Raw genomic sequence first — 102,572 nt, 5'->3', positions numbered from 1 at the left:
TGCAAAAACTCCCGGGCATACGCAGTCCCTGTGGGAGCGGGTTCACCCGCGAACACCGGCATAGCCGGTCCATCCACCACGTCGCCCGCTTCGCGGCTAAAGCCGCTCCCACAGGGACGGCGCAAGGCCGCTAACAGGGTTCCACCGATGCCTTGTCAATCGGCTAATGGCACTGCGCCATACTCTCCGTATCGTACCTACGTGATATCGTTTCCTCTCAGCCCCCAGCGCCAGCCAGAGACCTCCCGATGCCCAATACCACTCACCTCCACCCTGGCTTCATGATCGTCCACGGCAACCGCCTCGACGACCTGCGCAGCTTGGTGGTGAGCTGGATGCGTCGCTATCCCTTGGCACCTCTGGAAAACGAAATCGCCCTGGTGCAAAGCAATGGCATCGCCCAATGGCTCAAACTGGCGCTTGCCGAAGACCCTCAGGACGATGACCAGGGCGGCTGTGGCATCGCCGCCGCCATCGACGTGCAACTACCAGGCAGCTTCATGTGGCAGCTGTACCGCAGCGTGCTGGGCCGTGACGAAATTCCCGAAGTCTCCCTGCTCGACAAGGCACCGCTGACCTGGCGTCTGATGCGTCTGCTCCCGGCTTTGATCGAACGTCCTCACTTCGAACCGCTGCGACGCTTCCTCACCGACGACAGCGACCTGCGCAAGCGCTATCAGCTCGCCGAGCGCCTGGCCGACCTGTTCGACCAGTATCAGGTCTACCGCGCCGACTGGCTCAAGGACTGGGCCGCTGGCGAGCACATCCTCAACACCGCCCGCGGTGAACGCAAGACGCTGCCCCCGGGCAACCGCTGGCAGGCCGAGTTGTGGCGTGCATTGCTGGAGGATGTTGGTGAGCAGGGCATGGCGCAGAGCCGTGCCGGCGTACATCAACGCTTCATCGAACGGATCAACAGCCTGGAGCAGGCACCTGCCGGTCTGCCGGCTCGGGTGATCGTATTCGGTATCTCATCGCTGCCAGCCCAGGCCCTTGAGGCACTGGCCGGCCTGGCACGCTTCAGCCAGGTGCTACTGTGCGTGCACAACCCCTGCCGCCACCACTGGGCCGATATCGTTGCCGACAAGGACCTGCTGCGCCACCAGTACAAGCGCCAGCAACGCAAGCAGGGCATGCCCTTGCAACTGGACGACCAGTCGCTGCACCAGCATGCCCACCCTTTGCTGGCCGCCTGGGGCAAACAAGGCCGCGATTACATCAACCTGCTCGACAGCTACGATGACCCCAGCAGTTACCAGGGCGTGTTCAGCGACGGTCGCATCGACCTATTCAGTGAGGGCTCGCCCACCACGCTGCTCAACCAGTTGCAGGACGACATCCTTGAACTGCGTCCGCTCGCCGAAACTCGTGAGCAGTGGCATCCAGTCGACCCAGCGAAGGACCGCTCGATCCGCTTCCACATCGCCCATAGCCCGCAACGCGAAGTGGAGATCCTTCACGATCAGCTACTGGCCCGGTTCAGCGCCGACCCAACCCTGCGCCCACGTGACGTGATCGTCATGCTGCCGGCCATCGATACCTACGCGCCGCATATTCGCGCCGTATTCGGCCAGTTGCAGCGCAACGATCCGCGCTACATCCCGTTCACCCTGACCGACCAGGGCCAACGTGGCCGCGAACCCTTGCTGATTGCCCTCGAACACCTGCTCAAGCTGCCGGACAGCCGCTTCGCTGTCAGCGAAGTGCTCGACCTGCTGGATGTGCCGGCAGTCCGCGCCCGTTTCGGCATACGCGAAAACGACCTGCCCACGCTGCACCGCTGGATCGAGGGGGCCGGCATCCGCTGGGGCCTCAATGCCGAGCAGCGGGCCAGCCTGGGCTTGCCCGCTGGGCTGGAACAGAACAGCTGGCGGTTCGGCCTGCGCCGCATGCTGCTGGGTTATGCCGTCGGCGTGGGTGAGGCCTGTGACGGCATCGAACCCTACGATGAAATCGGTGGCTTGGATGCGGCGCTGATCGGCCCGCTGGTCGCCTTGCTCGACGCCCTCGAAGTGGCCAGCCAGGCCTTGTCCGAGCCTGCCACTGTCAGCCAGTGGGGGGAACGCCTGCATGCCTTGCTGCAAGTGTTTTTCCTGGCCGAGGGCGAGCGCGACGAGTTCCTGCTGATGCAGTTGCAGGATCTGCGTGATAGCTGGCTTGAGGTGTGCGAGGCCGTCGGCCTGCAAGACCCATTGCCGCTGACCGTGGTGCGCGAAGCCTGGCTGTCGGGCCTCGACCAGGGCAAGTTGTCCCAGCGCTTCCTCGCCGGCTCGGTGAACTTCTGTACCCTCATGCCGATGCGCGCCATCCCGTTCCGGGTGGTCTGCCTGCTGGGCATGAACGATGGCGATTACCCCCGCGCTCAGCAGCCGCTGGACTTTGACCTGATGGCCAGCGACTACCGCCCCGGTGACCGCTCGCGCCGTGAGGATGACCGCTATCTGCTGCTCGAAGCGCTGTTGTCGGCCCGCGACCAGCTGTATGTCAGCTGGGTCGGGCGCAGTATCCGCGACAACAGCGAACGCCCGGCCTCGGTGCTCATCGGCCAGTTGCGCGATCACCTTGCAGCCGGCTGGCAGCTGGCAGGCGCGGAGCAGGGGCAGCCGGCAGAACCTGGCGAGCAACTGCTGCACGCACTGACCCAGGAGCACCCGCTGCAACCGTTCAGTTCACGCTACTTCCAGAAGGGCAGCCCGCTGTTCAGCTTTGCCCACGAATGGCAGGTGTTGCACCAGCAGGGCCAGGAGGACCAGCAGGCTGACCACGTCCTGCCGCCATACCATGACGAGGAGGCCTTGAGCCTGACCCAGCTGAATGACTTCCTGCGCCACCCGGTGCGGCATTTCTTCAGCCAGCGTCTGAAGGTGTACTTCGAAGCGCTGGAAGCACCGACCCCGGACGAGGAACCCTTCGTCCTCGATACCCTGCAACGATACGGCGCCAGTGAAAGCCTGTTGGGTGCAGCGCTGGCCGAGCCGGACAATGCCGAACAGGCCCTGCAGGCACAAGCCCGGCGCTTGCAGGCCTGTGGCGTGCTGCCACTGGCCGGCTTCGGCGAACTGCTGCAGCGCGAGCTGATCGAGCCCCTGCCAGACTTGCTGCAACGCCACCGCCAGCTATTGCAACGCTGGCCGCAGCTGGTCGAGGGGGCATTGCCCGTGCATTTCGAGCACGGCCCGCACCGCCTCGAAGGGTGGCTTGGGCGGGTATTCCAGGCAGATGACCAGAGCCTGCTCAGCATCACCACCGTACCCAACACTATCAGTGCCGGGCGTAACGCCCTCAAGTGGCACCGCCTGATCGCGCCCTGGGTCACGCACCTGGCGGCCTGCGCGGCGGGCTACCCCTATAACAGCGCGCTGGTGGCCAGCGACTTGACCCTGCTGCTTGAGCCACTGCCGCAAGCGCAGGCGGCGCAATTGCTGGGCGACCTGCTGGTAGCCCGTCAGGCGGCGATGAATGCGCCGTTGCCGGTCGCGGCCAAGACCGCGTTCGCCTGGCTGGCCCAGGACGATAGCGACAAAGCCCTGGCTGCTGCTGCCCGCGCCTACGAAGGCGACGAGCGCACCAGCTTCGGCGAGCGCAGTGAAAGCATCGCCCTGGCCCGGCAGTTCCGCGACTTTGCCGCACTCACCGCTGATGAAACCTTCGAAGGCTGGTGCGAAGCCTTGTACCGCCCATTGTTCAACGCCCCGTGGCAGACCCTGGGCAACCCGGAGAAAGGCGCATGACCCAGGACCGTCCCCTGGCACTGAGTTTCCCCCTGCATGGCAGCCAGCTGATCGAGGCCAGCGCCGGCACGGGCAAGACCTTCACCATTTCGGCGCTGTACCTGCGTCTGATCCTCGGTCACGGTGGCGAGCAGGGCTTCAACCGCGAGCTGCTACCACCGCAGATCCTCGTGGTGACCTTCACCGACGCCGCCACCAAAGAGCTGCGCGAACGTATTCGCGCCCGCCTGGCCGAAGCTGCGCGGTTCTTCCGTGGCGAGCTGGAGGCGGCCGACCCGCTATTGCACCAACTGCGTGACGACTATCCGGAAGAAGCCTGGCCAAGCTGTGCCGGGCGCCTGGAAATCGCCGTGCAGTGGATGGACGAGGCAGCGGTATCGACCATCCACGGCTGGTGCCAGCGCATGCTGCGCGAACATGCCTTCGACAGCGGCAGCCTGTTCACCCAGACCCTGGAAACAGACCACAGCGAACTGCTGGGTCAGGTCATGCGCGACTACTGGCGGCGCTTCTGCTACGGCATGCAAGGCGACGCGCTGGCCTGGGTGCGTGGCCACTGGGGCAGCCCCGACGCCTTGCTGCCGCGGATCCGCCCGCTGTTCGGTCGCGTGCGCGTCCAGCACGATGGGCCCGAGCCGGCGGCACTGATCCAGGCATCGCTGCAGCAGCGTGGCGAGCAGTTGGCCCGGCTCAAGGCGCCTTGGGTGCAATGGGCCGAGGAGTTGCGCCAGATCTGCCGTGATGCACTGGCCGCCAAACAGGTCGATGGCCGCAAGATGCAGGCCCGTTACTTCGAGCCCTGGTTCGACAAACTCTGCGCCTGGGCCGCAGACGAACAACTGGTGGAACTTGACCTGGGCACCGGCTTTACCCGCCTGACCCCAGCGGGCATGGCCGAAGCCTGGAAGGGCGAGCCCCCCGAGCACCCCGCCCTCAATGCCATGCAGAGCTTGCAGCAACAGTTGCAGGCCCTGGACAGCCCGGATGCCCCATTGCTCGAGCATGCCGCCAACTGGGTAGCGGCACGCTTCGAAGTGGAGAAGCGTCGGCGTGCGGAAATGGGCTTCGACGACATGCTCCTGCGCCTGCAGCACGCCCTGGCCAGCGAGGCTGGCGAGCGCTTGGCCAGCCTGATCCGCGAACAGTTCCCGGTGGCGTTGATCGACGAGTTCCAGGACACCGACCCGGTGCAGTACGGCATCTTCGAGCGCATCTACCAGATCAGCGAAAACCGCGCCGAGACCGGCCTGTTCATGATCGGCGACCCCAAGCAGGCGATCTATGCCTTCCGTGGCGCCGACATCTACACCTACCTTGCTGCCCGCCGTGCCACCAGTGGTCGCCTGCACAGCCTGGACACCAACTACCGCTCCAGCAAGGCCATGGTCGCGGCGGTCAACCAGGTGTTCCTGCAGGCCGAGGCGCGTGAGGCAGGGCGTGGCGCATTCCTGTTCCGCGAGGCTGATGACAACCCGCTGCCGTTCATCGAGGTCCGCGCCAAAGGCCGTGGCGAACAGCTGTTGATCGACGGTGAAGCCTGCGCAGCCCTGCAATGCTGGCATCTGGAAAGCGAAGAGCCGGTCTCCGGCAGCGTTTACCGGCAGCAGCTGGCAGCCAGTTGCGCCAGCCATATCGTCGCCTTGCTCAATGGCGGCCAGCAAGGCACGGCTGGCTTCCAGAATGCCGAGGGCGAACTACGCCCGTGCCTGCCATCGGACATCGCCATCCTGGTGCGCGATGGCCATGAAGCGCAGATGGTCCGCGCCGAGCTTGCCGCGCGCGAGGTGCGTAGTGTGTACCTGTCCGACAAGGACTCGGTATTCGCCGCCCAGGAAGCCCACGACCTGTTGGCCTGGCTAAAGGCCTGTGCCGAACCCGACTCTGAGCGCCTGCTCAAGGCCGCCCTGGCCAGCCTTACCCTCGACCTGTCGCTGGCTGCGCTGGACCGCCTGAACCAGGACGAGCGGGTCTGGGAAGACTGGGTCATGCGTTTTCGTCGTTACCGCGACACCTGGCAGCGTCAGGGCGTGTTGCCGATGCTGCGGCACCTGCTGCATGACTTCCAGCTGCCGCGCACGCTGATCCGCCGCAGCGATGGCGAGCGGGTGCTGACCAACCTGCTGCACCTGGCCGAGCTGCTGCAACAGGCCGCCGGCGAATTGGACGGCGAACAGGCGCTGATCCGCCACCTGGCCGAGCACTTGGCCAGTTCCGGCCAGGCTGGTGAAGAGCAGATCCTGCGCCTGGAGAGTGACGAGCAGTTGGTGAAAGTGGTGACCATCCACAAATCCAAGGGCCTGGAATACCCCTTGGTCTACCTGCCGTTCATCTGCACCAGCAAACCAGTGGACGGCAGCCGCCTGCCGCTGGCCTGGCATGATAGCCAGGGCAACGCCCATCTCACCCTCACACCAGACCAGGAACAGATCGACCGCGCCGACGACGAGCGCCTGGCCGAAGACCTGCGCCTGCTCTATGTGGCCCTGACCCGTGCCCAGCATGCCTGCTGGCTGGGTGTCGCCGACCTCAAGCGGGGCAACCAGAAGAGCTCGCAACTGCACCGCTCGGCGTTCGGCTATCTGCTGGGAGGCGGCCTCGCCCTGCCGGGCTCGCAACAACTGACAGACTGGTTGCAGGCCTTGGCTGCAACTTGCCCGCACATCAGCTGCCCGGGCCTACCGCCGGCAGATGAGCAGGTATATCGCATGCCGCACACCGAGCATGAGCTGCTGCCTGCCCGCAAGCCGCGTCGCGCTGCGGGCGCCGAGCATTGGTGGATTGCCTCGTACAGTGCCCTGCGCGTCGGCGACCAGACCCTCGGTGCCGACAGCTCCCAGGCCCAGCAGTTACTGGATGATGAAGTGGTCGATACCCAGGTGCTGCGCGAGGTCCCGGCCGACAGTGGCGATATTCACCGCTTCCCGCGCGGGCCCAACCCCGGCACCTTCCTGCATGGCTTGTTGGAGTGGGTTGGCCGCGAGGGCTTCAGCCAGGTCAGCGGCAATGCACGGCTGATCGAGCGAACCGTTGGCCAGCGCTGCAACCGTCGCGACTGGACCGGCTGGATCCCCACCCTGACGCATTGGCTGCAGCGCCTGCTGGGCGAAGCGCTGCCGTTGCCGGGCAACGACCTCGGTGTGACGCTTGGGCAGCTGCGCCACTACCAGATCGAAATGGAGTTCTGGTTCGCCAGCCACCAGGTCGATGCCGAACAGCTCGACCGCCTGGTGGCACGCCACACCCACCCCGGCCTGGCACGCCCGGCGGCGCAGCCGACCGTGCTCAATGGCATGTTCAAAGGTTTCATCGACCTGGCTTTCGAGCTGGACGGGCGTTACTACGTGACTGACTACAAGTCCAACTGGCTGGGCCCGGACATTCAGGCCTACGATGCCCCGGCCATGGAAAAGGCCATCCTCGAACATCGCTACGACCTGCAGTACGTGCTGTACCTTCTGGCCCTGCATCGGCAGTTGCGCGCCCGCTTGCCTGACTACGACTACGACCGCCATGTCGGCGGCGCCCTGTTCATCTTCCTGCGAGGTGCCAGCAGCAGCGGCCACGGCGTTTACCACGCCAAGCCACCGCGTGAGCTGATCGAAAGCCTCGATGCGCTGTTCCGTGGTGAGCACCCGCCCGTGCAGCAGGACCTGTTTGCCGGAGCCGTGATATGAGCCGAAGCCTAGTCGACCTATTGCCCACCCCGCTGCACGCCGAGCACCTGCTTGCATTGGCGCCGCAGCATGACAGCGGTGACCTGCTGCAACTGCTCGACCGCTGGGTAGAGCGCGGCTGGCTGCGTGCCCTGGACCGAGCGTTCGTATCGTTCCTGGAGGAGCGAGCCCCCGGTAGCGACCCACTGCTGTTGCTGGCCGCTGCCCTGGCCAGCCACCAACTGGGCCACGGCCATGTCTGCCTCGACCTGCAGCAGACCCTGGCCGAGCCCGATTTCGCCCTGTCCTTGCCGCCTGAAGGCGACGCCTTGACCGGCCCCTTGCTGCTGCCTTCGCAGTTGCTCGCCAACCTCGACCTGCAGGCCTGGCGCCAGCGCATTGCCGCCAGTCCGCTAGTGGCCGCCGGCGATACTTCGGGCCAGCAAGCGCGGCCTCTGGTGCTAAGCGGCGAGCGTTTGTACTTGCGCCGTTACTGGAGTTACGAGCGGCGCATCGACCATACACTTCGCCAGCGCCTGACCCAGTCCGAGGCGCCCCCGGCCGACTTGCGTGGCCGCCTGGCGCAGCTGTTTGACGGTGGTACGCCGGCTGGCCAGGTGGACTGGCAGAAACTCGCCTGCGCCCTTGCCACCCGCGCAGGCTTCAGCATCATCACCGGAGGCCCCGGCACGGGCAAGACAACCACCGTGGTACGCCTTTTGGCCTTGCTGCAGGCGCCGGCGGTGGAGCAGGGCAGGCCATTGCGCATTCGCCTGGCCGCGCCGACCGGCAAGGCGGCCGCGCGCCTGACCGAATCCATTGGCCAGCAGGTCGAGCGCCTGCAGGTCAGCGCCGAGGTGCGCGGGCAGATCCCCACCGAGGTCAGCACCGTGCACCGCCTGCTCGGCAGCCGCCCCGGTTCGCGGCACTTCCGCCACCATGGCGGCAACCCGCTGCCGTTGGACGTGCTGGTGGTCGACGAAGCGTCGATGATCGACCTGGAAATGATGGCCAACCTGCTTGATGCCCTGCCGCCACGGGCACGCCTGGTACTGCTGGGCGACAAGGACCAGCTGGCCTCCGTCGAGGCCGGTGCGGTACTGGGTGACCTGTGCCGGGATGCCGAGGAGGGGTGTTACTCTCCAGAGACCGAGGCATGGCTGGAGCAGACCGGTGGCGAATCGCTGGCGGGCAGCGGCCTCAAGGCCGGCGATGAGCAACGTAATCCGCTTGCCCAACAAGTGGTGATGCTGCGCTTCTCGAGGCGTTTTGGCGAAGGCAGCGGCATTGGCCAACTGGCCCGGCTGGTCAACCGCCAGGACGCCCATGCGGCGCGCAACCTGCTGGCCGCGCCGCCGCCCGATGTGCATAGCCTGGCCCTGAAGCACGAACAGGACCGCGCCTTCGACCGCCTGCTGCTCGACGGCCTGAACCGCGGCAGCGACGGCCCGCAGGGTTATCGCAGCTACCTGCGTACCCTTGGCCGCTTCCGCCCGGCACTCGATACCGCCGTTGACGATCCCGCGTGGGAGCAATGGGCGGGTAAGGTGCTGCACAGCTTCGAAGACTTCCAGCTGCTGTGTGCGGTACGCCGCGGCGCCTGGGGTGTGGAAGGCCTCAACGAGCGGGTGGCACGGGTGCTGCACAATGCCGGGCTGATCGACAGCCAGCAGCCCTGGTACGAAGGGCGCCCGGTGCTGGTAACCCGCAACGATTACGGCCTGGGCCTGATGAACGGTGACATCGGCATCGCCCTGCGTCTGCCGGATGAGCGCGGCGAACCGTTGCTGCGCGTGGCCTTCCCGCGTAACGATGGCAGTGGGGGCGTGCGCTTCGTCCTGCCCAGCCGACTGAACGAAGTGGAAACGGTATTCGCCATGACCGTGCACAAGTCCCAAGGCTCGGAGTTCAGCCACACCGCGCTGGTGCTGCCGGATGCGCTCAACCCGGTGCTGACCAAGGAACTGGTATACACCGGCATCACCCGCGCCAAGCATTGCTTCAGCCTGGTCGAGCCTCGCCAGGGTATTTTCGAAGAGGCGGTGGCGCGCAAAGTACGGCGTATTTCCGGGTTGATGCTGGAACAGGTCTAACCCTGTAGTGAGCCAATAGGAGATCCCCCTGTGGGAGCGGGCGTGCCCGCGAACACGGGCGCAGCCCGTGCCAGCCACCGTGGTGCCTGCTTCGCGGGCACGCCCGCTCCCACAGGGATCGCATTAGATCCGCGCCGTTCCTACAAGCATGCGGCCATGTGCTATCGTTGCGCCGATATCGGAAAGGGTCTTAAGAGATTTCCCACATGAACGTGGCCGCAAGGCGAGTGACGAGCTGTGTGCTTTCGCTATTGCTGGCCGCCCTGTTCCTTTCCGCAGGCCCGGCCCAGGCAGACTCCGCCATGACTGCCGCCCAGGTGCAGCAACGTGCCAAGGCGGTCACCCAAGTGGTGCTGGGCATCTTCAGCTACGCCCGCTGGCCCGTCGAACCTTCGCCCTTGCGCCTGTGCCTGGTCGGCCCGACCGAATACGCCGATGACCTGATCAAAGGCCATATGCAGGAGTCTGGCCGACCGCTGCAGGTGCGGCGGCTGCTGGCAGACGATAGCCAGGTCGCCCAGGCCTGCGACGCCATCTACATTGGCAAACTCGACCAGGGCCAGCGCGACCGGCTGTTCGAGCGCGTCAGTGGCCACCCGGTGCTGAGCATCAGCGAGGCAGACGACCCGTGCACGGTCGGTAGCCTGTTCTGCTTGCGGGTCAGCGACCAGCAGGTAGCCTTTGAAGTCAACCTGGACTCGGTGGCACGCTCCGGCGTGCACATTCATCCCAGCGTGCTGCAATTGTCGCGGCGCCGGGCGGTGCAACCATGAAACCAACGCGCAAGCGCGGCGTGCGCCCGACCCTGCGCTCGGTGCTGGGCCGTGGGCACCTCAGCGTCGCCTTGCTCGCCGTGGGCCTGGCCGGCATATCCCTGACCCTGCTGGGCGTGCTCGCCCTGCGTGTCTACGCCAACGACAACCTGCACCTGATCGCCCGCTCGATCAGCTACACCGTGGAAGCTGCGGTGGTGTTTGACGACAGCGCTGCCGCCAATGAATCGCTGGCGCTGATCGCCAGTACCGAGGAAGTGGCCGAAGCCAGGGTCTTCAACAACGAAGGCGAGCAGCTGGCGCATTGGCAGCGCAGCGATACCGGCGTGCTCGCGCGGCTGGAGGCACAGGTGGCCACCGCCTTGCTGGATGAGCCGATCAACCTGCCGATCACGCACCAGCAACAGCAGGTCGGGCGCATCGAGCTGGTTGGCCAGGGGCGAAGCCTGTTGCTGTTCTTGTTCAGCGGGCTGGCCGGCATCCTGTTCTGCACGGTGCTCAGCGCCCTGGCTGCCCAGTACCTGTCGCGGCGTCTGCTAAGCGATATCGTCCGCCCGCTGCGCGGCCTGGCCAGTGTTGCCCACGCCGCCCGCCGCGAGCGCAGTTTCGACCGGCGCGTGCCGGAGGCGCCGATTGCCGAGCTCAACGAACTGGGCAATGACTTCAACGCGCTGCTGGATGAGCTGGAGGTATGGCACAGCCACCTGCAGAACGAAAACCAGACCCTGGCCCACCAGGCCAGCCACGACAGCCTGACCGGCCTGCCCAACCGCGCCTTCTTCGAGGGGCGCCTGAGCCGCAGCGTGCGCAATGCCGAACGGCAGCAGGATCACCTGGCGCTGCTGTTCCTCGACAGTGACCACTTCAAGCAGATCAACGACACCCTCGGCCATGCGGTGGGCGACGAAGTGCTGATCAGCGTGGCCGACCGCGTTCGTGCCCAACTGCGCGAGCACGACCTTGTGGCGCGCCTGGGTGGCGATGAGTTCGCCGTGCTGCTGACGCCTTTGCATTCGCGCCAGGACGCCGAGCACATTGCCGAGAAGATCGTTGCCAGCATGAAGTTGCCGGTGCAGCTGGACAGCGGTCGCAGTATCGCCACCTCGTTGAGTGTCGGTATTGCCTATTACCCGGATGACGGCGCTGACCCCGCCAGTCTTCTGAATGCCGCCGATGCGGCGATGTACCAGGCCAAGCGCAAACGCCGTGGCCATTGGCAGGTGGCGCAGACGGAACGGTCCGCCAGCGAAATCAAGAACAGGAGTTGAACCCGTGATACAGGCTTTGCGTTTCCCCCTTTGGGCCTTGTTGCTTGCCGTGCTGGCGCTGACCGGCTGCCAGAGCGCTCCGCCCAAAGGCCTGACCGCCGAGCAGATTGACGTGCTCAAGCGTGAAGGCTTTACCCCGACCGACGAAGGCTGGGCCTACGATTTGTCCGGCAAGGTGCTGTTCGGCAGCGACCTGGACAGCCTCAACAGCCAGAGCCAGGCGATTGTCGAACGCATTGGCAAGGCACTGCTCGGCGTTGGCATCCAGGGGGTGCGGGTGGATGGGCATGCCGACTCGTCCGGCAAGGCGGCGTATAACCAGCAGCTGTCCGAGCGGCGGGCGCAGAGCGTGGCCAAGGCGCTGGTCGGGGTAGGTATGCCGGCGCAGAACATCCAGTCCCGCGGGCTGGGCAGCAGCCAGCCGGTGGCGAACAACCGCACCAGCGCCGGGCGTACCGAGAACCGGCGGGTGTCCATTGTGGTGGCTTCCTACTGACCACAGCCTACGGGCTATCAGATATCCCTGTGGGAGCAGGTTCACCCGCGAACACCGGCGAAGCCGGTGCCATGCACCGAGTTGTCTGCTTCGCGGGTAAACCCGCTCCCACATTATCTGTGTTACCCCCGGGGTTTTAGCGCAGATGCACAAATTGCCGGGGCTGCTCTGCAGCCCTTTCGCGACACAAGGCCGCTCCCACAGGTACCGCGACAACCTCTAGATCAACGCTGCATCCGTGGGAGCAGGCTTGCCGGCGATGGGCTGCAACGCAGCCCCTTATTCCTGAGCAAACCGCATCTCCCGGGTCTCCCCCATCAACAACGGCGCATTCGCCTCGGTCACCCCCCGGATGTAGTCCCACAACAGTGTAATCCGCTTCAACTTGCGCAAATCCTCCCGGCAATACATCCAGAACTGCCGTGTCACTTCGATCTCTTCCGGCAACACCGTCACCAGCCGCGGGTCCTGTGCTGCCAGGAAGCACGGCAAGATCGCCAGCCCACGCCCCTGCAACGCTGCCGTGTACTGCGCAATCACGCTGGTACTGCGCAAATGCGCGCTGGCGCTGGGGATCAGGTTGGCCAGGTACAGCAGCTCCGAACTGAACGCCAGGTCGTCCACGTAGCTGATGAACGGGTGCCTGGCCAGGTCCGCGATCTGGTTGATCGGTGCATGGCGGTCCAGGTAGTCCTGGGTCGCGTACAGCCGCAAGCGGTAGTCGCACAGCTTGCAGCACACATAAGGCCCATGCTCCGGCCGCTCCAGGGCGATGACGATGTCCGCCTCGCGCTTGGACAGACTGATGAAGTGCGGCAGCGGCAGGATATCCACCGAAATCGCCGGGTAGGCATCGACGAAGTGGCTTAGCTGCGGGGTGACGAAGAAGCTGCCGAAGCCTTCGGTGCAGCCCATGCGCACATGCCCCGACAACGCCACGCCCGACCCGGATACCTGCTCGCAGGCCATGTGCAGCGTGCTCTCGATCGACTCGGCATAGCCCAGCAAGCGCTGGCCCTCGGCGGTGAGGACAAAGCCGTTGGTCCGGGATTTCTCGAACAGCAAGGTGCCCAGCGCCCCCTCCAGCGAGCTGATGCGCCGCGACACAGTGGTGTAGTCCACGCTCAGGCGCTTGGCGGCGCTGCTGGCCTTGCGCGTACGCGCCACTTCAAGGAAGAACTTCAGGTCGTCCCAGTTGAGCGCGCTCAGGGATGTAAGGTCTTTTTGCATGATGATCCGGTTTTTTTGTGCGTTCTTGTTGGATGTTTGCACATCTATACTCGAAACAAGCCTCAGGACGCCACCTCGCGTTTGCCCGGCAATGGCGATCTCGTCCCGACAATAATTCCAAGGAGAACGCAGATGAACGCACCGCAATCCCCTAACCAGACCAAAATCGAGCAGGTCAAGCTGCTGATCGACGGCCAATGGGTCGAGTCCAAGACCACCGAATGGCGCGACATCGTCAACCCGGCTACCCAAGAGGTGCTGGCGCGCGTACCGTTCGCCACCGTCGAAGAAGTCGACGCAGCCGTGGCCGCTGCCCACCGTGCCTTCCAGACCTGGCGTAACACGCCGATCGGCGCGCGCATGCGCATCATGCTCAAGCTGCAGGCGCTGATCCGCGAAAACACCAAACGTATCGCCCAGGTCCTCAGTGCCGAGCAGGGCAAGACCCTGGCCGACGCCGAAGGCGATATCTTCCGCGGCCTGGAAGTGGTCGAGCACGCCGCCTCCATCGGCACCCTGCAGATGGGCGAATTCGCCGAGAACGTTGCCGGCGGCGTCGATACCTACACCCTGCGCCAGCCGATCGGCGTATGCGCCGGCATCACCCCGTTCAACTTCCCGGCGATGATCCCGCTGTGGATGTTCCCCATGGCCATCGTCTGCGGCAACACCTTCGTGCTCAAGCCGTCCGAGCAGGACCCGCTGTCGACCATGCTGCTCGTCGAACTGGCGCTGGAAGCCGGCATACCGGCTGGTGTGCTCAACGTGGTGCACGGCGGCAAGCAAGTGGTGGATGCCATTTGCACCCACCAGGACATCAAGGCGATTTCCTTCGTCGGCTCCACCGAAGTGGGCACCCACGTGTACAACCTGGGCAGCCAGCACGGCAAGCGCGTGCAGTCGATGATGGGCGCCAAGAACCACGCGGTGGTGCTGCCTGATGCCAACCGCACGCAAACCGTCAACGCGCTGGTCGGTGCCGCCTTCGGTGCAGCAGGCCAGCGCTGCATGGCCACCTCGGTGGCTGTGTTGGTGGGCAAGGCCCGTGAATGGCTGCCGGATATCAAGGAAGCGGCCAGCAAGCTCAAGGTCAATGCCGGCTGCGAGCCAGGCACCGATGTCGGCCCTGTGGTCTCCAAACGCGCCAAGGAGCGTGTGCTGGGCCTGATCGAAAGTGGCATCAAGGAAGGCGCCAAGCTGGAACTCGACGGCCGTGACGTCACGGTACCGGGCTACGAGCAAGGCAACTTCATTGGCCCGACCCTGTTTTCGGGCGTGAAGACCGACATGCAGGTCTACACCCAGGAAATCTTCGGCCCGGTGCTGGTGACCCTGGAGGTCGATACCCTTGACGAGGCCATCGCCCTGGTCAACGCCAACCCGTTCGGTAACGGTACCGGCCTGTTCACCCAGAGTGGCGCGGCAGCGCGCAAATTCCAGAGCGAAATCGACGTCGGCCAGGTCGGCATCAACATCCCGATCCCGGTCCCGGTACCGTTCTTCAGCTTCACCGGCTCGCGTGGCTCCAAGCTCGGCGACCTCGGCCCGTACGGCAAGCAAGTGGTGCAGTTCTACACTCAGACCAAGACCGTCACCGCCCGCTGGTTCGATGATGACAGCGTCAACGACGGTGTGAACACCACCATCAGCCTGCGCTAAGGAGAGAGTCATGCGTATCGCATTCATTGGCCTGGGCAACATGGGCGCACCCATGGCCCGCAACTTGATCAAGGCCGGGCACCAACTGAACCTGTTCGACCTGAACAAGGCCGTGCTGGCCGAGCTGGCAGAACTGGGCGGGCAGATCAGCCCTTCGCCCAAGGACGCGGCGGCCAACAGCGAGCTGGTGATCACCATGCTGCCGGCTGCTGCCCATGTGCGCAGCGTGTACCTGAACGAAGACGGCGTGCTGGCCGGCATTCGCCCCGGCACGCCGACCGTGGATTGCAGCACCATCGACCCGCAGACTGCGCGTGATGTGTCCAAGGCCGCAGCGGCCAAGGGCGTGGACATGGGCGATGCGCCGGTGTCCGGTGGCACCGGCGGTGCGGCGGCAGGCACCCTGACCTTCATGGTCGGTGCCAGCGCCGAGCTGTTCGCCACCCTCAAGCCGGTACTGGAGCAGATGGGCCGCAACATCGTGCATTGCGGTGAAGTCGGCACCGGGCAGATCGCCAAGATCTGCAACAACCTGCTGCTGGGCATCTCGATGATCGGCGTGTCCGAGGCCATGGCCCTGGGCAACGCGCTGGGCATCGACACCAAGGTGCTGGCCGGCATCATCAACAGTTCGACCGGGCGTTGCTGGAGCTCGGACACCTACAACCCGTGGCCGGGCATCATCGAAACCGCGCCGGCATCGCGTGGCTATACCGGTGGCTTTGGCGCCGAGCTGATGCTCAAGGACCTGGGGCTGGCCACCGAGGCTGCACGCCAGGCGCATCAACCGGTGATCCTGGGTGCCGTGGCCCAGCAGCTGTACCAGGCCATGAGCCTGCGCGGCGAGGGTGGCAAGGACTTCTCGGCGATCGTCGAGGGTTACCGCAAGAAGGATTGACGAGCGTGTACTTCGTCGCGGGCCAGGCGGCCTTCCCTCTGTAACTGCGCACCAGAGGGAAGGGCGTCTGATCCGCGTTTTTTTTTTGCCCGAGTGCCAGGCCTGGATCAGTTTGTAGGAGCAGCCTTGTGCTGCGAAGAGGCCAGTCACGGCAACACAAGTGCTGAGCCGGGGCAGGCCTCTTCGCAGCACAAGGCTGCTCCTACGGGCTATGTGTGGTTTGTGGAATCAAGCAAAGACAAAGTACTTGCGAACGGTCTCGACCACTTCCCAGGTGCCTTTCATCCCCGGTTCGATCACGAACACATCACCCGCTTTCAGGTGCTTCGGCTCTTCGCCTTCCGGGGTGATGATGCAGTAGCCATCGAGGAAGTGGCAGAACTCCCACTTCTCGTAGTTGACCTCGAACTTGCCCGGGGTGCAGATCCAGGTGCCCATGATCTTGCTGCCGTCGGCCGACAGGTAGGCGTTGAGGTTGACGGTGTGCGGATCGCCGCCGATGCGCTTCCACTTGGTGGCGTCCACGACCGGCGTCGGGCAGGTTTCGCGCAGGACGGTGATGAAATCGGACATGGCACAACTCCTGGTGACTGGCTGAATGACTCGTCACCATAGGGCCATCGGCCAAGCCGCAGTTGCCTGGGCTCGACGTCCAGCTGTCTGGTCGCGCTATGCCAGGCGGTTGACCTCGACGGTGATGTGCGCCAGTTCTTCGTGCACGCCCAGGGCCTGGCGCACGCTGTCGGCGCTGAGTTCGGCCCAGGCGGCCAGGCCGAGAATGCAGGCGTACTGGTCTTTGCCCACGCGCCACACGTGCAGGTCGGTGATGCTGGCCGGCACCGGCAGCTGCGCGACCACCCCGCGGATTTCCTCCACTACCGGCGCGTCCATCTCCGCATCCAGCAGCACCCGCCCGGTATCGCGCAGCAGCCCGCGGGCCCACAGCGCCACCAGCAGCGCACCGACCAGGCCCATGACCGGGTCGAGCCACCCGGCGCCCCAGTACTTGCCGGCCAGCAGGGCGACGATAGCCAGCACCGAGGTGGCGGCGTCTGCCATCACGTGCAGGTAGGCCGAGCGCAGGTTCAGGTCGTGGTGATGGTGGCCAGGGTGATGGTCATGGCCATGGTGGTGATGATCGTGATCGTGATCGTGATCGTGATCGTGATCGTGATCGTGATCGTGATGGTGATGGTGATGGTCGTCACGCAGCAGCCAGGCGCAGATCAGGTTGACGGCCAGGCCCACGGCGGCGATGAAGATCGCCTCGTCATAATGGATCGGCCCCGGTGCCAGCAGGCGCTGCACCGACTGGAACGCCATCAACCCGGCCACGCCCAGCAACAGCAGGGCGCTGGAGTAGCCGCCGAGAATCTCGATCTTCCAGGTGCCGAAGGCAAAGCGCCGGTCGCCGGCATAACGCCGCGCGGCGGCATAGGCCAGCAGCGACAGGCCCAGGGCCAGGGCGTGGGAGCTCATGTGCCAGCCGTCGGCCAGCAACGCCATGGAATTGAAGAACCAGCCCCCGGTAATTTCCGCCACCATCATCACCGCGGTCAGCCACACGGCCAGGCGCGTCTTGCGCTCGGCGCTCAGGTTGCTGGTATGGAACTGGTGGCTGTGCTGCCAGCGGTCTGAGGTTTGTGTCGCCATGGTTTATCATGCTCCCGGAACGTCGAGAAATATACTATACCCCAGTATACCTAGCATGGTGTGAAACCCAATGGCACATACCCTGAAGAGCAAGAAGCAGCTGCTGACCCGGGTGCGCAAGATCAAAGGCCAGGCCGCCGCCCTGGAGACAGCGCTGGAGCAGGACAAGGACTGCCTGGCGATACTGCAGCAGATCGCCGCCGTGCGCGGTGCGGTGAACGGGCTGATGGCCGAAGTGATGGAAGGGCATATCCGCGAACACCTGGTGGCGGACGGGCTGAGTGCCGAGGAGCGGCAGGACGAGGCGGACAAGGTGGCGACGTTGCTGCGGTCGTACCTCAAGTAGCAGACCGGCGGTACCGATACCCTAGGGAGGTATTGGTACCCGATGGTACTTGCTGATTTCCTACGTGTCAGAAGGCATGTTCCTACTTTGCCATCCAATCTGTCCGCTGGTCGCGACACGTGTGCATAGTGTGTAGTGCGCTTTGTTCTGGTCAATTCGGTGTGTATGATACACATCGACTGCCGAGGAAGAATGAATGCGCAGTCGTGAAGTTATCCAGCTTATTGAAGCCGACGGCTGGTACCAGGTTGATGTGAAAGGTAGTCATTACCAGTTCAGGCATCCGACAAAAAGGGGGCGAGTCACGGTTCCTCATCCCAAGAGTGAGCTCCCCAAGGGCACAGTACGCAGCATCTTGAAGCAGGCTGGCTTGATACAAGCCAACGGCACTGCCAGCACGAGCATCAACGGAGGTAGTCAATGAAATTCCCGGTCGTATTGCACAAAGACGCCGACTCGGACTACGGCGTGACCGTACCTGATGTGCCCGGTTGCTTCAGCGCCGGTGCCACTGTTGCAAAAGCACTGGAGAATGTTCAGGAAGCGCTGGCACTACATTTTGAAGGGTTGGTCGCAGATAACGAGGCATTGCCGCAGGCACAGGAAGTCGACGTCCATGTGGCAAACCCTGACTATGAAGGCGGGGTCTGGGCCGTTGTGGATTTTGATGTCACCCCGTACCTGGGTAAGGCGGTTCGCTTCAATGCAACGCTGCCGGAAAACCTGCTTCAACGAATCGACGAAAAAGTGAAGCGTGATCATCGCTATGCGTCCCGCTCCGGTTTTCTGGCTTCGGCTGCACTGCGAGAGTTGGCCCTTTCGCACTAATCGGTAGGCTCACTTTCGCTACGCCCACCAATACCGCACAAAGTGGAAGAACACCGGCGCGGCAAAGCACACCGAATCCATGCGGTCGAGCATGCCGCCGTGGCCTTCGATCATGTGCCCCCAGTCCTTCACCCCACGGTCGCGCTTGATCGCCGACATCACCAGCCCGCCGAAGAAGCCCATGGCGTTCACCGCCAACGCCATCAGCGCGGCCTGCCAGAAGCTGAACGGGGTGATCCAGCACAGCATGGCGCCGATCAGGGTGGCCAGCGCCACGCCGCCGGCCAGGCCTTCGACGGTCTTGGATGGTGACAGGTTGGGCGCTACCTTGTGCTTGCCGAACAGCTTGCCACACACGTACTGCAGCACGTCGCTGATCTGCACCACCAGGATCAGCCAGGCAATCAGCAGGAGGTTGCGGCCCTCGTAACCCGGGATGTCCAGGGTCATCAATGCCGGCACCGACGACACGCAGTACACCGCGATCATCAGCCCCCACTGCACCTTCGAGGCGCGCTCGAGAAAGCGCGTGGTGTCGCCGCCGAAGCTGGCCAGGATCGGCAGCAACAGGAACAGGTACACCGGGATGAAGATGCTGAACAACCCGTACCAGTCCATGGCGATCAGCACGTACTGCACCGGCAGCGCCACATAGAACGCCGCCACCAGCGCCGGGTAGTCGCTGCGCCGGGTCGGGGTGAGCGTCATGAACTCGCGCAAGGCATAGAACGACACGCCGTAGAACAGCACGATCACGCCATACTTGCCGAACAGGAAGGCGATGCCGATCACCAGTACCATCACCCACCAGGCGTTGATGCGGGCGTTGAGGTTGTCGATCACCGCGTGCGGTGCCGGGCCGGCGCGCCATTTGAGCAGGCGGCCGATCACGCTGGCGAGCAGCAGCAGGGCGCCGATGCCGGCAAACAGGGAAAGGGTGTTGTCGTCCATCTCAGGCATCCTTGGGGGCCAGGTTCAGCAGGGCCTGGCTGGCCCGCTCGAGAAAGGCTTGCTTGCTTTCATCCGCCTGCAGGTGCAGCGGCTCGCCAAAGCTCAATGTGCACAACAACGGCAATGGCAAGGCACGACCCTTGGGCATCACCCGGTTGAGGTTGGCGATCCATACCGGCACCAGTTCGACTTCGGGGTTGGCTGCTGCCAGGTGGTACAGCCCGCTCCTGAACGGCATCAGCGGCTCGTCGCCGAGATTGCGAGTGCCCTCCGGAAAGAAGATCAGCGAGTCGCCCTGGGCCACTGCTTCGAGGATCGGCTGCAACGGGCTGCCCTGGCCGGCGCTGTGTTGCCGGTTGATCAGCACACCGTTGAAGACCTTGCGGATAAGAAAATCGCGAATGCCCGGCTTGGCCCAGTAATCGGCACCGGCTACCGGACGGGTACGCTTGCGCAGCGGCTGCGGCAGCGAGGCCCACAGCAGCACGAAATCACCATGGCTGCTGTGGTTGGCGAAATACAGGCGCTGCACCGGCAGCGGCGTGCAGCCCAGCCACAGGGCGCGGGCACCGGTGATCAGGCGGGCGGCGGAAGTGATGAGGTAGGCGGTCAGGTTGGCGAGCATGGATCGGTAGTCATCCCTTCAAAGGCAGTGTCAGCAGGGTAGCCAAGGCCAGCGACAGCTGCAGGCCCAGGCACACTGCCTGGCGGCGCAACAGGGCCAGCGCGGCCCGGCTACGGGCAGGCCATGCTCGGGTGTCGGCGGCCTGCGGTTTGAGTTTCAGTTCGAACAGTGCGTGGTCCAGGGCCTGGGTGTCCGCCGCCAGGTCGCGGCTGGCGGCGAGGCGGGCGAACAATTGGGCATCGATGGCCACACGGATGGCCCAGTACTTGTGCAGCACGCCTAGTACCAGCAGCGCAATGCACAGCAGGCTGGCCAGCGGTTGCAATTGGGCACCCAGCAAGGGCGCCAAACCGTAGGCCAGGGCCAGCAGGGTTAGGCCGTCCGACAGGCGTTCCAGTTGTTTGCCTCGGCCCAGCAGGCTGGCCACCACGTACAGCGTCATGGTTGTGTCCCTAGCTGTTGCAAGGCCTGGCGGTGTGCGCTGTGCAGCACCACGCCAGGGCGGGCCTTGCGGATCAGCGCTTCGGCCTGGCGAGCCTCACTGCAGCGGCCCGTGAGCACCAGCCAGGCTGCCACGGCGCTGGCGCTGCGCGAATAGCCCAGGGCGCAGCAGACCAGCACCGGGCCTTGCGAGCGCAGGCGTTCGATGGTGACGGCGGCTTGGTGCAGCAATGGGCTTTCCGGGGCGATCAGGTCCAGGGTAGGAAAACATGCGTAGCCAACGGCGGACACGGCCTGTGTAGGAGCGCTGTGCTGAACATGACACGGTAGCTCCGCGCACAAATCGACCACCGCAGCGAAGTGCGCGCCGCGCCCTGGAATTCGCCCGAGGTATACGCCATCACATACTTCATCCGCCTGCGGGTGCCGCCATGTCCACAACCGCGAGTTGACCCACGCCCCAATCAGGTACGGTGCCAGCAGCCAGCTGGCTGCATTCGACAAGCGCCCATCGGCGCCTTTCTGGAACCCGCCCGCACCGAGCACGCCATAGTTCAGCGCCACCAAAGCCAGCGACACGGCCGGCCACGTCAACCATAGCCAGGCACCGCCGAACGTAACGGCTGGCACCGCGCACAGCAGTCCACCCACGGTATAGAGCAACGCCAAGCGCCAACGCTTGGCATCCCGCGCAAGGCGCACCTGCTGCCAGGACAGTTGCCCATGATGTGGCCACAACCAGACGCAGACGAACCCCGCCAATGCCCCGGTCGGCACGTCGATGAAATGGTGCTGCCAGGTGGTCAGCACCGACACCCCGATCAGTGCCATCCAGCCGTGCATCAGCCAACGCCAGGGCTGGCGCTGCACGTGCCGGGTAAACATCGTCCAGATGATCACCAGCAGGGCAATATGCAGCGACGGTGCCTGGTTGAACGGCTTGTCGAAGCCCATGAGCACATCGAACATCCAGCCGAACACCCCGCCCAGTTCCGGCCGCTCGAAGGTGAAGCGCAGCGGCCAGAGCAGGAAGCAGCTGACGCTGATCAGCTGCGCGGTGAGCAGCGCCAGCGCGTGCCGGTCCATTTCCTGGCGCGTGCGTGGCAGCAGGAAGGACAAACCGTAGAGCAGGTCGATCGACCAGTACGGGATGATCGTCCACGGCCACAACGGCATGCCGCTTTCCCAGCCGAACACCAGGCTGCCGACATCACTGCGCCCGGCGGTATGGTTGTTCGCCAGCCCGTAACTGAGGAAAAACAGCGGCCCCAGCAACAGGAGCCAGAACACGCCTCGGCGGATCAGCCGGGGCTCGCGTGATGGGCTCATTCAGCGCACCCGTTGTGCCAGGCTGACGCTGAAAATGCCCCATTCATCGATGCGCTGGGCCAGCTTGCGGAACCCCGCCGCCTCTACCAGTTGGTCCATTTCGGCCTGGCTGCGGCGGCGCATCACCCAGGCCTCGCCGCCGCGGTGGCTGGTGAGGGCGCGGGCGATCATTTCCAGTTGCGGGTGCCACGGCTGGCCGGTGTAGACCAAATAGCCGCCATCTTCCAGCGCATCCGCCAGGCCGGCCAGCGAGTTGCCTACCAACTGGTTGCTGGCGAACAGTTCGTACAGGCCGGAGACCACGGCCAGGGTCGGTGGTTGTTCCAGGGTGGCCAGGCTCTGGCGGTCGAAGGCATCGCCCTGGACGAAGCGGGCGATGTCGGCCAGGCCCTTTTCTGCAATCAGTGCGCTGCCTTGCTGCACGTTCAGTTCGCTGTAGTCACGCAGCAGGATCGAATCCGGCAGCTGTTCGAGCTCCTGCAGGGCCTCGAGAATGTAGCGGCCATGGCCGGCGGCGATATCGACGATGTGCACCGGCCGCTGCTGGTCGCGCAGGCGGACGATGGCCAGGCGCAGCAGTTCCTCTACGTGCAGCTTGCGCTGGCGGATGCCACGCCAGCCGATGGCGTCGAGGTAGTTCTGGTCGATCAGGCGGCCGAGCCTGCCTTTGCCGGTCGGCTGGTTGCGGTACACGTAGTCCAGGGTACTGCCCGAGTCGAAACCGGTATCGAAACCCAGCTTCACACCTTCGGACAGCCCATTGCCCAGCCGCAGCCCGGCACGGGTAGCACGCCAGTAAAGGTCGCGGGGCGAGTTGCGCGGCAGCGGTGCGGCCAGGCTTTCGGCTTCGGCGCAGCTGGCGCCGGTCTTGTCGGCATCGAGCAGTGACGGCAGGGCGGCGGGGCTGGCGAAGCAATGTTCGACAAACCGCTCGATGCGCCGCAAGGCATGGGCCCTGTCACGCTCGCCAAGGGTATCGTGGAAAAAGCCTGGCAGGATGTGCATTTCCTTGCGCGCACTGCCCAGGCGTTCGAAGAAGCGTTCCTGCGGTTGGCGTTCGACCACGAAGTCGGCACCGGACACCAGCAGCTGGGTTGGCAACTGAATGGCCTGGGCATCCGCCACCACCCGGTCGGCGGCTTCGTACAGGCCCAGCAGCATGGTTACCGAAATCGGCCGGCTGATCAGCGGGTCGGCCACGTACGACATGACCCGTTCGGGGTCGTGGGTGAGCAGGCGGGGCTTGACGTAGCTGTTTACGAAGAAGTTTCCGCGCAAGGCTTTCAGCAGTTTCAGGCCGGTGCGGGCGAACGGCACATACAGTTTGACCTTGAACGCTGGCGAGGCCAGCACCAGGCAGCGCACCTTGGGCGCGTAGTCGTGGGCCCAGGTGGCCACGAGCACGGCCCCTACGCTCTGCGCCAGCACCACCAGGTCCTGTTCGGCGATGCCATGGCTGGCCTGGATGTGCTCGATGAAGGTCTGCACATCGCGCACGCTGGTGGCGAAGCCCGGGCTGTCGCCACGCGCGCCCGGCGAATGGCCGTGGCCGCGGGCATCCCAGGCGAAGAAATCGTAGCCCGGCATGTCCAGCTCGTCGGCCAGGTGTGCCATGCGCCCGCCGTGTTCGTGGCCGCGATGGAACATCACCACGGCCCGGCGTGGCTGGTGTTGGTTACGGGTGGCAGGCCAGTGACGGTAGTGCAGCTCGACGCCGTCATGGGTGGAGAAGTGCAGCGCTTGCGCTTGGCGCATGGTCGACATCCTTTTGCGACGGCAGTGGGCTCAGCGGGTTTCGGCCAGCCCCTGGCGAACCCGGTTGTAGAGGGTATAGAGCGAGAGTGCGAGGATGACCAGCAACAAGCCGTTGAGCCAGGTGCCATTCAGCAGGCCCAGGGCGACACCGGTACCCAGCACACCGAAGGCAAAGGCCCGGTCGCTCTTGCCCATTGGGCCATCGTAGCGCCGTGAAGCACCGGCCAGTGGGCCCATGACACCGGCGTATTCGCTGAAGGTGGCGCTGAGCACCACGAGCACGACCAAGGTTGGCGATACACCGGCCAGCAGGGCGAAGGGCAGGTACAGCGCGGCATCGGCGATCACGTCGCACAGTTCGTTGAGGTAGGCACCGAGGGTGGATTGCTGGCCGAACTCCCGGGCGAGCATGCCGTCGACGGCGTTCAGTGCCATGCGCAGCAGCATCCAGACTGGCACCAGGATGAACAGCCAGGTGAGATGGGGCAGGGCAGCCAGCAGCAGGCCCAGCAGGATCGACAGCAGGGCGGCGGCGACAGTGACCTGGTTGGCGGTAACACCGCGGTCGTAGAGGCGCTGGACAGCAGGGCGGAGCATGGCCTGGAAGCGCGGTTTGAGCTGGTAGATCGATGCCACTGGAAAGTCCTTTTCGGTGGGGCGTTATGGCGCCATTGTGTGTGAGCCTTCTTCGCGGGTAAACCCGCTCCCACAGGTATAGCGTTCATCCGAGAGCTACCACATATCCTGTGGGAGCGGGCCCGCCCGCGAACACGGGCGAAGCCCGTGCCATCAATCGCGGTGCCTGCTTCGCGGGCTCGCCCGCTCCCACAGGTATAGCGTCCATCCGAGAGCTACCACATACACGGGCGAGGCCCGTGCCATCCACTTCGTCAGCGGGTGAGGGTGGTTACCAACCCTGCGGCATACCCCGGCAATGCCGCAAAATCGCGTGCACACACCAGCAACCGGCGATTGGCCCATGGTTCCGTCATCGCCACCCAGTGCAACGGCAACACCCCTTGCCAGCGCTTTACCGCAGCCAGCGGCACAATCCCTACTCCGGCTCCGCCCGCAACCATGCGGATCACCCCATCGAACCCTTCGGCACGCACCCGAACCCGCATGCGCCGGCCCTCGCGCAGTGCCTGCTCTTCCAGGTACAACGCCAGTGCACTGCCGACACCCAGGCCGACATAGCCATGGGCCAGGCTATCGATGAAGCTCGGCGCTTCCTCGCTGGCCAGTGGATGGCGCTGCGGCGTTACAAGCACCAGTGGGTCTTCGCGAAACGGCCGGGTCTGCAGGTGCTCGCTGGGGGCGGCGGTTGAAACTATGCCCAGGTCCGCCATGCCCTGGGTAATCAACTGCACGATGCGCAGGCTCGGCAACTCCTGCACATCCACACTGACGCCTGGGTTTTCAGCCAGGTAGCCGGCCAGCAGCTCCGGCAGGTATTCCGTGAGTGCAGCCGTGTTGCACAGCAGGCGCACCTGGCCCTGCTGCCCTTGAACGTACTGGCCCAGGTCGAACTGCAGGCGCTCGACCTGCTGCGATATCAGCCGGGCATGCTGCAGCAGTGCCTGGCCGGCCAGAGTTGCTTGCACGCCACGGCGGTTGCGTTCCAGCAAAGGGATGCCCAGCGAAGCCTCCATGGCGCGGATCCGCGCACTGGCCGCTGCCAGCGAAAGATGGCTGCGGCTGGCACCGGCGGTGATGTTGCCGCACTCCAGGGTGTGCTGGAACAGCCTGAGGTCGATCAGGTCGAAATGCATGTGGCTCTGTCCTGGCAAGAGTCTGGCTGAGTATATGGCAGATTTTCAGCCCGGCCGAAGCACGCCATCATCGGCCCATGAATACCTTGCTCGCTTTCTACCAGAACATTGGTCCAGCGCTGTCGCTGCTGGTGGTACTGACCTTCCTGCTGGCCGGCGCGGTGAAGGGAGTGATCGGCCTCGGCCTGCCGACCATCGCCATGGGCTTGCTGGGCCTGGCTATGTCACCGGCGCAGGCTGCGGCATTGCTGATTGTGCCGTCGACCCTCACCAACCTCTGGCAGCTGGCCAGTGGGGGGCACCTGCGGAGGTTGCTGGCACGCCTGTGGCCGATGCTGGCGATGATCTTCGTCGGTACCTTGCTGGGCAGCGCCTGGCTGGGGATCAACAGCGGCCCTTGGGCCGCACATGCACTGGGCGCGGCCTTGATGGTGTATGCGCTGTACGGGCTGGTCGGTCCGGGCCTGCGCCTGGCACCGGGGCGGGAGCCTTGGATGGCGCCGCTTTGCGGGCTGGTCACGGGCGTGGTCACGGCGGCGACCGGGGTGTTCGTGATACCGGCTGTACCCTACCTGCAGAGCCTGGGTTTGAATCGGGATCAGATGGTCCAGGCCCTGGGCCTTTCGTTCACGGTTTCGACCCTGGCCCTGGCCGTTGGCCTGGCCGGGCAGCATGCCCTGGGTGGCCAGGCGCTGGGTGCTTCGCTGCTGATGCTGGCGCCGGCCTTCGTCGGCATGCTGGCCGGCCAGTGGCTGCGTCAGCGCATCAGTACGCCGCTGTTCAAACGGTGCTTTTTCATCGGCCTGGCCGCGCTCGGCGGCCATTTGCTGATCAGCGGTTAGCGCTTGATGCGCTGAGCATGTCGATCATCTGGATGTCGAAATCGCGTTCCAGGTAGTCCATGCGTTTTTCGAAGAACGCGGTCATGTGCGGCAGTGCCGAATGCACATCCAGCGCGGCCTTGTCGGCCCAGACCTCGAAGAACACGAACAGGCTCGGGTCCTGCTTGTCGCGCAGCATGTGGTACTCGATGCAGCCCGGCTCCTGGCGGCTTGGCTCGACGTAAGCGCGGAACAGGGTTTCGAACGCTTCAGCCATTTCCGGGCGGGTCTTGGCTTTGAGGATGAAGGCGTACTGCTCACTCATGGGTCGCTACTCGGTGATGGGAGGTGATGAGATTCTAAGGCAATAATGCATTATTGATTCGTGACTTCAGGTCAATTGTATTTTGCCGCTGCATTACTGTATCCCGCGCCCGCGAGCCCCTAACCTGCCGGCCTGAATTTTTTCCGCGAGGCCCGCATGAAGAAGATCCTTTTGCTCAACGGTGGTAAACAGTTCGCCCACTCCGACGGTCGTCTGAACACGACCTTGCACGAAGCGGCCATCGCTCACCTGGACCGGGCCGGTTTCGATGTGCGCCAGACCTTCATCGACGGTGGCTATGATGCCCAGGAAGAGGTGGAGAAGTTCCTCTGGGCCGATGTGGTCATCTACCAGATGCCCGGCTGGTGGATGGGCGCGCCATGGACCGTTAAAAAGTACATCGACGAGGTGTTCACCGCCGGCCATGGTAGCTTGTATGCCAACGACGGCCGTACCCGTTCGGACCACTCGCAGAAGTACGGCAGTGGTGGCCTGGTGCACGGCAAGCAGTACATGCTTTCGCTGACCTGGAATGCACCGCAGCAGGCATTCGACGACCCTAGCGATTTCTTCGAGGGCAAGGGGGTGGACGCGGTTTACTTCCCATTCCACAAGGCCAACCAGTTCCTCGGCATGACCGGGTTGCCGACTTTCCTGGCGGTGGATGTGATGAAGCGGCCTGATGTGCCGGCTGCTTTGGCGGCCTATGAGGCGCATCTGGACAAGGTATTTGGCAAGGCACAGTAAGGTTTTTCCTGTGTTGGCCTCTTCGCGGGTAAACCCGCTCCCACAGGTCCCCCACAGTCTTTGAGAACCGTGCAGCACTTGTGGGAGCGGGTTTACCCGCGAAGAGGCCAACACAGGCACCGCTGGACTTGGCCTCGACAAGCGGCTATCTATCCCGGCAGAGACCAACCACAGGCGCAGATGTGAAAACCCGATCCGAAGAACTCCAGGTATTCGTCACCGTCATCGACTGCCGCTCGATTTCCGCTGCTGCCGAGCAGATGGGCCAGACTCCGTCCGCCGTCAGCCGTACCCTGTCGCGCCTTGAGGGCAAGCTGGGTACCACGCTGGTCAACCGCACCACCCGGCGCATGGACCTGACCGAGGAGGGCCGCTTCTTTCTCGAACGCGCGCGGTTGATCCTGGAGCAGATGGACGAGATGGAAGAGCGCCTGTCGATGAACCGCCAGACCCCCACCGGGCGCCTGCGCATCAACGCCGCCGCGCCGTTCATGCTGCATGCCATCCTGCCGTGGATCGGCGAGTTCCGCCGCCAATACCCTGGCATCGAACTGGAACTCAATACCGACGACCTGATCATCGACCTGCTGGAGCAGAGCACCGATGTGGCAATCCGCATCGGTGAACTCGCCGACTCCAGCCTGCACGCGCGCAGCCTGGGATGCAGCCCGGTACAGGTGCTGGCCAGCCCGGCCTACCTCGAGCAGCACGGCACGCCGCAGCGGGTCGAGGACCTGGCCAACCACTGCCTGCTCGGCTTCAGCCAGCCCGAATCGCTCAACCATTGGCCACTGCGCCATGCCCAGGGTGACCGCTGGAGCATTCGCCCGTCGCTGATCGCCTCCAGCGGCGAGACCTTGCGCCAATTGGCGCTGGCCGGCGAGGGCATCGTCAGCCTGTCGCACTTCATGACCCACGAGGACATCCGCGCCGGGCGCCTGCAAGTGCTGCTGAGCGAAGCCAACAACGGCTATCGCCAGCCGATCCATGCGGTTTACTACCGCAACACCCAGCTGGCGCTGCGTATCCAGTGCTTCCTCGACTTCATCCAGCGCAAGTTGGCGATGTACGCCAGCTGAGTTGCCTGAACGCGACAGGTCCTGTCCATGGGCGGCGAAACTTCCTGCGATTGATTGCACAGTCGAAGCGCTTCGGCCTTACTGACTGCTCAACAAAAACAACACCAAGGAAGTGTCATGCGTATTGCTCCGTTCCAGTACCTGGCTCTCGCAGCCGCGATCCTGAGCTGTTCCTCGGTTCATGCCGCCAACCTTGAGGGCGGCGCGGTGGCCGCGCCCGATCAATATGGTGCACAGGTGGCCGCCGACATCCTCAAGAAAGGCGGCAACGCGGTGGATGCGGCAGTGGCCACGGCTTTCACCCTGGCGGTGACTTATCCCGAGGCCGGCAACATCGGTGGTGGCGGGTTCATGACCCTGTTCGTCGACGGCAAACCCTACTTCCTCGACTACCGCGAAGTCGCGCCCCAGGCCGCCACGCGCAACATGTACCTGGACGAAAAGGGTGAGGTCATCGAGAACCTGAGCCTGGTCGGGGCACGCGCTGCTGGCGTACCGGGCACGGTGATGGGGTTGTGGGAGGCGCACCAGAAGTTCGGCAAGCTGCCCTGGAGCGAACTGCTGACCCCGGCCATCGGCTATGCGAAAAACGGCTTCAAGGTTGCGGCCAAGCAGTACCAGTACCGCAACGATGCCCAGGGCATGTTCAAGACCGCGACCAATTTCAACGACTACTTCGGCAACATGAAGGTCGGCGAGCTGTTCAAGCAACCGGAAATGGCCCAGACCCTGAAGCGCATCGCCGACAAGGGCGTGAGCGAGTTCTACCAGGGCAAGACTGCAGACCTGCTGGTGGCGCAGATGCAGTCCGACAAGGGCCTGATCACCAAACAGGACCTCAAGGACTACAAGGCCGTATGGCGTGAGCCGATGGCCGTGAGCTGGCGTGGCAACGTGGTGTATACCGCGCCACCGCCTAGCTCCGGTGGTGTCGCCCTGGCCCAGCTGCTGGGTATCAAGGAAAACCGGGCGGCGGACTTCAAGGGTGTGGCGCACAACTCGGCGCAGTACATACACCTGTTAGCCGAGATCGAGAAGCGCGTGTTCGCCGACCGCGCCGACTACCTTGGCGACCCGGCCTTCACCAAAGTGCCGGTGGATCAGCTGGTGGCCAAGGACTACCTGGCCAAGCGCGCCGCGCAGGTCAACCCGAAGGCCATTTCCGATACCGACAAGGTCAAGCCGGGCCTGGAACCGCACCAGACCACGCACTTCTCGATCGTCGACAAGCAGGGCAATGCGGTCAGCAACACCTACACCCTCAACCTCGACTACGGCAGTGGTGTGGTGGTGAAAGGCGCCGGCTTCCTGCTCAACGACGAGATGGACGATTTCAGCGCCAAGCCGGGGGCGGCGAACGCCTTTGGTGTGGTAGGTGGCGATGCCAATGCCATCGCCCCGGGCAAGCGCATGCTGTCGTCCATGAGCCCCAGCCTGATGACCCGCGATGGCAAGGTCGAACTGGTCATCGGCACCCCGGGTGGCTCGCGGATCTTCACCTCGATCTTCCAGGTGATGAACAACCTGTACGACTACGGCATGCCCCTGGACAAGGCGGTGGCGGCGCAACGCGTGCACCATCAGTTGCTGCCCAAGGACACCATCTACTTCGACAGCTATGCGCCGCTGACCGGGCAGGTGGCTGATGAACTGAAGAAGATGGGCTATGTGCTGGAGGACCAGGGCTGGGAGATGGGGGATATCCAGGCGATCCGGGTTGATGGGACGAAGCTGGAGACCGCTTCGGATCCGCGTGGGCGCGGGGTAGGGATGATCGTCAAGTAATACCTGCCAGAATGCTGGGAGGGCTTTGCCCTCCTATCGCGACACAAGGCCGCTCCCACAAAGACCTGCGTACGCCGATCAATGGGAGCGACCTTGTGTCGCGATAGGGCCGCAAAGCGGCCCCAAAATTCCAGGATCAGACGCGGAACTGGCTGACCAACGTCTGCAACTGCCCACCCAACCGCGCCAACTCCACGCTGGACGCCGCCGTCTCGTCACTGGCCGCCGCCGTCTGCTCCGACACATCGCGTACATTCAGGATGCTGCGGCTGATCTCCTCCGCCACCGCACTCTGCTGTTCCGCCGCCGCGGCAATCTGCTGGTTCATCGACTGGATGCTCGACACGGTACTGGTGATGCTCTCCAGCGAAGCCCCGGCCTTGCGCGCCAGCTCGACGCTGCTATCGGTCAGGGTACGGCTGCCGTGCATGGCCGTAGCCACTTGCTGGGTACCATGCTGCAGGCTGGCGATCAGTTCTTCGATCTCTTCGGTGGATTTCTGCGTGCGTTGGGCCAGGCCGCGCACTTCATCGGCAACCACGGCAAAACCACGGCCAGCCTCGCCGGCACGCGCCGCCTCGATCGCAGCGTTAAGTGCAAGCAGGTTGGTCTGTTCGGCCACCGACTTGATCACGTCCATAACGCTGCCGATCTTCTGGCTTTCCTGCTGCAACAGGTTCATGGCTTCGGTGGAGCGGTGCATGTCCTCGGCCAGGCGTTCGATCTGGCCAATTGCTTCGCCCACCACGCGGTCGCCGGCACGGGCTTCGTCATCGGCACCGGTGGCAGCATGCGAGGCCTGCTCGGCATTGCGTGCCACTTCCTGAACGGTAGCGGCCATTTCGTGCATTGCGGTGGCCACCTGGTCGGTCTCGACCTTCTGGCTGTTGGCACCGGCGCTGGTCTGCTCGGTTACTGCCGACAATTCCTCGGCAGCGCTGGCGATCTGGGTGACGCCATCGCGGATGCCGCTGATCAGCTCGCGCAAAGTGGTGCCCATGCGGGCGATGCCTTGTTGCAGCACGCCCAGTTCGTCGCGGCGGGTGACGCGCAGGTGCTGGGTGAGGTCGCCGCTGGCGATCTTTTCAACTGCCACCATGGTGTCGCGCAGTGGGCGGGTGATCTGCCGGGTGATCAGCACTGCCGCCAGCACGCCGACCAACAGCGCCAGCAGCGTGGCGATGGCCTGCAGGCTGCGGGCCTGGGTACTTTCCATGTCGCGGCGCTGCAACTGGATCTGGTACAGAGCGTCGCTGCGCTTGACGATGTCGGCACCCTGAACGGTCATCTCGGCGCGCGCAGTGGTGATGTTGGCGACCGCATCTCGGAATTGACGTACGGCTTCACGGTAGGCCAGCACCGAGCCTTCGAACTGTCGCAGGCGCGTGTCTTCGGCCAGCAGCTGGCGCTTGAGGTTGTCGATTTCGGCCAGGGCGGTGTCCAGCTGGCGCAGGGCTGCCTGCTCGTTGGCAGCGCTGTTTTCGGCAATGTAGCCGCGTACGTCGATGCGCACCTGCAGCAGTTGCTGGCGGGCCTTGCTGATCAGCTGGTACTGGGCCAGGCGCACGCTGTCGGCTTCGGGGCGCGCCATGACTTCCTGGCTGAGGGCGTCCATGGCCTGGTCGGCACGGCTGGCCGAGCCGTCCATGGCCGTGCGCGCGGTGCGGGTGGCATCGTAGCCCTGGCGCATCTTGTTCAGCGACACCTTGTAGGCGCTGATGGTCTCGCCCAGTTCACCTAGCAGCTTGATGTTTTCCGGGCTCTTGAAGGTGCTGGCCAGGTAGGCCTGTTGCTTGCTGAAGGCGTCAAGCTTGGTCTGGGTGTTGGCGGCGGCAGCATCGTCACCGTTGGCGATCATGTACTGCAGGCGCGCAATGCGCAGGTCGGTCAGGTCCTTGTTGAGCTGGCCGATATCGCCCATCCAGTTGCTGCGGTCAATCAGGCTGCCCAGGCTGGTCCAGCCGGTCAGGGCCAGCAGGCCGGTGAGGATCAGTACCAGGCCGAAGCCCAGGCCGAGTTTGAGGTTGACGCTGATGTTGGCGAACCAGCTGTTCATGCACGCTCTCCAGAAGTTGTTTTTCGCTCGCTTGATCTCCGATCGCCAGGCGTTGTTGTTCTGGATGCCCGCTGATTCGTGCAGGGGTTATCGGCAGTGATGGAGGAAGCTGAAACGCTTTTTCAGCAGATTTGTAACTGGCTTGATTGGGGCTGCCTTGCAGCCCTTCGCGGCGGTTCGGCGCCCCGACACGCCCGCTCTCACGGTGAGTCGCTAGCCTCAAGCCTGGCGCTGTACCTGTGGGAGCGGGCGTGCCCGCGAAGCAGGCGACGCGGTGGATGGCACCGGCTTTGCCGGTGTTCGCAGCTAAAGCCGCTCCTACAGGGATCGCGTCGGTTTTGGAAGCTATTCAAAGGTTGCGCGCGCTGAAGGTATCGCAGCGGTTTACCTCACCCTCGGCAAACCCGGTCTTGAACCAGCGCACCCGTTGCGCTGAGGTGCCGTGGGTGAACGAGTCTGGTACCACGCGCCCGCGGCCTTGCTGCTGCAAGCGGTCATCGCCGATGGCATTGGCCGCGTTCAGGGCCTCTTCGACATCGCCCGGCTCCAGCCAGTTCAGGCGCTTCTGCGCCTGGTAGGCCCATACACCGGCCAGGCAGTCGGCCTGCAGTTCCTGACGCACCAGCAGGCCGTTGTCGCCTTCCATGCGCTGGCCGCTGCGGCGCGCGGCATCGACCTTGGCCGACACGCCCAGCAGGGTCTGCACGTGATGGCCGATTTCGTGGGCGATCACGTAGGCCTGGGCAAAGTCGCCGGCGGCGGCGAAGCGGGTTTCCATTTCGCGGAAGAACGACATGTCCAGGTAGACCCGTTGGTCTGCCGGGCAGTAGAACGGCCCCACCGCCGCCGAGGCAAAGCCACAGGCCGAATTGACCTGGCCGCTGAACAGCACCAGCTTGGGGTCGCGGTACTGCTTGCCGCCCTCGGCGAACAGGGCTTTCCAGGTGTCTTCCGTGTCGCCCAGGATCGAGGCGACGAACTCGGCCTGCTGGTCGTTGGCCGGCGGCGCCTTGCCGCCCGCGCTGCTCGGTGCCTGCTGTTGTTGTTGCTCCATCTGGCCGGCGAGCTGGCCAAGAATCTGCAACGGGTCCTGGCCGGTGAGCCAGCCGATGCCGACAATCAGCAGCACCGCACCAAGCCCCAGCCCCTTGCCGCCGCCGAAACGCATGCCGCCACCACCACCTTCGCCTCGGGCATCGACCACATTGTCGCTGCGTCGGCCTTTTCGCCAATCCATGAATGCTCTCCGAAGCGTGAAACAAGAAGACAAAGATTAGTCCACGACAGCGGCGAGTGTCAGGCCAAGGTGCTTATGCATAACCAAATGGTTATGTTTGATGTGGCTGATTTCAATATTCATTGCGCGCTACCTGCCTGAAACTGCATGTGGGAGCGGGCTTGCCCGCGACAGGGTTTCAAATAATCCCCCCGCGCATTTCCATAATTCCAAGAGAGGAAACCGGCATGCCCGCCCAGGACAACAGCCGCTTCGTGATCCGTGATCGCAACTGGCACCCGAAAGCCCTTACGCCTGACTACAAGACGTCCATTGCCCGTTCGCCACGGCAGGCACTGGTCAGCATCCCGCAGTCGATCAGCGAAACCACCGGCCCGGACTTTTCCCACCTGGGCTTCGGCGCCCATGACCATGACCTGCTGCTGAACTTCAACAACGGCGGCTTGCCGATCGGCGAGCGCATCATCGTTGCCGGCCGTGTCGTCGACCAGTACGGCAAGCCTGTGCCGAACACCCTGGTGGAAATGTGGCAAGCCAACGCCGGCGGCCGCTACCGTCACAAGAACGACCGCTACCTGGCGCCGCTGGACCCGAACTTCGGTGGCGTCGGCCGCTGCCTGACCGACCGTGATGGCTACTACAGCTTCCGCACCATCAAGCCGGGCCCGTACCCATGGCGCAACGGCCCGAACGACTGGCGCCCGGCGCACATCCACTTCGCCATCAGCGGCCCGTCGATCGCCACCAAGCTGATTACCCAGCTGTACTTCGAGGGTGACCCGCTGATCCCGATGTGCCCGATCGTCAAGTCGATCGCCAACCCGCAAGCCGTGCAGCAGTTGATCGCCAAGCTCGACATGAGCAACGCCAACCCGATGGACTGCCTGGCCTACCGCTTCGACATCGTGCTGCGCGGCCAGCGCAAGACCCACTTCGAAAACTGCTGAGGACCCCGCCATGCCAATCGAACTGCTGCCGGAAACCCCTTCGCAGACCGCCGGCCCCTACGTACACATCGGCCTGGCCCTGGAAGCGGCCGGCAACCCGACCCGCGACCAGGAAATCTGGAACCGCCTGGCCAAGCCGGACGCGCCGGGCGAGCACATCCTGCTGATCGGCCAGGTGTATGACGGTAACGGTCACCTGGTGCGCGATTCGTTCCTGGAAGTGTGGCAAGCCGATGCCAACGGCGAGTACCAGGATGCCTACAACCTGGAAAACGCCTTCAACAGCTTTGGTCGCACCGCCACCACTTTCGATGCCGGTGAGTGGACCCTGCACACGGTCAAGCCGGGTGCGGTGAACAACGCTGCGGGCGTGCCGATGGCGCCGCACATCAACATCAGCCTGTTTGCCCGGGGGATCAACATCCACCTGCACACGCGGCTGTATTTCGATGACGAGGCCGAGGCCAATGCCAAGTGCCCGGTGCTCAACCTGATCGAGCAGCCGCAGCGGCGCGAGACCCTGGTGGCCAAGCGTTGCGAGGTGGACGGGAAGACGGCGTATCGCTTCGATATCCGTATTCAGGGGGAAGGGGAGACGGTGTTCTTCGACTTCTGACGGACCTCGGGGGCCGCTTTGCGGCCCATCGCGACACAAGGCCGCTCCTACAGGGAATCGCGTTCCTCCTGTAGGAGCGGCCTTGTGTCGCGATGGGCTGCAAAGCAGCCCCGGCGATCTGAAGGTCAGCGCCGAACCAGCAAAACCCCACTCTCCATATGGTGGGTATACGGGAACTGGTCAAACAACGCACACCGCTCGATGCGGTGAGTGTCCTGCAACTGGGCAATGTTCGCCGCCAGCGTCTCCGGGTTGCACGAGATGTACAGGATCCGCTCGAAACGCCGGGTCAGCTCGCAGGTGTCCGGATCCATCCCCGCCCGTGGCGGGTCGACGAACACCGTACCGAACTCGTAGCTCTTGAGGTCGATGCCTTCCAGCCGGCGGAACGGCCGCACCTCATTCAGCGCCTGGGTCAGCTCTTCTGCCGACAGGCGCACCAGCCGCACGTTATCCACAGCGTTCTCGTCAAGGTTGCTCAGCGCGGCATTGACCGAGGTCTTGCTGATTTCGGTGGCCAGCACCTGGCGCACGCGGGTGGCCAGCGGCAGGGTGAAGTTGCCGTTGCCGCAGTACAGCTCCAGCAGGTCATCGTCGCGCTCGCCGATAGCCTCGAAGGCCCAGCTCAGCATCTTCTGGTTCACCGCGCCGTTGGGCTGGGTGAACGCGCCTTCCGGCTGGCGGTAGCTGAACACACGGCCAGCGACGTCGAGTTTTTCCACCGCGTAGTCACGGCCGATGACCAGGCGTTTGCCCTTGGAGCGGCCGATAATGCTGACGCCCAGCTCTTCGGCCAGCTGCCGTGCGGCCGTTTCCCATGCCTCGTCCAGCGGGCGGTGGTAGCACAGGGTGACCATGGCATCGCCAGCCAGGGTGGTGAGGAACTCCACCTGGAACAGGCGGTTGCCCAGCTCCTCGCTGGCCTGCCAGGCCGCCTTCAGGCGCGGCATCAGTGCATTGATGCGCTGGCTGGCGATAGGGAAGTCCTCGATCAGGATCGCCTTGTGCTTCTCGCCCGGGGCGAACATGGCGTAGTGGCGCTGACCATCCTCGCGCCACAGGCGGAATTCGGCGCGCAGGCGGTAATGCTCGCGCGGCGAGTCGAAAACAGCCGGCTCCGGCGCGCCGAACGGCGCCAGCAGCTCGCGCAGCCGGGCCACCTTGGCGTCCAGCTGGGTGGTGTAGGAGGAGGGGTCGAAAGCAGCACTCATGCGTTGAACCAGCCCAGCTTGATGACGAACAGGATGGAAAGGATCACCAGGGCCGGGTTCAGGTCGCGGTGGCGGCCGGAGATCAGCTTGACGGCGGTCCAGGAAATGAAGCCGAAGGCGATGCCGTTGGCGATCGAGTAGGTCAGCGGCATGGCCAGGGCGGTCACCACCACCGGTGCGGCTTCGGTGACGTCGTCCCAGTTTATTTCTGCCAGGCCCGAGGCCATCAGCACCGCGACGAACAGCAGCGCCGGGGCGGTGGCGAAGGCCGGCACGCTACCGGCCAGCGGGGCGAAGAACAGCGCCAGCAGGAACAACACGGCGACCACGATGGCGGTCAGGCCGGTGCGGCCACCGGCGCTCACGCCCGCGGCGGATTCGATGTAGCTGGTAGTGGTCGAGGTGCCCAGCAGGGAACCGGCCATGGCGGCGGTACTGTCGGCGATCAGGGCACGGCCCATTTTCGGCATGTGGCCGTCCTTGCCCATCAGCCCGGCGCGCTTGGCCACACCGATCAGGGTGCCGGAGTTGTCGAACAGGTCGACGAACAGGAAGGCGAAGATCACGCTGACCAGGCCCACGTCCAGCGCGCCGGCGATGTCCAGTTGCAGGAAGGTCGGGGCCAGCGAAGGCGGCATGGAGACCACGCCGCCGAAGGGCGTCACGCCCATCAGGATCGAGGCGATGGTTACGGCGAGAATGCCGATCAGCACGGCACCGCGCACTTTCAGCGACTCGAGGCCGACGATCAGGAAGAAGCCCAGGGTGGCGAGGATCGGTGCCGGCTGCTTGAGGTCGCCCAGGCCCACCAGGGTGGCTGGGTTATCGACGACGATGCCTGCGTTATGCAGGGCGATCAGCGCCAGGAACAGGCCGATACCCGCGGCAATGGCCGAACGCAGCGGCAGTGGGATGCTGTTCACGATCCATTCGCGGATGCGGAAGATCGACAGCAGGAAGAACATCACCGCCGACAGGAACACCGCACCCAGTGCCACCTGCCAGGTGTGGCCCATGTGCAGAACCACGGTGTAGGTGAAGAACGCGTTCAGGCCCATGCCCGGCGCCAGGGCGATCGGGTAGTTGGCGATCAGGCCCATGGTCACCGAGCCGATGGCCGCGGCCAGGCAGGTGGCGACGAAGATCGCGCCCTTGTCCATGCCGGTCTCGCCGAGGATGCTCGGGTTGACGAACAGGATGTAGGCCATGGCCAGGAAGGTGGTGACGCCCGCGAGAATCTCGGTGCGCACATTGGTGTTGTGTGCTTTTAGTTGAAACAGCCTTTCCAGCATGCCCGCTCCCCAAGGCGCCCCCGGCGCCATGAATATATCGACCCCATCAGCAAAGCACAGACCGTACCGGTTGCCGTGGTTTTGTGTGGGGCGGAAAAAAGCCGCGCATCATACCAGCATGCTTGGCGGGGGCCTATGGCCGTTGGGGAATGGTCATTTTTTCCCTGTGCCGGCCTCTTCGCGGGTGAACCCGCTCCCACAGGTACTCCACCAGATCTGAAGGCAGCGCGGTCCTTGTGGGAGCGGGTTTACCCGCGAAAGGGCCGGTACAGGCTACAGATCAACCGTTATGCAACCGGTCCCGCTTGGCCAGTGTCGGGAACAGCTTTATCCACACCCCGGTCACCACCAACGTACCCACCCCACCCAGCACCACAGCCGGCACTGTGCCAAACCAGTGCGCGGTCACCCCAGATTCGAACTCGCCGAGCTGATTCGAGGCACCAATGAACAAACCGTTCACCGCACTCACCCGCCCGCGCATTTCATCCGGCGTCTCCAGCTGCACGAAGGCGCCGCGGATGACCATGCTGATCATGTCCGCCGCGCCCAGCACCACCAGCACTGCCAGCGAGAACCAGAACGAGGTCGACAGGCCGAAGGCAATGGTCGCCACGCCGAACACGCCCACTGCCGTGAACATGGTCCGCCCCACATTGCGCTCGAACGGGAAGCGCGCCAGCCACAGCGACATCAGCAACGCCCCCACCGCTGGCGCAGAGCGCAGCAGGCCGAGGCCCAGCGGGCCGGTCAGCAGGATGTCCTTGGCGAACACCGGCAGCAGCGCGGTGGCCCCACCCAGCAGTACGGCGAACAGGTCCAGCGAGATGGCGCCGAGGATGTCGGGCCGGCTGCGGATGAAGCGGATGCCGGCCAGCAACGATTCGATGCTGGCGCGCCCGCGCTGGGCCACCTGGCCGCGTGCCTGCAGGCTCAGGGTCAGCACGCAGGCGATGGCGTAAAGGGCCACGGTGGGGCCGTATACCCAGATGCTGCCGAAGGCATACAGGAAGCCGCCTACCGCCGGCGCCACGATGGTTGCCGATTGGGTGGCCGATGCCGAAGCCGCCACCGCGCGTGGGAAGAGCCCGGCTGGTACCACGTTGGGCAGCAGCGCCTGGGTCGCCGGCATTTCGAACGAACGCGTGGCACCGAGCAGGAAGGCAAGAGCGAAGATCAGCTCGCGGGTAACGTTGTCGGTGGCACTGCCCAGCGCCAATGCCAGGGCTATCAGTCCCTGCAGGCTCTGGCACAGCGCAGCGACCTTGCGCCGGTCATAGCGGTCGGCGACATGCCCGGTATGCAGCATGAACAGCACCCGTGGGGCGAATTCGACCAGGCCGACCAAGCCCAGGTCCAGCACATTGCCGGTCAGCTGGTAGAGGTGCCAGCCGATTGCCACGGTGAGCATCTGGAAGCCGCTGGCGGTGAACACGCGGGCCAGCCAGAAGGCCAGGAAAGGGCGGTGGTGACGCAACAACTGCGGTTCGGAATCGGACATCGGAAACCAGGGGCCTCGGCGCAGTAGAGGGGGGCGCAGCGTATCATCTGTTTGTAACAAACGGTTACTGTTTGCTGGGGTCGGCACTTTTTCATGCGGCGTGGAAGGGGGTGGGGCAACCGGTCACGCGGCAATCAACCACACGGCCCGGCGGGCCATTCAGGACTATGCTTCCTAGCAATCGTTGATCTGGGTCAATCGTTCCAGATGTAACGATCGGGCCCTTGGGCCGAAATCCCTGCGATCGAACAGAACAATTCCAACGCGCCGCACTCGACTACCGTGGGGGCAGTGGGCGACGGGGCCAGCGGCCCGGACGCCGGATTATCTGAAGAGGAAGCACCATGTTCGGAATAGAGGCCTTAGAGCTCGCCCGAATGCAGTTTGCCTTTACCGTGTCGTTCCATATCCTGTTCCCGGCCATCACCATTGGCCTGGCGAGCTACCTGGCAGTCCTCGAAGGCCTCTGGCTGCGGACCAACAACCAGGTCTACCGTGACCTCTATCACTTCTGGTCGAAAATCTTCGCCGTCAACTTCGGCATGGGGGTGGTCTCCGGCCTGGTCATGGCCTACCAGTTCGGTACCAACTGGAGTCGTTTCTCAGACTTCGCCGGCGCTATCACCGGCCCGCTGCTCACCTACGAGGTATTGACCGCGTTCTTCCTGGAGGCTGGCTTCCTCGGGGTCATGCTGTTTGGCTGGAACCGTGTCGGCCGTGGCCTGCACTTCTTCTCCACGGTGATGGTGGCGCTCGGCACCTTGGTCTCGACCTTCTGGATCCTTGCCTCCAACAGTTGGATGCAGACCCCGCAAGGTCACGAGATCATCGACGGCCGGGTTGTGCCGGTGGACTGGCTGGCAGTGGTATTCAACCCCTCGTTCCCCTACCGCCTGATGCACATGGCCACTGCCGCATTCGTTTCCACCGCGTTCTTCGTCGGTGCCTCGGCGGCCTGGCACCTGCTGCGCGGGCGTGACAACCCGGCCGTGCGCAAGATGCTGTCGATGGCCATGTGGATGGCGCTGATCGTCACCCCGATCCAGGCGGTGATCGGTGACTTCCATGGCCTGAACACCCTCAAGCACCAGCCGGTGAAAATTGCCGCGATCGAAGGCCACTGGGAGAACGTGCCCGGCGAGCCGACCCCGCTGATCTTGTTCGGCATCCCCGACATGCAGGCCGAAACCACCCGCTTCAAGCTCGAGATCCCGGCACTCGGCAGCCTGATCCTGACCCACAGCCTGGACAAGCAGGTGCCGGCGATGAAGGAGTTTCCCCCCGAAGACCGGCCCAACTCGACCATCGTCTTCTGGTCGTTCCGGATCATGGTCGGGCTGGGTTTCCTGATGATCTTCGTCGGCCTGTGGAGCCTCTGGCTGCGCAAGCGCGGCACGCTCTACACCTCGCGGCCGTTCCTGTACATGGCCCTGTGGATGGGCCCTTCCGGGCTGATCGCGCTGCTGGCCGGCTGGTTCACCACCGAAATCGGCCGCCAGCCCTGGGTGGTGTATGGCCTGATGCGCACGGCAGACGGTGTGTCCAACCACAGTTACGCCCAGCTCGGCTTCACCTTGGTGGCCTTCGTGGTGGTGTACTTCGCCCTGTTCGGCACCGGCCTTGGCTACATGATGCGCCTGGTGCGCAAAGGGCCGCGGACCGGTGAGGGTGACGAGCACAACCCTGGTGGCCCTGGCACCAAACGCACGCCGGCGCGACCGCTGTCCGCCGCCGATGATGGCCGAGAGGCCAACTCCGCCAGCCTGAGCAAGGGGAACTGAGCCATGGGTATCGACCTTCCGCTGATCTGGGCCGTGATCATCATCTTCGGCGTCATGATGTACGTGGTGATGGATGGTTTCGACCTGGGGATCGGCATGCTCTTCCCGTTCGTCAAGGGCGAGCATGACCGTGATGTGATGATGAACACCGTCGCCCCCGTTTGGGATGGTAACGAGACCTGGCTGGTGCTGGGCGGTGCCGGGCTGTTCGGGGCGTTCCCGATGGCTTACTCGGTAGTGCTGGAGGCCCTGTACCTGCCGTTGATCCTGATGCTGATCGGTCTGATCTTCCGCGGCGTGGCCTTCGAGTTCCGCTTCAAGGCCAAGGCCGACAAGCGCCACATCTGGGACAAGGCGTTCATCTGGGGCTCGTTGATCGCCACCTTCTTCCAGGGCGTGGCGCTGGGTGCGTTCCTCGAAGGCTTCAAGGTGGTCGACCGGCATTTCGCCGGTGGCACCCTTGACTGGCTGACCCCGTTCAGCCTGTTCTGCGGCCTGGGGCTGATCGTTGCCTACACCCTGCTGGGCTGCACCTGGCTGATCATGAAGACCGAAGGGTCGCTGCAGCAGAAGATGCACGACATTGCCCGACCGCTGGCGCTGGTGCTGCTGGTGGTGATCGGCATTGTCAGCCTGTGGACACCGATTGCCTACCCGCAGATTGCCGAGCGCTGGTTCAGCATGCCTAACCTGGTCTGGTTCATGCCGGTGCCGATCCTGGTGCTGGTAACATTCTACGGGTTGCTCAAGGCGGTGGCGCGCAATGCGCACTACACGCCGTTTTTGCTGACGTTGGTGCTGATCTTCCTCGGCTACAGCGGACTGGGCATCAGCCTGTGGCCGAACATCATCCCGCCGTCGATCTCGATCTGGGATGCCGCGGCGCCACCGCAGAGCCAGGGCTTCATGCTGGTGGGCACACTGTTCATCCTGCCGTTCATCCTCATGTATACCTTCTGGAGCTACTACGTGTTCCGCGGCAAGGTGACCCATGAAGACGGCTATCACTAGGAGGGCTGCATGATGACCGGCAAGCCTGGCTTGGAGGAGAAAAAACCCCTGTGGCAGCGGTTGGGCTGGCTGCTGCTGATCTGGGCGATGAGTGTGGCGGCCCTGGGTGTGGCGGCCTGGGTGATGCGTTTGTTCATGGGGGCGGCGGGGCTGACCACCCATTGAACCAGTGGGGGCGCTTTGCGCCCCTTTCGCGACACAAGGCCGCTCCTACAGGGACCGCGATCATTCGGATTGTCGCGTCTCGCTGTAGGAGCGGCCTTGTGTCGCGATGGGCTGCAAAGCAGCCCCAATGCCTATTTACGAGCTTTAAGGATGACGAACTTGGGCGTTGCCGCCACTTGCTCCACCCCCCGGAACAACCGCGCCAGCTTGCTGTGATAGCCCAGGTGCCGGTTACCCACGATATACAGCGCCCCACCCACCACCAACGCTTCACGCGCCTGCTGGAACATGCGCCAGGCGAGGAAATCGCCCACCACCTGCTGCTGGTGGAACGGCGGGTTGCACAGCACCACGTCCAGCGACTGCTTCTCTACCCCCGCCAACCCATCGGCTGCCTCGAACACCGCCGGGCGCTCGCCCAGCGCGGCCTGCCAGTTCTCACGCGCCGATTGCACCGCCATGTACGACTCGTCGACCAGGGTGTATTGGGCATCCGGGTTGGCCAGGGCGCTGGCTATCGCCAGCACGCCGTTGCCGCAGCCCAGGTCCGCCACTCGCGCGCGGCCCAGTTCGCGGGGCAGGTGCGGCAGGAACGCCCGCGTGCCGATATCCAGCCCCTCCCGGCAAAACACGTTGGCGTGGTTGAGCAGCTCCAGCGCCGGCGCGTCGAGGCGGTAGCGGCTAGGGTAGGGCGAGCGGGCGACCGGCCGTTCGGCCACCGTCGCGGTCAGCAAGCGGGCCTTTTTCTGCGCCAGCGAGGCCTGCACCGGGCCGATGTACTTCTCCATCAGGTCTCCGGCCGCCCGTGGCAGGTGCTTTATCATCGCCCCGGCAATCACCTGCGCACCGGGTGCCAGGTGGCCCTGCAGGCGGATCAGCTGTTCTTCGAGCAGGGCCAGGGTCTTGGGCACGCGCACCAGTACCCGGTCGAACGGGCCTTGCCAATGTTCGCTGGCCGGCACGAACGGCACGCTGTCGAACGGCAGGCCATTGCGTGCCAGGTTCTTTTCCAGGGCCAGGTGCGCCAGGTGCGAATCGCCACTGCTGACCACCTGCAGCTTGCCTGCCAGGCTGGCGGCCAGGGCGCCGAAGCTGTCATTGAGCACCAGCACCCGGCAGTTGGCCTCGGGTGCCTGCTCGTGCAGCTGCGCAAGCAGGTACTCGTCGGCGGCATCGAAAGCCTGCAGCGGGTCGTTGGCCTGTTCCGGCTGGCGGATCAGGTCGAGTTCGGCGTATGGGGTGGTCAACAGGGGCATGGCGTCTGGCTCGGGTATGAAACTGCCCGTTGCGGTTCGCCCCGGGCTTTGCCGGGCGATTCTACAGGGCTTTGCCCAAGGTCGCAGGTTTCGAGCTCAGAGCCAACCACGCAGGGCGGCGATGGCGATGGCGCCGGCCTTGTTGGCGGCGTTGGTCTTGGTGATAACGCTTCGAATATGGAAGTTCACCGTGCTTTGCGACAGTGAAAGGATGCAGGCAACGTCTGCGGCGGTCTTGCCGGCGGCGGACCATTTCAGCACTTCCAGCTCCCGCTCGCTCATTTTCGGTTGTGGCGGGCACAGTGCTTTGAGGTGATGTTCGCCAAGCACCGCATGCAGCGTATGGCACAGCCACTGCACATTGCCGGCCTTGCTGTAGAGTTCGACTGTATCGATGGCCCCGGCGGGCCTGGCCACACTGATCTGGCTTTCGTTGTGCCGCTGGTCGTGCAATGACTGTGTCCAACCATAGCGCAGACCGCTTCGGCAGGCCGCTTCACGAAACTGCGGAGCCTCGTGATACAGGTCATCAGTCCACAGCACCGGCATGGTCGAGCTGTGGCTCACATTGGCGGCCGCGTCCTGCTTGTAGAACTCATCGCGCTGGTAGCGCTCGATCCATTCGCGAGGGTAATTGCTGTACAGGAACAGGTGGGGTGTTTGCGTCGCGATCTGGATGCGAATGTTCAGTCCCAGGTACTCCATGTCCAGGTCCTGCGCCAGATGCACGGCGATGTCGAACAACTTCTTTGGACAGCGTTCGTCTATGAACAAATGAAGATGCTCGGGTTTCCAGTTAAGCATCTGAAATACTCCTTGCCTCAGGATCCAGTCCGTTTGGGTACCCGCATGATTGTAGGAAAGGACCTACCGATTCGCTGAGAATTTTTTGTTATAGCAGTCAGGATTTGCTGCGAGTAAGACAGGATCGTCGCAGATGAGGCCCTACAAAGCAGTGGTTTTTATCCGCGTCACTTTGCGCGACACTGTGCGCACGCCAAACCTGGAGCCCGATATGACCGCTAGCGCCGAAAAGTTCACCCGTCAGACCCTGCTCGATGTTCAGCCACTCACGCCGAACCTCTTCAGCCTGCGGGTTACGCGCGATGCGGGGTTCCGCTTCCGTTCCGGCCAGTTTGCCCGCCTTGGCGTGACCAAGGCCGATGGCAGTGTGGTGTGGCGCGCCTATTCCATGGTCAGCGCGCCCCATGACGAGCACCTCGATTTTTTCTCCATCGTGGTGCCAGGCGGGGAGTTCACCAGCGAACTGAGCCGGCTGGGGGCAGGCGATACCCTGCTGATCGATCGCCAGGCCTTCGGCTTCCTTACCCTCGACCGCTTCGTTGGTGGCCGTGACCTGTGGTTGCTGGCGACCGGTACTGGCATTGCGCCGTTCATGTCGATCCTGCAGGACTTCGAGGCCTGGGAGCGTTTCGACAACATCAAGCTTGTGTACTCGGTGCGCGAAGCGAAAGAGCTGGCCTATGTGGACGAGATTGCCGGGCTGGAGCAGCGCGATTACCTGTCCGAATTCGCCGGCAAGTTGCAGTTCATTCCGGTGGTGACCCGTGAACAGCACCCAGGGGCGTTGAACCAGCGGATTACCACGCTGATCGAGAATGGCGAGCTGGAGAAGGCGGCGGGGCTGGAACTGTCGCCGGAACATTCGCGGGTGATGCTGTGTGGCAACCCGGAGATGATTGATGAGACGCGCAAGGTACTGAAGGCGCGCGACCTGCAATTGAGCCTGAGCAAGCGGCCGGGGCAGGTGGCGGTAGAGAATTACTGGTAAGGCTAATGGGGCCGCAAAGCGGCCCCCCGCAAATTCAAGGCAAGCGGTTCTGGTTCTGCGCCTTGAGCAGGTCGCGAATCTCGGTCAGCAAGGTCTCTTCTGCAGTCGGTACAGGCGGTGTAGTCGGCGCCACCGCCTCTTCACGCTTGAGCTGGTTGATCGCCTTGACTCCCATGAAGATGGCAAAGGCCACGATGACGAAGTCGATCACGGTCTGGATGAACTTGCCATACGCCAGCACCACCGCCGGAACATCACCTTCGGCAGCCTTCAGGGTAATTGCCAGGTCGCTGAAGTCCACACCACCGATCAACAGGCCCAGTGGCGGCATGACCACGTCACCGACGAAAGACGAGACGATCTTGCCGAAGGCCGCGCCGATGATGATACCAACCGCCATGTCGACGACATTGCCTTTGACCGCGAAGGCCTTGAACTCACTGATCATGCCCATGTTTGGTTCCTTGTAACAAAAGGTGAGATTTACGCAGTGTAAGCCACTTAAACGCTTCATGCGTTGTGTTCAGGGCCACAGACCGCTGTTAGAACGAATAGTTTTGTCGCATCCCGAGGCGTTCGAGGCACGTCCAGCTCGGCTATCATGGCGGTTTTTTCCAGGAGACCCCAGCCATGGCCAAGGCCAAGCGCTTGTATGGCTGCACCGAGTGCGGTGCGACCTTCCCCAAATGGGCCGGCCAGTGTGGCGAATGCGGGGCCTGGAACACCCTGGTCGAGACCATGATCGAAAGCGGTGGTGCCGCTGCGCCCAGTAGCGGCCGTGCTGGCTGGACCGGGCAGCAGGCGCAGATCAAGACCCTGGCCGAAGTCAGCGTCGAGGAGATCCCGCGCTTCACCACCAGCAGCACCGAACTGGACCGCGTGCTGGGCGGTGGCCTGGTGGATGGCTCGGTGGTGTTGATCGGTGGTGACCCCGGCATCGGCAAATCGACCATCCTGCTGCAGACCTTGTGCAACATTGCCGTGGGCATGCCGGCGCTGTATGTCACCGGCGAGGAGTCGCAGCAGCAGGTGGCCATGCGCTCCCGGCGCCTGGGCCTGCCCCAGGACCAGCTCAAGGTGATGACCGAAACCTGCATCGAGACCATCATCGCCACGGCCCGCGTCGAGAAACCGCGGGTCATGGTGATCGACTCGATCCAGACCATTTTCACCGAGCAGCTGCAATCGGCACCCGGCGGTGTGGCCCAGGTGCGCGAAAGTACGGCGTTGCTGGTGCGCTACGCCAAGCAGAGCGGCACGGCGATCTTCCTGGTCGGCCACGTGACCAAGGAAGGCTCGCTGGCCGGCCCGCGGGTACTCGAGCACATGGTGGACACCGTGCTGTATTTCGAAGGCGAGTCCGATGGCCGCCTGCGCCTGCTGCGGGCAGTCAAGAACCGCTTTGGTGCGGTCAACGAGCTGGGTGTGTTCGGCATGACCGACCGGGGCCTGAAGGAAGTGTCCAACCCCTCGGCGATCTTCCTCAACCGCACCCAGGAGGAAGTACCGGGCAGCGTGGTGATGGCCACCTGGGAAGGCACCCGGCCAATGCTGGTGGAGGTGCAGGCACTGGTCGACGACAGCCACCTGGCCAACCCGCGTCGGGTGACCTTGGGCCTAGACCAGAACCGCCTGGCCATGTTGCTGGCGGTGCTGCACCGCCACGGCGGTATTCCCACCCATGACCAGGACGTGTTCCTCAACGTGGTGGGCGGGGTGAAGGTGCTGGAAACCGCTTCTGACCTGGCGTTGCTGGCGGCGGTGATGTCCAGCCTGCGCAACCGGCCCCTGGCCCATGGCCTGCTGGTGTTTGGCGAGATCGGCCTGTCTGGCGAGGTACGGCCGGTGCCCAGTGGTCAGGAGCGTTTGAAGGAGGCCGCCAAGCATGGTTTCAAGCGGGCCATCGTGCCCAAGGGCAATGCGCCGAAAGAGGCTCCCGCCGGGTTGCAGGTGATTGCCGTTACCCGGCTGGAGCAGGCTCTGGATGCGTTGTTCGAATAATTCGTGGCCCGTACTGGCCTCTTCGCGGGTAAACCCGCTCCCACAGGTACCGCATCAGCTTCAGGATTGCGCAAACCCTGTGGGAGCGGGTTTACCCGCGAAAGGGCCGGCACAGGCAAAACGAAAAAGGGGCCGACGATGCGCATCGGCCCCCCACCTCACCGCTCAGTCAGCGGTCAATGCTCGGCAACCGCACTGCGCCTGACCGTTTCATTGCCATGCTCGTCCAGTTCCAGCATCGGCACCTCATTACCCTCGGCATCGAACAGCTTGCCATCCTTGAAGTAGTCGCCATCACGCAGCGCTGAAATGTCCGAGTACTGGATGGTGCGCTCGTACGCGGCGGCAAACACCGACTGCTGGTCCGAGTTGCCGGCGGTGAAGTGGTTGAAGATCAGGTTCAGCAGGATGGCCATGATCGCCGCCGAGCTGATGCCCGAGTGGAAGATGGTCTCGAACCAGTTCGGGAAGTGGTGGTAGAAGGTCGGTGCGGCAATCGGGATCATGCCGAAGCCCAGCGAGGCAGCGACGATGATCAGGTTGACATTGTTCTTGTAGCTGACCTTGGACAAGGTGCGGATACCGCTGGCTGCCACGGTGCCGAACAGCACGATGCCCGCGCCACCCAGTACCGGAGTAGGGACTGCGGCAATCACCCGGCCCATGATCGGCAGCAGGCCGAGCACCACCAGGATCAAGCCACCGGTGGCCACCACGTAGCGGCTCTTGACCCCGGTCACGGCTACCAGGCCGACGTTCTGGGCGAACGCGCTCTGGGTGAACGAGCCGAAGATTGGCGCCAGGATGCTCGATGCCATGTCGGCGCGCAGGCCATTGCCCAGGCGTTTGGAGTCGACCTTGGTGTCGATGATCTCACCCACGGCGAGGATGTCGGCCGAGGTTTCCACCAAGGTCACCATGATCACGATGCACATCGACAGGATCGCGGCGATGTGGAATTCCGGCATGCCGAAATGGAACGGCGTGGGGAAGGCGAACATCGGGCCCTCGGTGACCTTGCTGAAGTCGGCCATGCCCAGCGCCCAGGCGATCAGGGTACCGACCACCATGGCCAGCAGGATCGACAGGCGGGAAATCGCCGCGCTGCCCAGCTTGCTCAGCAGCAGCACGATGGCGAAGGTCAGGGCCGCCAGGCCGATGTTGGCCACGCTGCCGAATTCCGGCGAGGCGCTGTTGCCACCCATCACCCAGCGAGCGGCCACGGGCATCAGGGTCAGGCCGATGGTGGTGATGACGATGCCGGTCACCAGCGGCGGGAAGAACTTGGTGATGCGCGAGAACACCGGGGTGATCAGAAAGCCGATCAGCGATGCTGCCATGACCGCACCGAGCACGCCCGGCAGGCCACCGCCGCCCTCGCTGCTGAGGATTGCACCCATGGTTGCCACACCGGCGAACGAAACGCCCTGCACCAGCGGCAACTGGCAGCCGAAGAACGGCAGACCGAGGGTTTGCAGCAGGGTGGCCAGGCCACCGGCAAACAACGAAGCGGCGATCAGCATGCCGATTTCGGCACCGTTCAGGCCCGCGGCCTGCCCCAGGATCAGGGGTACCGCGACGATCCCCCCGTACATGGTCAGCACATGCTGCAGACCATAGGCCAGGTTGGCACCAAGGCCGAGGTTTTCATCCTCGGGGCGCTTGGCGGGAGACGTGCTAGGGGACGTAGTCATGGAGCAGGCTCTCTGTTTATTGTTGTGGTGCTACTGTAGACACTTCCTACAAATGATTGCCACAAGAATTGTATACAATATTTTGATCGGAGCGCGCACAAGAGCGCCCGCAGGGTGTGCGAGAGCTCAATGCAGAAGGCGTACCAACTTGTCAGAGGCTGTACTAGAGGGGTGTGTACAAAGCGCTGCTACCCAGGCTTAAAGCTGTCTGGGTAGACAGGAAACAAAAGGCGGGGAAGCGATTAGCTAGCTAAGAGATTTCATTATTCGATCAGTTCGCGCAGCTCACGCATCATTTCGGTGCTGTCGGCCACGTTCAATTCCACAAGACGGTGCAGATGGCTCATCGAATCGAGGTCGATGTACAAGCAGATGAAACCCAGGCGGTCTGGTTCCTCATGGCGCAGTTCAACCTGCATCTGCACGCGTGCATCGGGGCCCAGGTGAATGATGGCATCGAAGTCCTGGGTCAGGTCGACATCCCAATTGGCCGGTCGTTCGATCAGCAAACCCTTGAGTGAAAGGTCCAGCAGCTTCGCAGGCCAGCGTCGCAGGCCCTGGCGCAGCTCGGTAGGGGCGTCGAAATCGATGCGCTGAAAACGGCGGCGTTCGTCGTGGTCGCTCATGGGTTAGATCCTCGCATAGGTCCTCAGGTGACATCCTGACTATAGTTAGAGTGGTATGTACATCAGGTACCGCAATCTGGCCGCAGAGGCTCTAGACCAAAGCAAGTGTGGCAATGCGCGATGACTCGCCCTAGACTCGATGGGCGGTCTTTTCCAATCCACCAGCTGGAAGCAAACCATGAACAACAATAATAGCCTGCTACGCCACATTCCGTGGCTGGCGCTGGCAGTCATAGGAGCCTGTGCGCTGGGCGTGGTTGCCCTGCGTCGCGGCGAGGCGATCAATGCCTTGTGGATCGTGGTCGCGGCAGTGGCCATCTACCTGGTCGCCTATCGTTACTACAGCCTGTTCATCGCCACCAAGGTGATGCAGCTCGACCCTCGCCGTGCCACCCCGGCGGTGCTCAACAACGACGGCCTGGACTACGTCCCGACCAACAAACACATCCTCTTCGGTCACCATTTCGCCGCCATCGCTGGTGCAGGCCCCTTGGTCGGCCCGGTACTCGCCGCGCAGATGGGCTACCTGCCCGGCACGCTGTGGCTGATCGCCGGCGTGGTGCTGGCCGGTGCGGTGCAGGACTTCATGGTCCTGTTCCTGTCCACCCGCCGCAACGGCCGCTCGCTGGGCGACATGGTGCGCGAGGAGATGGGCCGCATCCCGGGCACCATCGCGCTGTTCGGTTGCTTCCTGATCATGATCATCATCCTTGCGGTGCTGGCATTGATCGTGGTCAAGGCCCTGGCCGAAAGCCCTTGGGGCATGTTCACGGTGATGGCGACCATCCCGATCGCGATGTTCATGGGCATCTACATGCGCTACATCCGCCCGGGCCATATCGGTGAGATATCGGTCATCGGCGTGGTGCTGCTGCTGGCTTCGATCTGGCTGGGGGGCCAGATTGCCGCAGACCCGACCTGGGGCCCTGCGTTTACCTTTACCGGTGTGCAGATCACCTGGATGCTGGTGGGCTACGGTTTCGTCGCCGCGGTACTGCCAGTATGGCTGGTACTGGCGCCACGTGACTACCTGTCGACCTTCCTCAAGATCGGCACCATCGTCGGCCTGGCCATCGGTATCCTGATCATCGCGCCCGAGCTGAAGATGCCGGCGCTGACCCAGTTCACCGACGGCACTGGCCCGGTGTGGAAGGGCACCCTGTTCCCGTTTCTGTTCATCACCATTGCCTGTGGCGCGGTGTCCGGCTTCCACGCGTTGATCTCCTCGGGGACCACGCCGAAGCTGCTGGACAACGAAACCAACGCCCGCTACATCGGCTACGGCGGCATGCTGATGGAGTCGTTCGTTGCCATCATGGCCATGGTCGCCGCCTCGGTGATCGAACCAGGCGTGTACTTCGCCATGAACAGCCCGGCCGCGGTGGTCGGTGCCGATGTGGCGTCGGTGGCGCAGACGGTCAGCAGCTGGGGCTTCCTGATCACCCCTGAGCAACTCGAGGCCACTGCCCGCGACATTGGCGAGCACACCGTGCTGGCCCGTGCCGGTGGTGCGCCGACCCTGGCTGTGGGTATCGCGCAGATCCTGCACCAGGTGCTGCCGGGTGAAAACACCATGGCCTTCTGGTACCACTTCGCGATCCTGTTCGAGGCGCTGTTCATCCTCACCGCAGTGGACGCCGGCACCCGTGCCGGGCGCTTCATGCTGCAGGACCTGCTGGGCAGCTTCGTGCCGGCGCTCAAGCGCACCGAATCGTGGACTGCCAACCTGATCGGTACTGCCGGCTGCGTGGCTCTGTGGGGCTACCTGCTGTACCAGGGCGTGATCGACCCGCTGGGTGGCATCAATACCCTGTGGCCGCTGTTCGGCATTTCCAACCAGATGCTGGCGGGTATCGCCCTGATGCTCGGCACCGTGGTGCTGATCAAGATGAAGCGTCAGCGCTACGTCTGGGTCACCCTGCTGCCGGCCGTATGGCTGCTGATCTGCACCACCACCGCCGGCCTGATCAAGCTGTTCGACCCGAACCCGGCAGTTGGCTTCCTGGCCCTGGCCAAGAAGTACAGCGCCGCGCTGGACGCCGGCCAGGTACTGGCCCCGGCCAAGGACATCGGGCAGATGCAGCACGTGATCTTCAACGCCTACACCAATGCCGGCCTGACCGTGCTGTTCCTGGTGGTGGTGTTCAGCGTGCTGTTCTTCGCTGTAAAGGTCGGCTTCGCCGCCCTCGGCCGCAAAGAGCGCACCGACAAGGAAACCCCGTTCCAGGCCCTGCCTGACGCTTGAGAGGACTGCTGCGATGTTCAACGACCTGGGTCGACTGGGTAAATACCTGGGGCAGGCAGCCCGCCTGATGGTCGGCATGCCCGACTACGACAACTACGTCGAGCACATGCAGACCAAGCACCCGGACAAGCCGGTCATGACGTACGAGGAGTTCTTCCGCGAACGCCAGGAAGCGCGTTACGGCGGCAAGTCCGGGCCCAAGTGCTGCTAACGGACCGCGCTAGCCTGATCGGCTAGCGCGGTTTTTGTGGGAGCGGCCTTGTGTCGCGATAGGGCCGCAATGCGGCCCCACATTTTCAGCTTCGCCGCAGATATTGCCGGGGCCGCTTTGTGGCCCTATCGCGACACAAGGCCGCTCCCACAAAGGCTGCGGCACACCCTCCAAATTTCACTGCACAGGAGATGTTCTGCGTGCAGACGCCTATTCCCGTAACCGTACTCACTGGCTTCCTCGGTGCCGGCAAGACCACCTTGCTCAAGCACATGCTCAAGGCCGAGCACGGCCTGAAGATCGCCGTGATCGAAAACGAATTCAGCGAGGCCGGCATCGACAGCCAGCTGTTGGGCGACGAGCCGGTGCAGGTGATGACCCTGGCCAATGGCTGCGTGTGCTGCAGCATCCACGGCGACCTGACCCGCGCCTTGTACCTGCTGCTCGAACGCCTGGATGCCGGCGAGATCGCCTTCGACCGCCTGGTAATCGAATGCACCGGCCTGGCCGACCCGGCACCGGTGGCCCAAACCTTCTTCATCGACGAAGAGTTGCGTGAGCGCTACATCCTCGACGGCATCATCACCCTGGTCGATGCCGCCCACGCCGAGCTGCACCTGACCCAGACCATCGCCCAGGCCCAGGTCGGCTTTGCCGATCGCCTGCTGCTGAGCAAGACCGACCTGGTCGAGCCCGCTGCGGTCGAGGCCCTGCGCGAGCGCCTGGCCCGCATCAATGGCCGGGCGGCGATCCGCGTGGTCGAGCATGGTCGTATCGACCTGGCCGAGCTGCTGGATGTGCGTGGTTTCAACCTCAACCCCGATCTGGGCGCGAACCTCAAGCCAGCGCTACGCCCGCTGCTCAAGCCCGCTACCCCGGACCGGATCTCCACCTTGGTGCTGCGCACGGAAAGCGCGCTGGATATCGACCGCCTCAGCGACTTCATGAACGAACTGCTGGAAACCCACGGCAAGCAGCTGCTGCGCTACAAGGGCGTGCTGAACATTGCCGGTGAAGCGCGCAAGCTGGTGTTCCAGGGTGTGCTCAAGCTCTATGGCTTCGACTGGGACGCCGAGTGGGCCGAGGGTGAAACTCGCGAGAGCGTGATGGTGTTCATCGCTGACGAATTGCCCGAAGCTACGATTCGGGCTGGGTTCGAGGCGCTGGCTGCGGGCTGAGCTGACGCGGCGTCTGGGCCTGGAACCACTGCGGCCATGAGCTGCGGTGGCGTGTCTCGAGCTCGATGCACGGGATCAGGCGCTCGGTCAGCAGCGCCATCTGCCGCACCGCCTTGGCGGTGCGGTACTTGACGCTGTGGATGCATTCGCGGTCGCCGAACTCGCAGCGGTTCAGCGCGGTGCCGCCGCAGGGGCCGTTGGCCAGGCCCTTGGGGCAGGTTTCCGGGCAGATGTACAGGGTGTCTTCCAGGCGGCAGCGGCCACAGGTGTCGCAGCCTACCAGCGGGTGCTTCACCGCGTGTTCCACCTTGTGCAGCACCTGTGCGCCAAGGCGGGTAGCCCACATCGGTTGGCGTACGGCCCAGCCAAATGCCTTGCTCAGGCTATTGCGGCGGCTGAACAGCAGCGAATGCGTGCCGTGCATCAGGTGATAGCGCGCTTTCTCCTTGAACGAGGCATCGACTCGTGACTCGCCCTGGCGCCAGCTTGCCTGCGGCGGATGGAAGCTGACTGCCGGCAGGCCGGGCATCTGCCAGCTGGCCTGCCAGGCCGGCGCCCATTGTTCCAGTGTGTGGATTTGCGCCTGCCAGTGCTCGATGCGTGCCTCCAGGGCCAGCAGTTGCTTGAGTTCATGAACCCCCGACAGATGCACGCCGGCGTAGCCCATCAGCTTCACGCCGATGATCTGCAAGGCCAGGCGGTCGACGCTGCGGGCCTGGGCAAAGGCCTTGGACTGCGCCGCTTCCGCTTCCAGCATGTCGCGCATGGACGGCGTGACGGTCACGCCGGCCACGTGCTCGAGCATCGTCGCACGCCCGTGGGTGAGGCTCATCAGGCAGGCCAGCATCGGCCTGGGCGTGGCCTGGCGGCTCATCCAGTGCATGGCTTCCTGGTGTTTGCCGGCATCGAAACCCAGTTGCAGGGTGAGAAAGTCGGCGCCCGCCGCCAGTTTTTTCTCGGCCTTGAAGTATTGGGCGCCGCCTTCTTCCTCGCAGTACTTGAACGGGTTGAGCGCCGCGCCAAGCAGCCAGTGCGGGCAGGCCTGGCGGGCGATCTGCAGGGCTGCGACCGATTCCAGGTAGCGCACCGGGCGCTGGCCGGGCTGGTGGCCGGGCAGGCGGTCGCCGGTAAGCAGCAACAGTTGGTCGAGGCCGGCGGCATCCATGCGTTGCAGTTGGGCGAGCAGGTGGTGGCGTTCGCGGTCCTTGCCGGAGAAGTGCGGCAGGGCGGGTACCGGGTTGCTGAACGAGGCGAGGGCGTCCAGTGGCGACATGTCCAGCGGGCTGCCGACGCGGTCGCCGATTGCCACGGTCATCGGCCAGCCGCACAGGTGCGCACGGGCCAGGATCGCGTCCATGGCGGCGAAGCGTTCTGTGGAGGGCTTGGGGACGAACTCCATGACGCAGACGAAGGTGTTTTCGCGCAGCGCGGTTTTCAGCAGGCTCATGGGGCCGGGTACCTGGTTTGGTCAGGGTGGCATTGTGCGGCAGAAGGCGGGTGCGGTCATGTCCGGATGCGCAGGGTGGTGCTCTGAATGAGACATCCGGGGTTTGCCTGTGCCGGCCCTTTCGCGGCTAAAGCCGCTCCCACAGGGTGGCGCGGTACCTGTAGGAGCGGCTTTAGCCGCGAAAGGGCCAGTACAGGCAGTACAAATTCACGAACATGAATAAGTCTTGAGTTCATCTCAAATTTAATGAGTTTGTCTCAAGATGAAAGTGCCCGGAAAATCCCCTCATTCATTTATGCATGCTGAGGGACAAGACATGGCACTGGCACACAACCTGGGCTTTCCACGTATCGGCCGCGACCGCGAGCTGAAAAAGGCCCAGGAAGCCTTCTGGAAGGGCGAACTCGACGAAGCCGGCCTGCGCGCCGTCGGCCGCGAGCTGCGTGCCCGCCACTGGCAGGTGCAGAAAGACGCCGGCATCGAACTGCTGCCGGTTGGCGACTTCGCCTGGTACGACCAGGTGCTCACACACTCGCTGACCTTCGGCGTGATCCCGCAGCGCTTCCGCAGCCACGACGCTGCCAGGCCCACCCTGCAGACCTTGTTCGCGATGGCCCGTGGCGCTGTGGGTGACAGCTGCTGCGGCGGCGCGCACGCCCAGGAAATGACCAAGTGGTTCGACACCAACTACCACTACCTGGTCCCCGAATTCACTGTCGACCAACAGTTTGCCCTGAGCTGGGAGCAACTGTTCGAAGAAGTGGCAGAAGCCCAGGCCCTGGGCCATGCGGTCAAACCGGTGGTAATCGGCCCGCTGACCTACCTGTGGCTGGGCAAGGCCAAAGGTGGCAATTTCGACAAGCTGGAGCTGCTCGACCGCCTGCTGCCGCTGTATGACCAGATCCTCAACCGCCTGGCTGCCCAGGGCGTGGAGTGGGTGCAGATCGATGAGCCGATCCTGGCCCTGGACCTGCCTCAGGACTGGAAGAATGCCTACGAGCGCGTCTACAACATCCTTCAGCGGGCGCCACTGAAGAAGCTGATCGCCACCTACTTCGGCGGCCTGGAAGACAACCTGGGCCTGGCCGCCAACCTTCCAGTCGATGGCCTGCACATCGACCTGGTGCGGGCGCCCGAGCAGTACCCGACCATCCTCGACCGCCTGCCGGCCTACAAGGTGCTGTCGCTGGGCCTGGTCAACGGCCGCAACGTCTGGCGCTGCGACCTGGAAAAGGCGCTGGAGGTACTGCGCCATGCCCATGAGCGCCTGGGTGAGCGGCTGTGGGTGGCGCCGTCCTGCTCGCTGCTGCACAGCCCGGTGGACCTGGACCGTGAAGACCAGCTCGATGCCGAACTGCACAGCTGGCTGGCCTTCGCCGTGCAGAAGTGCCAGGAAGTGGCGCTGCTGGCCAAGGCCATCAATGCCCCGCACGCCGCCGACGTGGCCGCCGCATTGGCCCAGAGCCAGGCCGTGCAGGCCAGCCGCGCCGCTTCGCCGCGTATTCACAAGCCTGGCGTGCAGGCCCGGCTGGCAGCCATCAAGCCCGCTGACAGCCAGCGAAAATCAGCCTTTGCCCAACGTATCGTCAAGCAACGTGCGGGGCTCGACCTGCCGGCGTTCCCGACCACCACCATCGGTTCGTTCCCGCAGACCTCGGCGATTCGTCTGGCACGTCAGGCCTACAGGCAGGGCAAGCTGACCGAGGCCGATTACGTCGACGCCATGCACAGCGAGATTCGCCATGCGGTGAAAATCCAGGAGGACCTGGGCCTGGATGTGCTGGTGCACGGCGAGGCCGAGCGCAACGACATGGTCGAGTACTTCGCCGAGCAGATCGATGGCTATGTATTCACCCGCTTCGGTTGGGTGCAGAGCTATGGTTCGCGCTGCGTGAAGCCTGCGGTGATCGTTGGCGACCTGAGCCGGCCGAAGGCCATGGCCGTGGAATGGATAAAGTACGCCCAGGGCCTGACCAGCAAGGTGATGAAGGGCATGCTGACCGGCCCGGTGACCATGCTGATGTGGTCGTTCCCGCGTGAAGACGTGAGCCGCGAAGTGCAGGCGCGGCAGCTGGCGCTGGCGATCCGCGACGAAGTGGTCGACCTGGAAGCGGCGGGTATCAGGATCGTGCAGATCGACGAAGCGGCGTTCCGTGAAGGCTTGCCGCTACGCCACGGCGCCTGGGCCCATTATCTGGAGTGGGCCACCGAGGCCTTCCGCCTGTGTGCTTCGGGGGTGCGTGACGAAACCCAGATTCACACCCACATGTGCTACAGCGAGTTCAACGACGTGATCGAGTCGATCGCGGCGATGGATGCCGATGTGATCACCATCGAGACCTCGCGCTCCGACATGGAGCTGCTGGCGGCTTTCGAACGGTTCGCCTACCCCAACGAGATCGGCCCGGGTGTGTATGACATTCACTCGCCACGGGTGCCGACCCGTGAGGAAATGGTCAAGCTGCTGCACAAGGCTGCCCGGTGTATCCCGGCCGAGCGCCTGTGGGTCAACCCGGATTGCGGGCTGAAGACCCGCGGCTGGCCGGAGACCGAGGCAGCGCTGGTGAACATGGTCGCAGCTGCCCGCGAGCTGCGTGCCACTGCCTGATTTTTCGCTGGCTGTACCGGCCCTTTCGCGGGTAAACCCGCTCCCACAGGGTCCCCACTGGATTCAGCTTCAGTGGGGTTCCTGTGGGAGCGGGTTTACCCGCGAAAGGGCCAGGCCTGTTCAATTCAATCTGTGATCACCGCTCGATAGCCAAGGCCACGCCTTGCCCGCCACCAATGCACAGGGTTGCCAGTCCTTTCCTGGCGTCCCGCTTGATCATCTCGTGCAGCAGGGTCACCAGCACCCGGCACCCGGACGCACCAATCGGGTGGCCAAGGGCAATCGCCCCGCCATTCACGTTGACCCGCGTGGCATCCCATTCCAGCGCCTTGCCCACGGCCAGCGCCTGCGCGGCAAAGGCTTCATTGGCTTCGATCAGGTCCAGCTCGGCCAGTTGCCAGCCGGCCTTGTCCAGGCAGCGCTGGGTGGCCGACACCGGGCCGATGCCCATGATCGCCGGATCTACACCGGCACTGGCGTAAGCCGCGATCCTGGCCAGCACCGGCAGGCCCAGGGCCTTGGCCTTGGCGGCGCTCATCAGCAGCACGGCGGCGGCGCCGTCATTCAGGCTCGAGGCGTTGCCGGCAGTGACGCTGCCATCCTTCTTGAACGCCGGGCGCAGTTTGCCCAGGGATTCAGCGGTGGTATCCGGGCGTGGCTGTTCGTCCCGCGCGAACACCTTGGGTTCTCCCTTCTTCTGCGGCAGCACGATCGGGGTGATTTCATCATCGAAGCGGCCGGCTTCCATCGCCGCCACCGCCTTGCGCTGCGACTCGGCGGCGAAGGCATCCTGCTGCTCACGGCTGAGGCCGTACTGGTCCACCAGGTTTTCGGCGGTGATACCCATGTGGTAGTCGTTGAAGGCATCCCACAGGCCGTCGCTGATCATGCTGTCGATCAGCTGGCCATGGCCCATGCGCTGGCCGGTGCGGGCTGAAGGCATCACATAAGGGGCAAGGCTCATGTTCTCCTGGCCGCCGGCGATGACCACCTCGGCATCACCGCAGCGAATGGCCTGAGCGGCCAGGTGCAGTGCCTTCAGGCCCGAGCCGCAGACCTTGTTCAGGGTCATTGCCGGCACGCTGAAGGGCAGGCCGGCCTTGATCGCGGCCTGGCGTGCCGGGTTCTGCCCGGCGCCGGCGGTAAGCACCTGGCCGAGGATGACTTCATCGACCTGCGCCGGGGCCAACCCGGTCTGTTCCAGCAGGCGCTTGATCACGGCGGCACCGAGGTCTACTGCAGGCACAGTGGCCAAGGCGCCCTGGAAGCTGCCGATGGCGGTACGGGTTGCGGCGACGATGACCACGTCGTTCATGTTGTTGTTCTCCGTGCGATGGGCGTAATGCCTCAAGCATCGGTGGCTTTGGCTCATTTGTTAAGTTTGTTTTTCTTTGCGATTGATGTGTAAAGCAAATGAATGAGCGCGAAGCGACCTGCGGAACTATGCTCAGGGATGCGCTATTACACTCATCTGGATGGGAGCACATGCCCATGCGTACATTGATCGCCATGACCCTCCTGATCGGCAGCAGCGCTGCATTCGCCGCCACCGAATGCACCACCGCTGACAAAAGCACCTGGCAGGATCAGGAAAAATTCCAGGCGCAGCTCAAGGAGCAGGGCTACAAGATCAACAAGTTCAAGGTCACCAAGGGTAACTGCTACGAGATCTACGGTTTCGACAAGGATGGCAAGAAGGTCGAGATCTACCATGACCCAGTGACGGGCAAGGCAGTCAAGACCGAGTACCACGATTGAACAGCGACGGCACGGTACAGCTGTGGGACCCCCTACTGCGGCTGTGCCACTGGTCGATCGCCGTGGTGTTCTTCGCCAACTACTTCTTCAACGAAGAGGGTGAAGACTGGCACCAGTGGCTGGGCTACTACGCACTAGCCGTTGTGGTGGTGCGTGTGGTCTGGGGCTTTGTTGGGCCACGCAGCGCGCGCTGGGCCGATTTCTGGCCATCCCCGGCAAGCCTGGTCGGACATGCCCGTGCGCTGCTGCATGGGGGGCTTGACCATCATATGGGACATTCGCCGATTGGCGCCCTGGTGATGGTGCTGATGCTGACTTGCATCGCCGGCCTGGGCCTTACCGGGTGGGCGTCGCAGGAGGTGGACGCGCTGTTTGGTGTCGACTGGCCGATGGACCTGCACAGCTGGCTGGCCAACGCGCTGCTGGTGCTGGTTTGCGTCCATGTGCTGGCGGCCATCTACGAGAGCGTGCGCATGCGGGAAAACCTGCCGTGGTCGATGATCACGGGGCGCCGTCGGCACCGCGATTGACGTTGGCAGCCACTTCCCGGCTGAACCTGCTCCCACAGCTACTGCGCAGCCCTCAAGATCTGCGCGGTCCCTGTGGGCAGGTTTACCCGCGAGGAGGCCGGCACAGGCAAACCTCGGTTTTGAATCCCTTTGATCACCCCGTAATATGTGTCGGATAACCTGCGGGGGTAGTCTCACCCTCTGATCAACCGGAATCGCCCATGGCGGCGCTTCCCCCGGCATAAACCTGACGAGGTACAGACATTGGCCATCATTCATCCTAAGGTCCGCGGTTTCATCTGCACCACGACTCACCCGAAGGGCTGCGAGCTCAACGTCCGTGACCAGATCGAAGCCACCCGCAAGCTGGGCGTGCGCGAGGATGGCCCGAAGAAGGTCCTGGTCATCGGTGCTTCCAGCGGCTACGGCCTGGCAGCCCGCATCACCGCGGCGTTCGGCTTCAAGGCCGACACCCTGGGCGTGTTCTTCGAAAAACCAGGCACCGAGACCAAGGCCGGCACCGCTGGCTGGTACAACGCTGCAGCCTTCGACAAGTTCGCCAAGGCCGAGGGCCTGTACAGCAAGTCGATCAATGGTGACGCCTTCTCCGACGAAGCCCGTGCCAAGGTCATCGAGCTGATCAAGAACGAAATGGGCGGCAAGGTCGACCTGGTCATCTACTCGCTGGCCTCGCCAGTGCGTAAGCTGCCGCAGACCGGTGAACTGGTGCGTTCGGCCCTGAAGCCGATCGGCCAGCCGTACAAGTCGACCGCCATCGACACCAACAAGGACACCATCATCGAGGCCAGCATCGAGCCGGCTACCGAGCAGGAAATCGCCGACACCGTCACCGTCATGGGTGGCCAGGACTGGCAGTTGTGGATCGACGCCCTGGCTGGTGCCAACGTGCTGGCCGAAGGCGCCCGCACCGTGGCCTTCAGCTACATCGGCAGCGACATCACCTGGCCGATCTACTGGCACGGTGCGCTGGGCCAAGCCAAGCAGGACCTGGACGAAACCGCCCTGCGCCTGGACAAGAAGCTGGCCGATGAAGTGAAGGGCGGCGCCAACGTGGCGGTGCTGAAGTCGGTGGTTACCCAGGCCAGCTCGGCCATTCCGGTGATGCCGCTGTACCTGTCGATGGTGTTCAAGATCATGCAGGAGAAGGGTGTTCACGAAGGCACCCAGGACCAGCTGGACCGCATGTACCGCGACCGTATGTACCGTGCCGACGGCGCGCCGGCCGAGGTCGACGAGAAGGGCCGCCTGCGCCTGGACGACTGGGAACTGCGTGATGACGTGCAGGACGCTTGCAAGGCGCTGTGGCCACAGGTGACCACCGAGAACCTGTTCGAGCTGACCGACTATGCCGGTTACAAGAAGCAGTTCCTCAACCTGTTCGGCTTCGAGCGCGCTGACGTCAACTACGACGAAGACGTGGCTACCGATGTGAAGTTCGACTGCATCGAGCTGTAATCGCTGTCGGCCTGTACCGGCCCTTTCGCGGGTAAACCCGCTCCCACAGGGATCACTTCTAACTTGAGGGGAATGGAGTACCTGTAGGAGCGGGTTTACCCGCGAAGAGGCCGGTACAGGCTATAAAATCTTTGCTAGCTTTGGCGCACAACGACAGGGAATGTGCCATGAGCAGCCTCACCCAACCCGCCACTGCCTTTCGCCATACCGCAGCCGACGGCTACAGCCTCGGCGGTTTTCGCTGGCGCCACGCCCGACCTGACCGCCAGCGCCCGCTGGTGATCATCAATGCTGCCACCTCGGTACGCTGCCGTTACTACTCGCGTTTCGCCGACCACCTGTTTGCCCAGGGGTGCGATGTGCTGACCTACGATTACCGTGGCATTGGCGAATCCCGCCCGGCCTCGCTGCGTGGCTTTCAGGCATCCTGGAGCGACTGGGGCCGGCTGGATTTCGAAGCCATGCTGGTGCATGCAGCAGAACATTTCCCCGGTCAGCCGGTGGACGTGGTGGGGCACAGTTTTGGCGGGTGCGCAGTGGGGCTGGCACCGTCGGCGAGCAAGGTTCGCCGGGTGGTGATGGTTGGCGCGCAATTCGCCTACTGGCGTGATTATGCGGCTGACCAGCGTTGGCAGCTGTTCTGCAAGTGGCATGTGGTAATGCCGCTGCTCACCCGCGTGTTCGGTTACTTTCCCGGCAAGCGTCTGGGTTGGCTGGAGGACACGCCATCCGGCGTGGTGCACGATTGGACCACCCGTACCCCGCGCTATGAGCACCGACCCAGTGGGCGTGCACTGGAGGCACTACCATTCGCCCAGGTGCGGGCGGCGACGCTGGCCATCAGCCTGACCGATGATCCCTTTGGTACCGTGGCGGCGACCGAGCGTTTGCTGGGTTATCTGCAGGGCGCCGAGCGCCAGCACCTGCGTATTGCGCCTGTGGATATCTCGGTCGATGAAATTGGCCATTTCGCGTTCTTCCATGACCGCTTTCGCGAAAGTTTGTGGCCGGTGGCCTTGCAGTGGTTGCAGCAGGGTGGGTTGGCGGGTGAGGTCCCAGGAAGGATCATGGGTTGATGCTGTCTGCGCCGGCGAAAGGGCCGCGGAGCGGCCCCAAAATCTCAAGCCTTGCGCGCAAGCGGCAGCTCGGCGAACTTGACGCCCGCCAGCCCATGCTTGATCAGCGCACGGATATTGCCATGGTCGCTGCCCTCGGGCGTGGCCACCACGTCACGGTAGTGCTCGCCAAAGGCCAGCAGCGCTTCCTGGTCGCTCAGCCCTTCCAGCAGCGCCAGGCCCAGGGTCTTGCACGAACCTTCGTTCTGCCCGGCCGCGTTTGCCACGCCGCCATTGTCGAAGGCCTGTGGCTGGTAGCTGTAGTTGTCGGCAATGAACGCCAGGGTGTCGGCAAACACGTGTTGGCCGCTGGCCAGGCTGGCGCGCAGGGTGTTCAGGTCAGTCACGAGGTTTTCCTTTTTCGAACGCCGCTTGTTGGTCGGCGCTGGCTTCTTTCTGGTATTGGGCTTTCCACTCGGCGTAAGGCATGCCGTACACCGCTTCGCGGGCATCATCCAGGCTCAGGTCGAGCTGGCGCTCGTCAGCCGCGGCCTTGTACCACTTGGACAGGCAGTTGCGGCAGAAGCCGGACAGGTTCATCAGGTCGATGTTCTGCACGTCGGTGCGCTTTTGCAGGTGTTCGACCAGGCGCCGGAACGCGGCGGCCTCGAGTTCGAGCTGTTGCTGTGGGGTCATGGGCTTCTCTCAGGTCATGCGGTTCTTCAGGTGGCGGCCACCGTTGATGACCACCTGGCTGCCGGTGCTGTACTGGCTGGCGAGCAGGTACCTGACCGTCTCGATCAGCGGGCCGGCGCCGGGTTCGAACTCCAGCAGGGCCTTTTTCAAGGTCTGCTGGCGGTAGGTTTCGTCACCCCCTTCCTTGAGGATCAGCAGCCCGGGCAGGATACCGTTCACACGCACCTTGGGCGCATATTTTTCGGCGAACGACAGCACCATGTTCTGCAACGCGGCCTTGGTCGCGGCGTAGCCGATGTGGCTTTTGCTGCCGCGCGAAGAGGTTTCGTCGCAAATGTGGATGATGTCGGCCTTTTCCACCTTGGCCAGCAGGTCGCCCAAGGCCAGGTTGAGGTGGTAGGGCGCTTCGACGTGAAGGCGGAACATGGTCTCGAGGTTGTCGAGGCCATCGTCGAGCCACAACGAGGCGTTGTGGATGATCGCGCGCAGGCCGTCGTAATGGTTGTGCAAGTAGTCGATCAGGGCCTGTCGATCGGCCAGCTGGCACAGGTCGGCCTGGAACTGCACGATGTTCGGGTGGGCCGCCTGTGGCTGGATGCTGCGGCTGGCACTGACCACCGTATGGCCGGCCTGTGCCAGTTCAAGGGCCAGGGCCAGCCCGACGCGCTGGCTGGCTCCGGTAACGAGAATGGGGCTGTTCATGTTCGGGGCGGTCAACTTGTCTGTCCTTTGGTTGCCGCCCAGCATACCCGAACTGTCTACCGCGTGTACGGCCTGGCCTCAGCGGCTGCGCAGGGCGCCGGCAGGGGCGGGGGACGCATGCAGCCAGCCGGCCAGCAAACGGGTGGACAGGGGGATGAACAGGTAGACCATCACCGGCGTCAGGCCAAGGGTGCTGAGCAGTACCCGTGGTACCAGGTCCAGCGCAGCGAGCCAGTGGCCGAACACCAGGTTGAACACCAGCGAGACCGGGAAGAAGGCCAGCCAGATGGCCACAGCCTGCTTCCAGCGTGGTGGTTTTTGCACCATGTTGGTGCCAAACCAGTCGTCGATGCCACTCACGCGCGCTTCCTTGGGGCGTTCGAAGAGCCCGTTGCCGCGTTGCAACCAGGCCCGACGCGAGGCGGAATGTTCCCAGGCATGCAGAGTCGGCTCGTCGCTGAAACGGAAGATGATCTGGAATTCGTCGCTGTCGCGGGGGGGCGCGAGGATGCCCGAGCCAAGGTAGCCGGGGAAGTCGGTGGCCAGCTGCTCGCCTTCATGCAGCCAGGCCAGCAAGTCCTGGTAGCGGCCATGGGCGGCGCGGCGCGACACCATCAAGGTGACGGGTGGGGTAGACATCGTGTATCTCCTGGCAACGGGGCTGGCGGGTAGCCGGCCCCTTTGGCTGAGTGGCCCGGGGTGGTGGGCGACACAGGCATGCATGCAAGAATCGGGCGCGGATTATCGCCCATCTGCGATCTTCGGCAACTGTAAGCCGGCAAACGGTTGCGCCCCAGCGTCTGGTATTGCCGTAGTAGACTAGGTGTTCAACTTGGACACACAGGGAACCCCGTGCAGATGAACGAACAGGGACTGAATCCGGTAATCGATGCGGGCCTCGCGCAGGACCTGTTTCCGATCCGTGAGGTTTCCCGCCTGACCGGCGTCAATGCCGTGACCTTGCGCGCTTGGGAGCGCCGCCACGGTCTGATCCAGCCAACCCGCACCGAAAGCGGCCACCGCCTTTATTCCCAGGCCGACATCGATGACATCCGCCGCATCCTTGGCTGGCTGGAGCGCGGCGTGGCGGTAAGCAAGGTTGCCAGCATCCTCGCGCGCGACCATGCCCGTGCCGGGCAGGCAGGTGGCGCGACGGGCGCCTGGGGGCGCTGGCAGCAGCAGATTCGCCAGGCGTTACAACGTTTTGACCTTGTCGGCCTGGACCGCCTGTTCGACGAGGTATTTGCCGCCTGCACCCTGGACCAGGTATTCAGTGAAGTGTTCATGCCGGTGTGGCATGACCTGGCGGCCGGTCAGGGCGGCTACGGGCAGGCCAGCGAGTGGCTGTTCCTCGATCAGTTCCTGCGTGGCCGGGTGTATACCCGCTTGCAACTCGCCCGTGCGCCGCGCAGCCGCATGGTGCTGCTGGCGCCATTGCCGGGGCAGTGCCACGAGTTGGATTTGCTGGTGACCAGCCTGACCTTGGGCAGCGATGAAGTTGGCGTGACGCCACTGGCGAGCGGGCAGCCGCTGGCAGAACTGGCACTGGTCTGCGAACGCCTGAAACCGGATGCCCTGGTGCTGTTTTCCCATCAGCCGCCCACGGCGGAGCTCACACGGCGGCTGACGCGCCTAGTGGCAGGGCTGGAGTGCCCGTTGTTACTGGCGGGTGAAGCGGCGGAACTGGCACAGGACAGCCTGGCTGGCAGCCCGATCGCTTGCCTGGGTGCGCAGGGTAGCGTGATGCGCCAGCGTTTGCGGCAGTTTCTGGCCGGTCAGTTCGATACCTGAGTGTGTAGCTCGGGGTGGGCCCGGCGATGGGCCTGGAGGATGTAGTCGCGCAGGCGTTCGATCTCTTCGGCCGGGCTTTGGCTGAGGTCGTAGGCTGCCAGGTCCGGGCCGATGCGCCGGCCCAGCACGCCATGCAGTTCGATGGGGGGGATGCCATCAGGGGCGAAACGCAATTCGAAGTGGGCTGGTGCCGCTGGCAGGCCACGGACTTCCAGCAATGTACCCTTGAACGAGATCTCGCGAACCCACAGGCCAGTTTCCTGCCCATGGGCATCGAGCAGTGCGCTCGGCTTCTCCATCGACAGGCGCCAGGGGCGCAGCATGGGGCCGTCCTCGTAGATTTCCGGTGAGCCCAGTTGCAGGTGCAGGGCGTGGAACTCGTCTTCCACCAGTTGCAGCGGGAAGCTGATTTGCTGGTTGTTGAACTGGGCCTGCAGGGTTACCTGCTCGTTGGCCACCAAGCGGGTGAGCAAGCTCTGGATGCGATGGTCGCCATTGACCAGCAGGCTCGACATGGGGTCGGCCAGGTTCAACTGCGGCGAATGCTGCATGTTCTGTATGAAGTCCAGCTCGTCCTGGGTCAGGAGCGCTTCTGCTTGCATGATCGAACTCGATGGCGATTTCTTCAACGGGATTGACCGTGCGTGGCGAACTTGGTTCAGGTGCGTTCGTCGGGTTTCTGACGAACGCGCAGTTGCGCCAGTTCCCGCTCCAGTTCGACCTGGCGAGTAACGTCTTTCTGAATGCCGATGAAGTAAGTGCGCTGTTCGGCATCGTGCCTTACCGGGGTGATCGACAGTTCGTTCCAGAAAGGGCTGCCATCCTTGCGGTAGTTGCGCAGCACTTCGCGGCACGGGCGGCCTTCGGCCAGGGCCTTGCGGATGCGGGCGCGGCCAAGCTGGTCGCGGTCGTCGGCCTGCAGGAAGCGGCAATCCTGGTAGAGGATTTCGTCACGGCCGTAGCCGGTCAGGCGTTCGAAGGCCGCGTTCACGTAGATGAGGATGGTGTCGTCGCCTTCCTGTTCGGCGACCACGATGCCGTCGTTGGACGCATCGACCATGGATTGCAGTAGTTGCGCATTGATCATGTTCGGGCCATTGAGTGAACAAAGGTGCGAAGCAGGGTTGAGGATGGTGACTTTGGTAGAGGCGGCCTTTTGCCAGCGCCGGATGCTAGTATCCTACGTTTTCACTCAGTTTCGGAATCCTCTACCCGATGAAAGTCGCCATTATTTCCGGATCGGTCTACGGCACCGCCGAAGAAGTCGCCCGTCACGCTGAATCGCTGCTCAAGGCTGCTGGTCTGGAGGCCTGGCATGCGGCGCGCGCCACCTTGCAGGACCTTGAAGGTTTCGCCCCCGACGCCTTGCTGGCCGTGACCTCGACCACTGGCATGGGCGAACTGCCAGACAACCTCATGCCGTTGTATTGCAGCATTCGCGATACCCTGCCTGCGGCCTGGCGTGGCCTGCCGGGTGCGGTGATTGCGCTGGGTGACAGCAGTTATGGCGATACCTATTGCGGTGGTGGCGAGCAGATGCGCGAACTGTTTGCCGAACTGGGCGTGCGCGAAGTGCAGCCGATGTTGCGCCTGGATGCCAGCGAGACGGTGACTCCGGAGGCGGATGCAGAGCCTTGGTTGGCTGAGTTGGTGAGTACACTTAAAGCCTGACGGGTATTTTTCGCCTGTACCGGCCTCTTCGCGGGTGAACCCGCTCCCACAGGTACCACACAGATTTCAGAGGCTGTGGTGTTCCTGTGGGAGCGGGTTTACCCGCGAAGAGGCCGGCAAGGGCAACTCATCCCTTGCTGCCGAGCACCGGCCACTCGCTCACCAGCGCCAACCACGCCTGCGCCGCCCGTGACAGATACGCCCCGCGCCGCCAGATGAACGCGATATCCCAACGCAAATCCGCCGGCGAGCGCAGCGGCAAGCGCACCACACCGGGGCGCTCCAGCGCTTTCGCCACCACACGGGGCAGCAGCACCACGCCCTGGCCCGCTGCCGCCAGCGCCGCGAGGAAGTCCGCCTGGCCACTGCGCCCGCCTTCCTTGGGGGTAAAGCCCTGCTGCTGGCACGCCTTCAGCAGCCGGTCATTGAGCACGAAGCTGCGTTGGTAAAGCAGGAACGGGGTATCGGCCAGCTGCCGCAGATCTACCACTTCCTGGCCTGCCAGCTCGTGCCCGACAGGCAACAGGGCATCCATTGGCTCGTTGCAGAAGGCCTGGTAGTCGAACGCCTCGTCACTGGGCGTCAGGCTGCCACCCAGTTCCAGTTCGCCACTCCTGACCGCCTGTTCGATGCTGCGGCTGCCGCCTTCGAGCAACTGGATCGCGATGTTCGGGTGACGCCGCCGATATTCGGCGAACAACCCGGCGAACAGCGCGTCGCTGCCCAGCATCGGCAAGCCCAGGCGCAGCTCACCGCGGCCCATCTGGCTGAGGTCGTCCAGTTCGCTGAGCAGTGCCTGACGCTGGCGCAGCAAGGCTTCGCCACGCTCCAGCACGATGCGCCCGGCAGCGGTCAGGTGCAGCTGCGAGGCCTGGCGCTCCAGCAGCGGCTGGCCCACATCTTGCTCCAGCTGGGCCACCTGTTTGCTCACCGCCGACTGGCTGATGTGCAGGGTTTGCGCCGCCTGGGTAAAACCGCCGCGGTGGACCACTTCGATAAAGCTGCGCAGCTGTTTGAATTCCATGATCTCAATTCCATTCTGGAATGGCATTAAGTCTAACAATTCGCTTCTGGCCTAGGCAGCCAAATCTTAAAATGAGGGCCTGTCGAGGAACCCCCCATGAAACCTGCGTTATTGAAAAAAGCCCTGCGCCTGCTCGTCGAGCTGGCGATCCTCTGTGCCTTGTTCCTGTTCGGTGGCCAGCTTGCCACCTGGCTGGGCTGGCCGATTCCTGGCGGCGTGATGGGCCTGGCATTGCTGCTGTTGCTGTTCGCCTCGGGTGTGCTCAAGCCGGCCATGCTGCAACTGGGCGCCGGCTGGCTGATGGCTGAGATGCTGCTGTTCTTCATCCCGGCGCTGATGAGCCTGCTCGATTATGGCGCCCTGATCCGTGACGAGGGCTGGCGCATCCTGCTGGTGATTGCCGTGAGCACCCTGACGGTAATGGTGGTGACCGCGTTGACCGTGGAACTGGTGTGCCGCTGGAGGTTGCGCCATGAGCCTTGAACCCATGCCGCTGTTCTGGCTGGCCCTGACCTTGCTGGCGTACCTGGGCAGCCGCTGGTTGTACCGGCGCAGCGGGCGCTACCTGCTGTCGCCGCTGATCCTGGTGCCGGTTCTGTTGCTGGCGGTGGCCGTGCCGCTGCACACCGCCTATGCCGAGTACGCCCGCAACACCCACTGGCTGATGAGCGTGCTTGGCCCGGTGACCGTGGCCTTCGCGGTGCCGATCTGGCAGCAACGGGCCATGCTGGCGCGCCACTGGCCGGCACTGATGATGGGTATGGTCGCCGGCAGCAGCGCTTCGATCGCCAGTTCCTGGGGGTTGGCTCATATGTTGGCGCTGGACAGCGCGACCAGCCTGTCGCTGGTGCCGCGTTCGATCACCACGCCCTTTGCCATGCCATTGGCCCATGACCTGGGTGGTGTACCGGAGCTCACGGCGGTGTTCGTGATGTTCACCGGCGTACTGGGCGCCATGTTCGGCGGCGTACTGCTGCGCTGGTTGCCATTGCGCACACCACTGGCGCGGGGCGCGCTGTTCGGCGTGGGCGCCCATGGTGCCGGTGTCAGCCGGGCACAGGAGGTAGGCCGCGAGGAGGGCTCGGTGGCCGGCCTGGTCATGGTCCTGACCGGGCTGTTGAACCTGTTCGCGGCACCGCTGCTGGCTGTGCTCCTCTGACCGTTCGTGCCACTGACTCGCCAAGTCATCAAGCTGGCTGGCAACGCAAGTTCCAGCCGATGGGCTGCTGGCTAGACTCAGCCTCGACATAGAGAGCACATGTAAGTGCCGAGGTGACATGCAATGACCGCAGCCTTGCTCTATTCCGCCAACACCACTTCACCGGGACCGTTCTGATGCCCATGGCCGAAATTCCATTGTGCGTCTGGCGTACCCGGGGACAGAGTTTCAGCTTCCGGGGCCAGAGCATCCGCTACTGGACCGCAGGGCAAGGAGAGCCCCTGCTTCTTTTGCACGGCTTCCCCACTGCCAGCTGGGATTGGCACTACCTGTGGGGGCCTTTGGCCCAGCGCTTCCGGGTGATCGCCTGCGACATGCTCGGCTTTGGCGATTCGGCCAAACCGGTCGATCACGTGTATAGCCTGATGGAGCAGGCCGACCTGCAGCAGGCTTTGCTCGCCGAGCTGAAGGTCGACCAGCCGGTGCATCTGCTGGCCCATGACTACGGCGGCAGTGTGGCCCAGGAAATGCTGGCGCGGCATCATGAACAGCGCGCCAGCATTGCCAGCTGCGTGTTCCTGAACAGCGGGCTGTTCCCCGAAAGCTGCCGCATGCTGCTGGTACAGAAGCTGTTGCTCAGCCGCCTGGGCTGGCTGGTAGGGCGCTCGTTCGGTCGCGACGACCTGGTGCGCAACGTGACCCAAGTCTACGGCCCTTGCACCCACCCCAGTGAAAGTGCGCTGGATGACTTCTGGAGCCTGATAGCCGCCAACCGTGGCACGCGCATCCTGCACAAGCTGGTGGGTTACATGCCAGAGCGCAGGTTGCACCGGGACCGCTGGGTTGGCGCGATGCAGCACGAAGGCGTGCCGCTGCGCTTTATCAATGGCGTGGACGACCCGCTTTCCGGCGCACACATGGTGGAGCGCTACCGGCAACTGGTGCCGGAGCCGGACACCGTGCAGTTGCAGGGCATCGGCCATTACCCGCATACCGAAGCGCCGGTGCAGGTGCTGCGCCATTACCTGGCCTTTCGTGAACAACCGCTGAGCTGTTTCCAGCAGAAAGTGGCGTGGTCCTGACAGGGCCTCATCGCCGGCAAGCCGGCTCCCACAGGTACAGCGCATGCCTGGAGGCCGGCGCGGTTGGTGTGGGAGCTGGCGCTTGCCGGCGATGGGCCGCAAAGCGGCCCCGTAACCATCGTGCTGCGTTATTGCCAGGCATTCAGCCTGCATGAGCTTGATTGTCCACCCGCCGCTGGCGGCGGACACTCGGCCTACCTGAATCTGCCTGGAGCCATGAGCATGAGCGAGCCTGTCTGTCTGCAAGATCGCGTGGTGATAGTCACCGGAGCCGGGGGCGGCCTGGGCCGTGCCCATGCGCTGCTGTTCGCTGCGCGCGGTGCGCGGGTGGTGGTCAACGACCTCGGCGGCTCCTCCCACGGTGAAGGTGCCAGCGCCTCCGCCGCCGACCGGGTAGTAGAGGAGATCCGCGCTGCCGGGGGCAGTGCCATTGCCAACCATGATTCGGTCAGCCACGGCGCGCGTATTGTCGAGCAGGCCCTGGACAGCTTCGGTCGGGTCGATGTGCTGGTGAACAATGCCGGCATCCTGCGTGACAAGACCTTCCACAAGATGGAAGACAGCGACTGGGAGCAGGTGTATCAAGTGCATGTCGAGGGGGCTTACAAGGTCACCCGCGCCGCCTGGCCGCACCTGCGCGAGCAGAACTGGGGGCGGGTGATCTTCACCGCTTCCACATCCGGCATCTACGGCAACTTCGGCCAGGCCAACTACGGCATGGCCAAGCTGGGCCTGTATGGGCTGACACGTACCCTGGCGATCGAAGGGCGCAAGCACGGCATCCTGGTCAACGCCATCGCCCCCACGGGTGGCACCCGCATGACCGAAGGGTTGATCCCGCCCCAGGTGTTCGAGCGGCTCAAGCCCGAGCTGGTCAGCCCGCTGGTTGTGTACCTGGGCAGCGAGCAGTGCCAGGGCAGTGGCGAGTTGTTCGAAGTGGGTGGCGGTTGGGTGGGCAAGGTGCGGTGGGAGCGCAGCCTGGGGGTAGGCTTCGATCCGCGTGAAGGCTTTACTCCGGAGCAGGTGGCGGAGAACTGGGCACGGATTGGCGACTTCGACGGGGCAGTGCACCCACAGGACAGCTTGCAGGCGTTACAGCAGATGATGGCGAACTTGCAGAAGTATCCGCTGGGCTGAAACTTGTATGCCTGTGCTGACCTCTTCGCGGGTAAACCCGCTCCCACAGGTACACCACAAGCCCCTGGGGTAGTGATATCTCTGTGGGAGCGGGTTTACCCGCGAAGAGGCCAGCACAGGCGGAGAAATTTTCAGGGCAAATAAAAAAGGCCGCTGCAAGCCGCAGCGGCCAATCGAGACGTCAGATCAAGGAGCTTCAAAATCTACGTCGGTGAACCTCGCAGGCCTGAAAGGCGGGGGGGAGAGCCCTTCATGCCGGCCAGTGAGGTAAGAATAAGCGCCTGATCCTGCAGGAAAAATAGCCGCTTATGACATTCACCTTTACGTATCGGGCAATAGTGCCGAAGGCGCTCAGTCGGCGGGCGAATAGCCCATGCGCCAGCTGGTTTCCCGTGCTGCTGCCAGCAACCGTTGCGCCGCCGGACCATGCTCGTCGGCATGGAAGATCGAGGTCGGCCCGACCACCGTCATCACCGCGGCGATCTGCCCCATGGCATTGAACACCGGGGCCGACAGCGCATCCACGCCCGGCATCAACAGCCCATGCACATGGTGCAGGCCACGTTCACGAATGCCCGCCAATACCGCCTGGTAGTCGGCGGCGTTGTGCTGCAGGGCGGCCAGTTCCCGGTCACGCAACTCCACGGTCTCGCGCTCGGGCAGGTAGGCGGCGAAGACCAGCCCGGTGGACGACGTGAGCAGGGGCAGTACCGAGCCGATCTGCGTTACCACGGTGACCGCGCGTACCGCCGGCTCGATGCTCACCACTGTCGCGCCCTGGTTGCCCCATACGGCAACGAAGCAGCTTTCGTTCAGTTCATCGCGCAGCTGCGACAACGGCAGCGCGGCAATCTTCAGCACATCGATACTGCCCAGCGCCGCTAACCCCACCCGCAGTGCCTCGCGCCCCAGGCCGTAATGGTTGGTGGCCGCATCCTGCTCGGCAAAACCGCTGGCGATCAACGCCTGCAGGTAACGGTGCACCTTGCTCGCCGGCATCTGCACATGTTCCGCGAGGCGTGACAGGGAGGTGGACGGGGAGAGCTCGGCAAGGGCCTTGAGGATGTCGGTGCCGACCTCTGCCGAGCGGACTTTCTGCTTGCCGTTGTCGGCGGGGGAGCTGGCTTTGGCCATGGACATCTTCTTCCGGATTCATCGAGTCGCGCCTTTATAGCTTGACGCATTGCCCGTAGCAAATTACGTTATTCGTAATCTGATTACGATAAAAACAATGCAGACGCGCTGCCACCCCGCCCCGGGCCAGCAGCCAGCTGCCAGCAACGGCTCGGCCAGAGCCCGGAGGCATCGATGAATCGCGATACGTCACCCGACCTTCACTACCTCAGCGGCTTCGGCAACGAGTTTGCCAGCGAAGCGCTGCCAGGGGCCTTGCCGGTCGGGCAGAACTCGCCGCAGAAGGCGCCCTATGGGCTGTATGCCGAGCTGCTCTCGGGCACGGCGTTCACCATGACCCGCAGCGAGCTGCGCCGCACCTGGCTGTATCGTATTCGTCCGTCTGCCTTGCACCCGCGTTTCGAACGCCTGGCGCGTCAGCCGCTGACCGGCCCGCTGGGGGCCATCACCCCCAACCGCCTGCGCTGGAACCCCCAGCCGATCCCCGTCGAACCGACCGATTTCATCGAGGGCTGGCTGCCCATGGTGGCCAACGCCGCTGCGGAAAAACCGGCCGGCGTGAGCATCTACATCTACCGCGCCAACCGGTCGATGGAGCGGGTGTTCTTCAACGCCGACGGTGAACTGCTGCTGGTGCCGCAACAGGGCCGCCTGCGCATTGCCACCGAACTGGGGGTGATGGAAGTCGAGCCGCTGGAAATCGCGGTCATCCCGCGTGGCATGAAGTTCCGCGTCGAACTGCTCGACGGCGAGGCCCGCGGCTACATCGCCGAAAACCACGGCGCGCCGCTGCGCATCCCGGACCTGGGCCCGATCGGCAGCAACGGCCTGGCCAACCCGCGCGACTTCCTCACCCCGGTGGCGCACTACGAAGAGGCCGATGGCCCGGTGCAGCTGGTGCAGAAGTTCCTGGGCGAACATTGGGCCTGCGAACTGCAGCACTCGCCACTGGACGTGGTCGCCTGGCACGGCAGCAACGTGCCGTACAAGTACGACCTGCGCCGCTTCAACACCATCGGCACGGTCAGCTTCGACCACCCGGACCCATCGATCTTCACTGTGCTGACCTCGCCGACCAGCGTGCATGGCATGGCCAACATGGACTTCGTGATCTTCCCGCCACGCTGGATGGTGGCCGAGAACACCTTCCGTCCACCATGGTTCCACCGCAACCTGATGAACGAGTTCATGGGCCTGATCAATGGTGCCTACGACGCCAAGGCCGAGGGCTTCCTGCCGGGTGGCGCCTCGCTGCACGGGGTTATGAGCGCCCATGGCCCCGACGCCGAAACCTGCGAAAAGGCTATTGCTGCCGACTTGGCACCGCACAAGATCGACAACACCATGGCCTTCATGTTCGAGACCAGCCAGGTGCTGCGCCCGAGCCTGCAAGCCCTTGAATGCCCGCAGTTGCAGGCCGACTACGATAGTTGCTGGGCCACCTTGCCGAGCACCTTCAACCCGAACCGGAGATAACCCATGAATCAGACCGCCATTGCCCGTAGCTGGGTCGAGCACGCCAACGGGCACAGCGACTTCCCGCTGCAGAACCTGCCGTTGGGCATCTTCAGCCGGCCGGGTGAAGCCAAGCGCTGTGGCGTGGCCATCGGCGACGCGATCCTCGACCTGGAGGCGGTGCTGGCCGCCGGCCTGTTCGACGGTGCCGCCAAGGCCGCGGTCGAGGCCACCCGTGGTGGGGTCTTGAACGCATTCTTCGCCCTCGGCCGCGGTGCCCGCGTCGCCCTGCGCGAGCGCCTGCTGGTGCTGCTGGGCGAACACAGTGAACATAAGGCGGCACTGCAGGCCGCACTGTACCCGGCAACCGCCTGCCAGCTGCATGTACCGGCGCAGATCGGTGACTACACCGACTTCTACGTGGGCATCGAGCACGCCAAGAACGTGGGCAAGCTGTTCCGCCCCGACAACCCGCTGCTGCCCAACTACAAGTACGTGCCGATCGGTTATCACGGCCGCGCCTCGACCATCCGCCCATCCGGCACCGATGTGCGCCGGCCCAAGGGCCAGACCCTGCCGGCCGGGCACACCGAGCCAAGCTTCGGCCCCTGCGCGCGCCTGGACTACGAGCTGGAACTGGGTATCTGGATCGGCCAGGGCAACGACATTGGCCAGGCGATCCCGGTAGGCGATGCCGCCGAGCACGTGGCTGGCCTGTGTCTGCTCAACGACTGGTCGGCGCGCGATATCCAGGCCTGGGAATACCAGCCGCTGGGGCCGTTCCTGTCCAAGAGCTTCATCACCACCATCTCGCCTTGGGTAGTTACCGCCGAAGCGCTTGAGCCGTTCCGCTGTGCCCAGCCGGCACGCCCGGAGGGCGACCCGCAGCCACTGTCGTACCTGCTGGACAAGCGCGACCAGGCCGCAGGTGCATTCGATATCGAGCTTGAGGTATTGCTGCTGACCGAGCAAATGCGCGAGCAGGGCCTCGCCCCGCACCGCCTGACCCTGAGCAACACCCGCAGCATGTACTGGACCGTGGCGCAGCTGGTCGCGCACCACAGCGTCAACGGCTGCCAGCTGCAACCGGGCGACCTGTTCGGTTCGGGCACGCTGTCGGGCGCCACGCCAGGTTCGTTCGGCAGCCTGCTGGAGATCACCGAAGGCGGCAAGCACCCGGTGGAACTGGCCAGTGGCGAGGTGCGCAAGTTCCTCGAAGACGGCGACGAGATCATCCTGCGTGCCCGCTGCGTGCGTGAGGGCGTGGCCAGCATCGGTTTCGGCGAATGCCGCGGCAAGGTCGTCGCGGCCAACTGAGGAGGCAGGGGCATGGAGCTGTACACCTATTACCGTTCCACCTCGTCCTACCGGGTACGCATTGCTTTGGCACTGAAGGGGCTGGGTTACCAGTCCCTTCCGGTCAACCTGCTGCAGGGCGAGCAGCGCGGGGCCGCCTATATCGCGGTCAACCCGCAGGGCCGCGTGCCGGCCTTGCGCACTGACAGCGGTGAATTGCTGGTGCAGTCGCCGGCGATCATCGAGTACCTGGAGGAGGCTTATCCACAACCCGCGCTGTTACCGGCCACGGCCGAGGCGCGTGCCAAGGTGCGGGGCGTGGCGGCGATCATCGGCTGCGACATCCACCCGCTGCACAACGTCAGCGTGCTCAACCGACTGCGCCAGGCCGGCCAGGACGAAAGCCAGGTCAACCAGTGGATTGGTCACTGGATCAGCCAAGGGTTGGCGGCAGTTGAGCAACTGATAGGCGATCATGGCTTCTGCTTCGGCGATGAGCCGGGCCTGGCGGATGTCTATCTGATCCCGCAGTTGTACGCGGCCGAACGTTTCAACGTCGACCTCGACAGCTTCCCGCGCATCCTTCGGGTTGCCGCCCTTGCGGCCGAGCACGCGGCGTTCGCCCAGGCCCACCCCGCCCGGCAGCCGGACAGCCCGGCTCAGTGAATGGAACGGTTCGCCGCCGGAAGCTTGCCGATACGTTCGGAAAGCTTCAGGCGCTGGACCGGGTCCTCTGTCAGCAATAACGCATGCTCCAGATCGAAGCGCTCGGCCTGCGGGCAATCCAGATGCTGGTATAGCGAAGCGCGAGTCACATAGTCGCTGACCTGCACCGGGCCCAGTTGCATGACCCGCTCGGCATCAATCAGTGCCGCCAGGTGGTTGTCGTTGCTTATATGCAACTGGCGCAGGTTGCGTGACAGGCGTTGCAGCATCTGCAGCGGGCTGGCACTGCGCATGTGCTCGGCAGTCAGCGCTACATGCGGGCCGAACTGGCGAGCCAGCAGCTCACGGCAGTCGTTGGGGTAGAGACGCCGGCCGCCACAGGGGTCAAGCAGGTGATCGGCACCCGGCACGCGCAGCAGGAAATGGCCAGGGAAGCCTACACCCTCAAGGGGTATGGACAGACGCCGGGCCAGTTCCAGGGCGAGGATGGCAAGTGTCAGCGGTTGGCCACGGCGGCGTTGCAGCACCTTGTCCATCATCGCGGCATGCGGGCGCAGCGGGTGATATTCATCCTGCTGGAAGCCCAGGGCATTGAGTTGGCGCAACAATGGCTGTGCCAGTTCGCACAGCGGCAGCATCGGCAGATTGGTGCTTATCTCACGCTGCAGGTCATGCAGCTTGGCAAGGCTGGCCGCGGGCTCGACGCTTCGGTCGTGCTCGGCAGCAATCCATAATGCGGCTTCCAGCAGGGCGACGGGCTCGCGTTCCAGGCAGGCCAGGCAGGCTTGACGTGGCTTCATGGGGCTTCTCCACACACGCTTGAGTATTAGCCGTGGCGCGCGGTTTCGTCCAGTGGTCCGGCGGCGCTACCAGCCCAAGGGCCGTGCCTATACTGGAAAGAGCACCTCGTAGGGGAGCCTGTCGATGTTCGCGCTGATGCAAAGCACCCGTACCCAGTCGCTGCACTTGTTCACCGATCCACCTACCGGCCTGAAGGCTGTGGTGGTGATCCATAGCGAGCAGTTGGGCCCCGCCATGGGCGGTTGCCGCTACCTGCCTTATGCCGATGATGAAAGCGCCATGACAGACGCCATTCGCCTTGCCCAGGGTATGAGCTACAAGGCGGCGCTGGCTGGCCTGCCATTGGGGGGCGGCAAGGCGGTGATCATGCGCAACCCGCATGTGGAAAACCGTGCCGCGCTGTTCGAGGCCTTTGGCCGCTTCATCGACACCTTGCAAGGGCGCTTCATCATCGCCGTGGACAGCGGCACCTCGACCCTGGACATGGACTGCATTGCCCAGAGCACACCGCATGTGACCAGCACCACGGCCTCGGGTGACCCCTCACCGCATGCGGCGATGGGGGTTTTTGCCGGCATTCGTGCCACCACTTCGTTCCGCCTTGGCAGTGATGACCTGCAAGGGCTTCGGGTTGCGGTGCAAGGGCTGGGCAATGTCGGTTATGCGCTGGCGGAGCAACTGCATGCGGCAGGGGCGGACCTGCTGGTGAGCGATCTGGACCCTGGACGAGTGCGGCTGGCGGTGGAGCAGTTCAATGCCCATCCGGTGACCAACGATGCGTTGATCAGCACCCCTTGCGACATCTTTGCCCCTTGCGGTGTGGGGCCGGTGTTGAACGGGCAGAGCGTGATGCAGTTGCGTTGTGCGGCCGTGGCGGGGGCGGCGAACAACCAGCTGACCACCTTGCAGGTAGCCGACCAGCTGGAGTCGCGCGGGATACTGTATGCGCCCGATTACGTGATCAATGCCGGTGGGTTGATCTACGTGGCACTTACCCATCGTGGCGAAGACCTGGGCACCATCACCGCGCACCTGGCGCGGATACCTTCACGGCTGACCGAAGTGTTTGGCCATGCACAGGCAGAGAAGCGCTCGCCGGCGCGGGTGGCACAGATGCTGGCGGAGCGGTTGCTCTACGGCTGATGTAATTTGTGTTCTTGCACTGGCCCTATCGCCGGCAAGCCAGCGCCCACCCCTGTCGCGCCGACTTGTAGGAGCAGCCTTGCGCTGCGAAGAAGCCATTACTGCCGAAGAATATCTGTTGCTCAACTACCCTCTTCGCAGCACAAGGCTGCTCCTACAGGGTAATGAGGTGACCTGAGCAATGGAGCAAGCCATGTACCCCCCGTGGAGCTTGCTGGCGATGAGGCCAGTGCAGGCAATTACTCGGCCGCTGGCGCTTCGAGCAACTCGGCCAGCGCATCCGGCTGGCTCTTGAACGCCCGGGCGAACACATCGCGGTTCTTGGCCATGTAGATACCGGCTTCCTCGACCTGTTTCTCGCTCAGCGAGGGCACTGCCTTGTGCAGTACTTCGGCCAGGCGCTCGGCCAGTTCGAGCATCTTGTCGTGACGGTCTGCTTCGGCCTTATCCATGAACAAGCGCTCCGGGTCGCGGCTGCTGCGGTACACCACTTCGACGGCCATTCATCACCTCTATGCCTTTTGCTGGTTGCGTTTCGATTTACTGTATCTATATACAGTAATGGCAATGTTGATTGCTTCGCAAGCAGAAATTGTAGCGTGGTGCAGAGGGCTTACTGCTTCATGCCCAACTCAGCATCATCCATCAGCGCCTTGGCCATCCGGGCCCTTTCGCGGGTGAACCCGCTCCCACAGGTACGGCATCTACCTCAAGGCCTGTGGAGATCCTGTGGGAGCGGGTTTACCCGCGAAGAGGCCAGCCCAGACAACGCAACACTCAAACCTCAGTGCAAAGTCCGAGGCCCAGCGGGCATCTGCACCTGAACCAGTGCCGACTCAAGCAAAGCCCGCAACGTCTCCAGCTCATGCATTGAGGTCATCATCAAAATCGATGCTGGCGACTTGGGCTGAAGCAACAAGGCCTGATGCACCACGGTGGCTGCGCACAACGCATAGTCCGTAGCCTGGATCAGGGTGTCTTCAAGGGAATGGGGTGTGGGGGGATCGGGGACTACTTTCAGCAGCAAAGCCATGTGGTTAGTTCAGGGCGGCCTGTCAAAGCCGGTCGCTGTTTGGCAGCGACGATCCGAGACTAGTGCTCATCCCCGAACACCACAATGGCAGGGAGTATCTTTGGGAAATGCCCTACAAGGAAGGGGCTAAATCTGATTTTTCCCCAGCGCATGGTCGTGTTTCTGGCAACTTGCCACGCCTCAAGGTGCCTTGCGGCAATCGGTCGCCTTCCAAGGCAGGGGCCTGGCCCTTTAACTGCATGGCACAAGCGTCACACCGGTGACGCATCATCCTTCAAGACGTATCGGGGAATGGAACATCGTGAACATCAAATGGGCAGAAAAGCTGCGAAAGGGTCTGCACGGCTCGGCCGACTCGCTGGGAAACCTGTGCGTCGAGGCATTCCATTACCTGGCGCTGTTCGGCATTGGCGCGATCACCGCCTACGCGGCGGTGATGACGTTCCTCGACATGCTCGGCAAGGGCGGGGTCAGTGTCGATGACATCCTGCTACTGTTCATCTACCTGGAGCTGGGGGCGATGGTCGGTATCTACTTCAAGACCAACCACATGCCGATCCGCTTCCTGCTGTACGTGGCCATCACCGCGCTGACCCGCCTGCTGATCGGCGACGTCTCGCACCACAAGGCGCCGGACGTAGGGCTGTTGTACCTGTGCGGTGGCATCCTGTTGCTGGCGTTCGCGATCCTGGTGGTGCGCTACGCCTCGTACCGCTACCCCTCGACCAAGGTACTGGATGCCAGCGGCAAGGAAGTGGAGGAGGGCAAGTAGCCCTCAGTTGGCGATGAAATGGCGCGGCTCGTGGCGGGCGTCACGGGTCAGCGCGGCCAGCACCTGAAGGGGGTTCTGGTTGTGCTCGATGGCCAGGCCCAGGCGGATGCTGTCGATCACCCGCTGCAGGCGCACCGGGTCATTGCGCTGGGCCTGGGTGATGAGGCGCTTGGCGACCACGCCAGCGTCGTCGGACAGGGTCAGCATGATGCTGCCGTCGAGGTTTGCAATGCTCAGGTTGACCCGGTATTCGGGGGCGAATGCAGCACTGATTCGTTCGAATGGGTTGTTCATGGTCATGCTTCTGCGCTGAATGAATGCAGAAGTTGACCGGGGAAATTACCTGTTGGTTCAGCGCCATCGATCGATACAAACGAAAACGCCCGGCATCAGGCCGGGCGTCTTGCGTTGCCGATCAGGCGTCTGGGTCACTCAGTTCCAAGGCGCCGCGCTTGCTGCGCAGTTTGCCGTAGAAGTGTTCCAGCGCGTGGTTGAGCTTGGTGGCGGCACCATCGACCGCCTGGTCCAGCGAAGTGGCGGTGTGGGTCACGGAAATCGGTTGATGGCCTTTGGGGCGAGCCTCCATCTGGCAGCGTTTGTCATGCGGTCCGGGCTTGGCGCCGTTCTCGTCGCGCAGGTGAACCTCGATGCGGGTGAGGTCGTCTTCGTAACGTTCCAGCGAGTTCTGCAGTGTGCTGCGGACCCACTGGTCGAGCCGGGCGTTGCCTTCGAAATGGTTGCTGCTGTTGACCTGGATTTGCATGATTCAATCCTTATTCAGCTTGCTCGCATGGAGACGCGCCTAGGCCTCTGAGACCCTTGGTATTTCTGCGTCTCTTGACTCTAAGGTCAGGCAACGGCGAAACGAATTCAAGCCCTTTTTGAAAATAAATTTCTTGTTGCATTCAAGGCAGCAAGCGGCTCATCGCATGGCCTTTGCTTATGAGAATTGAAATCATTATTATTGCAGCCCCGAAAACGCCCGGACCATCGCCATGACGCGCAAAACCGCCGGTCTCTCGCTCAGCTATCGCCTGACCGTGACGTCACGCAGCCTTGCCGCGCTGCTGGGTGGCTACCTGCTGGCGTCCGTGGCCAGCGTCTGCATTTCCCTGGTAGCGCCGCTGCCACGGGTCGATGCCACGCTCACCGGCCTGCTGCTGTCATTCGTTTTCTACCTGCTGGCGTTCATCTGGTGCTTTGCCTGCCGCAGCGCTTTGCGCGCCTGGCTGGGCGTACTGGCGCCAAGCGTGCTGCTGGGGGTGATCAGCGGGTTGGCATACTGGATGAAAACCCCATGAAAGAAGGCTTCCGCCAGGCCATGGCCTGGCTGCACACCTGGACCGGCCTGATCTTCGGCTGGCTTTTGTTCGCCATCTTCCTCACTGGCACGCTGTCGTATTTCAAGGAAGAAATCACGCACTGGACGCAACCAGAAGTACGAAGCCATGCGCTGGACCCGAGCCATAGCCTGGAGATGGCCCAGCGTTATCTGCAGGACAATGCAGGGCATTCGGGCACCTGGCTGATTCGTATGCCCAACGCACGCGAGGCCGCCTTGAGCGCGGGTTATCGCGACCCAAATGGCGGGCCACGCGGTTTCGTCACCAAGACCCTTGATACCCAGACCGGGCAGCCGGTGGCGGCACGCGACAGTCGCGGTGGCGAGTTCTTCTACCGCTTCCACTTCCAGTTGCAGATGCCACACCCTTTCGGCCGATGGCTATCGACGTTGTGCGCCTTCATCATGCTGTTGGGGCTGGTCACCGGCATCATCACCCATAAGAAAATCTTCAAGGAGTTCTTCACTTTCCGCCCAGGCAAGGGCCAGCGCTCCTGGCTGGACGGGCACAACGCCATTGGTGTACTGGTGCTGCCCTTCCACCTGATGATCAGCTACAGCAGCCTGGTGCTGTTCATGTACATGGTGATGCCGGCGGGCATCATGGCCAGCTACGGCAATGACACCGGCAAGTACTTCAACGAACTGTTCGGCCGTAACGATGCGCCCAAGGCAGCCCATGTGGCCGCGCCGCTGGTACCGTTGCCGAGCCTGTACGCCAAGGTGCAGGACCTGCAACCGGGCGCGCGTATCGGCCGTATCCAGGTGGAAAATGCCGGCGACAGCAATGCCCGCGTTACCTTCACGCAATCGGCGGCCGACCACGTGGCTTACCGGCGTAGCGCCAACTGGACCTTCGATGGCGTCAGCGGTGCTCTGCTGGGCCAGGGCAAACCGGAGAGCGGGGCAATGATCACTGCCTTCAGCTTTGCCGGCCTGCACATGGGCAATTTCGCCGGGCCCTGGCTGCGCTGGCTGTACTTCTTCTTTGGCGTGGCCGGTACTGCGGTGATTGGCACCGGCCTGGTGATGTGGCTGGGCAAGCGCCAGCTCAAGCATGCCAGGAGCGAACGCCTGCCGGGTGAACTACGCCTGGTCGAGGTGCTCAATATCGCTAGCATGAGTGGCCTGTTGCTGGCCGTGGCGGGCTTCTTCTGGGCCAACCGCCTTATCCCGATGGGTGTCGCAGACCGGGCCGACTGGGAGGTCAACGCCTTCTTCACCGCCTGGGGCCTGTCACTGGTGCACGCTGTGCTGCGTAGCGGGCGGCGGGCATGGGGCGAGCAACTGGCACTGGGCGCGCTGGCCTTCGCCTTGCTGCCGCTGCTTAACGGCCTGACCACCGGCCAGGGCCTGAACCATTCGCTACCTGCGGGTGACTGGGCCATGGCTGGTTTCGACCTGACAGCGCTGGGCACCGGCCTGTTCCTGGCCTGGTTGGCCAGCAAGATGTTACACAGCCCGAAGGCTGTGGCCATGCGGGCCCCTCGTGCGGCAAGGAAGCCAAGCACTGAGACGGCGGAGGCGAGCTGATGCTGGGTAATGCACTGATCGCTTACGCCGGCTTCGTTGCCCTGTGCCTGGCCATGGAGAAGCACTTCGTCGACCTGCTCGGGCGCAAGCCGCGCCCTGGGCAGTTGCGCCTGTTGCGCAGTGCCGGTTGGCTGTTGCTGGTGCTGTCGCTGGTGCTCAGCGTGCACTTGCGGGGCTGGGCCCATGGCTTGGTGGAGTGGACCGCAGTGATGATGGCCGGGCTGACCCTGTGGGTGTTCGGCGTGCCATACCAGCCCCGCCTGTTGCTGGGCCTGGCCGCCGCCAGCGTGGTGCTGGGGCCGTTGCTGGCCGTGTTCGCCGAGTGATCAGGTGAGCGAGCCGGGCGACATGATCGAGGCGGATGCCGAAAGCGGCGGCGGGCGTGCGCGCTTCGTCCAGGTGTTCCAGGCCCAGCGGGCACGCATGGAGGCCCTGGTGAGCCGTCGGGTCGGCTGCCGGGCGACGGCATCGGACCTGGTCCAGGAGCTGTTCCTGCGCTTCTGGCGTCGCCCTGAGGTCAAGGTCGAGGCACTGGATACCTACCTGCTGCGTTGCGCCGGGAACCTCGCCATCGACCACCTGCGCAGCGAAGGCAGCCGCGAGCGCGCAGCCGAAGCTGTGCTGCCGCTGGATGAAGCGGCCATGGCCCAGGCCCCGGAACAGGCCGTGGAGGTCGATCACGACTTGCAGCGCATCGACGCTGCCTTGCGCGCCTTGCCCGAGCGCACCCGGCAGATCTTCCTGCTCAACCGTATCCACGGCTGCAAGTACGGCGAGATCGCCAAGGCCATGCAACTGTCCCAGAGCGCTGTGGAAAAGCATATGATGCGCGCCCTCGAAGCGTGCAAGGCGAGTGTTGCCGAGCCCGCGTCCACCCCACGCCGGCCAGGGAGTGCCCGTCGATGAGCCGTTTACCGCCGATCACCGAGGCGCAGTCCCGGGCTGCACTTCAATGGCTCAGCCGCATCAACGAGCAGCCTGCGCAAGCCGAGGGCGCGGCGTTCAAGCGCTGGCTGCTGGCCGAACCTGGGCACCGTGAGGCCTACGCCCAGGCCCAGGCGCTGTGGCAGAACAGCGCCGCCCCGGCAGCGCGCCTGGCCGCTGAAGAACAGGCAAGCCTGCAACGTTACCTGGATGCGATGGCCAGGCCACCGGCCAGGCACCCCTGGCGGCAGCGGGTCGCGGCGCTGGCGGTGGCTGCCTGCCTGGTACTGGCCGTGGGCGTTGCCGGTGGTTGGCACCCGGCCCTGTGGCTGCAGGACCTGCAGGCCGACTACAGCAGTGCTGGTCAAGTTCGCCAGGTGACCTTGGCCGACCAGTCGCAGGTGACGCTGGATGCGGGGAGCGCGATTGCAGTCGATTTTGTGCAGGGCGAGCGCCGCGTGCGGTTGTTGCATGGCGCGGCGTTTTTCCAGGTCACGCATACCGGCACGCCGTTCGTAGTGGAAGCTGCCGGTGGCGAGGTGCGCGTGCTTGGCACCCAGTTCGAAGTGCGCGAGCAGGACGAGGGAGCCCAGGTCACTGTGAGCAGCGGGCGGGTGGCGGTGAGCCCGGCGCCGGGCGCAGCAGCGCGTGAACTGACGGCCAACCAGCAGGCGGCCTACGTTGCCGGCCAAGTCGGCGACACCCTGGCGGTGGACAGCGACAACCGCCTGGCCTGGCGCCAGGGCTGGCTGAATTACTACCAGGTGCCGCTGGCGCAGGTGGTCGAAGACCTGGGGCGCTATTACCCGGGGCGCATTCTGTTGCTCGATGATGAGTTGGGGCAGCGCAAGGTCAGTGGCAGTTTCCCCGTGGCTGAGCCGTTGCTGGCGCTGGATTCGCTGGGCAAGGTGATGGGCTTTTCGCGGCAGACAGTGCTGGGGCGGTTGACCCTGATCCGGTAGTCGCCTGTGCGGGCCTCTTCGCGGGTGAACCCGCTCCCACAGGAGGGCGCAAGTTTCAAATCCTGTGCAGTACCTGTGGGAGCGGGTTCACCCGCGAAGAGGCCCGCACAGGCAAAAATATTTTCAGATAGCGGGTGAGGTAACAGGACGTGGCATCCGTGTAATGAGTGGAAGTGCGATTCATTCGCAGTCATATCCCTCTCACAGGTCAGCGTCCATGAAGTTCACCCCGCGTTGCGTCCCTCTCTGGCTCGGCCTTTCCGCGCTCCCGGCATTCGCTGTCGCCCCCCTGGCCTGTGCCGCCGAGCAGCAGCAGGCGTATACCTTCGCGCAGCCGGCGCAACCCCTTGCCCAGGCACTCAGCGCCTTCAGCCGCACCACCGGCCAGAGCGTGGTCTACACCCTGGAACTGCCAGGTGTGCAGGCGCCGGCATTGAACGGCAGGTTCAGCGCCGAACAGGCCCTGCAACAGCTGCTGGGCACTACCGGGCTGGCCTGGCGCCGCGTCGATTCGCGCACCCTCACCCTCGAAGCGGTGGACACTTCCGGCGCCCTCAACCTGCAGGCCATCACCGTGACCTCGCAACTGGACGACTACAGCTATCAGCCCCCCGCTACCGCCTCGATCATGCGCGGGCAGGGCCCGAGCCAGGACATCCCCCAGGCCATCAATGTGGTACCGGCCCAGGTCATCCGTGACCAGGCCCCACGCAACCTTGATGACGCTCTGGCCAATGTCAGCGGCATCACCCAGGGCAACAATTTCGGTGGCACCTCCGATACCGTGATGAAGCGCGGCTTCGGCGACAACCGCGACGGCTCGATCATGCGCGATGGCATGCCCATCGTGCAGGGCCGCAGCCTCAACGCCAGCACCGAGCGGGTCGAAGTGCTCAAGGGCCCGGCCTCGCTGCTGTACGGCATCCAGGACCCGGGCGGGGTGATCAACGTGGTCAGCAAGCGCCCGCAACTCGAGCAGTACAACGCCCTGACCGTGCGCGGTTCTACCTACGGCAGCGGCAAGAACGGCAGCGGTGGCGGGTTCGACAGTACCGGCGCACTGGGCGACAGCAACTTCGCCTATCGGCTGATCGTCGACCACGAAGATGAGGACTACTGGCGCAACTACGGCGTGCACCGCGAATCGCTGGTAGCGCCGTCGCTGGCCTGGCTGGGCGAAGACACCCAAGTAGTGCTGGCCTACGAGCATCGCGAGTTTCTCTACCCCTTCGACCGTGGCACGGCGTTCGGCAACAACGGCCACCCGCTGGACATCCCAGCCACGCGGCGCCTGGACGAGCCCTTCAACGACATGGAAGGGCGCTCCGACCTGTACCGTCTGGAAGTCGACCACCAGCTGGCCGATGACTGGAAGCTGCACTTCGGCTACAGCTTCAACCGCGAAACCTATGATGCCAGCCAGGTGCGGGTGACCGGCGTGAATGAAAATAGCGGCACGCTGTCGCGCAGCATCGACGGCACCCACAACGCCATGAGCCGTGACCAGTTCGCCACCCTAAGCCTGGCCGGTAATGTGCAACTGGCCGGGACGCAGAACGACCTGCTGTTCGGCATCGATCACGAGGACCGCAAGATTTTCCGCGGTGACATGATCCGGCAGACCGCCCAATCCACCTTCAGCTATATGAACCCGGTCTACGGGCAGGAAGTGGAGGGCACCACTGTCAAAGCCAGTGACAGCGACCAGACCGACAAGCTGCGCACCGACGCGTTGTTCGTGCAGGACGCGCTGCACCTGGGTGATCACTGGATCCTGGTGGCTGGTGCGCGCTTCCAGCAGTTCGACCAGTACGCTGGCCGTGGCCGCCCTTTCAAGGCCAACACCGACATCAATGGCCAGGCGTGGGTGCCGCATGCAGGTATCGTCTACAAGGTCGATGACCAACTGTCGTTTTATGGCAGCTATAGCGAGTCGTTCAAGCCCAACTCGACTATCGCGCGGCTGGTCGGCAATGTAGTGCTCGACTCGTCGGTGGCGCCGGAGGAGGGCAAATCGTGGGAACTGGGCGCCAAGCTCGACATGCCGGGCCGCCTGACAGGCACTCTGGCGTTGTTCGATATCACCAAGCGCAACGTACTGGTTTCCAACTTTGATACCAGTACTCGTGAAACGGTGTACAGCAATGCCGGGGAGGTCGGTTCACGGGGCGTTGAGCTGGACCTGACTGGCCAGCTGAGTGAGCGATGGAGCCTGATTGGCAGCTATGCCTACACCGATGCCAAGGTGACCAAGGACCCGGCCCTGCAGGGCAACCGCCTGCAGAACGTGGCCCGGCACAGTGGTTCGCTGTCGGCGGTGTATGACTATGGCAGCCTGTTCGGTGGCGACCGCTTGCGTCTCGGTGCCGGTGCAAGGTATGTCGGCGAGCGCGCGGGTAACTCGACCAACACCTTCGACCTGCCGTCCTATACCGTGGCCGATGCCTTTGCCAGCTACGAGACCAGGCTCGACGAGCACAAGGTGCTGCTGCAGCTGAACGTGAAGAACCTGTTCGACAAGGTTTACTACAGCTCGGCGGTGAACCAGTACTTTGTGGCCATTGGCGATGCGCGGCAGGTGAGCTTGTCCAGTACCTTCGAGTTCTAGGCCAGCCTGAACCGGCCTCTTCGCGGCTAAAGCCGCTCCCACAGGTACTGCACTGCCCTTGAGGGTGGCGCGGTCCCTGTGGGAGCGGCTTTAGCTGCGAATGGCCGTACGGTATTCGCCTGGCGTTGCACCGACCGCCTGGCGGAACCGGTTGCTGAAATGGCTGGCACTGGAAAACCCGCACAACAGGGCAATCTCCCCCAGCGGCATCACCCCCAGCCGCAACAGCTGGCAGGCCCGATGCAGCCGTCGAGCCAGCAGGTACTGGTGCGGCGGCAGCCCGAAACTGGCGCGGAACATACGGGCAAAGTGGTATTCGGACAGGTTGCAGCGCAAGGCTAGTTCACCCAGGGTAATGGGCTGCTCCAGGTGCGCTTCGATGTAGTCAACCAGTTGCCGGCGCAGGCTCGGTGCCAGCCCGCCTTTCAGGCGCAGGCCCTGGCGCAGCCCGACCTGGTTGAGCAGCGCATGGTCGACGATCTCGTGCGCCAGGCTGCTGGCCAGCAAGCGTTCGCCAGGTTCATCCCAGTCCAGGGTTATCAGCTGGCGAAAGCGCTTGGCTTGCTGCGGGTCGTCGAGAAAGGTCGCTTCCCGCAGTTGCAGCTCACGCGGTTCACGGTCGAGCAGGCGCACACAGCCCAGGGCGAATTGCGTTTCGCTGACATACAGGTGCGCCAGGCGTATCGCGCCATTGACCACCCAGTTCGATTCCTGCCCGGCCGGCATCACGCACAGCTTGTCGGGCGCCCCTTTGTCGCCGGGGCGCTGGCGGCGAAAGGTGCCGGTGCCGTCGGCGATGTAGCACGACAGGGTGTGATGGCTCGGTGCCTGGTAGTCGCGGGCATCGTCGCGGTTGCTCCACAACGCCGCCGCCAGCCCGTCGCCCAGGTGCGCGCTCAGCTCCAGCCGGGCGTGGGGCGAGGCGTGCATGGCGTTGAACACTTGCAGCTGGGTGAGTGGCGTCATGGGCGGTTCCTCTTGCCAGCCATCCTACTGCGCCTTGGCCAGGCTTACAGCTACCAGCGGGACAAATGCGCAAGTTTGTGCAAGCGCGTGGGTGTTCGACAGGAGAACACTGAAATGCCTCGGCAAGGGCTGCGCCCTCGATTCGCGGGTGAACCCGCTCCTACAGGGACCGCGCCAGCCTCGAGAGCAGCGCGGTCCTTGTGGGAGCGGCTTTAGCCGCGAAGCGCCGGGCACCGATCTTGAAAGGCCCAAGGAACCGTCGCCATGAACCTGTCACTCTACCTGCTAACCGTCCTGATCTGGGGCACCACCTGGATCGCCCTGAAACTCCAACTAGGCGTGGTCGCCATTCCGGTCTCGATCGTCTACCGCTTCGCCCTGGCCGGGCTGATCCTGTTCGCCTTCCTGCTGCTCACCCGCCGCCTGCAGCCAATGAACCGGCGTGGCCACCAGATCTGCCTGGCCCAGGGCCTGTGCCTGTTCTGCGTCAACTTCATCTGCTTCCTCAGCGCCAGCCAGTGGATTGCCAGCGGCCTGATCGCCGTGGTGTTCTCCACCGCCACCCTGTGGAATGCACTCAACGCGCGGATCTTCTTCGGCCAGAAGATCGCCAGCAACGTGCTCGGCGGCGGCGCCCTGGGGCTACTTGGCCTGGGCCTGCTATTCTGGCCCGAGCTTTCCCACCACGCGGCCAGCCGCGAAACCCTGTTCGGCCTTGGCCTGGCCCTGCTCGGCACGCTGTGCTTCTCGGCCGGCAACATGCTGTCGAGCATGCAGCAGAAGGCCGGGCTCAAGCCCATGACCACCAATGCCTGGGGCATGGTCTACGGGGCGGTGATGCTGGCGGTGTTCTGCGTGGTCAGCGGCGTGCCGTTCAGCATGGAGTGGAACGTGCGCTACATCGGCTCGTTGCTGTACCTGGTGGTGCCGGGCTCGGTGATCGCCTTTACCGCCTACTTGACCCTGGTCGGGCGCATGGGGCCGGAGCGGGCAGCGTACTGCACGGTGCTGTTCCCGTTGGTGGCGTTGAACGTGTCGGCGGTGGCCGAGGGGTATCAGTGGACAGCGCCGGCCTTGTTGGGGCTGGTGGCGGTGATGGCGGGGAATGTGCTGGTGTTTCGCAAGCCCAAGGCCCGCTACGATTATTACGATAAGCGCTTGATGCGCTGAAACATAAAAATTAGTTGAACCGAGGAAGAAACTGTACAGCGGAGGCCCGACTGGGTGTGAGCCCACTCGGGCCATCGCTTTGATCAACTGTTAAACATTGCTACTGTATCGTCGACACTAAGCATAGGTACTGGGAGCATCACGCAAGCAAAAGTCGGAGTATAGGTGCTATCTGTATCGAATGCCTGAATGACGGTAAATGGTGATGCTCCGTGAGCAAGTGGAGTGAACGTTCCTTGGTGGTCGATCTGTCCATTTCCATGGAGGATTTTCCACTCGATTCGATCAGAGGGTATGATTATTTCATTATTATTTCTGTCAGTAATACAGAGTTGAATACGTACGCGATCATCTACTTTGCTGAATTTTAAATAGCCTGTTTGCTGCTCGAAGAGGGTGACGAAGACTGATTCATAACGCAATCCTTCAATAGTTGCTGAAACGACGTCGACCCAAGAAAGAGCTCTGGAGTCAGAGCTCTTTGGTGCTTGATAGAACCATTTGCCTACCTCCTGGAATAAACTGCCCTGGGCACCTGGCTGGAGTCCCCAATCCACAGAGGCGGGTTCAGGGAAAACCTTAAGTTCAATTTTTCGTAGTGGGTCCAACAAGCTCGATAAGGGATTAAAATCGAATTTGGGAGGCATCGCTGCATTTATGGTCCCAGAGAAGCCCACGGGATCATAAATGGCAACATGATCTTTTGGGGCGTCTGTGTTTGCAGCAGTCATGCTGAACTGTTGGTGCGGTGCCAGCAACTGAGGTAGCTGACCTAGGTCGGCGGGGATCCCCGCTAGGCTTTTTCGACGGTCAACCAAAGCGGTGGCCGCCTTGCCATTGACCAACATCAGGGGCAGATCGGAAGGGGTTCCGCCATATTCACCCAACGCTACGCAAGCGACGACTTGGCCGGTACGTGAGTCTGCGTAAGTTGAAAAATAAATTGGCGGCTTGATAAGGCCATCTTGCGCAGGTGCAAAAGAGCCCAGTATCGCGTTTCTTTTGGCAGGGTTGTCTTCGTAATACATCCGATAGATAATGCTGTTTAAATCATCATGATGATTGCCGGGTAGAGTATAGTTTGCGGAATCCCACTTGAGCTCAACATTTCTTTGAGTTGAATAAGAAAGTTTTGGCGCTTCGGTATCAATATTAAGGTGTTGCGCTCCTGATAGTGATGCGTTAATCGATGTCAACAGGTAGCGGCGGCTAGGAGAGGTTGAGAAACGGAAATCCAAAAGTTTCTGAATACGCCTGCGCAACGTGGCATTATGCGGGCTGTTGCTTGATACGTTAAATTTCAATGTTGGCCGTTCCAGAACACTGAAATGGTAGGAGTAGCTGTTTTCAGATAAGGTAAATTTGCTCTGAATGGTCTCGAGGCTTTCAGGTGGTGAAGGGGTTGCCCCCAATTGCTCCCATGTTTTATTCAATAGTTCAGAATTATAGGAAACCAATGCCCCCCAATTGTACAGCCTGAGACCAGACTGTGCGGGTGTGGTTGCCCATTCAACAAGTTCTTCAAAGCTCTGTTCGGTATCCATCTTGACTTTCCTGTTTGTGTGGGATGTCTAAGATGTATAACGAATGTTCGAAAGTGCGCAACTGGTAAAAATGCTAGGTTTGGGGTCGATTGATTGGAGTTAATTCACTCAAGGCAAGGGGCGAAAAGGAGTTTTAGCGTTTGACTGTAGGGAAAAAACTCTGAGTATGCGTGCTGCCATGATCATGGCAGCACGCGAGCGCGCAGTTAGTCGGTCCGTCTGTACTGCCTGCGTTGAGTTTCAACCCTTCCACACCTGTGGGTTCACCAGGTCCCGCGGCCGTTCACCCAGCAGCGCCGCGCGCAGGTTGTCGATTGCCCGGTTGGCCATGGCCTCGCGGGTTTCGGCAGTGGCCGAGCCAACGTGTGGCAAGGTCAGGGCATTGGGCAGCTTGAACAGCGGCGAGTCGCTCAGCGGCTCTTTCTCGTACACATCCAGGCCCGCACCGCGAATGGTGCCGTTCTGCAGTGCCTCGATCAGCGCAGCTTCGTCCACCACCGGCCCGCGGGCGATGTTGATCAGGAACGCGCTCGGCTTCATCTGTTGCAACTCACGCGCACCGATCAACTTGCGGGTGGCATCGGACAACGGCACAACGATGCAGACGAAGTCGGCTTCGGCCAGCAGTTGCTCCAGGCTGCGGAACTGCGCGCCCAGCTCTTGCTCCAGCGCGGTCTTGCGGCTGTTGCCGGAATAGATGACCGGCATGTTGAAACCGAACCGGCCGCGACGGGCAATGGCGGCACCGATGTTGCCCATGCCGACGATACCCAGGGTCTTGCCGTGCACATCGCTGCCGAAATGGGCCGGGCCTACGGTAGCTTGCCAGTTGCCAGCCTTGGTCCAGGCATCCAGCTCGGCGGTGCGGCGGGCGCAGCCCATGATCAGCGAGAAGCCCAGGTCGGCGGTGCTTTCGGTCAGCACGTCGGGGGTGTTGGTCAGGGCGATGCCGCGTTCGTTGAAGTAGTCCAGGTCGTAGTTGTCGTAACCGACCGACACGCTGGATACCACCTCCAGCCTGGCCGCCCCTTCGAGTTGCGCCCGGCCGAGCTTGCGGCCAACGCCGATCAGGCCATGGGCCTCGGGCAGGGCTTCGTTGAACTGGGCATTGATGTCGCCGAGCTTGGGGTTCGGCACGATCACGTTGAAGTCTTGCTGCAGGCGTTCGGCCATGGCCGGGGTGATACGGCTGAAGGCCAGGACGGTCTTTTTCATCGGCAACTTCTTCTCTGCAAGGCTAGGGGAATGCCGGGCAGTTGACCGCGATGCGGTCATTCGCAGCACAAGGCTGCTCCTACAAGGACAGGCGCTGGGCCTTCTGTAGGAGCAGCCTTGTGCTGCGAATGGAGGGCGGAGCCCTCCCAGGGGCCTGGCGCTGGAAACAATGGTTAGCAACCTACCATTGTCCGCCCCCGCAATGCAGCAGCTTTTTAGTTGGCAATCATCACCTGATGGGTTTTCAGGTCTGCCTCATGGGCTGCCAGAATCTCCGGCAGCGAGTTGCGCAGGTACTCCACCCAGGTCTTGATCTTGGCATCCAGGTACTGCCGCGACGGGTAGATGGCGTACAGGTTCAGCTCCTGCAGCCGGTACTCGGGCAGCACCCGTACCAGGCTGCCATCGCGCAGGCCGTCGATGGCCGAATAGATTGGCAGCACGCCCACGCCCATGCCGCTGCGGATGGCGGTCTTCATGGCATCGGCAGTATTGACCATGAACGGCGAGCTGGTGATGTTGACCATCTCCTGGCCTTCCGGCCCGTCGAACAGCCATTTTTCCAACGGGATCACCGGGCTGACCATGCGCAGGCAGGCGTGCTTGAGCAGGTCGGCAGGCTTGTGCGCAACGCCGTGGCGGGCGATGTAGGCGGGCGAGGCGCAGACGATGCTGTAGGTGATGCCCAGGCGCTGGGACACGAACCCCGAGTCGGGCAGTTCGGTGGCCAGCACGATGGACACGTCATAGCCCTCGTCGAGCAGGTCGGGCACGCGGTTGGCCATGGTCAGGTCGAAGGTCACGTCCGGGTGCGATTCGCGGTAGCGGGCGATGGCGTCGACCACGAAGTGCTGACCGACCCCGGTCATCGAGTGCACCTTCAACTGCCCGGCCGGGCGGGCATGGGCGTCGCTGGCCTCGGCTTCGGCTTCTTCGACATAGGTAAGAATCTGTTCGCAACGCATCAGGTAGCGCTTGCCGGCTTCGGTCAGCGCAATGCGGCGGGTGGTGCGGTTGAGCAGCCTTGTTTGCAGATGGGCTTCCAGGTTGGATACCGCCCGCGACACGTTCGCGGTGGTCGTATCCAGTTGCCCGGCGGCAGCGGTAAAGCTGCCGAGTTGGGCTACGCAACTGAAAGCACGCATGTTTTGCAGGGTGTCCATGGGTCACTCTCGATGTAGAGGACAAAATTGTGTCACGAAGTAACGTAAAAGAGATGAAAAGTTGCCTTCGACCAAAGGCGGATTATCGCTGTTTTGGTAACAAAGATTCGCAGGAATCCACGCTTATCGCCAGTGCTGCCGCCCCCTAGAATTGCCCGGCCCCTTCACCTCTTCCTCGGGAAATCGCAGCTGTGCCGCGTCGCATCATCAGAACGCTCAATGCGTTCAGTGCCTGTGCCCTTGCCCTCACCTTGAGCGGCTGTATCGGAACCTGGGGCATTGCCCCGCAAAGCAAGACGCTGCAAGCCAATACCCTGACCACCGACGCGGCCATACGCGAAGCCGCAACCGACGCCCACTGGCCCGACCAGCAGTGGTGGCACGCCTATGGCGACCCACAGCTGGACCGCTGGGTTGCCCTGGCCGTGGCCGGCAGCCCGAGCCTGGCCATGGCTGCGGCGAGGGTACGCGAAGCCAAGGCCATGGCCGGCGTGGTCGAGTCGGCGGAAAAACTCCAGGCCAACGGCCAGGCCACGCTCAAGCGCCACAACTGGCCTGAAGACCAGTTCTATGGCCCGGGCGCGCTGTCCGGCGCCAATACCTGGGACAACAACGCCGCCATTGGCTTCAGCTATGCACTCGACCTGTGGGGCCGCGAACGCAACGCCAGCGAGCAGGCCGTGGACCAGGCGCACATGAGCGTGGCCGAAGCCCGCCAGGCGCAGCTGGAGCTGCAGAACAACGTGGTGCGCGCCTACATCCAGCTGAGCCTGCACTTCGCCCAGCGCGATATCGTCAAGGCCGAGCTGGAACAGCAGGAGCAGATCCTGGCCCTGGCCAAGCGCCGCCTGGATGCCGGCATCGGCACTCACTTCGAAGTCAGCCAGGCCGAAGCGCCGTTGCCGGAAACCCACCGCCAGCTCGACAGCCTGGATGAAGAAATTGCCCTGGCCCGCAACCAGCTGGCCGCCCTGGCCGGCAAGGGCCCGGGGGAGGGTGCGCAGTTGCAGCGCCCGAGCCTGGCCCTGGCCGCGCCGCTGAAGCTGCCGTCGAACCTGCCGGCCGAACTGGTCGGCCAGCGCCCCGACGTGGTCGCCAGCCGTTGGCAGGTGGCCGCCCAGGCGCGGGGCATCGATGTCGCCCACGCCGGCTTCTTCCCCAACGTCGACCTGGTCGGCAGCCTTGGCTTCATGGCAACCGGTGGTGGCCCGCTGGAATTCCTCACCGGGCGCAAGTTCAACTACAACGTCGGCCCGGCCATCAGCCTGCCGATCTTCGACGGTGGCCGCCTGCGCTCGCAGCTGGGCGTGGCCTCGGCGGGCTATGACGTGGCCGTGGCGCGCTACAACCAGACCGTGGTCGGTGCGCTGAAGAACATCTCCGACCAGCTGATTCGCCGTGAGTCGATGAAAGAGCAGTCGCACTTCGCCGCCGAGTCGGTAGCGGCCGCGCAGAAAACCTACGACATTGCCATGGTCGCCTTCCAGCGTGGCCTTACCGACTACCTCAACGTGCTCAACGCCCAGACCTTGCTGTTCCGCCAGCAGCAGGTGCAACAGCAGGTGCAGGCTGCCCGCCTGATTGCCCATGCCGAGCTGGTCACCGCCCTGGGCGGTGGCTTGCAGGCTGGTCAGGATGTGCCGAAAGAGGAGCGCCAGGCCGCACCGAAAACCCCGGCCACCCTGGCCATTCTCGACAAGAAGCCGGATAACGCCGAATGAGCACTTCCAGTTTGCCCGTGCGCTGGCTGCAGAGCCTGGAATGGCGCCGGGGCTTCTTTGCCTGGGCGCGCACCGACGGGGTGACCTGGGTGTACATCTTCAAGGTGCTGGCCGCTGCGTTCATCACCCTGTGGCTGGCCATGCGCCTGGAGTTGCCACAACCGCGCACGGCGATGATCACGGTGTTCATCGTCATGCAGCCGCAAAGCGGGCATGTGTTCGCCAAGAGCTTCTACCGGGTGCTCGGCACCCTGGCCGGCTCGGCGATGATGGTGGCGCTGATCGCCATATTCCCGCAGAACACCGAGCTGTTCCTGCCCAGCCTGGCCCTGTGGGTAGGCCTGTGCTCGGCCGGTGCCATGCGCTACCGCACCTTCCGCGCCTATGGCTTCGTGCTGGCTGGCTACACCGCGGCCATGATTGGCCTGCCGGTGCTTGAGCACCCTGACCAGGCATTCATGGCGGCGGTATGGCGGGTGCTGGAAATCGCCCTGGGCATTCTGGTGTCGACCTTCGTCAGCGCCGCGATCCTGCCGCAGTCGGCCAGTGCCGCCATGCGCAACGCCCTGTACCAGCGCTTTGGCGTGTTCGCCGGGGTCGTGGTCGAGGCCCTGCGCGGCGAAAGCCAGCGGGACCGCTTCGAGAGCAGCAACGTGCGCTTCGTCGCTGAAGCAGTGGGCCTGGAGAGCCTGCGCAACGTCACCGCCTTCGAAGACCCGCACATGCGCCGGCGCTCTGGTCGCCTGGTGCGCATGAACAGCGAGTTCATGGCCATCACCACGCGCTTCAATGCCCTGCACCGTTTGCTGGAACGCCTTCGCGCCCGCGGCCCGCTGCAGATCGTCGGCGCCATCGAGCCAGGCCTGAACACCCTGGTGGAGCTGTTGCAGCCTTACGTGGGCCGGGCGCTGACCGACGCCGATGCGCTGCGCCTGACCCTGGAGCTGGCCGCCTACAAGGAAGGCTTGCAGGCACAGGTGCGCGGCTTGCGCGCCGAGTACCTGGCAACCGAGCCGAGCGAGTCCGACCTGCTCGACTTCCATACTGCCTTCGAGCTGCTCTACCGCTTCGTCGACGAGATGTATAGTTATGCCGAAACCCATGCATCTCTGGCCGCGCACCGGCACGAACGCGAGCAGTGGGATGAGCCCTACGTGGCGCAGACCAGCTGGCTGGTATCGTTGGCCGCCGGTGTGCGCGCCTCGGCGGTGCTGTTGTTGCTGGGCAGCTACTGGCTGTTCAGCGACTGGCCCAGCGGCGGCATGATGACCCTGATCGCCACCGTCACCGTGGGCCTGTCGGCGGCCTCGCCGAACCCCAAGCGCATGTCGTTCCAGATGGCCTGCGGCACGGCGATTGGTGCCTTCGTCGGCTTCTTCGAAACCTTCTTTGTGTTCCCCTGGATCGACGGTTTCCCACTGCTTTGCATGGTCCTGGCGCCGGTGTTCGTGCTGGGCGCGTTCCTTTCGTCTCGGCCGGCGTATGCCGGCTACGGCATCGGCCTGCTGGTGTTCTTCGCCATCGGCTCGGTGCCGAACAACCTCACCGTGTATGACCCGTACACCTTCATCAACGACTACATCGGCATGGTCATCGGCATGTTCGTCTGTGCCGCTGCCGGGGCGATCATCCTGCCGCCCAACAGCCGCTGGCTGTGGAGCCGCCTGGAGCAGGAACTGCGCGAGCAGGTGCTGTTCGCCATCAGCGGGCGCCTGCGCGGCCTGGGTTCAGCCTTCGAAAGCCGCACCCGTGACCTGCTGCACCAGGCCTATGGCCTGGCAGCCGGCAAGCCGCAGGTACAGAGCCAGTTGATGGGCTGGATGTTCACCGTGCTGGAAATCGGCCATGCCATCATCGAGCTGCGCAAGGAGCAGGCCCGCGCGCCGGTGCACCCGGCCTACGCCGAGTCGCAGCCCTGGCGCCAGGCGATCCGCGTGATGGGCCGTGCCCTGGCCCGGTTGTTCCTTCAGCCCAGCGCCAGCAACCACGAACGCGCGCTGGTGGCAGTGGACCACGCCATCGCCCGCGTGCAGGCCACCGACGAGCCCTTCGCCCGCCACTTCGACACTTCGGTGCTGCGCCGCGCGCAAAGCTACCTGCACTTCATCCGATCTTCCCTGCTCGACCCACAGTCGCCGTTGGCACCGGCGAAAGGACTGCATGATGCTCCGTGAAACCATGCCCCGTGAAATCGCCTTCCATGGCGTGTACATGCCCACCATGACCTTGATGTTCCTGTTCGCCCTGGGCCTGGCCTGGGGGCTGGACCGGTACATCGCCAGCCATGATGGCTACCGCTTCTTCTGGCACCCGGCGCTGCTGCGCCTGAGCCTGTTCGTCTGCCTGTTCGGCGCCCTGGCGCTGTCGCTCTACTGGTGAGAATCCTTCGATGAAAAAGTTCTTCAGCCTGATCGCCACCCTGTTGGTGCTTGCCGCTGCCGTGGTGATCGGTCGCCAGTTGTGGCTGCATTACATGACCACGCCTTGGACTCGCGACGGCCGTGTGCGTGCCGACATCATCAACGTCGCTGCCGACGTGCCTGGCTATGTGGTGGACGTGCCGGTCAAGGACAACCAGCGGGTGAAGAAGGGCGACCTGCTGATCCAGATCGACCCTGAGCACTACCAGCTGGCGGTCGACCAGGCCAAGGCGCAGGTTGCGTCGCGCAAGGCCACCTGGGAGATGCGCAAGGTCAACGCCAAGCGCCGTGCCGACATGGACAACCTGGTGATCTCCAAGGAAAACCGCGACGACGCCAGCAACATCGCCAACTCCGCCCAGGCAGACTACCAGCAGGCCCTTGCCGAGCTGGCTGCCGCCGAGCTGAACCTCAAGCGCACCCATATCGTGGCCACGGTGGACGGCTACGTGACCAACCTGAATATCCACAAGGGTGACTATGCGCGTACCGGTGAAGCGGTGATGGCGGTGGTCGACGAGAATTCGTTCTGGGTATACGGGTTCTTCGAGGAGACCAAGCTGCCGCATGTGAAGGTGGGTGACCAGGCCGAGCTGCAGATGATGAGCGGCGAGCGCATCAAGGGCCACGTGGAGAGCATCGCCCGCGGCATCTACGACCGCGACAACCCACAAAGCCGCGAGTTGATCGCCGATGTGAACCCGACCTTCAACTGGGTGCGGCTGGCGCAGCGGGTGCCGGTGCGCATTCATATCGATGAAGTGCCGGACGGGTTTTTGCTGGCGGCGGGGACGACTTGTACGGTGGTGGTGAAGCCGAGCGAGGGCTGAGCCGGGGTGAGGTGGTGCAGCTACTGGCCTCTTCGCGGGCTTGCCCGCTCGCACAAGTGGTGCGCTGCTCTTGGGGCTGGCGCAAATCCTGTGGGAGCGGCGCAGTTAGCTCGCTGCCCCCACCAACACTGGTACCCTCACCCGATCAATCACCTTCGCGCTGATCGACGGGTCCAGCATCCGCCCCAGCCGCGACAGGTGGCGGTGGCCCAAGATGATCAGTTCACAATCCAGTTCCTGCGCCTTGGCCACGATCGCCTCGACCGGCTGCCCGGCCACCATGCAGCCCTGGCTGGCGAAGCCGGCTTGCTGCAACTCGCGCACCGCCTCGGCCACGGCCTGGTCGGCCTGGTGCTGCTCTTCGCAGGCGGCGGGGTATTCTTCCAGTTCTTCTGCGGTGTAAGGCGCGGGTTGGTCGTGGACGGCGAAGGTCGAGTCGATGGCCAGCAGCACATGCAGTTCGTGCTCGCCGGGGCTGCAATAGCGGCGGGCGAGGGTGAGCAGGGCAGTGGATGCAGGGGAGGCGTCGATGGCGATCAGGACGGGGCTGGGCATGCGGAATCCTTGTTTCAGGCTGGCTAAGGGGTTGTCTGTTCTGGCCTCTTCGCGGGTAAACCCGCTCCCACAGGTGCGCCACAGTATTCAAAGCCTGTGCAGTCACTGTGGGAGCGGGTTTACCCGCGAAGAGGCCGAACCTGCCATTCCTCATTCTTGGCTCAATCCACCCTCAGGATAAATGCCCCACCACGCACGAGCGCATTGCGTCTGGTGCAATCCAGCAACCTGCTACCATCGCCACTCCCCACAGCTGTAACGGAAAACGGCCATGCAACTCCCGGACATGAACCTGCTCGTCGCCCTCGATGCCCTGCTCGACGAAGGCAGCGTGGTCGGCGCGGCGCAGCGCATGAACCTCAGCCCGGCGGCGATGAGCCGGACCCTGGGGCGTATCCGCGATGCGTTGGGTGACCCGATCCTGGTGCGCGCCGGTCGCGGCCTGGTGCCGACGCCGCGGGCGCTGGCCCTGCGCGAGCAGGTGGCGGCGTTGGTGGAGCAGGCCGGCGAGGTGTTCCGCAGTGGCGACGAGGTCGACCTGCCCAAGCTTGACCGGGCCTTCAACATCCGCACCAACGACCTGTTCATCGCCCTCTACGGTGCCCAGTTGCTGCGGCGCATGCACGAACAGGCACCGCGCACGGTGCTGCGCTTCGTGCCGGAAAGCCCCGGCGGCGATGACGACAGCGTGCTGCGCGACGGGCGTACCGACCTGATCATCAGCTCGACCGTGGACCTGGGGCCGGAGATCAAGGTACAGAGCCTGTTCCAGACCTACTATGTGGGCCTGGCGCGGCGCGACCACCCGATCTTCGAGCAGCCGATCACGGCGCACAGTTTTGCCAGTTATCCACAGATCAGCGTGTCACGCCGTGGACGGGCCAATGGGCCGATCGATGTGGAACTGGCCAACTTCAAGGTGCAGCGGCGGGTGGCGCTGATTACCCCGAGCTTTCACTCGGCGCTGTTCTCGCTACCGGATTCCGACCTGATCCTGCCGATGCCGGCCAACATTCTCAACAGCGTGCACAAGCTCGGGCTGCCGCTGCGCTCGTTCGAGATCCCGGTGCCGCTGGAGCGGGTCAACGTGCTGCAGGCATGGCACCCACGGTTTCACAATGACCCCGCGCATCGGTGGTTGCGGCAGACCCTGAAGGCTTGCTGCAGCGTCGACCCTTGAGTGATGTTCTGCCTGGGCCGGCCTTTTCGCGGGTGAACCCGCTCCCACAGGTACAACACACCTCTCAAGGCTTGTGATGTCCCTGTGGGAGCGGGTTCACCCGCGAAGCAGGCGACTGGGTTTTAAAGTGGATTGCGCCTGACGCAACATAAACCTACCGATAAGTCAGTTTTCGTCAGCATTCGACCTTCTTAGACTTGCTCCAGTCGCAAATTTGTTGCTGGAGATGTCTGCCCATGAGTTCCCTGTCCGCCCCGTCTGCCGTGATTGCCGCCGCCCCCGCGTCGGCCGCGCCTGCGCAGACTGCGTTCGGCCTGCAGGTAGTGGTCGGGCTGTTCGGTGTGCTGCTGGCCGTGTTGTGCGCGGGCCTCAACGAGTCGGTGACCAAGATCTCCCTGGCCGATATCCGTGGGGCCATGGGCATCGGTGCCGACGAAGGCGCCTGGCTGCTGGCGGTCTACAGCGCCGCCTCGGTTTCGGCCATGGCCTTCGCGCCATGGCTGGCCACCACGTTCTCGCTGCGGCGCTTCACCATGAGCGCCATCGGCCTGTTCGCCGTGCTCGGCCTGCTGCAACCGTTCGCCCCCAACCTGCACAGCCTGATGCTGCTGCGTGTGCTCCAGGGCTTTGCCTCTGGCGCCTTGCCGCCGATGCTGATGAGCGTGGCCCTGCGCTTCCTGCCACCGGGCATCAAGGTCTATGGCCTGGCCTGCTATGCCCTCACCGCCACCTTCGGCCCCAACCTCGGCACGCCGCTGGCAGGGCTGTGGACTGAATACGTCGGTTGGCAGTGGGCGTTCTGGCAGATCATCCTGCCCTCGCTGCTGGCCATGTTCTGCGTCGGTTGGGGCCTGCCGCAGGACCCGCTGCGTCTGGAGCGCTTCAAGCAGTTCGACTGGCGCGGCGTGCTGCTCGGCCTGCCCGCCATCAGCTGCATCGTGCTGGGCCTGTCGCTGGGTGACCGCTGGGGCTGGTTCGATTCGCCGCTGATCTGCTGGCTGCTCGGCGGTGGCCTGCTGTTGCTGGTGCTGTTCATGTACAACGAATGGTCCGAGCCGTTGCCATTCTTCCAGTTGCGCATGCTGTCGCGGCGCAACCTGAGTTTCGCTCTGGTGACCCTGGCCGGTGTGCTGATCGTGCTCTCGGGCGTTGGCAGCATTCCGTCGGCCTATCTGGCGCAGATTCAGGGCTACCGCCCGGCGCAGACCAGCCCGCTGATGATGCTGGTGGCCATGCCGCAGCTGGTCGCCCTGCCGTTGACGGCGGCGCTGTGCAATATCCGCGCAGTGGACTGCCGCTGGGTGCTGGGGATCGGCCTGGCGATGCTGGCGGTGTCCTGTGTCGGCAGCAGCCTGCTGACCAGCGAGTGGATCCGAGGCGATTTCTACCCGTTCTACCTGCTGCAGGTGTTCGGCCAGCCAATGGCAGTGCTGCCGCTGCTGATGCTGTCCACCAACGGCATGACCCCGCAGGAAGGCCCGTTCGCCTCCAGCTGGTTCAACACCGTCAAGGGCCTGGCCGCGGTGATCGCCGGTGGCCTGCTGGACGCCCTTGGCACCCTGCGCCGGCACTTCCATTCCAACCACCTGGTGGACAGCCTGGGCAACGCCCCGCTGGTCGACGGTAACGCAGCCGGCCTGGCCAGGCGCATCCACGACCAGGCGCTGGTGCTGACCTCCGCCGACCTCTACCTGGTCATGGCCTGCATTGCCGTGGCCCTGATCTGCCTGATTCCTTTCGTGCCTACCCGGGTCTATCCGCCGCGCGCGGTGGCCTGAACCCTGGATGAATTCGAGAACCACTTAAATGACCAACAACCGCAAAACCCTGTTCATCGGCTCGGTGCTTGCCGTGGCCGTCCTGGCTGCCATCGTCGGCCCGTGGATGTTTGGCAGCGACCACCGCCAGAGCACCAATGACGCGTATGTTGTCGCCGACTACACCGTGGTCGCGCCCAAGATCGCCGGCTTCATCAAGGAGGTGCTGGTGGAGGACAACCAGCAGGTCAAGGCCGGCCAGTTGCTGGCGACCATCGATGCCCGTGACTACCAGGCCGCGCTGGATGCTGCGCAGGCGCAGTTGCTGGTGGCCCAGGCGCAAAGCGCCGATGCCCGTGCCACCCTCGAGCGCCAGGCGTCACTGATTGCCCAGGCTGAGGCTGCAGTGAAAGCGGCCCAGGCCGAAGCTGCGTTCGCCGACCATGAGGTCAACCGCTACAGCCGCCTGGCCGAGCAGGGTGCCGGCACCGTGCAGAACGCCCAGCAGGCACGCAGCGGGGTCGACCAGGCCCGTGCGCGCCTGGCCAATGCCCAGGCGGCACTGGTAGCGGCGCGCAAGCAGGTGGATATCCTTACCGCCCAGGTGGCCAGTGCCGACGGCCAGCTGAAGCGGGCCGAGGCAGGGCTGGAAAAGGCCCAGCTCGATCTGTCCTACACCCGCATCACCGCGCCGGTGGACGGCATGGTCGGCGAGCGCGCCTTGCGTGTCGGTGCCTACGTCAACCCGGGCGCCCGCCTGCTGTCGGTGGTGCCGTTGCAGCAGGCCTACGTGGTCGGCAACTTCCAGGAAACCCAGCTGACCCACGTACAGCCTGGCCAGGCCGTGAGCATCAGCGTCGACACCTTTGCCGGTGAGAAGCTGCAAGGCCATGTGGAAAGCATCGCCCCGGCTACCGGCGTGACCTTCGCCGCGGTCAAGCCGGACAACGCTACCGGCAACTTCACCAAGGTGGTGCAGCGCATCCCGGTGAAGATCGTTTTCGATGACGGCCAGCCGCTGCTTGCCCGCCTGCGCGTGGGCATGTCGGTGGAAGCGACCATCGACACCCGTGGCGACAAGCTGGACGGCAAAGAGGTAAGTGCACGATGAAAGCGGCATTACGCTTGAGCCCGTTGCTGCTGGCCGTATTGATGGCCGGCTGCACCCTGGGCCCTGACTTCCAGCGCC

General features: G+C 63.8%; 97 protein-coding genes and 1 pseudogene (1 of these 98 running past the window's edge). 56 read left to right on the top strand and 42 right to left on the bottom strand.

The features are described 5' to 3' along the window. Positions 1–248 precede the first annotated feature (248 nt). From recC to RR51_RS07345, 6 genes are all read left to right on the top strand, one after another. The gene (recC, locus tag RR51_RS07370) at positions 249–3,731 is read left to right on the top strand and encodes an exodeoxyribonuclease V subunit gamma (RefSeq protein ID WP_039613068.1); all 3,483 of its coding nucleotides are present in this window, start codon (positions 249–251) and stop codon (positions 3,729–3,731) included. Beyond that, on the top strand, positions 3,728–7,405 hold the full coding sequence (recB, locus tag RR51_RS07365; RefSeq protein WP_039613067.1) for an exodeoxyribonuclease V subunit beta: 3,678 nt from the start codon (positions 3,728–3,730) through the stop codon (positions 7,403–7,405). The genes recC and recB overlap by 4 nt, the downstream gene beginning before the upstream one ends. Then, positions 7,402–9,477, top strand: a complete 2,076-nt coding sequence (gene recD / locus RR51_RS07360) for an exodeoxyribonuclease V subunit alpha (RefSeq protein WP_039613066.1) — start codon at positions 7,402–7,404, stop codon at positions 9,475–9,477. The genes recB and recD overlap by 4 nt, the downstream gene beginning before the upstream one ends. A gap of 206 nt (positions 9,478–9,683) precedes the next feature. Beyond that, entirely contained in the window at positions 9,684–10,250 is a 567-nt protein-coding gene (locus RR51_RS07355) for a YfiR family protein (RefSeq protein ID WP_039613065.1), read from the top strand. After that, positions 10,247–11,518 (top strand): diguanylate cyclase domain-containing protein, encoded by a 1,272-nt coding sequence (locus tag RR51_RS07350; RefSeq protein ID WP_013974248.1) that lies wholly within the window; start codon positions 10,247–10,249, stop codon positions 11,516–11,518. The genes RR51_RS07355 and RR51_RS07350 overlap by 4 nt, the downstream gene beginning before the upstream one ends. 4 nt (positions 11,519–11,522) lie before the next feature. Then, complete coding sequence (locus RR51_RS07345) at positions 11,523–12,014, top strand: OmpA family protein (RefSeq protein ID WP_039613064.1); 492 nt, start codon at positions 11,523–11,525, stop codon at positions 12,012–12,014. Positions 12,015–12,293: 279 nt separating this feature from the next. On the opposite strand, the gene RR51_RS07340 is transcribed toward RR51_RS07345, so the two are convergent. Then, positions 12,294–13,244 (bottom strand): LysR family transcriptional regulator, encoded by a 951-nt coding sequence (locus RR51_RS07340; RefSeq protein WP_039613063.1) that lies wholly within the window; start codon positions 13,242–13,244, stop codon positions 12,294–12,296. Positions 13,245–13,376: 132 nt separating this feature from the next. Here RR51_RS07340 and RR51_RS07335 point away from each other — a divergent pair, with 132 nt between their 5' ends. Together RR51_RS07335 and mmsB are read left to right on the top strand one after the other, a co-directional pair. Beyond that, entirely contained in the window at positions 13,377–14,903 is a 1,527-nt protein-coding gene (locus RR51_RS07335) for a CoA-acylating methylmalonate-semialdehyde dehydrogenase (RefSeq protein ID WP_013974245.1), read from the top strand. A gap of 10 nt (positions 14,904–14,913) precedes the next feature. Next, on the top strand, positions 14,914–15,801 hold the full coding sequence (gene mmsB / locus RR51_RS07330; RefSeq protein ID WP_039613062.1) for a 3-hydroxyisobutyrate dehydrogenase: 888 nt from the start codon (positions 14,914–14,916) through the stop codon (positions 15,799–15,801). A gap of 228 nt (positions 15,802–16,029) precedes the next feature. On the opposite strand, the gene RR51_RS07325 is transcribed toward mmsB, so the two are convergent. Further along, complete coding sequence (locus tag RR51_RS07325; RefSeq protein WP_003258412.1) at positions 16,030–16,374, bottom strand: cupin domain-containing protein; 345 nt, start codon at positions 16,372–16,374, stop codon at positions 16,030–16,032. Positions 16,375–16,470: 96 nt separating this feature from the next. Next, positions 16,471–17,454 carry a CDF family Co(II)/Ni(II) efflux transporter DmeF gene (gene dmeF, locus RR51_RS07320; RefSeq protein ID WP_039613061.1) on the bottom strand — a complete coding sequence of 328 codons (984 nt, stop codon included), beginning with the start codon at positions 17,452–17,454 and terminating at the stop codon, positions 16,471–16,473. Positions 17,455–17,524: 70 nt separating this feature from the next. Between dmeF and RR51_RS07315 the strand changes: the two genes are divergently transcribed. The 3 genes from RR51_RS07315 to RR51_RS07305 all read left to right on the top strand — a co-directional run bounded on the left by RR51_RS07315 (position 17,525) and on the right by RR51_RS07305 (position 18,628). Then, positions 17,525–17,800: a metal/formaldehyde-sensitive transcriptional repressor gene (locus tag RR51_RS07315; protein ID WP_003258414.1), complete on the top strand. Its 276-nt coding sequence runs from the start codon at positions 17,525–17,527 to the stop codon at positions 17,798–17,800. Between the two features lie 196 nt (positions 17,801–17,996). Beyond that, positions 17,997–18,224 (top strand): type II toxin-antitoxin system HicA family toxin, encoded by a 228-nt coding sequence (locus RR51_RS07310; protein ID WP_003258415.1) that lies wholly within the window; start codon positions 17,997–17,999, stop codon positions 18,222–18,224. Beyond that, on the top strand, positions 18,221–18,628 hold the full coding sequence (locus RR51_RS07305) for a type II toxin-antitoxin system HicB family antitoxin (protein WP_003258416.1): 408 nt from the start codon (positions 18,221–18,223) through the stop codon (positions 18,626–18,628). Before RR51_RS07310 ends, RR51_RS07305 begins: the two co-directional genes overlap by 4 nt. Positions 18,629–18,646: 18 nt before the next feature. Here RR51_RS07305 and RR51_RS07300 read toward each other — a convergent pair whose 3' ends face one another. The 7 genes from RR51_RS07300 to RR51_RS07270 all read right to left on the bottom strand — a co-directional run bounded on the left by RR51_RS07300 (position 18,647) and on the right by RR51_RS07270 (position 25,501). Then, positions 18,647–19,579 carry a phosphatidate cytidylyltransferase gene (locus tag RR51_RS07300; protein ID WP_039613060.1) on the bottom strand — a complete coding sequence of 311 codons (933 nt, stop codon included), beginning with the start codon at positions 19,577–19,579 and terminating at the stop codon, positions 18,647–18,649. Between the two features lies 1 nt (position 19,580). Then, positions 19,581–20,204 carry a lysophospholipid acyltransferase family protein gene (locus tag RR51_RS07295; protein ID WP_025340660.1) on the bottom strand — a complete coding sequence of 208 codons (624 nt, stop codon included), beginning with the start codon at positions 20,202–20,204 and terminating at the stop codon, positions 19,581–19,583. 10 nt (positions 20,205–20,214) lie between these two features. Continuing rightward, the gene (locus RR51_RS07290; RefSeq protein ID WP_039613059.1) at positions 20,215–20,646 is read right to left on the bottom strand and encodes a hypothetical protein; all 432 of its coding nucleotides are present in this window, start codon (positions 20,644–20,646) and stop codon (positions 20,215–20,217) included. Further along, the gene (locus RR51_RS07285) at positions 20,643–21,974 is read right to left on the bottom strand and encodes a phosphatase PAP2/dual specificity phosphatase family protein (RefSeq protein WP_039613058.1); all 1,332 of its coding nucleotides are present in this window, start codon (positions 21,972–21,974) and stop codon (positions 20,643–20,645) included. Before RR51_RS07285 ends, RR51_RS07290 begins: the two co-directional genes overlap by 4 nt. Further along, positions 21,975–23,729: a bifunctional alpha/beta hydrolase/class I SAM-dependent methyltransferase gene (locus RR51_RS07280; protein ID WP_039613057.1), complete on the bottom strand. Its 1,755-nt coding sequence runs from the start codon at positions 23,727–23,729 to the stop codon at positions 21,975–21,977. A gap of 30 nt (positions 23,730–23,759) precedes the next feature. Continuing rightward, a complete protein-coding gene (locus RR51_RS07275; RefSeq protein ID WP_039613056.1) occupies positions 23,760–24,365 on the bottom strand; it encodes a CDP-alcohol phosphatidyltransferase family protein in 606 nt (201 codons plus the stop codon). Positions 24,366–24,619: 254 nt separating this feature from the next. Continuing rightward, positions 24,620–25,501, bottom strand: coding sequence for a LysR substrate-binding domain-containing protein (locus RR51_RS07270; RefSeq protein ID WP_039613055.1), 882 nt, complete (start codon positions 25,499–25,501; stop codon positions 24,620–24,622). 77 nt (positions 25,502–25,578) lie between these two features. Between RR51_RS07270 and RR51_RS07265 the strand changes: the two genes are divergently transcribed. Further along, entirely contained in the window at positions 25,579–26,343 is a 765-nt protein-coding gene (locus tag RR51_RS07265; protein WP_039613054.1) for a sulfite exporter TauE/SafE family protein, read from the top strand. Here the strand turns inward: RR51_RS07265 and RR51_RS07260 are convergent. Beyond that, entirely contained in the window at positions 26,333–26,647 is a 315-nt protein-coding gene (locus RR51_RS07260) for a putative quinol monooxygenase (RefSeq protein ID WP_003258316.1), read from the bottom strand. The two genes, RR51_RS07265 and RR51_RS07260, sit on opposite strands and share 11 nt — an antisense overlap. A 156-nt stretch (positions 26,648–26,803) precedes the next feature. On the opposite strand from RR51_RS07260, the gene RR51_RS07255 reads away from it, so the two are divergent. The 3 genes from RR51_RS07255 to ggt all read left to right on the top strand — a co-directional run bounded on the left by RR51_RS07255 (position 26,804) and on the right by ggt (position 30,258). Next, positions 26,804–27,394, top strand: coding sequence for an NAD(P)H-dependent oxidoreductase (locus RR51_RS07255; protein ID WP_039613053.1), 591 nt, complete (start codon positions 26,804–26,806; stop codon positions 27,392–27,394). Positions 27,395–27,576: 182 nt separating this feature from the next. After that, positions 27,577–28,473, top strand: a complete 897-nt coding sequence (locus RR51_RS07250; protein ID WP_039613052.1) for a LysR family transcriptional regulator — start codon at positions 27,577–27,579, stop codon at positions 28,471–28,473. Positions 28,474–28,590: 117 nt separating this feature from the next. Next, positions 28,591–30,258 carry a gamma-glutamyltransferase gene (ggt, locus tag RR51_RS07245; protein WP_039613051.1) on the top strand — a complete coding sequence of 556 codons (1,668 nt, stop codon included), beginning with the start codon at positions 28,591–28,593 and terminating at the stop codon, positions 30,256–30,258. 136 nt (positions 30,259–30,394) lie between these two features. On the opposite strand, the gene RR51_RS31900 is transcribed toward ggt, so the two are convergent. From RR51_RS31900 to ypfJ, 3 genes and pseudogenes are all read right to left on the bottom strand, one after another. Continuing rightward, positions 30,395–31,258 (bottom strand): methyl-accepting chemotaxis protein, encoded by an 864-nt coding sequence (locus RR51_RS31900; RefSeq protein ID WP_408003946.1) that lies wholly within the window; start codon positions 31,256–31,258, stop codon positions 30,395–30,397. Further along, positions 31,250–32,179: pseudogene (locus RR51_RS31895) on the bottom strand (methyl-accepting chemotaxis protein); the annotation flags it as partial. The gene RR51_RS31900 and the pseudogene RR51_RS31895, both read right to left, overlap by 9 nt. 484 nt (positions 32,180–32,663) lie before the next feature. Continuing rightward, positions 32,664–33,551, bottom strand: coding sequence for a KPN_02809 family neutral zinc metallopeptidase (gene ypfJ, locus RR51_RS07235; RefSeq protein WP_015271806.1), 888 nt, complete (start codon positions 33,549–33,551; stop codon positions 32,664–32,666). Positions 33,552–33,778: 227 nt separating this feature from the next. On the opposite strand from ypfJ, the gene pcaH reads away from it, so the two are divergent. Continuing rightward, entirely contained in the window at positions 33,779–34,498 is a 720-nt protein-coding gene (gene pcaH / locus RR51_RS07230) for a protocatechuate 3,4-dioxygenase subunit beta (RefSeq protein ID WP_003251597.1), read from the top strand. Positions 34,499–34,508: 10 nt separating this feature from the next. Beyond that, positions 34,509–35,114 (top strand): protocatechuate 3,4-dioxygenase subunit alpha, encoded by a 606-nt coding sequence (pcaG, locus tag RR51_RS07225; protein WP_013974224.1) that lies wholly within the window; start codon positions 34,509–34,511, stop codon positions 35,112–35,114. Between the two features lie 125 nt (positions 35,115–35,239). Here the strand turns inward: pcaG and trmA are convergent, their stop codons facing one another. The 3 genes from trmA to RR51_RS07210 all read right to left on the bottom strand — a co-directional run bounded on the left by trmA (position 35,240) and on the right by RR51_RS07210 (position 39,118). Beyond that, positions 35,240–36,325 (bottom strand): tRNA (uridine(54)-C5)-methyltransferase TrmA, encoded by a 1,086-nt coding sequence (trmA, locus tag RR51_RS07220; protein ID WP_039613049.1) that lies wholly within the window; start codon positions 36,323–36,325, stop codon positions 35,240–35,242. Beyond that, positions 36,322–37,617 carry an NCS2 family permease gene (locus tag RR51_RS07215; protein ID WP_015271803.1) on the bottom strand — a complete coding sequence of 432 codons (1,296 nt, stop codon included), beginning with the start codon at positions 37,615–37,617 and terminating at the stop codon, positions 36,322–36,324. The genes trmA and RR51_RS07215 overlap by 4 nt, the downstream gene beginning before the upstream one ends. A gap of 280 nt (positions 37,618–37,897) precedes the next feature. Continuing rightward, positions 37,898–39,118: an MFS transporter gene (locus RR51_RS07210; RefSeq protein WP_013974221.1), complete on the bottom strand. Its 1,221-nt coding sequence runs from the start codon at positions 39,116–39,118 to the stop codon at positions 37,898–37,900. A gap of 344 nt (positions 39,119–39,462) precedes the next feature. Here RR51_RS07210 and RR51_RS07205 point away from each other — a divergent pair, with 344 nt between their 5' ends. From RR51_RS07205 to RR51_RS07195, 3 genes are read left to right on the top strand one after another with little or no spacing between them, the layout of a single operon-like run. After that, positions 39,463–40,899 carry a cytochrome ubiquinol oxidase subunit I gene (locus tag RR51_RS07205; protein ID WP_039613048.1) on the top strand — a complete coding sequence of 479 codons (1,437 nt, stop codon included), beginning with the start codon at positions 39,463–39,465 and terminating at the stop codon, positions 40,897–40,899. Between the two features lie 3 nt (positions 40,900–40,902). Further along, positions 40,903–41,910, top strand: coding sequence for a cytochrome d ubiquinol oxidase subunit II (gene cydB / locus RR51_RS07200; RefSeq protein ID WP_013974219.1), 1,008 nt, complete (start codon positions 40,903–40,905; stop codon positions 41,908–41,910). Positions 41,911–41,919: 9 nt separating this feature from the next. Next, complete coding sequence (locus tag RR51_RS07195) at positions 41,920–42,075, top strand: DUF2474 domain-containing protein (protein WP_039613047.1); 156 nt, start codon at positions 41,920–41,922, stop codon at positions 42,073–42,075. A gap of 131 nt (positions 42,076–42,206) precedes the next feature. Here the strand turns inward: RR51_RS07195 and RR51_RS07190 are convergent, their stop codons facing one another. Then, positions 42,207–43,331, bottom strand: coding sequence for a methyltransferase (locus RR51_RS07190; RefSeq protein ID WP_013974217.1), 1,125 nt, complete (start codon positions 43,329–43,331; stop codon positions 42,207–42,209). 96 nt (positions 43,332–43,427) lie between these two features. Further along, positions 43,428–44,135: an autoinducer binding domain-containing protein gene (locus RR51_RS07185; RefSeq protein WP_039613046.1), complete on the bottom strand. Its 708-nt coding sequence runs from the start codon at positions 44,133–44,135 to the stop codon at positions 43,428–43,430. Between the two features lie 211 nt (positions 44,136–44,346). On the opposite strand from RR51_RS07185, the gene RR51_RS07180 reads away from it, so the two are divergent. Beyond that, complete coding sequence (locus RR51_RS07180) at positions 44,347–45,123, top strand: ferredoxin--NADP reductase (RefSeq protein ID WP_015271797.1); 777 nt, start codon at positions 44,347–44,349, stop codon at positions 45,121–45,123. A 34-nt stretch (positions 45,124–45,157) separates the two neighbouring features. On the opposite strand, the gene mscL is transcribed toward RR51_RS07180, so the two are convergent. Next, positions 45,158–45,577 (bottom strand): large-conductance mechanosensitive channel protein MscL, encoded by a 420-nt coding sequence (gene mscL / locus RR51_RS07175; RefSeq protein ID WP_003258332.1) that lies wholly within the window; start codon positions 45,575–45,577, stop codon positions 45,158–45,160. A gap of 176 nt (positions 45,578–45,753) precedes the next feature. Between mscL and radA the strand changes: the two genes are divergently transcribed. After that, entirely contained in the window at positions 45,754–47,124 is a 1,371-nt protein-coding gene (radA, locus tag RR51_RS07170) for a DNA repair protein RadA (RefSeq protein WP_003251626.1), read from the top strand. Positions 47,125–47,300: 176 nt separating this feature from the next. On the opposite strand, the gene RR51_RS07165 is transcribed toward radA, so the two are convergent. Together RR51_RS07165 and RR51_RS07160 are read right to left on the bottom strand one after the other, a co-directional pair. Further along, positions 47,301–48,818, bottom strand: a complete 1,518-nt coding sequence (locus RR51_RS07165; RefSeq protein WP_013974213.1) for a nucleobase:cation symporter-2 family protein — start codon at positions 48,816–48,818, stop codon at positions 47,301–47,303. A 263-nt stretch (positions 48,819–49,081) separates the two neighbouring features. Then, positions 49,082–49,444 carry a PilZ domain-containing protein gene (locus RR51_RS07160; protein ID WP_013974212.1) on the bottom strand — a complete coding sequence of 121 codons (363 nt, stop codon included), beginning with the start codon at positions 49,442–49,444 and terminating at the stop codon, positions 49,082–49,084. Positions 49,445–49,622: 178 nt separating this feature from the next. Here RR51_RS07160 and RR51_RS07155 point away from each other — a divergent pair, with 178 nt between their 5' ends. The 3 genes from RR51_RS07155 (at position 49,623) to yjiA (ending at position 53,078) form a co-directional block, all read left to right on the top strand. Beyond that, entirely contained in the window at positions 49,623–51,689 is a 2,067-nt protein-coding gene (locus tag RR51_RS07155; protein WP_015271794.1) for a carbon starvation CstA family protein, read from the top strand. Positions 51,690–51,702: 13 nt separating this feature from the next. Next, complete coding sequence (locus RR51_RS07150; protein WP_013974210.1) at positions 51,703–51,900, top strand: YbdD/YjiX family protein; 198 nt, start codon at positions 51,703–51,705, stop codon at positions 51,898–51,900. 200 nt (positions 51,901–52,100) lie between these two features. Further along, the gene (gene yjiA, locus RR51_RS07145) at positions 52,101–53,078 is read left to right on the top strand and encodes a GTPase (RefSeq protein ID WP_015271793.1); all 978 of its coding nucleotides are present in this window, start codon (positions 52,101–52,103) and stop codon (positions 53,076–53,078) included. On the opposite strand, the gene RR51_RS07140 is transcribed toward yjiA, so the two are convergent. Beyond that, complete coding sequence (locus RR51_RS07140) at positions 53,038–54,525, bottom strand: methylenetetrahydrofolate reductase C-terminal domain-containing protein (RefSeq protein ID WP_039613045.1); 1,488 nt, start codon at positions 54,523–54,525, stop codon at positions 53,038–53,040. The two genes, yjiA and RR51_RS07140, sit on opposite strands and share 41 nt — an antisense overlap. Before the next feature lie 316 nt (positions 54,526–54,841). On the opposite strand from RR51_RS07140, the gene metE reads away from it, so the two are divergent. After that, the gene (gene metE / locus RR51_RS07135; RefSeq protein ID WP_039613044.1) at positions 54,842–57,133 is read left to right on the top strand and encodes a 5-methyltetrahydropteroyltriglutamate--homocysteine S-methyltransferase; all 2,292 of its coding nucleotides are present in this window, start codon (positions 54,842–54,844) and stop codon (positions 57,131–57,133) included. Positions 57,134–57,269: 136 nt separating this feature from the next. Here metE and RR51_RS07130 read toward each other — a convergent pair whose 3' ends face one another. After that, positions 57,270–58,448 (bottom strand): acetyl-CoA C-acetyltransferase, encoded by a 1,179-nt coding sequence (locus tag RR51_RS07130; protein WP_003260713.1) that lies wholly within the window; start codon positions 58,446–58,448, stop codon positions 57,270–57,272. Positions 58,449–58,624: 176 nt separating this feature from the next. On the opposite strand from RR51_RS07130, the gene RR51_RS07125 reads away from it, so the two are divergent. The 4 genes from RR51_RS07125 to RR51_RS07110 all read left to right on the top strand — a co-directional run bounded on the left by RR51_RS07125 (position 58,625) and on the right by RR51_RS07110 (position 61,952). Further along, entirely contained in the window at positions 58,625–58,891 is a 267-nt protein-coding gene (locus RR51_RS07125) for a PepSY domain-containing protein (protein WP_003260712.1), read from the top strand. Then, complete coding sequence (locus RR51_RS07120; RefSeq protein ID WP_023661197.1) at positions 58,888–59,421, top strand: cytochrome b/b6 domain-containing protein; 534 nt, start codon at positions 58,888–58,890, stop codon at positions 59,419–59,421. Before RR51_RS07125 ends, RR51_RS07120 begins: the two co-directional genes overlap by 4 nt. Positions 59,422–59,664: 243 nt before the next feature. Further along, the gene (gene fabV, locus RR51_RS07115; RefSeq protein ID WP_023661196.1) at positions 59,665–60,876 is read left to right on the top strand and encodes an enoyl-ACP reductase FabV; all 1,212 of its coding nucleotides are present in this window, start codon (positions 59,665–59,667) and stop codon (positions 60,874–60,876) included. A gap of 167 nt (positions 60,877–61,043) precedes the next feature. After that, entirely contained in the window at positions 61,044–61,952 is a 909-nt protein-coding gene (locus tag RR51_RS07110) for an alpha/beta hydrolase family protein (RefSeq protein ID WP_039613043.1), read from the top strand. Between the two features lie 44 nt (positions 61,953–61,996). Here the strand turns inward: RR51_RS07110 and RR51_RS07105 are convergent, their stop codons facing one another. From RR51_RS07105 to RR51_RS07090, 4 genes are read right to left on the bottom strand one after another with little or no spacing between them, the layout of a single operon-like run. Next, the gene (locus RR51_RS07105) at positions 61,997–62,338 is read right to left on the bottom strand and encodes a HopJ type III effector protein (RefSeq protein WP_003260709.1); all 342 of its coding nucleotides are present in this window, start codon (positions 62,336–62,338) and stop codon (positions 61,997–61,999) included. After that, the gene (locus RR51_RS07100) at positions 62,331–62,627 is read right to left on the bottom strand and encodes a DUF1244 domain-containing protein (protein ID WP_003260708.1); all 297 of its coding nucleotides are present in this window, start codon (positions 62,625–62,627) and stop codon (positions 62,331–62,333) included. Before RR51_RS07100 ends, RR51_RS07105 begins: the two co-directional genes overlap by 8 nt. A 9-nt stretch (positions 62,628–62,636) precedes the next feature. After that, on the bottom strand, positions 62,637–63,374 hold the full coding sequence (gene folM, locus RR51_RS07095; RefSeq protein WP_052261039.1) for a dihydromonapterin reductase: 738 nt from the start codon (positions 63,372–63,374) through the stop codon (positions 62,637–62,639). Positions 63,375–63,407: 33 nt separating this feature from the next. Beyond that, entirely contained in the window at positions 63,408–63,968 is a 561-nt protein-coding gene (locus RR51_RS07090) for a hypothetical protein (RefSeq protein WP_015271784.1), read from the bottom strand. A gap of 219 nt (positions 63,969–64,187) precedes the next feature. Between RR51_RS07090 and RR51_RS07085 the strand changes: the two genes are divergently transcribed. Next, positions 64,188–65,120 carry a MerR family transcriptional regulator gene (locus RR51_RS07085; RefSeq protein ID WP_039613042.1) on the top strand — a complete coding sequence of 311 codons (933 nt, stop codon included), beginning with the start codon at positions 64,188–64,190 and terminating at the stop codon, positions 65,118–65,120. Here the strand turns inward: RR51_RS07085 and RR51_RS07080 are convergent. Continuing rightward, on the bottom strand, positions 65,105–65,722 hold the full coding sequence (locus RR51_RS07080; protein ID WP_024087734.1) for a hypothetical protein: 618 nt from the start codon (positions 65,720–65,722) through the stop codon (positions 65,105–65,107). The two genes, RR51_RS07085 and RR51_RS07080, sit on opposite strands and share 16 nt — an antisense overlap. A gap of 56 nt (positions 65,723–65,778) precedes the next feature. Beyond that, the gene (locus tag RR51_RS07075; protein WP_003260703.1) at positions 65,779–66,207 is read right to left on the bottom strand and encodes a PAS domain S-box protein; all 429 of its coding nucleotides are present in this window, start codon (positions 66,205–66,207) and stop codon (positions 65,779–65,781) included. Positions 66,208–66,335: 128 nt separating this feature from the next. On the opposite strand from RR51_RS07075, the gene RR51_RS07070 reads away from it, so the two are divergent. Then, positions 66,336–66,791, top strand: coding sequence for a flavodoxin (locus RR51_RS07070; RefSeq protein ID WP_013974195.1), 456 nt, complete (start codon positions 66,336–66,338; stop codon positions 66,789–66,791). Between the two features lie 127 nt (positions 66,792–66,918). On the opposite strand, the gene RR51_RS07065 is transcribed toward RR51_RS07070, so the two are convergent. After that, positions 66,919–67,815: a LysR family transcriptional regulator gene (locus RR51_RS07065; protein ID WP_039613041.1), complete on the bottom strand. Its 897-nt coding sequence runs from the start codon at positions 67,813–67,815 to the stop codon at positions 66,919–66,921. Positions 67,816–67,911: 96 nt separating this feature from the next. Here RR51_RS07065 and RR51_RS07060 point away from each other — a divergent pair, with 96 nt between their 5' ends. From RR51_RS07060 to RR51_RS07045, 4 genes are all read left to right on the top strand, one after another. Further along, positions 67,912–68,298 carry a CidA/LrgA family protein gene (locus RR51_RS07060; RefSeq protein WP_003260699.1) on the top strand — a complete coding sequence of 129 codons (387 nt, stop codon included), beginning with the start codon at positions 67,912–67,914 and terminating at the stop codon, positions 68,296–68,298. Continuing rightward, entirely contained in the window at positions 68,288–68,974 is a 687-nt protein-coding gene (locus RR51_RS07055) for an LrgB family protein (RefSeq protein WP_003260698.1), read from the top strand. Before RR51_RS07060 ends, RR51_RS07055 begins: the two co-directional genes overlap by 11 nt. A 176-nt stretch (positions 68,975–69,150) precedes the next feature. Next, positions 69,151–70,056 (top strand): alpha/beta fold hydrolase, encoded by a 906-nt coding sequence (locus RR51_RS07050; protein ID WP_039613040.1) that lies wholly within the window; start codon positions 69,151–69,153, stop codon positions 70,054–70,056. Between the two features lie 222 nt (positions 70,057–70,278). Further along, positions 70,279–71,193, top strand: a complete 915-nt coding sequence (locus RR51_RS07045) for an SDR family oxidoreductase (RefSeq protein WP_039613073.1) — start codon at positions 70,279–70,281, stop codon at positions 71,191–71,193. A 351-nt stretch (positions 71,194–71,544) separates the two neighbouring features. Here RR51_RS07045 and RR51_RS07040 read toward each other — a convergent pair whose 3' ends face one another. Then, positions 71,545–72,327, bottom strand: a complete 783-nt coding sequence (locus tag RR51_RS07040; RefSeq protein ID WP_003260695.1) for an IclR family transcriptional regulator — start codon at positions 72,325–72,327, stop codon at positions 71,545–71,547. Positions 72,328–72,501: 174 nt separating this feature from the next. On the opposite strand from RR51_RS07040, the gene hmgA reads away from it, so the two are divergent. Genes hmgA through maiA form a run of 3 tightly spaced genes read left to right on the top strand, consistent with a single transcriptional unit; the run spans position 72,502 to position 75,744 of the window. Continuing rightward, on the top strand, positions 72,502–73,803 hold the full coding sequence (gene hmgA, locus RR51_RS07035) for a homogentisate 1,2-dioxygenase (protein WP_039613039.1): 1,302 nt from the start codon (positions 72,502–72,504) through the stop codon (positions 73,801–73,803). Positions 73,804–73,806: 3 nt separating this feature from the next. After that, positions 73,807–75,099, top strand: coding sequence for a fumarylacetoacetase (gene fahA / locus RR51_RS07030; RefSeq protein WP_039613038.1), 1,293 nt, complete (start codon positions 73,807–73,809; stop codon positions 75,097–75,099). Positions 75,100–75,111: 12 nt separating this feature from the next. Next, on the top strand, positions 75,112–75,744 hold the full coding sequence (maiA, locus tag RR51_RS07025) for a maleylacetoacetate isomerase (protein ID WP_039613037.1): 633 nt from the start codon (positions 75,112–75,114) through the stop codon (positions 75,742–75,744). Here the strand turns inward: maiA and RR51_RS07020 are convergent. After that, a complete protein-coding gene (locus RR51_RS07020; RefSeq protein ID WP_013974185.1) occupies positions 75,738–76,544 on the bottom strand; it encodes a SirB1 family protein in 807 nt (268 codons plus the stop codon). The genes maiA and RR51_RS07020 overlap by 7 nt on opposite strands. A gap of 124 nt (positions 76,545–76,668) precedes the next feature. On the opposite strand from RR51_RS07020, the gene RR51_RS07015 reads away from it, so the two are divergent. After that, positions 76,669–77,688, top strand: a complete 1,020-nt coding sequence (locus RR51_RS07015) for a Leu/Phe/Val dehydrogenase (protein WP_015271770.1) — start codon at positions 76,669–76,671, stop codon at positions 77,686–77,688. Between the two features lie 239 nt (positions 77,689–77,927). On the opposite strand, the gene RR51_RS07010 is transcribed toward RR51_RS07015, so the two are convergent. Both RR51_RS07010 and RR51_RS07005 read right to left on the bottom strand, forming a co-directional pair. Beyond that, positions 77,928–78,191: a YebG family protein gene (locus tag RR51_RS07010; RefSeq protein ID WP_003260692.1), complete on the bottom strand. Its 264-nt coding sequence runs from the start codon at positions 78,189–78,191 to the stop codon at positions 77,928–77,930. Positions 78,192–78,472: 281 nt separating this feature from the next. Continuing rightward, complete coding sequence (locus tag RR51_RS07005) at positions 78,473–78,712, bottom strand: hypothetical protein (RefSeq protein ID WP_039613072.1); 240 nt, start codon at positions 78,710–78,712, stop codon at positions 78,473–78,475. A 310-nt stretch (positions 78,713–79,022) separates the two neighbouring features. Here RR51_RS07005 and RR51_RS07000 point away from each other — a divergent pair, with 310 nt between their 5' ends. Beyond that, the gene (locus RR51_RS07000) at positions 79,023–79,493 is read left to right on the top strand and encodes a phosphate-starvation-inducible protein PsiE (protein WP_013974183.1); all 471 of its coding nucleotides are present in this window, start codon (positions 79,023–79,025) and stop codon (positions 79,491–79,493) included. Positions 79,494–79,496: 3 nt separating this feature from the next. Here the strand turns inward: RR51_RS07000 and RR51_RS06995 are convergent, their stop codons facing one another. Beyond that, the gene (locus tag RR51_RS06995; RefSeq protein WP_024087728.1) at positions 79,497–79,787 is read right to left on the bottom strand and encodes a DUF3509 domain-containing protein; all 291 of its coding nucleotides are present in this window, start codon (positions 79,785–79,787) and stop codon (positions 79,497–79,499) included. A 121-nt stretch (positions 79,788–79,908) separates the two neighbouring features. Further along, on the bottom strand, positions 79,909–80,256 hold the full coding sequence (locus RR51_RS06990; protein WP_003260689.1) for an HPF/RaiA family ribosome-associated protein: 348 nt from the start codon (positions 80,254–80,256) through the stop codon (positions 79,909–79,911). A gap of 232 nt (positions 80,257–80,488) precedes the next feature. Between RR51_RS06990 and RR51_RS06985 the strand changes: the two genes are divergently transcribed. From RR51_RS06985 to RR51_RS06960, 6 genes are all read left to right on the top strand, one after another. Continuing rightward, a complete protein-coding gene (locus RR51_RS06985) occupies positions 80,489–80,794 on the top strand; it encodes a DUF3649 domain-containing protein (RefSeq protein ID WP_039613036.1) in 306 nt (101 codons plus the stop codon). Continuing rightward, positions 80,791–82,368, top strand: a complete 1,578-nt coding sequence (locus RR51_RS06980; protein ID WP_039613035.1) for a PepSY-associated TM helix domain-containing protein — start codon at positions 80,791–80,793, stop codon at positions 82,366–82,368. The genes RR51_RS06985 and RR51_RS06980 overlap by 4 nt, the downstream gene beginning before the upstream one ends. Next, positions 82,368–82,694 carry a DUF3325 domain-containing protein gene (locus RR51_RS06975; protein WP_039613034.1) on the top strand — a complete coding sequence of 109 codons (327 nt, stop codon included), beginning with the start codon at positions 82,368–82,370 and terminating at the stop codon, positions 82,692–82,694. Before RR51_RS06980 ends, RR51_RS06975 begins: the two co-directional genes overlap by 1 nt. Positions 82,695–82,716: 22 nt before the next feature. Next, the gene (locus RR51_RS06970; RefSeq protein WP_015271766.1) at positions 82,717–83,274 is read left to right on the top strand and encodes an RNA polymerase sigma factor; all 558 of its coding nucleotides are present in this window, start codon (positions 82,717–82,719) and stop codon (positions 83,272–83,274) included. After that, the gene (locus tag RR51_RS06965) at positions 83,271–84,254 is read left to right on the top strand and encodes a FecR family protein (protein ID WP_039613033.1); all 984 of its coding nucleotides are present in this window, start codon (positions 83,271–83,273) and stop codon (positions 84,252–84,254) included. The genes RR51_RS06970 and RR51_RS06965 overlap by 4 nt, the downstream gene beginning before the upstream one ends. Before the next feature lie 217 nt (positions 84,255–84,471). After that, complete coding sequence (locus RR51_RS06960) at positions 84,472–86,862, top strand: TonB-dependent siderophore receptor (protein WP_039613032.1); 2,391 nt, start codon at positions 84,472–84,474, stop codon at positions 86,860–86,862. Positions 86,863–86,952: 90 nt separating this feature from the next. On the opposite strand, the gene RR51_RS06955 is transcribed toward RR51_RS06960, so the two are convergent. After that, positions 86,953–87,828 (bottom strand): helix-turn-helix domain-containing protein, encoded by an 876-nt coding sequence (locus RR51_RS06955; RefSeq protein ID WP_039613031.1) that lies wholly within the window; start codon positions 87,826–87,828, stop codon positions 86,953–86,955. 264 nt (positions 87,829–88,092) lie between these two features. On the opposite strand from RR51_RS06955, the gene RR51_RS06950 reads away from it, so the two are divergent. Beyond that, positions 88,093–88,998 (top strand): DMT family transporter, encoded by a 906-nt coding sequence (locus tag RR51_RS06950; RefSeq protein ID WP_039613030.1) that lies wholly within the window; start codon positions 88,093–88,095, stop codon positions 88,996–88,998. A gap of 83 nt (positions 88,999–89,081) precedes the next feature. On the opposite strand, the gene RR51_RS30115 is transcribed toward RR51_RS06950, so the two are convergent. The 3 genes from RR51_RS30115 to RR51_RS06940 form a co-directional block, all read right to left on the bottom strand. After that, a complete protein-coding gene (locus tag RR51_RS30115; RefSeq protein ID WP_152619861.1) occupies positions 89,082–90,542 on the bottom strand; it encodes a hypothetical protein in 1,461 nt (486 codons plus the stop codon). A gap of 240 nt (positions 90,543–90,782) precedes the next feature. Next, a complete protein-coding gene (locus RR51_RS06945) occupies positions 90,783–91,757 on the bottom strand; it encodes a 2-hydroxyacid dehydrogenase (RefSeq protein ID WP_039613029.1) in 975 nt (324 codons plus the stop codon). Positions 91,758–91,972: 215 nt separating this feature from the next. Further along, positions 91,973–92,920 carry a LysR family transcriptional regulator gene (locus RR51_RS06940; protein WP_013974172.1) on the bottom strand — a complete coding sequence of 316 codons (948 nt, stop codon included), beginning with the start codon at positions 92,918–92,920 and terminating at the stop codon, positions 91,973–91,975. Positions 92,921–93,111: 191 nt separating this feature from the next. Here RR51_RS06940 and RR51_RS06935 point away from each other — a divergent pair, with 191 nt between their 5' ends. The 4 genes from RR51_RS06935 to RR51_RS06920 are packed head-to-tail and all read left to right on the top strand — an operon-like array spanning position 93,112 to position 97,891. Next, on the top strand, positions 93,112–94,641 hold the full coding sequence (locus RR51_RS06935; protein ID WP_039613028.1) for an efflux transporter outer membrane subunit: 1,530 nt from the start codon (positions 93,112–93,114) through the stop codon (positions 94,639–94,641). Beyond that, positions 94,638–96,815: an FUSC family protein gene (locus RR51_RS06930; RefSeq protein ID WP_039613027.1), complete on the top strand. Its 2,178-nt coding sequence runs from the start codon at positions 94,638–94,640 to the stop codon at positions 96,813–96,815. The genes RR51_RS06935 and RR51_RS06930 overlap by 4 nt, the downstream gene beginning before the upstream one ends. A 4-nt stretch (positions 96,816–96,819) precedes the next feature. Continuing rightward, entirely contained in the window at positions 96,820–97,020 is a 201-nt protein-coding gene (locus RR51_RS06925) for a DUF1656 domain-containing protein (RefSeq protein WP_003257154.1), read from the top strand. Between the two features lie 10 nt (positions 97,021–97,030). Continuing rightward, positions 97,031–97,891 carry an efflux RND transporter periplasmic adaptor subunit gene (locus RR51_RS06920; RefSeq protein WP_013974168.1) on the top strand — a complete coding sequence of 287 codons (861 nt, stop codon included), beginning with the start codon at positions 97,031–97,033 and terminating at the stop codon, positions 97,889–97,891. 105 nt (positions 97,892–97,996) lie between these two features. On the opposite strand, the gene RR51_RS06915 is transcribed toward RR51_RS06920, so the two are convergent. After that, entirely contained in the window at positions 97,997–98,446 is a 450-nt protein-coding gene (locus RR51_RS06915) for a universal stress protein (RefSeq protein WP_039613026.1), read from the bottom strand. Positions 98,447–98,717: 271 nt separating this feature from the next. Here RR51_RS06915 and RR51_RS06910 point away from each other — a divergent pair, with 271 nt between their 5' ends. The 4 genes from RR51_RS06910 to RR51_RS06895 all read left to right on the top strand — a co-directional run. Further along, positions 98,718–99,626, top strand: coding sequence for a LysR family transcriptional regulator (locus RR51_RS06910; protein ID WP_024087722.1), 909 nt, complete (start codon positions 98,718–98,720; stop codon positions 99,624–99,626). Positions 99,627–99,862: 236 nt separating this feature from the next. Continuing rightward, positions 99,863–101,404 (top strand): MFS transporter, encoded by a 1,542-nt coding sequence (locus RR51_RS06905; RefSeq protein ID WP_039613025.1) that lies wholly within the window; start codon positions 99,863–99,865, stop codon positions 101,402–101,404. A gap of 28 nt (positions 101,405–101,432) precedes the next feature. Continuing rightward, the gene (locus RR51_RS06900) at positions 101,433–102,494 is read left to right on the top strand and encodes an HlyD family secretion protein (RefSeq protein WP_015271753.1); all 1,062 of its coding nucleotides are present in this window, start codon (positions 101,433–101,435) and stop codon (positions 102,492–102,494) included. Next, on the top strand, positions 102,491–102,572 hold the 5' end (the start) of the coding sequence (locus tag RR51_RS06895) for an efflux transporter outer membrane subunit (RefSeq protein ID WP_039613024.1). 1,370 nt of this gene lie beyond the right edge of the window; only the first 82 of its 1,452 coding nucleotides appear in the window; it begins with the start codon at positions 102,491–102,493; its stop codon lies beyond the right edge, outside the window. The genes RR51_RS06900 and RR51_RS06895 overlap by 4 nt, the downstream gene beginning before the upstream one ends.

This window comes from Pseudomonas sp. C5pp (assembly GCF_000814065.1).
Classification (GTDB): Bacteria; Pseudomonadota; Gammaproteobacteria; order Pseudomonadales; family Pseudomonadaceae; genus Aquipseudomonas; species Aquipseudomonas asiatica.
Note: the sequence above shows the minus strand (reverse complement) of the source record. Positions and strands in the feature narration are given on the sequence as shown.

What these genes read in the sequence shown, in the direction of transcription:
- RR51_RS07180 (WP_015271797.1), top strand. Translation starts at nt 44,347, where the DNA reads ATGACCGCTAGCGCCGAAAAGTTCACCCGTCAGACCCTGCTCGATGTT.
- RR51_RS06970 (WP_015271766.1), top strand. Translation starts at nt 82,717, where the DNA reads ATGATCGAGGCGGATGCCGAAAGCGGCGGCGGGCGTGCGCGCTTCGTC.
- maiA (WP_039613037.1), top strand. Translation starts at nt 75,112, where the DNA reads ATGGAGCTGTACACCTATTACCGTTCCACCTCGTCCTACCGGGTACGC.
- cydB (WP_013974219.1), top strand. Translation starts at nt 40,903, where the DNA reads ATGGGTATCGACCTTCCGCTGATCTGGGCCGTGATCATCATCTTCGGC.
- RR51_RS06975 (WP_039613034.1), top strand. Translation starts at nt 82,368, where the DNA reads ATGCTGGGTAATGCACTGATCGCTTACGCCGGCTTCGTTGCCCTGTGC.
- RR51_RS07165 (WP_013974213.1), bottom strand. Translation starts at nt 48,818, where the DNA reads ATGACTACGTCCCCTAGCACGTCTCCCGCCAAGCGCCCCGAGGATGAA.
- RR51_RS06980 (WP_039613035.1), top strand. Translation starts at nt 80,791, where the DNA reads ATGAAAGAAGGCTTCCGCCAGGCCATGGCCTGGCTGCACACCTGGACC.
- RR51_RS07080 (WP_024087734.1), bottom strand. Translation starts at nt 65,722, where the DNA reads ATGCAAGCAGAAGCGCTCCTGACCCAGGACGAGCTGGACTTCATACAG.
- RR51_RS07190 (WP_013974217.1), bottom strand. Translation starts at nt 43,331, where the DNA reads ATGCCCCTGTTGACCACCCCATACGCCGAACTCGACCTGATCCGCCAG.
- RR51_RS07065 (WP_039613041.1), bottom strand. Translation starts at nt 67,815, where the DNA reads ATGGAATTCAAACAGCTGCGCAGCTTTATCGAAGTGGTCCACCGCGGC.
- ggt (WP_039613051.1), top strand. Translation starts at nt 28,591, where the DNA reads ATGCGTATTGCTCCGTTCCAGTACCTGGCTCTCGCAGCCGCGATCCTG.
- RR51_RS07290 (WP_039613059.1), bottom strand. Translation starts at nt 20,646, where the DNA reads ATGACGCTGTACGTGGTGGCCAGCCTGCTGGGCCGAGGCAAACAACTG.
- RR51_RS06925 (WP_003257154.1), top strand. Translation starts at nt 96,820, where the DNA reads ATGCCCCGTGAAATCGCCTTCCATGGCGTGTACATGCCCACCATGACC.
- pcaH (WP_003251597.1), top strand. Translation starts at nt 33,779, where the DNA reads ATGCCCGCCCAGGACAACAGCCGCTTCGTGATCCGTGATCGCAACTGG.
- RR51_RS07130 (WP_003260713.1), bottom strand. Translation starts at nt 58,448, where the DNA reads ATGAACGACGTGGTCATCGTCGCCGCAACCCGTACCGCCATCGGCAGC.
- RR51_RS06945 (WP_039613029.1), bottom strand. Translation starts at nt 91,757, where the DNA reads ATGAAAAAGACCGTCCTGGCCTTCAGCCGTATCACCCCGGCCATGGCC.
- RR51_RS07350 (WP_013974248.1), top strand. Translation starts at nt 10,247, where the DNA reads ATGAAACCAACGCGCAAGCGCGGCGTGCGCCCGACCCTGCGCTCGGTG.
- RR51_RS07315 (WP_003258414.1), top strand. Translation starts at nt 17,525, where the DNA reads ATGGCACATACCCTGAAGAGCAAGAAGCAGCTGCTGACCCGGGTGCGC.
- RR51_RS06985 (WP_039613036.1), top strand. Translation starts at nt 80,489, where the DNA reads ATGACGCGCAAAACCGCCGGTCTCTCGCTCAGCTATCGCCTGACCGTG.
- folM (WP_052261039.1), bottom strand. Translation starts at nt 63,374, where the DNA reads ATGCTGGGCGGCAACCAAAGGACAGACAAGTTGACCGCCCCGAACATG.
- RR51_RS06910 (WP_024087722.1), top strand. Translation starts at nt 98,718, where the DNA reads ATGCAACTCCCGGACATGAACCTGCTCGTCGCCCTCGATGCCCTGCTC.
- RR51_RS07285 (WP_039613058.1), bottom strand. Translation starts at nt 21,974, where the DNA reads ATGAGCCCATCACGCGAGCCCCGGCTGATCCGCCGAGGCGTGTTCTGG.
- RR51_RS07020 (WP_013974185.1), bottom strand. Translation starts at nt 76,544, where the DNA reads ATGAAGCCACGTCAAGCCTGCCTGGCCTGCCTGGAACGCGAGCCCGTC.
- ypfJ (WP_015271806.1), bottom strand. Translation starts at nt 33,551, where the DNA reads ATGGATTGGCGAAAAGGCCGACGCAGCGACAATGTGGTCGATGCCCGA.
- RR51_RS06940 (WP_013974172.1), bottom strand. Translation starts at nt 92,920, where the DNA reads ATGGACACCCTGCAAAACATGCGTGCTTTCAGTTGCGTAGCCCAACTC.
- RR51_RS07010 (WP_003260692.1), bottom strand. Translation starts at nt 78,191, where the DNA reads ATGGCCGTCGAAGTGGTGTACCGCAGCAGCCGCGACCCGGAGCGCTTG.
- radA (WP_003251626.1), top strand. Translation starts at nt 45,754, where the DNA reads ATGGCCAAGGCCAAGCGCTTGTATGGCTGCACCGAGTGCGGTGCGACC.
- RR51_RS07045 (WP_039613073.1), top strand. Translation starts at nt 70,279, where the DNA reads ATGAGCGAGCCTGTCTGTCTGCAAGATCGCGTGGTGATAGTCACCGGA.
- RR51_RS06950 (WP_039613030.1), top strand. Translation starts at nt 88,093, where the DNA reads ATGAACCTGTCACTCTACCTGCTAACCGTCCTGATCTGGGGCACCACC.
- RR51_RS07355 (WP_039613065.1), top strand. Translation starts at nt 9,684, where the DNA reads ATGAACGTGGCCGCAAGGCGAGTGACGAGCTGTGTGCTTTCGCTATTG.
- RR51_RS07055 (WP_003260698.1), top strand. Translation starts at nt 68,288, where the DNA reads ATGAGCCTTGAACCCATGCCGCTGTTCTGGCTGGCCCTGACCTTGCTG.
- RR51_RS30115 (WP_152619861.1), bottom strand. Translation starts at nt 90,542, where the DNA reads ATGGATACCGAACAGAGCTTTGAAGAACTTGTTGAATGGGCAACCACA.
- dmeF (WP_039613061.1), bottom strand. Translation starts at nt 17,454, where the DNA reads ATGGCGACACAAACCTCAGACCGCTGGCAGCACAGCCACCAGTTCCAT.
- RR51_RS06965 (WP_039613033.1), top strand. Translation starts at nt 83,271, where the DNA reads ATGAGCCGTTTACCGCCGATCACCGAGGCGCAGTCCCGGGCTGCACTT.
- RR51_RS07205 (WP_039613048.1), top strand. Translation starts at nt 39,463, where the DNA reads ATGTTCGGAATAGAGGCCTTAGAGCTCGCCCGAATGCAGTTTGCCTTT.
- hmgA (WP_039613039.1), top strand. Translation starts at nt 72,502, where the DNA reads ATGAATCGCGATACGTCACCCGACCTTCACTACCTCAGCGGCTTCGGC.
- RR51_RS06905 (WP_039613025.1), top strand. Translation starts at nt 99,863, where the DNA reads ATGAGTTCCCTGTCCGCCCCGTCTGCCGTGATTGCCGCCGCCCCCGCG.
- mscL (WP_003258332.1), bottom strand. Translation starts at nt 45,577, where the DNA reads ATGGGCATGATCAGTGAGTTCAAGGCCTTCGCGGTCAAAGGCAATGTC.
- RR51_RS07155 (WP_015271794.1), top strand. Translation starts at nt 49,623, where the DNA reads ATGAACAACAATAATAGCCTGCTACGCCACATTCCGTGGCTGGCGCTG.
- recD (WP_039613066.1), top strand. Translation starts at nt 7,402, where the DNA reads ATGAGCCGAAGCCTAGTCGACCTATTGCCCACCCCGCTGCACGCCGAG.
- pcaG (WP_013974224.1), top strand. Translation starts at nt 34,509, where the DNA reads ATGCCAATCGAACTGCTGCCGGAAACCCCTTCGCAGACCGCCGGCCCC.
- RR51_RS07040 (WP_003260695.1), bottom strand. Translation starts at nt 72,327, where the DNA reads ATGGCCAAAGCCAGCTCCCCCGCCGACAACGGCAAGCAGAAAGTCCGC.
- RR51_RS07015 (WP_015271770.1), top strand. Translation starts at nt 76,669, where the DNA reads ATGTTCGCGCTGATGCAAAGCACCCGTACCCAGTCGCTGCACTTGTTC.
- RR51_RS07280 (WP_039613057.1), bottom strand. Translation starts at nt 23,729, where the DNA reads ATGCGCCAAGCGCAAGCGCTGCACTTCTCCACCCATGACGGCGTCGAG.
- metE (WP_039613044.1), top strand. Translation starts at nt 54,842, where the DNA reads ATGGCACTGGCACACAACCTGGGCTTTCCACGTATCGGCCGCGACCGC.
- recB (WP_039613067.1), top strand. Translation starts at nt 3,728, where the DNA reads ATGACCCAGGACCGTCCCCTGGCACTGAGTTTCCCCCTGCATGGCAGC.
- RR51_RS07195 (WP_039613047.1), top strand. Translation starts at nt 41,920, where the DNA reads ATGATGACCGGCAAGCCTGGCTTGGAGGAGAAAAAACCCCTGTGGCAG.
- RR51_RS07325 (WP_003258412.1), bottom strand. Translation starts at nt 16,374, where the DNA reads ATGTCCGATTTCATCACCGTCCTGCGCGAAACCTGCCCGACGCCGGTC.
- RR51_RS07125 (WP_003260712.1), top strand. Translation starts at nt 58,625, where the DNA reads ATGCGTACATTGATCGCCATGACCCTCCTGATCGGCAGCAGCGCTGCA.
- RR51_RS07060 (WP_003260699.1), top strand. Translation starts at nt 67,912, where the DNA reads ATGAAACCTGCGTTATTGAAAAAAGCCCTGCGCCTGCTCGTCGAGCTG.
- RR51_RS07215 (WP_015271803.1), bottom strand. Translation starts at nt 37,617, where the DNA reads ATGCTGGAAAGGCTGTTTCAACTAAAAGCACACAACACCAATGTGCGC.
- RR51_RS07085 (WP_039613042.1), top strand. Translation starts at nt 64,188, where the DNA reads ATGAACGAACAGGGACTGAATCCGGTAATCGATGCGGGCCTCGCGCAG.
- RR51_RS07160 (WP_013974212.1), bottom strand. Translation starts at nt 49,444, where the DNA reads ATGAGCGACCACGACGAACGCCGCCGTTTTCAGCGCATCGATTTCGAC.
- RR51_RS06990 (WP_003260689.1), bottom strand. Translation starts at nt 80,256, where the DNA reads ATGCAAATCCAGGTCAACAGCAGCAACCATTTCGAAGGCAACGCCCGG.
- RR51_RS07075 (WP_003260703.1), bottom strand. Translation starts at nt 66,207, where the DNA reads ATGATCAATGCGCAACTACTGCAATCCATGGTCGATGCGTCCAACGAC.
- RR51_RS07295 (WP_025340660.1), bottom strand. Translation starts at nt 20,204, where the DNA reads ATGCTCGCCAACCTGACCGCCTACCTCATCACTTCCGCCGCCCGCCTG.
- RR51_RS06920 (WP_013974168.1), top strand. Translation starts at nt 97,031, where the DNA reads ATGAAAAAGTTCTTCAGCCTGATCGCCACCCTGTTGGTGCTTGCCGCT.
- RR51_RS06955 (WP_039613031.1), bottom strand. Translation starts at nt 87,828, where the DNA reads ATGACGCCACTCACCCAGCTGCAAGTGTTCAACGCCATGCACGCCTCG.
- RR51_RS07340 (WP_039613063.1), bottom strand. Translation starts at nt 13,244, where the DNA reads ATGCAAAAAGACCTTACATCCCTGAGCGCGCTCAACTGGGACGACCTG.
- RR51_RS07050 (WP_039613040.1), top strand. Translation starts at nt 69,151, where the DNA reads ATGCCCATGGCCGAAATTCCATTGTGCGTCTGGCGTACCCGGGGACAG.
- RR51_RS07335 (WP_013974245.1), top strand. Translation starts at nt 13,377, where the DNA reads ATGAACGCACCGCAATCCCCTAACCAGACCAAAATCGAGCAGGTCAAG.
- fahA (WP_039613038.1), top strand. Translation starts at nt 73,807, where the DNA reads ATGAATCAGACCGCCATTGCCCGTAGCTGGGTCGAGCACGCCAACGGG.
- RR51_RS07140 (WP_039613045.1), bottom strand. Translation starts at nt 54,525, where the DNA reads ATGAGCCTGCTGAAAACCGCGCTGCGCGAAAACACCTTCGTCTGCGTC.
- mmsB (WP_039613062.1), top strand. Translation starts at nt 14,914, where the DNA reads ATGCGTATCGCATTCATTGGCCTGGGCAACATGGGCGCACCCATGGCC.
- RR51_RS07255 (WP_039613053.1), top strand. Translation starts at nt 26,804, where the DNA reads ATGAAGAAGATCCTTTTGCTCAACGGTGGTAAACAGTTCGCCCACTCC.
- RR51_RS06930 (WP_039613027.1), top strand. Translation starts at nt 94,638, where the DNA reads ATGAGCACTTCCAGTTTGCCCGTGCGCTGGCTGCAGAGCCTGGAATGG.
- RR51_RS06915 (WP_039613026.1), bottom strand. Translation starts at nt 98,446, where the DNA reads ATGCCCAGCCCCGTCCTGATCGCCATCGACGCCTCCCCTGCATCCACT.
- RR51_RS07310 (WP_003258415.1), top strand. Translation starts at nt 17,997, where the DNA reads ATGCGCAGTCGTGAAGTTATCCAGCTTATTGAAGCCGACGGCTGGTAC.
- RR51_RS07305 (WP_003258416.1), top strand. Translation starts at nt 18,221, where the DNA reads ATGAAATTCCCGGTCGTATTGCACAAAGACGCCGACTCGGACTACGGC.
- RR51_RS07090 (WP_015271784.1), bottom strand. Translation starts at nt 63,968, where the DNA reads ATGTCTACCCCACCCGTCACCTTGATGGTGTCGCGCCGCGCCGCCCAT.
- RR51_RS06900 (WP_015271753.1), top strand. Translation starts at nt 101,433, where the DNA reads ATGACCAACAACCGCAAAACCCTGTTCATCGGCTCGGTGCTTGCCGTG.
- RR51_RS07150 (WP_013974210.1), top strand. Translation starts at nt 51,703, where the DNA reads ATGTTCAACGACCTGGGTCGACTGGGTAAATACCTGGGGCAGGCAGCC.
- RR51_RS07300 (WP_039613060.1), bottom strand. Translation starts at nt 19,579, where the DNA reads ATGGACGACAACACCCTTTCCCTGTTTGCCGGCATCGGCGCCCTGCTG.
- RR51_RS07265 (WP_039613054.1), top strand. Translation starts at nt 25,579, where the DNA reads ATGAATACCTTGCTCGCTTTCTACCAGAACATTGGTCCAGCGCTGTCG.
- RR51_RS07185 (WP_039613046.1), bottom strand. Translation starts at nt 44,135, where the DNA reads ATGCTTAACTGGAAACCCGAGCATCTTCATTTGTTCATAGACGAACGC.
- RR51_RS07210 (WP_013974221.1), bottom strand. Translation starts at nt 39,118, where the DNA reads ATGTCCGATTCCGAACCGCAGTTGTTGCGTCACCACCGCCCTTTCCTG.
- trmA (WP_039613049.1), bottom strand. Translation starts at nt 36,325, where the DNA reads ATGAGTGCTGCTTTCGACCCCTCCTCCTACACCACCCAGCTGGACGCC.
- RR51_RS07270 (WP_039613055.1), bottom strand. Translation starts at nt 25,501, where the DNA reads ATGCATTTCGACCTGATCGACCTCAGGCTGTTCCAGCACACCCTGGAG.
- RR51_RS07260 (WP_003258316.1), bottom strand. Translation starts at nt 26,647, where the DNA reads ATGAGTGAGCAGTACGCCTTCATCCTCAAAGCCAAGACCCGCCCGGAA.
- recC (WP_039613068.1), top strand. Translation starts at nt 249, where the DNA reads ATGCCCAATACCACTCACCTCCACCCTGGCTTCATGATCGTCCACGGC.
- RR51_RS07070 (WP_013974195.1), top strand. Translation starts at nt 66,336, where the DNA reads ATGAAAGTCGCCATTATTTCCGGATCGGTCTACGGCACCGCCGAAGAA.
- RR51_RS06995 (WP_024087728.1), bottom strand. Translation starts at nt 79,787, where the DNA reads ATGAACAACCCATTCGAACGAATCAGTGCTGCATTCGCCCCCGAATAC.
- RR51_RS31900 (WP_408003946.1), bottom strand. Translation starts at nt 31,258, where the DNA reads ATGGGCACCACTTTGCGCGAGCTGATCAGCGGCATCCGCGATGGCGTC.
- RR51_RS07100 (WP_003260708.1), bottom strand. Translation starts at nt 62,627, where the DNA reads ATGACCCCACAGCAACAGCTCGAACTCGAGGCCGCCGCGTTCCGGCGC.
- RR51_RS07110 (WP_039613043.1), top strand. Translation starts at nt 61,044, where the DNA reads ATGAGCAGCCTCACCCAACCCGCCACTGCCTTTCGCCATACCGCAGCC.
- RR51_RS06960 (WP_039613032.1), top strand. Translation starts at nt 84,472, where the DNA reads ATGAAGTTCACCCCGCGTTGCGTCCCTCTCTGGCTCGGCCTTTCCGCG.